Annotated in this window: 107 protein-coding genes (2 of these 107 cut by a window edge); 50 read left to right on the plus strand and 57 right to left on the minus strand. The window is 68.8% G+C overall.

Translation table 11 applies throughout. From position 1 onward, the window contains the following. From D8S75_RS00745 to D8S75_RS00780, 8 genes are all read right to left on the minus strand, one after another. Positions 1-140 carry the 5' portion of a hypothetical protein gene (locus tag D8S75_RS00745; RefSeq protein WP_198673111.1) on the minus strand. It extends 508 nt beyond the left edge of the window, so the window shows 140 of its 648 coding nt (coding positions 1-140); its start codon is at positions 138-140; its stop codon lies off the left edge, out of view. A gap of 17 nt (positions 141-157) precedes the next feature. Beyond that, positions 158-1564: an aldehyde dehydrogenase family protein gene (locus D8S75_RS00750; protein WP_119964019.1), complete on the minus strand. Its 1407-nt coding sequence runs from the start codon at positions 1562-1564 to the stop codon at positions 158-160. 113 nt (positions 1565-1677) lie between these two features. Further along, positions 1678-3342: an indolepyruvate/phenylpyruvate decarboxylase gene (gene ipdC / locus D8S75_RS00755; protein WP_119964020.1), complete on the minus strand. Its 1665-nt coding sequence runs from the start codon at positions 3340-3342 to the stop codon at positions 1678-1680. 125 nt (positions 3343-3467) lie between these two features. Then, positions 3468-4151, minus strand: coding sequence for an anaerobic ribonucleoside-triphosphate reductase activating protein (locus tag D8S75_RS00760; RefSeq protein ID WP_119964021.1), 684 nt, complete (start codon positions 4149-4151; stop codon positions 3468-3470). Between the two features lie 9 nt (positions 4152-4160). Then, positions 4161-4343: an anaerobic ribonucleoside-triphosphate reductase gene (nrdD, locus tag D8S75_RS00765; protein WP_119964022.1), complete on the minus strand. Its 183-nt coding sequence runs from the start codon at positions 4341-4343 to the stop codon at positions 4161-4163. A gap of 85 nt (positions 4344-4428) precedes the next feature. Continuing rightward, on the minus strand, positions 4429-6447 hold the full coding sequence (locus D8S75_RS00770) for a ribonucleoside triphosphate reductase (RefSeq protein WP_119964023.1): 2019 nt from the start codon (positions 6445-6447) through the stop codon (positions 4429-4431). Positions 6448-6591: 144 nt separating this feature from the next. Continuing rightward, positions 6592-7002 (minus strand): hemerythrin domain-containing protein, encoded by a 411-nt coding sequence (locus D8S75_RS00775; RefSeq protein WP_119964024.1) that lies wholly within the window; start codon positions 7000-7002, stop codon positions 6592-6594. A 59-nt stretch (positions 7003-7061) separates the two neighbouring features. Beyond that, positions 7062-9362: a nitric-oxide reductase large subunit gene (locus D8S75_RS00780; RefSeq protein WP_119964025.1), complete on the minus strand. Its 2301-nt coding sequence runs from the start codon at positions 9360-9362 to the stop codon at positions 7062-7064. 243 nt (positions 9363-9605) lie between these two features. Between D8S75_RS00780 and norR the strand changes: the two genes are divergently transcribed. From norR to D8S75_RS00810, 6 genes are all read left to right on the plus strand, one after another. Beyond that, complete coding sequence (gene norR / locus D8S75_RS00785) at positions 9606-11180, plus strand: nitric oxide reductase transcriptional regulator NorR (protein WP_119964026.1); 1575 nt, start codon at positions 9606-9608, stop codon at positions 11178-11180. A gap of 77 nt (positions 11181-11257) precedes the next feature. Then, positions 11258-12547 (plus strand): AAA family ATPase, encoded by a 1290-nt coding sequence (locus D8S75_RS00790; protein ID WP_119964027.1) that lies wholly within the window; start codon positions 11258-11260, stop codon positions 12545-12547. Further along, positions 12540-13103, plus strand: coding sequence for a hypothetical protein (locus D8S75_RS00795; protein ID WP_232828812.1), 564 nt, complete (start codon positions 12540-12542; stop codon positions 13101-13103). Before D8S75_RS00790 ends, D8S75_RS00795 begins: the two co-directional genes overlap by 8 nt. 7 nt (positions 13104-13110) lie before the next feature. After that, positions 13111-13788, plus strand: a complete 678-nt coding sequence (locus D8S75_RS00800) for an RNA ligase family protein (protein ID WP_119964028.1) — start codon at positions 13111-13113, stop codon at positions 13786-13788. 18 nt (positions 13789-13806) lie between these two features. Continuing rightward, complete coding sequence (locus D8S75_RS00805) at positions 13807-14349, plus strand: DUF1697 domain-containing protein (protein ID WP_119964029.1); 543 nt, start codon at positions 13807-13809, stop codon at positions 14347-14349. Positions 14350-14363: 14 nt separating this feature from the next. Continuing rightward, positions 14364-14825, plus strand: coding sequence for a methyltransferase family protein (locus D8S75_RS00810; protein WP_119964030.1), 462 nt, complete (start codon positions 14364-14366; stop codon positions 14823-14825). A 7-nt stretch (positions 14826-14832) separates the two neighbouring features. Here D8S75_RS00810 and D8S75_RS00815 read toward each other — a convergent pair whose 3' ends face one another. Next, positions 14833-16266, minus strand: coding sequence for a diguanylate cyclase domain-containing protein (locus D8S75_RS00815; protein WP_119964031.1), 1434 nt, complete (start codon positions 16264-16266; stop codon positions 14833-14835). A 197-nt stretch (positions 16267-16463) separates the two neighbouring features. Between D8S75_RS00815 and D8S75_RS00820 the strand changes: the two genes are divergently transcribed. From D8S75_RS00820 to D8S75_RS00835, 5 genes are all read left to right on the plus strand, one after another. Beyond that, positions 16464-17663, plus strand: a complete 1200-nt coding sequence (locus D8S75_RS00820; protein WP_119964032.1) for a threonine ammonia-lyase — start codon at positions 16464-16466, stop codon at positions 17661-17663. Positions 17664-17743: 80 nt separating this feature from the next. Beyond that, on the plus strand, positions 17744-17890 hold the full coding sequence (locus D8S75_RS17555; protein ID WP_198673112.1) for a hypothetical protein: 147 nt from the start codon (positions 17744-17746) through the stop codon (positions 17888-17890). Between the two features lie 102 nt (positions 17891-17992). Further along, the gene (gene queC / locus D8S75_RS00825) at positions 17993-18694 is read left to right on the plus strand and encodes a 7-cyano-7-deazaguanine synthase QueC (protein WP_119964033.1); all 702 of its coding nucleotides are present in this window, start codon (positions 17993-17995) and stop codon (positions 18692-18694) included. A gap of 312 nt (positions 18695-19006) precedes the next feature. Beyond that, a complete protein-coding gene (locus D8S75_RS00830) occupies positions 19007-20878 on the plus strand; it encodes a phosphoenolpyruvate carboxykinase (GTP) (RefSeq protein ID WP_119964034.1) in 1872 nt (623 codons plus the stop codon). Positions 20879-21104: 226 nt separating this feature from the next. Continuing rightward, positions 21105-22100, plus strand: coding sequence for a hypothetical protein (locus tag D8S75_RS00835; protein ID WP_119964035.1), 996 nt, complete (start codon positions 21105-21107; stop codon positions 22098-22100). An 81-nt stretch (positions 22101-22181) separates the two neighbouring features. On the opposite strand, the gene D8S75_RS00840 is transcribed toward D8S75_RS00835, so the two are convergent. Continuing rightward, entirely contained in the window at positions 22182-22589 is a 408-nt protein-coding gene (locus tag D8S75_RS00840; protein ID WP_119964036.1) for a hypothetical protein, read from the minus strand. Positions 22590-22717: 128 nt separating this feature from the next. Between D8S75_RS00840 and D8S75_RS00845 the strand changes: the two genes are divergently transcribed. The 3 genes from D8S75_RS00845 (at position 22718) to D8S75_RS00855 (ending at position 25013) form a co-directional block, all read left to right on the plus strand. Beyond that, positions 22718-23671, plus strand: a complete 954-nt coding sequence (locus tag D8S75_RS00845; protein ID WP_119964037.1) for a LysR family transcriptional regulator — start codon at positions 22718-22720, stop codon at positions 23669-23671. A 12-nt stretch (positions 23672-23683) separates the two neighbouring features. Then, positions 23684-24529 carry a metallophosphoesterase gene (locus tag D8S75_RS00850; protein ID WP_119964038.1) on the plus strand — a complete coding sequence of 282 codons (846 nt, stop codon included), beginning with the start codon at positions 23684-23686 and terminating at the stop codon, positions 24527-24529. Positions 24530-24590: 61 nt separating this feature from the next. After that, positions 24591-25013: a universal stress protein gene (locus D8S75_RS00855; RefSeq protein WP_119964039.1), complete on the plus strand. Its 423-nt coding sequence runs from the start codon at positions 24591-24593 to the stop codon at positions 25011-25013. Between the two features lie 51 nt (positions 25014-25064). Here D8S75_RS00855 and D8S75_RS00860 read toward each other — a convergent pair whose 3' ends face one another. Then, a complete protein-coding gene (locus D8S75_RS00860) occupies positions 25065-25679 on the minus strand; it encodes a TetR/AcrR family transcriptional regulator (RefSeq protein WP_198673113.1) in 615 nt (204 codons plus the stop codon). Between the two features lie 114 nt (positions 25680-25793). Continuing rightward, positions 25794-26705, minus strand: coding sequence for a LysR family transcriptional regulator ArgP (locus tag D8S75_RS00865; RefSeq protein WP_119964041.1), 912 nt, complete (start codon positions 26703-26705; stop codon positions 25794-25796). A 112-nt stretch (positions 26706-26817) separates the two neighbouring features. Between D8S75_RS00865 and D8S75_RS00870 the strand changes: the two genes are divergently transcribed. After that, the gene (locus D8S75_RS00870; protein WP_119964042.1) at positions 26818-28161 is read left to right on the plus strand and encodes a D-amino acid dehydrogenase; all 1344 of its coding nucleotides are present in this window, start codon (positions 26818-26820) and stop codon (positions 28159-28161) included. Between the two features lie 181 nt (positions 28162-28342). Here D8S75_RS00870 and D8S75_RS00880 read toward each other — a convergent pair whose 3' ends face one another. Both D8S75_RS00880 and D8S75_RS00885 read right to left on the minus strand, forming a co-directional pair. After that, the gene (locus D8S75_RS00880) at positions 28343-29542 is read right to left on the minus strand and encodes an ABC transporter substrate-binding protein (RefSeq protein ID WP_198673114.1); all 1200 of its coding nucleotides are present in this window, start codon (positions 29540-29542) and stop codon (positions 28343-28345) included. Between the two features lie 98 nt (positions 29543-29640). Then, positions 29641-30906: an HD domain-containing phosphohydrolase gene (locus D8S75_RS00885; protein WP_119964044.1), complete on the minus strand. Its 1266-nt coding sequence runs from the start codon at positions 30904-30906 to the stop codon at positions 29641-29643. 136 nt (positions 30907-31042) lie between these two features. Between D8S75_RS00885 and D8S75_RS00890 the strand changes: the two genes are divergently transcribed. Then, positions 31043-31603, plus strand: a complete 561-nt coding sequence (locus D8S75_RS00890) for a flavodoxin family protein (RefSeq protein WP_119964045.1) — start codon at positions 31043-31045, stop codon at positions 31601-31603. 37 nt (positions 31604-31640) lie between these two features. Here the strand turns inward: D8S75_RS00890 and D8S75_RS00895 are convergent, their stop codons facing one another. Further along, entirely contained in the window at positions 31641-32567 is a 927-nt protein-coding gene (locus tag D8S75_RS00895; protein ID WP_198673115.1) for a M14 family zinc carboxypeptidase, read from the minus strand. Then, positions 32564-33343, minus strand: a complete 780-nt coding sequence (locus D8S75_RS00900; protein WP_119964046.1) for an alpha/beta fold hydrolase — start codon at positions 33341-33343, stop codon at positions 32564-32566. The genes D8S75_RS00895 and D8S75_RS00900 overlap by 4 nt, the downstream gene beginning before the upstream one ends. A gap of 91 nt (positions 33344-33434) precedes the next feature. On the opposite strand from D8S75_RS00900, the gene D8S75_RS00905 reads away from it, so the two are divergent. Both D8S75_RS00905 and D8S75_RS00910 read left to right on the plus strand, forming a co-directional pair. Next, on the plus strand, positions 33435-33941 hold the full coding sequence (locus tag D8S75_RS00905; protein WP_370807243.1) for a flavin reductase family protein: 507 nt from the start codon (positions 33435-33437) through the stop codon (positions 33939-33941). Beyond that, positions 33941-34528 (plus strand): MOSC domain-containing protein, encoded by a 588-nt coding sequence (locus D8S75_RS00910; protein WP_119964048.1) that lies wholly within the window; start codon positions 33941-33943, stop codon positions 34526-34528. The genes D8S75_RS00905 and D8S75_RS00910 overlap by 1 nt, the downstream gene beginning before the upstream one ends. A 73-nt stretch (positions 34529-34601) precedes the next feature. Here the strand turns inward: D8S75_RS00910 and minE are convergent, their stop codons facing one another. Genes minE through minC form a run of 3 tightly spaced genes read right to left on the minus strand, consistent with a single transcriptional unit; the run spans position 34602 to position 36451 of the window. Continuing rightward, positions 34602-34868, minus strand: coding sequence for a cell division topological specificity factor MinE (gene minE, locus D8S75_RS00915; RefSeq protein WP_119964049.1), 267 nt, complete (start codon positions 34866-34868; stop codon positions 34602-34604). A 3-nt stretch (positions 34869-34871) separates the two neighbouring features. Further along, positions 34872-35687 (minus strand): septum site-determining protein MinD, encoded by an 816-nt coding sequence (gene minD, locus D8S75_RS00920; RefSeq protein ID WP_119964050.1) that lies wholly within the window; start codon positions 35685-35687, stop codon positions 34872-34874. Between the two features lie 35 nt (positions 35688-35722). Beyond that, positions 35723-36451, minus strand: coding sequence for a septum site-determining protein MinC (gene minC, locus D8S75_RS00925; RefSeq protein WP_119964051.1), 729 nt, complete (start codon positions 36449-36451; stop codon positions 35723-35725). A gap of 239 nt (positions 36452-36690) precedes the next feature. Between minC and D8S75_RS00930 the strand changes: the two genes are divergently transcribed. Both D8S75_RS00930 and D8S75_RS00935 read left to right on the plus strand, forming a co-directional pair. Continuing rightward, positions 36691-39183, plus strand: a complete 2493-nt coding sequence (locus D8S75_RS00930) for a PAS-domain containing protein (RefSeq protein ID WP_198673116.1) — start codon at positions 36691-36693, stop codon at positions 39181-39183. 69 nt (positions 39184-39252) lie between these two features. Further along, positions 39253-40179, plus strand: a complete 927-nt coding sequence (locus D8S75_RS00935) for a DMT family transporter (RefSeq protein WP_119964053.1) — start codon at positions 39253-39255, stop codon at positions 40177-40179. A gap of 113 nt (positions 40180-40292) precedes the next feature. On the opposite strand, the gene D8S75_RS00940 is transcribed toward D8S75_RS00935, so the two are convergent. The 3 genes from D8S75_RS00940 to D8S75_RS00950 all read right to left on the minus strand — a co-directional run bounded on the left by D8S75_RS00940 (position 40293) and on the right by D8S75_RS00950 (position 44575). Beyond that, the gene (locus D8S75_RS00940) at positions 40293-41654 is read right to left on the minus strand and encodes a TrpB-like pyridoxal phosphate-dependent enzyme (RefSeq protein WP_119964054.1); all 1362 of its coding nucleotides are present in this window, start codon (positions 41652-41654) and stop codon (positions 40293-40295) included. Between the two features lie 130 nt (positions 41655-41784). Continuing rightward, entirely contained in the window at positions 41785-42411 is a 627-nt protein-coding gene (pssA, locus tag D8S75_RS00945) for a CDP-diacylglycerol--serine O-phosphatidyltransferase (RefSeq protein ID WP_119964055.1), read from the minus strand. 103 nt (positions 42412-42514) lie between these two features. Continuing rightward, positions 42515-44575, minus strand: coding sequence for an acetoacetate--CoA ligase (locus tag D8S75_RS00950; protein ID WP_119964056.1), 2061 nt, complete (start codon positions 44573-44575; stop codon positions 42515-42517). 596 nt (positions 44576-45171) lie between these two features. On the opposite strand from D8S75_RS00950, the gene D8S75_RS00955 reads away from it, so the two are divergent. The 3 genes from D8S75_RS00955 (at position 45172) to D8S75_RS00965 (ending at position 47601) form a co-directional block, all read left to right on the plus strand. Continuing rightward, positions 45172-45594: a very short patch repair endonuclease gene (locus D8S75_RS00955; RefSeq protein WP_119964057.1), complete on the plus strand. Its 423-nt coding sequence runs from the start codon at positions 45172-45174 to the stop codon at positions 45592-45594. A gap of 133 nt (positions 45595-45727) precedes the next feature. Further along, positions 45728-46858 (plus strand): DNA cytosine methyltransferase, encoded by a 1131-nt coding sequence (locus D8S75_RS00960; RefSeq protein ID WP_119964058.1) that lies wholly within the window; start codon positions 45728-45730, stop codon positions 46856-46858. After that, positions 46855-47601, plus strand: coding sequence for a PDDEXK family nuclease (locus tag D8S75_RS00965; RefSeq protein ID WP_119964059.1), 747 nt, complete (start codon positions 46855-46857; stop codon positions 47599-47601). The genes D8S75_RS00960 and D8S75_RS00965 overlap by 4 nt, the downstream gene beginning before the upstream one ends. A 760-nt stretch (positions 47602-48361) precedes the next feature. Here the strand turns inward: D8S75_RS00965 and D8S75_RS00975 are convergent. Together D8S75_RS00975 and D8S75_RS00980 are read right to left on the minus strand one after the other, a co-directional pair. After that, positions 48362-49090 carry a zf-TFIIB domain-containing protein gene (locus tag D8S75_RS00975; protein WP_119964061.1) on the minus strand — a complete coding sequence of 243 codons (729 nt, stop codon included), beginning with the start codon at positions 49088-49090 and terminating at the stop codon, positions 48362-48364. Between the two features lie 25 nt (positions 49091-49115). Continuing rightward, entirely contained in the window at positions 49116-49595 is a 480-nt protein-coding gene (locus tag D8S75_RS00980) for a hypothetical protein (RefSeq protein ID WP_119964062.1), read from the minus strand. Between the two features lie 153 nt (positions 49596-49748). Between D8S75_RS00980 and D8S75_RS00985 the strand changes: the two genes are divergently transcribed. From D8S75_RS00985 to D8S75_RS00995, 3 genes are all read left to right on the plus strand, one after another. Further along, complete coding sequence (locus D8S75_RS00985) at positions 49749-51035, plus strand: solute carrier family 23 protein (protein WP_119964063.1); 1287 nt, start codon at positions 49749-49751, stop codon at positions 51033-51035. Between the two features lie 103 nt (positions 51036-51138). Next, a complete protein-coding gene (gene scpC, locus D8S75_RS00990; protein WP_119964064.1) occupies positions 51139-52656 on the plus strand; it encodes a succinyl-CoA:acetate CoA-transferase ScpC in 1518 nt (505 codons plus the stop codon). A gap of 77 nt (positions 52657-52733) precedes the next feature. Continuing rightward, on the plus strand, positions 52734-53159 hold the full coding sequence (locus tag D8S75_RS00995) for a hotdog fold thioesterase (protein ID WP_119964372.1): 426 nt from the start codon (positions 52734-52736) through the stop codon (positions 53157-53159). A 156-nt stretch (positions 53160-53315) separates the two neighbouring features. On the opposite strand, the gene D8S75_RS01000 is transcribed toward D8S75_RS00995, so the two are convergent. Beyond that, entirely contained in the window at positions 53316-53891 is a 576-nt protein-coding gene (locus D8S75_RS01000) for a cob(I)yrinic acid a,c-diamide adenosyltransferase (protein WP_119964065.1), read from the minus strand. Positions 53892-54063: 172 nt separating this feature from the next. On the opposite strand from D8S75_RS01000, the gene D8S75_RS01005 reads away from it, so the two are divergent. The 3 genes from D8S75_RS01005 to D8S75_RS01015 all read left to right on the plus strand — a co-directional run bounded on the left by D8S75_RS01005 (position 54064) and on the right by D8S75_RS01015 (position 56640). Then, entirely contained in the window at positions 54064-54402 is a 339-nt protein-coding gene (locus D8S75_RS01005) for an EF-hand domain-containing protein (protein WP_119964066.1), read from the plus strand. A gap of 93 nt (positions 54403-54495) precedes the next feature. Then, positions 54496-55920: an FAD-binding oxidoreductase gene (locus D8S75_RS01010; protein WP_119964067.1), complete on the plus strand. Its 1425-nt coding sequence runs from the start codon at positions 54496-54498 to the stop codon at positions 55918-55920. Between the two features lie 111 nt (positions 55921-56031). Then, entirely contained in the window at positions 56032-56640 is a 609-nt protein-coding gene (locus D8S75_RS01015; RefSeq protein WP_119964373.1) for a trimeric intracellular cation channel family protein, read from the plus strand. 4 nt (positions 56641-56644) lie between these two features. On the opposite strand, the gene D8S75_RS01020 is transcribed toward D8S75_RS01015, so the two are convergent. Together D8S75_RS01020 and D8S75_RS01025 are read right to left on the minus strand one after the other, a co-directional pair. Further along, positions 56645-57403 (minus strand): gamma-glutamylcyclotransferase, encoded by a 759-nt coding sequence (locus tag D8S75_RS01020; RefSeq protein WP_119964068.1) that lies wholly within the window; start codon positions 57401-57403, stop codon positions 56645-56647. 167 nt (positions 57404-57570) lie between these two features. Further along, positions 57571-58821, minus strand: a complete 1251-nt coding sequence (locus tag D8S75_RS01025; RefSeq protein WP_119964069.1) for an MFS transporter — start codon at positions 58819-58821, stop codon at positions 57571-57573. A 65-nt stretch (positions 58822-58886) separates the two neighbouring features. Here D8S75_RS01025 and D8S75_RS01030 point away from each other — a divergent pair, with 65 nt between their 5' ends. From D8S75_RS01030 to D8S75_RS01045, 4 genes are all read left to right on the plus strand, one after another. After that, positions 58887-59795, plus strand: coding sequence for an AraC family transcriptional regulator (locus D8S75_RS01030; protein WP_119964070.1), 909 nt, complete (start codon positions 58887-58889; stop codon positions 59793-59795). Between the two features lie 95 nt (positions 59796-59890). Next, complete coding sequence (locus tag D8S75_RS01035; protein WP_119964071.1) at positions 59891-60037, plus strand: DUF3149 domain-containing protein; 147 nt, start codon at positions 59891-59893, stop codon at positions 60035-60037. A gap of 43 nt (positions 60038-60080) precedes the next feature. Then, positions 60081-60707, plus strand: a complete 627-nt coding sequence (locus D8S75_RS01040) for a flavin reductase family protein (RefSeq protein WP_370807176.1) — start codon at positions 60081-60083, stop codon at positions 60705-60707. Between the two features lie 83 nt (positions 60708-60790). Continuing rightward, positions 60791-62197 (plus strand): hypothetical protein, encoded by a 1407-nt coding sequence (locus tag D8S75_RS01045; protein WP_119964073.1) that lies wholly within the window; start codon positions 60791-60793, stop codon positions 62195-62197. A 7-nt stretch (positions 62198-62204) separates the two neighbouring features. On the opposite strand, the gene D8S75_RS01050 is transcribed toward D8S75_RS01045, so the two are convergent. The 14 genes from D8S75_RS01050 to mnmG form a co-directional block, all read right to left on the minus strand. Beyond that, entirely contained in the window at positions 62205-63143 is a 939-nt protein-coding gene (locus D8S75_RS01050) for an alpha/beta fold hydrolase (RefSeq protein WP_119964374.1), read from the minus strand. An 8-nt stretch (positions 63144-63151) separates the two neighbouring features. Then, positions 63152-64120 (minus strand): hypothetical protein, encoded by a 969-nt coding sequence (locus tag D8S75_RS01055; RefSeq protein WP_119964074.1) that lies wholly within the window; start codon positions 64118-64120, stop codon positions 63152-63154. Positions 64121-64292: 172 nt separating this feature from the next. After that, the gene (lpoB, locus tag D8S75_RS01060) at positions 64293-64904 is read right to left on the minus strand and encodes a penicillin-binding protein activator LpoB (protein WP_119964075.1); all 612 of its coding nucleotides are present in this window, start codon (positions 64902-64904) and stop codon (positions 64293-64295) included. Between the two features lie 26 nt (positions 64905-64930). Then, positions 64931-65326: a YcfL family putative periplasmic lipoprotein gene (locus D8S75_RS01065; RefSeq protein WP_119964076.1), complete on the minus strand. Its 396-nt coding sequence runs from the start codon at positions 65324-65326 to the stop codon at positions 64931-64933. Positions 65327-65359: 33 nt separating this feature from the next. After that, entirely contained in the window at positions 65360-66895 is a 1536-nt protein-coding gene (locus D8S75_RS01070) for a COG3014 family protein (protein ID WP_119964077.1), read from the minus strand. 291 nt (positions 66896-67186) lie between these two features. After that, positions 67187-67942: a class I SAM-dependent methyltransferase gene (locus D8S75_RS01075; RefSeq protein WP_119964078.1), complete on the minus strand. Its 756-nt coding sequence runs from the start codon at positions 67940-67942 to the stop codon at positions 67187-67189. A 4-nt stretch (positions 67943-67946) separates the two neighbouring features. Then, on the minus strand, positions 67947-69233 hold the full coding sequence (locus tag D8S75_RS01080; protein WP_232828814.1) for a hypothetical protein: 1287 nt from the start codon (positions 69231-69233) through the stop codon (positions 67947-67949). Positions 69234-69418: 185 nt separating this feature from the next. Further along, complete coding sequence (locus D8S75_RS01085; RefSeq protein ID WP_119964079.1) at positions 69419-70339, minus strand: ParB/RepB/Spo0J family partition protein; 921 nt, start codon at positions 70337-70339, stop codon at positions 69419-69421. Positions 70340-70350: 11 nt separating this feature from the next. Beyond that, complete coding sequence (locus D8S75_RS01090; RefSeq protein WP_119964080.1) at positions 70351-71190, minus strand: NYN domain-containing protein; 840 nt, start codon at positions 71188-71190, stop codon at positions 70351-70353. Then, the gene (locus tag D8S75_RS01095; protein WP_119964081.1) at positions 71190-71735 is read right to left on the minus strand and encodes an RBBP9/YdeN family alpha/beta hydrolase; all 546 of its coding nucleotides are present in this window, start codon (positions 71733-71735) and stop codon (positions 71190-71192) included. The genes D8S75_RS01090 and D8S75_RS01095 overlap by 1 nt, the downstream gene beginning before the upstream one ends. A 34-nt stretch (positions 71736-71769) precedes the next feature. Continuing rightward, the gene (locus D8S75_RS01100; RefSeq protein WP_119964082.1) at positions 71770-72582 is read right to left on the minus strand and encodes a ParA family protein; all 813 of its coding nucleotides are present in this window, start codon (positions 72580-72582) and stop codon (positions 71770-71772) included. A gap of 12 nt (positions 72583-72594) precedes the next feature. After that, on the minus strand, positions 72595-73209 hold the full coding sequence (locus D8S75_RS01105; protein ID WP_119964083.1) for a LysE family transporter: 615 nt from the start codon (positions 73207-73209) through the stop codon (positions 72595-72597). A 53-nt stretch (positions 73210-73262) separates the two neighbouring features. Beyond that, positions 73263-73955, minus strand: a complete 693-nt coding sequence (gene rsmG, locus D8S75_RS01110; RefSeq protein WP_119964084.1) for a 16S rRNA (guanine(527)-N(7))-methyltransferase RsmG — start codon at positions 73953-73955, stop codon at positions 73263-73265. Then, positions 73952-75916: a tRNA uridine-5-carboxymethylaminomethyl(34) synthesis enzyme MnmG gene (mnmG, locus tag D8S75_RS01115; RefSeq protein WP_119964085.1), complete on the minus strand. Its 1965-nt coding sequence runs from the start codon at positions 75914-75916 to the stop codon at positions 73952-73954. Before mnmG ends, rsmG begins: the two co-directional genes overlap by 4 nt. A gap of 239 nt (positions 75917-76155) precedes the next feature. Between mnmG and D8S75_RS01120 the strand changes: the two genes are divergently transcribed. The 3 genes from D8S75_RS01120 (at position 76156) to gstA (ending at position 77744) form a co-directional block, all read left to right on the plus strand. Continuing rightward, entirely contained in the window at positions 76156-76740 is a 585-nt protein-coding gene (locus D8S75_RS01120) for an NADPH-dependent FMN reductase (RefSeq protein WP_119964086.1), read from the plus strand. A gap of 64 nt (positions 76741-76804) precedes the next feature. Further along, positions 76805-77065: a YkgJ family cysteine cluster protein gene (locus tag D8S75_RS01125; protein ID WP_119964087.1), complete on the plus strand. Its 261-nt coding sequence runs from the start codon at positions 76805-76807 to the stop codon at positions 77063-77065. 73 nt (positions 77066-77138) lie between these two features. After that, the gene (gene gstA, locus D8S75_RS01130) at positions 77139-77744 is read left to right on the plus strand and encodes a glutathione transferase GstA (protein WP_119964088.1); all 606 of its coding nucleotides are present in this window, start codon (positions 77139-77141) and stop codon (positions 77742-77744) included. Between the two features lie 77 nt (positions 77745-77821). Here the strand turns inward: gstA and D8S75_RS01135 are convergent, their stop codons facing one another. Continuing rightward, positions 77822-78295 (minus strand): cytochrome C, encoded by a 474-nt coding sequence (locus D8S75_RS01135; RefSeq protein WP_119964089.1) that lies wholly within the window; start codon positions 78293-78295, stop codon positions 77822-77824. Between the two features lie 133 nt (positions 78296-78428). After that, complete coding sequence (locus D8S75_RS01140) at positions 78429-79658, minus strand: YbfB/YjiJ family MFS transporter (RefSeq protein WP_119964090.1); 1230 nt, start codon at positions 79656-79658, stop codon at positions 78429-78431. A gap of 235 nt (positions 79659-79893) precedes the next feature. On the opposite strand from D8S75_RS01140, the gene D8S75_RS01145 reads away from it, so the two are divergent. Continuing rightward, complete coding sequence (locus D8S75_RS01145; RefSeq protein WP_119964091.1) at positions 79894-81000, plus strand: alkene reductase; 1107 nt, start codon at positions 79894-79896, stop codon at positions 80998-81000. 10 nt (positions 81001-81010) lie between these two features. Here the strand turns inward: D8S75_RS01145 and D8S75_RS01150 are convergent, their stop codons facing one another. Beyond that, positions 81011-82651 (minus strand): methyl-accepting chemotaxis protein, encoded by a 1641-nt coding sequence (locus D8S75_RS01150; protein ID WP_119964092.1) that lies wholly within the window; start codon positions 82649-82651, stop codon positions 81011-81013. A gap of 118 nt (positions 82652-82769) precedes the next feature. Then, complete coding sequence (locus D8S75_RS01155) at positions 82770-85010, minus strand: heavy metal translocating P-type ATPase (protein ID WP_119964093.1); 2241 nt, start codon at positions 85008-85010, stop codon at positions 82770-82772. 158 nt (positions 85011-85168) lie between these two features. Here D8S75_RS01155 and D8S75_RS01160 point away from each other — a divergent pair, with 158 nt between their 5' ends. Further along, positions 85169-85366: a heavy-metal-associated domain-containing protein gene (locus D8S75_RS01160; protein WP_119964094.1), complete on the plus strand. Its 198-nt coding sequence runs from the start codon at positions 85169-85171 to the stop codon at positions 85364-85366. Further along, positions 85363-85794 carry a Cu(I)-responsive transcriptional regulator gene (gene cueR, locus D8S75_RS01165; protein ID WP_119964095.1) on the plus strand — a complete coding sequence of 144 codons (432 nt, stop codon included), beginning with the start codon at positions 85363-85365 and terminating at the stop codon, positions 85792-85794. Before D8S75_RS01160 ends, cueR begins: the two co-directional genes overlap by 4 nt. Positions 85795-85862: 68 nt before the next feature. Here the strand turns inward: cueR and D8S75_RS01170 are convergent, their stop codons facing one another. Then, entirely contained in the window at positions 85863-86585 is a 723-nt protein-coding gene (locus tag D8S75_RS01170; protein WP_119964096.1) for a TetR/AcrR family transcriptional regulator, read from the minus strand. A gap of 125 nt (positions 86586-86710) precedes the next feature. Here D8S75_RS01170 and D8S75_RS01175 point away from each other — a divergent pair, with 125 nt between their 5' ends. From D8S75_RS01175 to D8S75_RS01215, 9 genes are all read left to right on the plus strand, one after another. Continuing rightward, positions 86711-87571 carry an ABC transporter ATP-binding protein gene (locus D8S75_RS01175; RefSeq protein ID WP_119964097.1) on the plus strand — a complete coding sequence of 287 codons (861 nt, stop codon included), beginning with the start codon at positions 86711-86713 and terminating at the stop codon, positions 87569-87571. Beyond that, the gene (locus tag D8S75_RS01180; RefSeq protein ID WP_119964098.1) at positions 87568-88449 is read left to right on the plus strand and encodes a branched-chain amino acid ABC transporter permease; all 882 of its coding nucleotides are present in this window, start codon (positions 87568-87570) and stop codon (positions 88447-88449) included. Before D8S75_RS01175 ends, D8S75_RS01180 begins: the two co-directional genes overlap by 4 nt. After that, positions 88449-89486, plus strand: a complete 1038-nt coding sequence (locus D8S75_RS01185) for a branched-chain amino acid ABC transporter permease (RefSeq protein WP_119964099.1) — start codon at positions 88449-88451, stop codon at positions 89484-89486. Before D8S75_RS01180 ends, D8S75_RS01185 begins: the two co-directional genes overlap by 1 nt. Positions 89487-89536: 50 nt before the next feature. Then, complete coding sequence (locus tag D8S75_RS01190; protein ID WP_119964100.1) at positions 89537-90724, plus strand: ABC transporter substrate-binding protein; 1188 nt, start codon at positions 89537-89539, stop codon at positions 90722-90724. Positions 90725-90737: 13 nt separating this feature from the next. Beyond that, on the plus strand, positions 90738-91559 hold the full coding sequence (locus D8S75_RS01195; protein ID WP_119964101.1) for an ABC transporter ATP-binding protein: 822 nt from the start codon (positions 90738-90740) through the stop codon (positions 91557-91559). A gap of 171 nt (positions 91560-91730) precedes the next feature. Further along, positions 91731-93551 carry an AMP-dependent synthetase/ligase gene (locus D8S75_RS01200; RefSeq protein WP_119964102.1) on the plus strand — a complete coding sequence of 607 codons (1821 nt, stop codon included), beginning with the start codon at positions 91731-91733 and terminating at the stop codon, positions 93549-93551. Between the two features lie 68 nt (positions 93552-93619). Next, positions 93620-94408: an enoyl-CoA hydratase/isomerase family protein gene (locus tag D8S75_RS01205; RefSeq protein ID WP_119964103.1), complete on the plus strand. Its 789-nt coding sequence runs from the start codon at positions 93620-93622 to the stop codon at positions 94406-94408. Positions 94409-94442: 34 nt separating this feature from the next. Further along, positions 94443-95630: an acetyl-CoA C-acyltransferase family protein gene (locus D8S75_RS01210; RefSeq protein WP_119964104.1), complete on the plus strand. Its 1188-nt coding sequence runs from the start codon at positions 94443-94445 to the stop codon at positions 95628-95630. A gap of 61 nt (positions 95631-95691) precedes the next feature. Continuing rightward, on the plus strand, positions 95692-96864 hold the full coding sequence (locus D8S75_RS01215) for an acyl-CoA dehydrogenase family protein (RefSeq protein WP_119964105.1): 1173 nt from the start codon (positions 95692-95694) through the stop codon (positions 96862-96864). Between the two features lie 124 nt (positions 96865-96988). On the opposite strand, the gene D8S75_RS01220 is transcribed toward D8S75_RS01215, so the two are convergent. Both D8S75_RS01220 and D8S75_RS01225 read right to left on the minus strand, forming a co-directional pair. Continuing rightward, complete coding sequence (locus D8S75_RS01220) at positions 96989-97249, minus strand: DUF3297 family protein (protein WP_119964106.1); 261 nt, start codon at positions 97247-97249, stop codon at positions 96989-96991. Positions 97250-97275: 26 nt separating this feature from the next. Continuing rightward, positions 97276-98274, minus strand: a complete 999-nt coding sequence (locus D8S75_RS01225) for a recombination-associated protein RdgC (protein WP_119964375.1) — start codon at positions 98272-98274, stop codon at positions 97276-97278. Between the two features lie 300 nt (positions 98275-98574). On the opposite strand from D8S75_RS01225, the gene D8S75_RS01230 reads away from it, so the two are divergent. Both D8S75_RS01230 and D8S75_RS01235 read left to right on the plus strand, forming a co-directional pair. Beyond that, entirely contained in the window at positions 98575-99117 is a 543-nt protein-coding gene (locus D8S75_RS01230; protein WP_119964107.1) for a Spy/CpxP family protein refolding chaperone, read from the plus strand. A gap of 109 nt (positions 99118-99226) precedes the next feature. Beyond that, positions 99227-99808 carry an acyloxyacyl hydrolase gene (locus D8S75_RS01235; RefSeq protein ID WP_119964108.1) on the plus strand — a complete coding sequence of 194 codons (582 nt, stop codon included), beginning with the start codon at positions 99227-99229 and terminating at the stop codon, positions 99806-99808. A 751-nt stretch (positions 99809-100559) separates the two neighbouring features. On the opposite strand, the gene D8S75_RS01240 is transcribed toward D8S75_RS01235, so the two are convergent. The 9 genes from D8S75_RS01240 to fdhF form a co-directional block, all read right to left on the minus strand. Next, entirely contained in the window at positions 100560-105407 is a 4848-nt protein-coding gene (locus tag D8S75_RS01240) for an EAL domain-containing protein (RefSeq protein WP_119964109.1), read from the minus strand. A 178-nt stretch (positions 105408-105585) separates the two neighbouring features. Continuing rightward, positions 105586-106692, minus strand: coding sequence for a 3-deoxy-7-phosphoheptulonate synthase (locus tag D8S75_RS01245; RefSeq protein ID WP_119964110.1), 1107 nt, complete (start codon positions 106690-106692; stop codon positions 105586-105588). 34 nt (positions 106693-106726) lie between these two features. After that, complete coding sequence (locus D8S75_RS01250; protein WP_198673118.1) at positions 106727-107254, minus strand: C40 family peptidase; 528 nt, start codon at positions 107252-107254, stop codon at positions 106727-106729. Positions 107255-107294: 40 nt separating this feature from the next. Next, on the minus strand, positions 107295-107468 hold the full coding sequence (locus D8S75_RS17560) for a LiaI-LiaF-like domain-containing protein (protein ID WP_198673119.1): 174 nt from the start codon (positions 107466-107468) through the stop codon (positions 107295-107297). Positions 107469-107504: 36 nt separating this feature from the next. Next, positions 107505-108086 (minus strand): NnrU family protein, encoded by a 582-nt coding sequence (locus D8S75_RS01255; protein WP_119964111.1) that lies wholly within the window; start codon positions 108084-108086, stop codon positions 107505-107507. 33 nt (positions 108087-108119) lie between these two features. After that, positions 108120-108782 (minus strand): 3'-5' exonuclease, encoded by a 663-nt coding sequence (locus D8S75_RS01260; RefSeq protein WP_119964112.1) that lies wholly within the window; start codon positions 108780-108782, stop codon positions 108120-108122. A gap of 103 nt (positions 108783-108885) precedes the next feature. Further along, the gene (locus D8S75_RS01265; protein ID WP_119964113.1) at positions 108886-109107 is read right to left on the minus strand and encodes a formate dehydrogenase subunit delta; all 222 of its coding nucleotides are present in this window, start codon (positions 109105-109107) and stop codon (positions 108886-108888) included. Then, positions 109097-109993 (minus strand): formate dehydrogenase accessory sulfurtransferase FdhD, encoded by an 897-nt coding sequence (fdhD, locus tag D8S75_RS01270; RefSeq protein WP_119964114.1) that lies wholly within the window; start codon positions 109991-109993, stop codon positions 109097-109099. Before fdhD ends, D8S75_RS01265 begins: the two co-directional genes overlap by 11 nt. 5 nt (positions 109994-109998) lie before the next feature. Next, positions 109999-111210: the end of a formate dehydrogenase subunit alpha gene (gene fdhF / locus D8S75_RS01275; RefSeq protein ID WP_119964115.1), read on the minus strand. The gene runs 1653 nt beyond the window's last position; 1212 of the gene's 2865 nt are visible here — the last part of the coding sequence; the start codon falls outside the window, past its right edge; it ends in the stop codon at positions 109999-110001.

A 111210-nucleotide genomic window follows, 5' to 3' on the forward strand; every position in this document is an offset into this window, starting at 1 on the left:
AGGCCGCCGCCCAGCGGCCAGTGCACGCGCCGCGCCGCCAGCCAGGCGCCGAGCAGGTCGCCCAGCGTGCCGAGCACGGCGAACTGCAGCATGGCCATGGCCAGGGGCTGGGCGCGCACCAGGGCGAGGTAGGTGTCCATCGCACTGCCGCCTTGCATCAGCCGTTGATGTTGAGCAGCTGCGGCTGGGTGTATTCGAGCAGGCCGTCGAGGCCGAACTCCACGCCCACGCCCGACATCTTGCTGCCGCCAAACGGGCAGTGCGGCAGCACCTCGGCGTGGCCGTTGACCCAGACCGTGCCGCACTCCAGGCGCGGCGCCAGGGCCGTTGCGGCCTGCACCTCGCCCCACACCGAGCCGCCCAGGCCCATGCTGCTGGCGTTGGCCAGCGCCACGGCCTCCTCCACCGTGCGGTAGGCGATGACCGGCAGCACGGGGCCGAACTGCTCTTCGTCCACCAGGCGCGTGCCGTTGCTCAGGCCCGCGACGATGGTGGGCGCGTAGAAGTAACCCGGACGGTCCAGCCGCCGGCCGCCGCAGACGATGCGCGCGCCCTGGGCGCGGGCATCTTCCACCAGTGCCTCCACGCGCGCGAGCTGCGGCGCGTTCTGCACCGGGCCGAAGGTGACGCCCGGCTCCAGGCCGCCGCCCAGCACCTGGCGCGCGGCGATGGCGGCGAGCTGCTCGCACACGGCATCGACCTGGCTCTCGTGCACGTACAGGCGCTTGAGCGCAGCGCAGGTCTGGCCCATGTTGAGGAAGGCGGTGGCGAACAGGCCCTCGGCGATCGCGGCGGTGTCGGTGCCCGGCAGCACGATGGCGGCGTCGTTGCCGCCCAGCTCCAGCGTCAGGCGCTTGAGGTTGCCCGCCGCGCGCCGCATGATGTCTTGCCCCGTGCGCGTGGAGCCGGTGAACACCAGCTTGGCGATGCCCGGGTGCTCGGCCATGGCCTGGCCCACCTCGGCCTCGCCCACCACGCTGTTGACCAGGCCGGCGGGCAGCACGGCGGCCATGATCTGCACCAGGCGCAGCGTGGACAGCGGCGTGAACGGCGAGGGCTTGATGACCACCGCATTGCCCGCGCGCAGCGCCGGCATGATGTGCCACACGGCGATCATCAGCGGCCAGTTCCAGGGCGTAATCGACCCGACCACGCCCAGCGGCTTGCGGTGCAGCGCGATGCGCTTGCCCTCGCGCTGCTCGATCACCTCGACCGGGATCTCCAGCGCGGCGGCGGCGCGCGTCCAGGCGACGGCGCCGCCCACCTCCATCTGCGCCAGCGCCAGGGGCTTGCCCTGCTCGCGCACCACAAGGTCGGCCAGTTCGGCCGCGTTCGCCTCGATGGCCGCTGCCACGCGCTCCAACGCGGCGCTGCGTTCAGCGTGGCTGCTGTGCTGCCAGGTGGCGAAGGCCTGGGCGGCGGCATCGACCGCCTGGTCGAGCTGGGCCACGGTGGCGGCGGGGCTGTCGGTGAAGGCCTGGCCGGTGGACGGATCGATGACCGGGATCGGGCGGGCGGCGCCCGCGACGTTCTGGCCGCCGATGGTGAGGGTGAAGTCGGGCATGGTTGTCTCCTGTGGTGGTGGGCTGGCAAAAAGGCGCGAGGCAAGGCGCGGGCGCGCCGCTCCCGGCCCCGTCTGCGCGGGGCTTGCGGAGCATTCCCCGCGCGGGGGAAAAATCAGGCGGTGGTGGCGGCCGCGGCGGCACGCGCGCGCAGCGCGCGGATGCCTTCGGAGAAGCGGCGCAGCGTGGGCGTGCTGTCGCCCGGCGGCACCATCAGCTCGATGAGCTGGAATCGCCCGCGCTCGGCGTAGGCGGCGTCCAGCGCGGCCTTGAACTGGGCGCGCGTGTGCACGCGGTGGCCACGCCCGCCCAGGGCGTCGGCGGCGTCGGCCAGGTGCCAGTCGCCCAGCGCGGCGCAGCGCGACTCGGTCTGGAAGGCGCGGATCATTTCCCAGGTCTGGTTGTTGAGCACGATGACGATGGGGTCCAGCCCCAGGCGCGGGCAGTTGCCCAGCTCCCAGCCCGTCATCTGGAAGGCGCCGTCGCCCACCAAAATCAGGCTGCGCTGGCCCGTGGCCACCTGCGCGCCGATGCCGGCCGGCACGCCAAAGCCCATGGTGGCGTAGTAGCCCGGCGCCACCAGGGGCGTGGGCATCAGCTCCATGGCGGCGAACAGGCAGTCGCCGATGTCGGAGACGATGTTCATCGGCCCATGCGCCAGGATGCGGTCGTTGAGCGCGCGGCTCAGGTCGGCGGCGCACACCGGCGCGTCGTCGGCCACCAGGCCGGTGGGGTATTCCAGCTTGGGCGGCTGCGCGTGCGCGGTGCGCTGGCCCGCGGCCGGGGCGCGCTCCAGCAGGGCCTCGACCAGCGCGGCCAGCGGGATGTTCTGGTACAGGTGGTGGCCCACGCGCGCCTCGCGGTGCGCGGCGATGAGCGCGCGGCGGAAGTCCATGCGCTGCGCGCTCACGCCGAAGTTGTTGTCCGACAGGATGGCGCCCAGCATCACGGGCAGGTCGGAGTGGTCGAGCAGCGCGCTGGTCTCGGGCGCGCCCGCCACACCCAGGTAGGTGCCGTGCAGTTGCACGCCGGAGTGCACGCCGTCTTCGGCCAGCAGGCCCCGGCCCATGAAGGTGGTGAGCACGGGCAATTGCAGGCGGCGCGCCAGTTCGGCCACGCGCGCCTCGATGCCGAAGCGGCGCACCTCCACGTCCACCACCAGCACCGGGCGCTGGGCGGCCTGGATGCGCGCCATCCACTCATCCGCGCACTCGGCCACGGCCTCGGGGCTGTAGGCGCTGGGCGGCAGCACGGGCACCTCGGCCATGGGGTGCAGCGTCATGTCGCGCGGCACCTCGATGAGCACGGGCTGGGCGAACTCGCGGCAGTTGCGCAGCACGCGGGCGATGTCCTGCGGCGCCGTCTCGGGGTTGGACAGGCGCACCTGGTCGCAGGTGATCTCGCTGAAGATGCGCCACTGCGAATCGATGTGGCGCACCTGGTGGTGCAGCACCAGGCCCGAATGCGCCTCCACCTCACCAGGGCAGCCGGCCAGGATGACCAGCGGCGAGCGCTCGGCATAGGCGCTGGCCACGGCGTTGACGACGTTCAGCGCGCCCGCGCCGTAGGTGACCGCCACCACGCCCAGGCCGCAGTGCATGCGCGCGGCGGCGTCGGCGGCAAAGCCCAGCGCGGGCTCGTGGCTCAGCGTCACCAAGGGGAGGATGTTGCTTTCCTCGATCTGCTTGAACAGCGGCAGGATGAAATCCCCGGGGATGCCGAAGATTTCTTGCGCGCCATGGTTTTTGAGCGCCTGCAGCAGGGAGAGGCCTAGGGTCATGTGTGTCTCCGAATCTGGAACTTGTGGAACCGGGCGGGATGATCCGCGCCCTGCCCCCCGCACCGCTCTGACCCAGATCAAAGTCGGCGCGCAAAATCCATCAGAAACAGCACAAACACGCTTATCTATTGCGCTCTTATCGCAAACGATTCAAAGTTTCCACGCATTTTTTCAGATATTTCGCAGGAATATTGCGCAAGCACCGAACCACTCCCCGGCGCGGCCGGGTCGCTGCAGGCCTGCACGACCCAGTGGCGCACGCCACGCGCGGTCAGGTCGTGGCCCAGCGCAAAAAGCTCGTTCAGACCGAACAGGCCGGGGTGCCAAGTGGTGCGGCATTCGTGCGCCACGCCGCTGGCGAGCAGGTGCGCCAACGCGGCCTGCACGCGCGGGCCGCTGGCGCGCGAGGCGGTGAGGGCGTCGATGCGGTCCCACGGCCCCTTGATGTCCAGCCCCACCCAGTCCAGGCGCGGCAGCAGTGTGGCCAGACGCTCGGGGTACATGCCGCCGGTGTGCAGCGCGGTGGCGTAGTCCAGGGCGCGCACGGCGTCCAGCGCCTCGGGCAGGCCGGACTGCAGCAGCGGCTCGCCGCCCGAGAACACCACGCCGTCGAGCAGGCCCTGGCGCCGTTGCAGGAAGGCCAGCACCTCGTCCCAGTCCAGGGTGCCGGGCGTGGTGGCGTCGAGCAGTTCGGGGTTGTGGCAATAGCCGCAGCGCCAGGGGCAGCCCTGGCAGAACACCACGGCCGCGAGGCGGCCGGGAAAGTCGATGCTGGTCAGCGGCGTGAGACCGCCGATGCGCAATGCCATGGCCGCGCCTCAGCGGGCCTCGGCGAAGAACTGGCGTTCGTTATGTTCCCCTTGCTTGCCGATGTTGAAGCTGGCCACGGGGCGGTGGTAGCCCATGACGCGGGTCCAGACTTCGCAGGGCTGGCGCTCGGCGTCGGTGAGCTGCACGTCGGCGGCGGCCAGGGCGCGGTGTTCGGTGGTGTTGTGGTTCATGCGGATCTCCTTGGGGGTGAATGAATTGCTATGGATTGAATAGCTGCTGGCGCTTACCCATAAAGCGCCAGAGCCACTTTTTGCTTCAAGCCGCGAGGCGCACGCGCTTGGCCTGCAGGCGCTCGGCATCGCATTTCGGGCAGAACGGGTGCTCGCCCTCCAGGTAGCCGTGCGTGGGGCAGATCGAGAACGTGGGCGTGACCGTGATGTAAGGCAGGCGGAAGTTCGTCAGCGCGCGCCGCACCAGCTCGCGGCAGGCCGCGCCGCTGGACAGGCGCTCGCCCATGTAGAGGTGCAGCACGGTGCCGCCGGTGTACTTGGACTGCAGCTCCTCCTGGCGCTCCAGCGCCTCGAAGGGGTCGTCGGTGAAGCCCACGGGCAGCTGCGAGGAGTTGGTGTAGTAGGGCTGGCTCGCGGTGCCGGCCTGCACGATGGCGCTCCAGCGCTTCTTGTCCTCCTTGGCAAAGCGGTAGGTCGTGCCCTCGGCGGGCGTGGCCTCCAGGTTGTAGAGATGGCCGGTTTCTTCCTGGAAGTCGACGATGCGCGCGCGCACATGGTCGAGCAGGCGCACAGCGAGCTGGTGGCCGCGCGCGCTGGTGATGTCGTGCGCGTCGCCGGTGAAGTTGCGCACCATTTCGTTGATGCCGTTGACGCCCAGCGTGCTGAAGTGGTTGCGCAGCGTGCCCAGGTAGCGCTTGCTGTAGGGGAACAGGCCCTGGTCCATGAGGCGCTGGATGAGCTTGCGCTTGACCTCCAGGCTTTGCTTTCCCAGCTCCAGCAGGCGGTCGAGCGCGGCCAGCAGCGCGGCTTCGTTGCCCGCGTGCAGGTAGCCCAGGCGCGCGCAGTTGACGGTGACCACACCGATGCTGCCGGTCTGCTCGGCGCTGCCGAACAGGCCGTTGCCGCGCTTGAGCAGCTCGCGCAAATCCAGCTGCAGGCGGCAGCACATGGAGCGCACCATGTTCGGCTCCAGCTCGGAGTTCACAAAGTTCTGGAAGTACGGCAGGCCGTACTTGGCGGTCATCTCGAACAGCGCGGCGGCGTTCTCGCTCTCCCACGGGAAGTCTTTGGTGATGTTGTACGTGGGGATGGGGAAGGTGAACACGCGGCCCTTGGCGTCGCCCGTGGTCATGACGTCGATGTAGGCGCGGTTGATGAGATCCATCTCGGCCTGCAGCTCGCCATAGCAAAACGGCATCTCCACGCCGCCAATCACGGGCACCTGCTCGCGCAGGTCTTCGGGGCAGGTCCAGTCGAAGGTGAGGTTGGTGAACGGCGTCTGCGTGCCCCAGCGCGAGGGCACGTTGAGGTTGTAGATCAGCTCCTGGATGCACTGGCGCACAGCGGCGTAGTCCATGCCGTCCTTGCGCACAAAGGGCGCCATGTAGGTGTCGAACGATGAGAACGCCTGCGCACCGGCCCACTCGTTCTGCAGCGTGCCCAAAAAGTTGACGATCTGCCCCACGGCCGAGCTCATGTGCTTGGGCGGGCCTGCCTCCACCTTGCCGGGCACACCATTCAGCCCCTCGTGCAGCAGCGTGCGCAGCGACCAGCCCGCGCAGTAGCCGCTGAGCATGTCGAGGTCGTGGATGTGCAGGTCGCCGTTGCGGTGGGCCTCGCCGATTTCGGGGGCGTACACATGCGAGAGCCAATAGTTGGCCGTGACCTTGCCCGCCACGTTGAGGATGAGCCCGCCGAGCGAGTAGCCCTGGTTGGCGTTGGCATTGACGCGCCAGTCGGCGCGTGTGAGGTATTCGTTGATGGAGCTTTCCACGTTCACCAGCGTCTGATGGTCTGCGCGCAAGGTGGCGTGGCGGTCTCGGTAGGCGATGTAGGCGCGGGCGGTCTGCAGGTGGTTGGCGGCGATCAGCGTGTGCTCCACCACGTCCTGGATCTGCTCGATGCCGGGCGCATCGCCATGAAAGCGGTGGATCAGCACCTTGCCCACCTGGGCGGCCAGGAGCTGGGCCTCGTCGGCGCCAAACTCCCCGGTGGCCGCACCCGCGCGCTCGATGGCCGAGCGGATCTTGCGCGCGTCGAACGCGGCGCGCTCGCCGCTGCGCTTCTTGACCTCGCGGGGCAAGGCGGTGACTGTGGCGTCCATGGTCGTCTCCCTCATTTGTTTGCAACAAAACACTACATATAGCGTTTAGTATGCACATGAAACACTATATGTAGTTTGATGGAGAACAAAAAAAGCCCGCCACGGCGGAAGGCCGGGGCGGGCGGTACAGGAAGGCGCCGGAACTTACAGCGCCTCGATGCGCGGGTAGAACTCGCGGTTCTCACGCTGCATGCGCTCGTGCACCATGCGCAGCACGCGGTTGGCGTCGTCACGGAAGCCCCCCTCGTCGCGGCGCACGCTCTCGGGACGGTTCCAACGGCGCGAGAAGGCGTCGTAAGCGCGGGCGATGGAGCCCATCTCCTGCTGGTAGCGCTGGCCCATGCGGGCCAGCTCCACGTCGGTGCCGCGCTGCAGCGCCGGGTACAGCGCGCGGTCTTCCACGGCCAGGTGCAGCTTGATGGTCGAGCTCATGGCGACGATGAGGCGCGCGATCTCGGTGGCGTGCTGCGCCGCCCCGGCGTGCGCCAGGTTGCGCAGGGTAGAGATGCTGCCCAGGATGTCCACATGCTGGTGCTTGAATTTGTCGATGTTCATGTTGGTTCTCCGTTGAATTTGTGAGCCATTGCAGGGGCCGGAGCCCCCGCAACCATTGCTTAGCGGCGTGCGCCGGCCAAGGCACCCGCAGGGGCGGCCGGTGCGCGCGCGCCGAACACGCCGCTCACCACCTGCCAGACCACGGCGAGCGCGCCGACGATGAAGACCAGGTCGCCGAAGGTGCGCACCCAGCGCAGTTGCTGCAGCAGGGGCTGCTGCAGGAATTCCTCGCTGCGCGCGTACCACAGCCCGTGGGTGAAGCTGGCGTGGAACTGGAACAGCGCGATGGGCAGCAGGCTGGTGGCGATCATCAGCACCAGGCCGGCGTTGAGCCACCAGAAGCCGGTCTTCATGAGGCGCTCGTTGAACACGAGCTGCGGGCGGATGTAGCGCAGCACCAGCAGCGTGAAGCCCAGCGCCAGGAAGCCGTACACCCCGAACAGCGCGGCGTGCGCGTGCATGGGCGTGGTGTTGAGGCCCTGGATGTAGTACAGCGCGACCGGCGGGTTGATGAGGAAGCCGAAGACGCCAGCGCCGAGCATGTTCCAGAACGCCACGGCGATGAAGCACATCAGCGGCCACTTGAGGTTGTCCATCCACGGCGCCTTGTTCTTCAGGCGCCAGTGCTCCCAGGCCTCGTGGCCCAGCACCACCAGCGGCACCACTTCGAGCGCGCTGAAGGCGGCGCCCACGGCCATCACCGGGGTGGTAGTGCCGCTGAAGTACAGGTGGTGGAAGGTGCCCGGAATGCCACCCAGCATGAACAGCGAGGCCGAGGCCAGGCTGGCCGTGGTGGCCATGCGGTAGGACACCAGGCCCAGGGTGGAGAAGATGAAGGCCAGCGCCGTGGTGGCGAACACTTCGAAGAAGCCCTCCACCCACAGGTGCACCACCCACCAGCGCCAGTACTCCATCACCGACAGGTGCGTGCGCTCGCCGTAGAACAGGCCGGAGCCGTAGAACAGGCCGATGGCCACGATGGAGAAGGTCAGCAGCGCCAGCAGGTTCTTGTCCTGGCCGCTGGGCGCGAGCAGCGCGGGGAACACACCGCGCGCCATCAGCACCAGCCAGAAGGCGATGCCGGCGAACTTGCCGATCTGCCACAGGCGGCCCAGGTCCACGTATTCATAGCCCTGGTGGCCGAGCCAGAAATTCCACTCGGGCGGCAGGATCTGGGCAATGGCCAGGTAGTTGCCGATGAACGAGCCCGCCACCACGACGACCAGCGCCCAGAACAACACATCCACGCCGAGCTTCTGGAATTTCGGGTCCTTGCCGCCGTTGATGAGCGGCGCGAGGAACAGGCCGGCGGCCAGGAAGCCGGTGGCGATCCAGAACAGCGCGCTCTGGATGTGCCAGGTGCGCACCAGCGCATAGGGGAACCACTGCGACACATCGATGCCGTAGAACTTCTGCCCTTCCACCGTGTAGTGCGCGGTGAAGCCGCCCAGCATGACCTGGAAGGTGAACAGCGCCACCACGAGGAAAAGGTACTTGCCCAGCGCGCGCTGCGAGGCCGTGAGCGGCACGCGCGTGAGCGGGTCGTGCTTGGGCGGCACGGGGTCTTCCTCGTCGTGCTTGCCCAGAAAGGCCCAGGCCCAGACCAGGAAGCCCACGCCCGCGATCAAGAGCACCACGCTGGCGACGGACCAGATCATGTTCTCGGCCGTGGGACGGTTGTCGATCAACGGCTCGTGCGGCCAGTTGTTGGTGTAGGTGGCACCGGTGCCGCCGCCCACATCGGCCGGGCGCTCGGTGGCGGCGGCCCAGGCGGTCCAGAAGAAGAAGCCGGCCATCTGCGCGCGCCGCTCGGTGCTGGGCAGGGTGTTCTCCTTCATGGCGTAGTGCTCGCGCGTCTTCTGGAATTCCGGCGCGTCGCTGAAGAGCTGGCTGTAGTACTGCACGTTGCGCGCAATGGCCTGCTCACGCAGCTTGGACACCACCATCGTGCCCGTGGCGGCGTCGAAGGTGTTGGTGCGGTATTCCTTCTTCAGGCGTGCCTGCAGCACGGCCTGGGTGTCGGCGTCGAGCTGGTCGAACGCCTTGCCGTGCTGCGCCTGCGCGGCCAGGTCCAGCCAGGCCAGCAATTCGCGGTGCAGCCAGTCGGCCGTCCAGTCGGGCGCCTGGTAGGCGCCATGGCCCCAGATGGAGCCCAGCTGCATGCCGCCCACGGATTGCCAGGCGGTCTGGCCATCCAGAATGCCCTCTTGCGTGTAGAGCACGCGCCCGTCCTCGGTCTGCACCTTTTGCGGGATGGGCGGCGCGGTGCGGTAGACCTCCACGCCGTAGTAGCCCAGCAGGCTGAAGCAGACGATCATCACGCCGATCAGCGTGAACCAGAGCTTGCGGTAGTTACCCATGGCACACCTCCTGGCGGCTGGCGCGGTGCGCTCGGGCACTGGGGGCTTGGCCGGCCCGCCCTCTCGGGGGCCGGTGGGGATTCGCGGAAACCGGGTGCATGGTGCTCCTCTCGTAAAGATGAATTACGAATGAACATTTGCACGGTTCGGGCCAGCTTTGGCGCTTAATCAAATCAAGGGTTTACACCAATCAGGGTGAATTCAACCCTGCAACCAAAGGGTATCAAGTACCATACAAGGGTCATGAATACCCTGATCGAAGCCCCCTGGCTGGCCGACCTGGCCACCGAACTGCCCGCCAACGTGCGCCTGCAGCGCCTCATCGGCGGCCTGCGCGCGCATTTCTGCTGCGGCGCGGTGGCGCTGCTGCGGCTGGAGGAGGACCACCTGTGCCCCGTGGTGGTGGACGGCCTGGTGAGCGAGGCCCTGGGCCGGCGCTTCGCCGTGCGCCAGCACCCGCGCCTGGCGGCCATCCTGGCGCGCGGCGAGGTCACCTGCTTCGACCGCGACAGTCAGTTGCCCGACCCGTATGACGGCCTGCTCGACACCCTGGTGGGCGAACCGCTGCCGGTGCACGACTGCATGGGCGTGGCGCTGCGCATCGACGGCCGGCCCTGGGGCGTGCTCACGCTCGACGCGCTGCAGACCGGCACCTTCGACGAGCGCGCGCGCGCCGACCTGGCCGACTGCGCCGTGCACGTGGAGGCCGCCGTGCGCATCACCCGGCTGGAGCAGCAGGTGCAGGTGCTGGGCCGCGCCGGCAGCGCGCACGCGGGCGAGCCGCACGACGACCCGGCCCTGCGCAGCGCCCTGGACGACAGCGAGATCCTGGGCCAGAGCGAGGCCCTGCTGCGCCTGCAGCACGAGGTGAAGGTGGTGGCCGGCTCCGACCTGCCCGTGCTGCTGCTGGGCGAGACCGGCGTGGGCAAGGAGCTGTTCGCGCGCTTGCTGCACCGCCATTCGCCACGCCGGGGCAAGCCGCTGGTGCACGTGAACTGCGCCGCGCTGCCCGAATCATTGGCCGAGAGCGAGCTGTTCGGCCACCGCCGGGGCGCGTTCTCGGGCGCGGTGACCGACCGGCCCGGCCGCTTCGAGGCCGCCGAGGGCGGCACGCTGTTCCTCGACGAGGTGGGCGAACTGCCCCTGCCCGTGCAGGCCAAGCTGCTGCGCACGCTGCAGAACGGCGAAATCCAGCGCCTGGGCGCCGACGAGCCCCGCCGCGTGAACGTGCGCGTGGTGGCCGCCACCAACCGCAGCCTGCGCGACCATGTGCGCGACGGATCGTTCCGCGCCGACCTGTACCACCGCCTCTCGGTCTACCCGGTGCCCATCCCGCCGCTGCGCGAGCGCGGCGACGACGTGCTGCTGCTGGCCGGGCGCTTTCTGGAGCAAAACCGTGCACGCCTGGGCCTGCGCAGCCTGCGTCTTTCCGGCGCGGCCCAGGCGGCGCTGCGCCACTACCACTGGCCCGGCAACATCCGCGAGCTGGAGCATGTCATCAGCCGTGCCGCCCTCAAGGCCCTGAGCCGGGGCGCCAGCCGCAACGACATCGTCACGCTGGAGCCTGCGCTGCTGGACCTGGACGCGCTGCAGGCCCCGGCCCCGCCACCGCTGGCCGGCCCGGCGCCCGAGACCCCGCCCGCCCCCGCCGCCTTGGAGCCCACCACCCTGCGCGACGCCCTGGACGCCTGCCAGCGCCAGAGCATCCAGGCCGCGCTGGCACGCCACGACGGCAACTGGGCACGCGCGGCGCGGGCCCTGGACATCGACGCCAGCAATCTGCACAAGCTGGCGCGGCGCCTGGGCTTGAAGAATTAGCTATATATTTGATAGCTTATGGCGCTTAATGCGATTGCCCTGGAGGCACTTTTCACCCAAATTTTGCGGGCCTGCCGATGATTGACCAACTCCACCTCCAGAACCTCAAGGCCTGGCGCGACAGCGGCCCGGTGCGGCTGTCGCCCGTGACCATGCTGCTGGGCACCAATTCCTCGGGCAAGTCCACGTTGCTGCAAAGCCTGCTGCTGCTCAAGCAGACCGTGGCCGCGCCCGACCGCACCGTGCACCTGAACCTGGGCGGCGACGGGGCGCACGACCTGGTCCGTCTCGGCGGCTTCGACGACGTGCTCGCGCGGGGTGTGGCGGCGCCGCGCCAGTTCTCCATCGCGCTGTCGTTCCAGCGGCCCGAGGGCGAGCGCGTGCGCCACGGCCACTTTGCCTGCAGCTACGGGCAGACGGCGCGCGGGGCGGTGGCCATCCAGGCGCTGGAGCTGTCCACCGTGGCGCGGCGCTTTCGGGCCCTGCGGCGCGAGCGCGGGGCCTATGCGGTGTACGTGGACGACGAAGCCCGGCCGCGCGGCAAGGGGCCCGAACTCGCGCCCGAGCGTTCCATCGCCTTGAGCGCCGAGGCCCTGGCCCTGTTGGGCAGCGACGGCGCCCACCTGCAGGACCTGAGCCTGGCGCTGCGCCGCGAGCTGGAAGGCATCGTCTACCCCGGACCGCTGCGCCGCCGGCCCGAGCGCGACTACCTGTGGAGCAAGGCCGCCCCCGGCGAGCTGGGCAGCGACGGCCACCAGGCCATCGACGCGCTGCTGGCCAACGCCCTGCTGCCGTCGGAACAGCAAGGCCACATGCTGCGCAGCGTGGCGCACTGGCTGCGGCGCATGGGCATGGCCGAGCAGCTCAGCGTGCGCGCGGTCGGCCGCTCGGGCCGCTACGAGCTGCTGGTGCACCACGACGGCGTGGTCGCCAACCTGCACGACGTGGGCGTGGGCGTGTCACAGGTGCTGCCGGTGCTGGCCGTGGCCTACTGCGCGCCACCCGGCAGCACGGTGCTGCTGGAGGAGCCAGAAATCCACCTGCACCCGCTGGCCCAGGCCGTGCTGGCCGAGGTGTTCGCCGAGGTCAGCCAGCAGCGCCAGGTGCAGTTTCTGGTGGAGACGCATTCCGAGCACCTGTTCCGCCACATGCAGACGCTGATCGCCCGGCGCCAGACCAACACCACACAGTGCCGCATGCTGTTCGTCGAGCGGCGCGGCGCCGACGCCGTGCTCGTGCCGCTGGACGTGGACGAGTTTGGCGCCGTGCGCAACTGGCCGCAGCACTTCTTTGGCGACGCGCTGGGCGAGGCGCGCGAGCAGGCCCGCGCCCGCGCACAGCGACTTCGGGAAGCATCCAGTGGCTGAAGCGAACGCTCTGCAGGCCCGCCTGGTGGACACCAACGTGCTCATCGTCGCCAGCGCGGCCGACGAAGGCTCGCCCTTTGGTGCCGAATCCACCCCTGTGGAAGAAGCCGCCCTGCGCCAGCAGGTGTTCGACTGGCTCGAAGCCTTCGAGGCCGACCCCACGCGCCACGCCGTGCTCGACGTGGACTGGCATGTGTGCGGCGAATACCGCCACAAGCTTACCGAGCAGGACTATGGCTGGCTGGCCCTGATGCACAAGATGGACCGTGGCGAGGTCGTCTGGGTCGATGTGCTGCTCGACAAGAACGGCAACGCCGTGCTGCCCCCCGAACTGGCCGAGGCCGTGACCGACCTGGCCGACCGCAAGATGGTGGCCGCCGCGCTCGCCGCGCTGGACGCGGGCCACGCCACCCGCATCACCAACGCCGCCGACACCGACTGGATCGACTGCCAGCAGGCCCTGCACGCCGTGGGGCTGGAAATGGAAAACCTGCTGCCCGACTGGCTGCAGGCGCGCTGGCGCCAGAAACACCCACCCGCGCGGCGCGCAAAATAAGAAACCTATGCCCGAATTCTTCCGCTTTCCCCACACCCCGCACATCGCCTGGCTGGCCACGGGCGCGCCGCGCGACGACAAGGTGCTCTCGCCCGCCGAGGCCGAGGACATCCTCAGCGGCCCAGTCGTGCTGGAGGAAAAGCTCGACGGCGCCAACCTGGGCTTCTCGGTCTCGCCCGACGGCGTGCTGCGCGCGCAGAACCGGGGCCAGTACCTGCCCCAGCCCTTCCACGGCCAGTTCTCGCGCCTGGGCCCGTGGCTGGCCGCGCACGAGGACAAGCTCTTCGACGCCCTGGGCACCCACCTCGTGGCCTTTGGCGAATGGTGCGCCGCGCGCCACTCGCTCGACTACGCCACGCTGCCCGACTGGTGGATGCTGTTCGACGTGTACGACCGCCAGGAGCAGCGCTTCTGGAGCACCGCCCGCCGCAACGCCTGGGCGGCCGAACTGGGTTTCAAGACCGTGCCTTGCCTGTACAGCGGCGAGGTGAGCCTGGACCAGTTGCGCGACTGGGTGCACGCACACGACAGCCAGTTCCGCCAAGGGCACCTCGAAGGCATCGTGGTCCGGCGCGAGAACGCGGATTGGCTGGAGAACCGCGCCAAGCTGGTGCGCGCGGACTTCACGCAGACCATCGAGGAACACTGGCGCTCGCGGGCGCTGGAGTGGAACCGGGTGGCCTGACGGCGCCCGGCGGTTGGCATGACCACCTTCATCGCCCTGCTGCGCGGCATCAATGTCGGCAAGGCCCACCGCGTGCCCATGGCCGAACTGCGCGCCCTGCTGACCGGGCTCGGCTATGCCGGCGTGGCCACGCTGCTCAACAGCGGCAACGTGGTGTTCCAGGCGTCGGGCGGCACGCCCGTCGCGCATGCCGAGGCCATCGCCCGGGCGCTGGCCGGGCAAATGCAGGTGGACGTTCCGGTCATCGTGGTGACGGCGCAGGAGCTGGCGGCCATCGTCGCGGCCTGCCCGCTGGAGGCCGCCGCCGATCCTTCGCGCCTGCTCGTGGCCTTTGCCCAGAACGCACAAGCCCTGAGCGCACTGGAGGCCCTGCGGCCCCTGCTGGCGCCGCCCGAACGCTTCGAGATCGGTCCCCGGGCGGCCTATCTGCACTGCGCGGGCGGCATCCTCGAAAGCCGAGCCGGCAAGGCCCTGCTTGGCCGGGCGGGGCGGGAGGTCACCACCCGCAACTGGGCCACCGTGTGCAAGCTGCAGGCGCTGGCCCTTGCCCAGTCCTCCTGAAAACAGACAAAGCCATGTTGTCCCTGAAGCACCGTGTCCCGCCGCCCTTGGTCGCGCTGGCGCTGCTGCCCGCCATGTGGCTGCTGTCCGGGGTGTTGCCCACCGTCGATGCCGCGCTGCCCGTGCGCCTCGGGCTCGCCGCTGGTACCGTCCTGGCGGGCCTGGGCTTCAGCCTGGCGGGCGTGCTGGCTTTTCGCCGGGCAAGCACCACCGTCAACCCGCTGCACCCGGAACGGGCCGCTGCCCTGGTGACGACGGGCGTCTACCGGATCACCCGCAACCCGATGTATGTCGGAATGGTGCTGGTGCTGCTGGCCTGGGCGGTGCTGCTCGCGTCCCCCGTGGCGCTCGCGGGGCCGGTCGTCTTCATTGCCTACATGAACCGCTTCCAGATCGGCCCCGAGGAGCAGGCACTCGGCGCCCTGTTCGGCCCGGAGTACGCGGCGTACCGGTCCCGCGTCCGCCGCTGGATCTGACGAGGGGTCAGTCGGCTCCACCGGAATTCGGCGCAAAGCCAATCCGGTTGCGTCCTTCCTCCTTGGCCAGGTACATCGCCGCGTCTGCCCGGTCGATCACCGCGTTCTGGCTTTCGTCACGCCCATGGAAGACCGCCACGCCGATGCTGGCGGTGCATTCGTGCTGGATGGCCGGGGCGGAGGGTGCGGCCTGGAGCACATAGGGATCGGCCAGGCGGATGCGGATTTTTTCTGCGATGGCGGCGGCCTGTTCGCTGGCCTCACCGGGTTGCGTGCCCAGTTCGCACAACAGCACGACGAACTCGTCGCCGCCAAAGCGGGCCACGGTGTCGGCTTCGCGCACGCAGGCTTTCAGGCGCTCGGCCACTTCGATCAGCAGCAGGTCACCCACGCCGTGGCCATGCTGGTCGTTGAGGGGCTTGAAATTGTCGAGGTCGAGGAACAGCAGCGCGCCATGGCGGTGGCTGCGCTTGCTGGCCGACATGGCCTGCTCCAGGTGCTCCAGCATCAGGCGGCGGTTGGCCAGGTGGGTGAGGGGGTCGTAAAAGGCCAGCTGCCGGACCTGCTCTTCCAGGCGCTTGCGCTCGGTGATCTCGCGGGTGATGCCGTGGTAGCCGATGATTTCGCCCCGTGCGTTGCGGTCGGGCTTGGACATCACCTCGCCCCAGATCAGGCGGCCGTCCTTGCAGCGGTGCTGCACCTGAAAGGTCAGAAACCCGACCGGCATTCCGGCCGCCTCTTCGCGTGCCCGGCGCTGGATCATGTCCTTGACCAGCGCCACGCCTTCGTCGTTGAACAGATCAAAGACGGGGCGTCCCAACACCTCGTCGGCTTTGAATCCGCGCAGACGTTCGTCCGCCGGGCTGATGTAGGTCACGATGAGCTGGCTGTCCGTGCGCCAGAGCACGTCCTGGGTGTCCTCCGTGAGCAAGCGGTACAGCGCCTGGCTTTCGTGCAGCGCCTGGGTGCGCTCGGCCACCAGGGCCTGCAGGGCGCTGTTCTGCTCCTGCAAGCTTTTGAGGGGGTAGACCTCACCGTCCTGCGCGCTCTGGTACGGAATGGAATAGCTGCAATGCACGATCATCCACGCCTCGCCTTCGCGACGGAAGACCAGCACCAGCCGCGCCACCTCGCGGGATAGCTGGTGGCCGCCGCTGGGCAGGTGGATGTGAAAAAAGGCGGTGGTCGCCACCACGTCATCGGACAGATCCTGCAGCGCGAGATCAAGCATCTCGATGCGGATGCGGCCCGGCACCTGCGCAAAATCCTGCTGGGTGATGCGAACCCATTCCTCGCGGTCGTGGATGAGCCGGCTTCCGCTGCCGGGGTAGCCGGTGAAGTTCTGGCTGAAGCGCGCTGTGAGACGGTCGTCCCGCGCGGCATACATCTCGATGTACTCGTCGAACAACTCACGGATCTTGCGCTGCCGGTCCTGGTGCATGGTGCTGACGATCCTGGTGTGCGTGAAGGCTCTGACCAAAGCGCGTGGCGGCGGCAAGCCACACACCACGAAACGTCTTGTTACTTTACACCCACCCCTGCCGCCATGGCGGATGCCTTGCGCAAGGCATGCCAGGCCAGGGCGTATCCGGCAAGAAGCTCTCCCACGATGTGGCATTCCTTGCCACAATGCCGAGCATGATCACCCTTCAAGACATCCAGGACGCCGCATCCCGCCTACAAGGCCAGGTGCTGGAGACCCCTTGCGTGGAATCCCGCACGCTCTCGCAAATCGTGGGCGCGCAGGTGTTCCTCAAGTTCGAGAACCTGCAGTTCACCGCCTCCTTCAAGGAGCGCGGCGCCTGCAACAAGCTGACGCTGCTCACGCCCGAGGAACGGGCGCACGGCGTGGTCGCGATGAGCGCGGGCAACCACGCCCAGGGCGTGGCCTACCACGCGCAGCGGCTGGGGCTGCGCGCGGTGATCGTGATGCCGCGCTTCACGCCCGGCGTGAAGGTGGAGCGCACGCGCGGCTTCGGCGCCGAGGTGGTGCTGCACGGCGACACGCTGGAGGAGGCCCGCGCGCATGCCTACATGCTGGCCGACACGCAGGGCCTGACCTTCGTGCACCCCTACGACGACGAGGCCGTGGCCGCGGGCCAGGGCACGCTGGCGCTGGAGATGCTGCAGGCCGTGCCCGACCTGGACACGCTGGTCATCTCGGTGGGCGGCGGCGGGCTGATCGCGGGCGTGGCCACAGCGGCCAAGGCGCTCAAGCCGGGCATCGAGGTGATCGGGGTGCAGACCACGCGCTTCCCGGCCATGGTGAACGCCGTGCAGGGCACGCACCACCCGCAGGGCACGTCGACCATCGCCGAGGGGATTGCCGTGGGTTCGCCGGGCAAGATCACGCAGGAGGTGGTGGCGCGTCTGGTGGACGACCTGCTGCTGGTGGACGAAGGCGACATCGAGCAGGCCGTGCTGATGCTGCTGGAGATCGAGAAGACGCTGGTGGAGGGCGCGGGCTCGGTCGGGCTGGCCGCGCTGCAGCGCTACGGCGATCGCTTCCGGGGCAAGAAGGTGGGGCTGGTGCTCAGCGGCGGCAACATCGACCCGCTGCTGCTGGCCGCCATCATCGAGCGCGGCCTGGTGCGCTCGGGGCGGCTCACGCGCATCCGCGTGAGCGCGCGCGACGTGCCGGGCGCGCTGGCGCGCATCACCGCCACGCTGGCCGACGCGGGCGCCAACATCGAGGAGGTGCACCACCAACGCGCCTTCACCATGCTGGCGGCACAGAACGTGGAGATCGAGCTGGTGCTGCAGACACGCGGCCATGCCCATGTGGACGAGGTGATCGAGCACCTGCACGCGGCCGGCATGGTGGCATCCAAGATGTAGGGCGCCAGGGCGCCCCCTGCACGTTTTGCGTGCCGCCGCTAGAATTTTGGGCAACCTCGATCCTTTCCGGAGAACGCACCATGCAGCACCCCAGCGCCAGCCACGCCCCCGCCACGCCGTCCGACGACCCCGTGGAAGCCGTCGTGCCCTACATCCCCGTGGTGCTGCCCGTGGTGGGCGGCATCATGATCTTCCTGCTGGCCATGATCGCCGTCACCATGGCCTGAACCCGCAGCAGGCACAATCTGCAGCCCCGGACAGCCCCGCCTGCCGGGGCTTTTTCTTTTTTGCGCCCCCACCAGGGCGTTCTTACGTTCTGGAGAATCCCCATGCGCAGCGGCCACGCCCTTGTCCTGTTTTCCGGTGGTCAGGATTCCACCACCTGCCTGGCCTGGGCGTTGCAGCATTTCACGCATGTGGAAACCATCGGCTTCGACTACGGCCAACGCCACCATGTGGAGCTGCAGGCGCGCCAGGAGGTGCTGGCCGCCCTGCGCACGGGCTTTCCCCAGTGGCACGGGCGCCTGGGCGAGGACCACATGGTCGATCTGGCCGTGCTGGGCCAGATCAGCGACACCGCGCTCACGCGCGAGACCGCCATCGAGATGGACGCGGCCGGACTGCCCAACACCTTCGTGCCGGGACGCAACCTGCTGTTTTTCCAGCTCGCAGCAGCCGTGGGCTACCGGCGCGGGCTGCACACGCTGGTGGGCGGCATGTGCGAGACCGATTTCTCGGGCTACCCCGACTGCCGCGATGACACCCTCAAGGCACTGCAGGTGGCCGTGTCGCTGGGCATGGGCCGGCGCTTCACCATCGAGACACCGCTGATGTGGCTCGACAAGGCCCAGACCTGGGAGCTGGCGCGCTCGCTGGGCGGCCCCCCCCTGGTGGATGCCATCGTCACGCTCTCGCACACCTGCTACCTGGGCGAGCGCGGCGCGCTGCACGCCTGGGGCCACGGCTGCGGCCATTGCCCGGCCTGCACGCTGCGGCGCCTGGGCCATGAACGCTGGCGCGCGCAGGACTGATGCGCACGGGCGGCCCGCGCCGAAGGCCGCCGTACGATCACGCATAACATGATGCTTTTTTTGCATAAATCTTGCGGTTGTCTGACAGACAAGTTGGCGGCAGATTCATAAAATCGACATCCCAGCCGACCCGCGGATTCCGTGGACTAGCCTCCACCCCGTGGTGGCATGCCCTTGCAACCGCCCGCCGACTGAGCACACAAGCCGTTTTTTCAAAGGCAGCGCTCAGCATCTTCCCAGCGCAGGCCTTGCTGTGGTACCGGGCGTCCGCTTCCTTTGAAAAAACTGTTTTTCAACTTAAGGAAGCTCCCGATGAACGCACCCACCATGCAGGGCCTGAACCTCAGTGCCCCCGCCTACGTCAAGAATGCCCGCCTGCTGGCCTGGGTGGCCGACATGGCCGCTCTGTGCAAGCCCGACAGCATCGTCTGGTGCGACGGCTCGCAGGAGGAATACGACCGCCTGTGCGCGCAACTCGTCGAGGCCGGCACCTTCAAGAAGCTCAACCCCGCCAAGCGCCCGGGCAGCTTCCTGGCCTGGTCCGACCCGTCTGACGTGGCCCGCGTGGAAGACCGCACCTACATCTGCTCGGCCAAGAAGGAAGACGCCGGCCCGACCAACAACTGGATGGACCCGGCCCAGATGCGCGCCACGCTGCAGCCGCTGTTCGACGGCTGCATGAAGGGCCGCACCATGTACGTGGTGCCCTTCAGCATGGGCCCGCTGGGCAGCCACATCGCCCACATCGGCGTGGAGCTGACCGACAGCGCCTACGTGGCCGTGAACCAGCGCCTGATGACCCGCATGGGCAAGGCCGTGTACGACGTGCTGGGCGTGGACGGCGAATTCGTCCCCTGCATGCACACCGTGGGCGCCCCGCTGGCCGAAGGCGAGAAGGACCAGACCAGCTGGCCCTGCAACCCCAAGACCAAGTACATCGTGCACTACCCCGAAACGCGCGAAATCTGGTCCTACGGCTCGGGCTACGGCGGCAACGCGCTGCTGGGCAAGAAATGCCTGGCGCTGCGCATCGCCTCCACCATGGGCCGCGACCAGGGCTGGCTGGCCGAGCACATGCTCATCCTGGGCGTGACCAACCCCCAGGGCAAGAAGTACCACGTGGCCGCCGCCTTCCCCAGCGCCTGCGGCAAGACCAACTTCTCGATGCTCGTGCCCCCGGCCGGCTTCGACGGCTGGAAGGTCACCACCATCGGTGACGACATCGCCTGGATCAAGCCCCATGCCGACGGCAAGATGTACGCCATCAACCCCGAGGCCGGCTACTTCGGCGTGGCCCCCGGCACCAACACGCTGACCAACCCCAACTGCATGGCCAGCCTGGACAAGGACGTGATCTTCACCAACGTCGCCCTCACCGATGACGGCGATGTGTGGTGGGAAGGCATGGAGAAGGACCAGGGCAAGCTGCCCGCCCACCTGATCGACTGGCAAGGCAAGGACTGGACGCCCGAGATCGCCAAGCAGACCGGCGCCAAGGCCGCCCATCCCAACGCCCGCTTCACCGTGGCCGCCACCAACAACCCCGCGCTCGACCCGCAATGGGACGATGCCAACGGCGTGGCGATCGACGCCTTCATCTTCGGCGGCCGCCGCTCCACCACCGTGCCGCTGGTGACGGAAGCTCGCACCTGGATGGAAGGCGTGTACATGGCCGCCACCATGGGCAGCGAGACCACCGCCGCCGCCTTCGGCGCGCAGGGCGTGGTGCGCCGCGACCCGTTCGCCATGCTGCCGTTCTGCGGCTACAACATGAGCGACTACTTCCAGCACTGGCTCGACATGGAGCACAAGCTGGAGGAATCCGGTCACACCCTGCCCAAGATCTTCTGCGTCAACTGGTTCCGCAAGGGCGAGGACGGCAAGTTCGTCTGGCCCGGCTACGGCGACAACATGCGCGTGCTCAAGTGGATGCTGGACCGCATCGAAGGCCAGGCCGCGGGCCAGGAAACCATGTTCGGCGTCGCGCCGCAGTACGGCGAAATCAACTGGACCGGCCTGGACTTCAGCGCCGAGCAGTTCGCCACCGTGACGAGCATCGACAAGGCTGCCTGGACCGAGGAGCTGAAGCTGCACGCCGACCACTTCGAGCAGCTCGCCTACCACCTGCCGAAGGAGCTGCTGGACACCAAGGCCGCGCTGGAGCAGCGCCTGGCCGCGCTCTGAGCGCCCCCATGGCGCGCCCCGGGGCGCGCCAGTCCATGGAAAGCCGCCCGGCCCGCGCCCGGCGGCTTTTTGTTGCCTTACGGGCACCATGAAAAGACTTTGCCCCGGCCCCATGCCCTGTAAGCCCATGCCCTGCCGGCGGGTGCTCCGAGGTACGATCCTGGGTCGCGCGCGGCGAAACCCCTGCCGTGCCACTCCTCTTCACCGCATGCCTTCCGCGTTTCCCATGAACACAACCCTGGCACTCGCCCTGACCACGGCCGCCTCCCTGGTGCTGGCCCCCACGGCCCTCGCCGCCAGCCCCGACAAGGGCCAGGCCCACTTCATCCTGATGAAATCCCGGGACGAGCCCTTCGTCGGCGTCACCCTCAGCGGCACCTGCAAGTCGGACGATGGCGCCTTCTTCGGCGGCAAGAAGGTCGAAAGCAAGTGGTCGTGCACCAGCAATGCCGATGGCGTCTGCAGCGCCGAGATCACCCTGCTGCCCCGGACCGACAGCGACAAGACAAACCAGTGCAAGGGCACGGCGCCGACCGAAATCACCGAGCCGGGCAAGGCCGCGGAAAAGAGCAGCTACTTCACCTTCTTCGCCAATGGCGAACCGAACAGCTACAACCTGCTCCAGAAGATCTCCAGCTGGAAACACGGCGACTACCACTTCAAGTCGCTGGGCACCCAGGAGGCCTTCGAGGCCATCGCCCTGCGGCACGCCCCCGCGTTCTACCGCGGCCGCCTGACCACGGAGGACGGCGCCACGGCGATCACCCTCAGCACCAGCGCGGCCCATGTGCCCGAGAGCAAGGACTACCCCAGCGTGGAGTTCCTCCAGGCCCGCATCGACCGCAAGACCCTCCAGCCCACGGTGCAGGTGGTGGTGAAGGAAACCTATATCGACTTCAGCTACCGCAACCCGACCACGGCCCGCTACCCCTCGGCCACGGGCCCCAAGAGCGGCGAGGTCACCCGCGTGGCGCAGAACGTCATCTGCAATCTGCGCGACCTGCTCGAACGCAAATGCACGCACCAGGAAACCGTGGCCTTCGACCTCGACATGGACAGCGTGCGCCAGGCCGCCGCCGCCTACAAGCCGGGCGAGCGCCAGCCGTGGAAGTTCCAGGTCGTGGCCAAGTCCGGGCATGAGCGCAGCCTGTCGCTGAGCCCCGCCGAATTCCTGGCGCTGACCGAGGCCATCGACGCCTTCACCGCGAAGCACCGCAAATAGGCCGGAAAAGCGGCGCCACCCATAAAAAATCCGCGCTCACGGCGCGGATTTTTTATGGGCACCGGCATGCGCCGGAGCAGGTCAATGGTCTTCGCGGTTCAGAACGGCCTGCAGCTCGGCCATCAGGCGCGGATCGCTGCGGGCCATGTCCCACATCTTGCGCTCGGCCTCATCCAGGGCCCGCTGCTGGCGCCATTCGCCCAGGACGGCGAGCACGCGGCGCGTGGGCGCGCCCAGCAGCGCCAACGCGGCAAAGCCCACGGCCCACAGCGCCATCCAGGCAGCCAGCAGGTGGCCGTCGCTCCAGGTGTCGATGACCTGGTGGGCCACCACCAGCAGGGCCGAGACCACGGCCGCCATCAGCCCCGTGGCGGCGCCGCGGGCGCCGTCGAAGCCGGCCTTCGCCTGCTTGAAGGCCGCGATGGCATTCTCGGCGCGGACCACGCCGGGGTGTTCGGTGGGGTAATGGACATTGGCGAAGCTGGTCATGGCGGACTCCCTTTTCAAACGCTTGTGGCGAGATTGCCGGGCGAATGGCGTGATATTAGGGTTTACCCTTTGCTTGTTCAAATTTATATTTTGAATCAAAACCATTCACGCTAGTGATAATTGCCGCCATGCCCGCGCTGAACTTCCGCTCCCTGGACCTCAACCTTCTGCGCGTCTTCGACGAAGTCATGGCCGAGCGCAGCCTGACGCGCGCCGCGCACAAGCTGGCGCTGACACAGCCGGCCGTGAGCAATGCGCTGCGCCGCCTGCGCGAGGCGGTGGGCGACGACCTGGTGGTGCGCAGCGGCCAGGGGGTGGAGCCCACGCCCCGCGCGCTGGCCCTGTGGCCGGCGGTGCGCGACGCGCTGACGCTGCTGCAGGACTCCCTGGCGCCCGGCGTCTTCGACCCGGCGACGGCCCGCTCCACGCTGGTGCTGGCCATGGCCGACGCCACGGCGGGCACGCTGGTTCCGCCGCTGGCGCGGATCATCGAGCAGGAGGCACCCGGTATCGCCATCCGCGTCGTGCCCTTGACCACGCGCGACCCGCGCCGCCTGCTGGAAGACGGCGCGGCCGACATGGCCGTGGGCTATTTCCCGTTCGTGCTGGCCGACCTCACGGCGCGTGCGCAGTCGGGCGAAGCGGCGGATTTCGACAGCCGCCGGCTCTACGAGGGCCAGTACATCTGCGTGATGCGCAAGGGCCACCCCCTGGCCGCCGCGCCGTTGACGCTGGACGCCTTCTGCGACGCGCGCCACCTGCTGGTGAGCTTTTCGGGGCGGCCCTTCGGCTTCATCGACGAGGCCCTGGCCGCGCTCGGGCGCAAGCGCCGCGTGGTGCTCACCGTGAACCAGTTCCTCACCGCCGGCCATGCCGTGGCCGGCTCGGACCTGTTGACGGTGCTGCCACGCCATTTCGTGCCGGTGACCGGCATCACCAGCGCACTGGCGCAAAGCCCGCTGCCCTTCGACGTGCCCACGGTGCATGTGGACGCCCTCTGGCACCGCCGTGGCCCGCAGCAGGCCGCCTGCCACTGGCTGCTGCAGGCCCTGGCGCGCTCGGCGCGCAGCGCGTTCCCGTAGACTGCCGGCTGCATGAGAATCCAACTGCTGTCCGACCTGCACCTCGAAGCCCACCCCCATTTCCAGCCCGAGCCCGCCCCCGGCGCGGACCTGCTGGTGCTGGCGGGCGACATCGGCTCGTACCAGGGCGGCTCGCAGCTCGCGGGCGAGGATTTCGGCCTGGAACGCTTCTCGCCGCTGCCGCGAGGCGCCGGCTGGCCGACGCCGGTGCTCTTCGTGCCCGGCAACCACGAGTACGACATGCAGGACTTCGACGCGGCGCACGACCGCCTGCGCCGCACCTGCGACCGGCTCGGCCTGCTCTGGCTGGAGCGCGAGACGCTGGTGCAGGGTGGCGTGCGCTTCGTGGGCACCACGCTGTGGAGCGACTTCGACGCGCTGGCCGACGACGAGTGCTGCACCGATCTCGCGCGCCGCCTGCGCCTGCGGCAGAAGGCTTTCCGCGCGGCCAACTTCTACCTCTCCAAGACCGGCACCACGCGCGCGGACGCCCCCTGGCTGGCCGAAGCGGTGCGCGAGCAGGCCCTGGCCTGCCGGGCCTGGCTGGAGGAAGCGCTGGCCCGGCCTTTCGAGGGCCCCACGGTGGCCGTCACGCATTTCGCTCCCAGCTTGCGCAGCGCCGACCCGCGCTACGGCCTCGTCCCGGGCACGGCGGGTTTCTGCAACGCCCTGGACCATCTTCTGCCCCATGCCCAGCTGTGGCTGCACGGCCATCTACACGCCCCGAGCGACTACGCCGTGCAGGGCCAGCACGGCGACGGCCGGCCCTGGCGGTGCCGCGTGGTGGCCAACCCGCTGGGCTATGCCCGCAAGGGCGAGCAGGCCCTTTTCCAGCCTCGGTGCTGCATCGACGTATGATCGGAGTAGGACTGGCGGGTCGCTCCGGCCCGTCGTTTTTGGCTCTCACCTGGAGAATCGCATGAATATCCTGCTGGCTGTCGATGGCAGCGCCTACACCAAAAAAATGCTGGCCTACCTCACCACGCACGAGGAGCTGCTGGGCAGCAAGCACAACTACAGCCTGATCCACGTCCAGGCCGCGCTGCCGCCGCGCGCGCGCGCCGCCCTGGGCAAGGAGGCCGTGGCCCAGTACTACGCCGACGAGGCCGACAAGGTGCTCAACCCGGTCGTCAAGTTCCTGGAGCGCCATGGCGCCGAGGTCAAGCGCATCGTCAAGGTGGGCCCGGCGGGCGAAACCATCGGCAAGGTGGCCGACACGGGCAAGTTCGATCTGCTGGTGATGGGCTCGCACGGCCATGGCGCCCTGGCCACGCTGGTGATGGGTTCGGTCACCACGCAGGTGCTGGCCCACAGCACCGTGCCGGTGCTCATCGTGCGCTGAGCCGCGGCGCGCATGCCAAGGCCCCTGCGGGGGCTTTTTTGTTTTTGGGCGTCAGCGCGCGGCCAGGCCGTCGAAGCAGGTGCGCAGCACCAGTTCGACGATCTCGGCGTCCGAGTACTGGCCGCCTTCCTTGAGGAAGCTCACCACCGGATCGCAGGCCCGGGCGTACAGGGTGTAGAGCACCACCAGCGGCGGCAGCGAGGCATCAATGCGGCCCTGGGCCTGGGCCTCGGTGATCCAGTGCCCGATGCGGTCGCTCACGGCGATCAGGCGGTCGAGGTAGTCCTGGTTGGACATGAGCACGGCGCGCAGGGACGAATTGCGGCTGGGCAGCAGCGGCAGCTCCTCGCTGATCAGGCGTTCGAGCGACCAGCGCACCAGCGCGCGCAGCTTCTCCACCGGCTCCAGGGCCTCGGGCAGGCCGTTCAGGTACACCTGCACGCGCTCCAGGATCTGCACCATGGCCGTGCAGCACAGTTCTTCCTTGCTGGCGAAATGCTTGTACAGGCTGGCCTTGGCGATGCCGACGTCGTTGGCCACGTCGTCCATGGTCATGGCGTCGAAGGCCTTCTCCCCCAACAGGCGACAGGTGGTCTGCAGGATCGCGTTCTCGCGGGCCTGGTGCATCTGCTCCTTGAAGGAGATCTTGGGGTGCTGCGTCTGCATGCCCTCCATCTTATGCACTGCGGTTGAAAAATAAATGACCCAGTTGTTTCACAACCACGGCGTTCATTTTCTGACGCATTCTTTGATGCAGTGCAGCATCGGCCACGCCGGGTTTCACGCGGCCAGGGTGCGCCCGGCGGCCTCCGTCAGGGCCTGGGTGAGGGTGTCGAGCACCTCGGATTCGAGGTTCCAGCAGTGCCAATACAGCTTGATCGGCAGCTCCTGGCCCGGCGCCATGTCCACCAGCGAGCCGTCGGCCAGGCCCGAGCGCACCAGCAGCTCGGGCAGCACGCCCACGGCCCAGCCGGCCTTCACGGCGTGCAACTGCCCTTCGGAGCTGGGCACGAACAGGTGGTTCAGCGCCACGCGTTTGAGGCCGAAGGCGCGGGCCACGAACTCGGCGGCCATGTCGTCCTTGCGGTTGAACGACAGGTAGGACACCTCGCGGAAGTTGTGCGCCGTCAGGCCGCCGGGCAGGTGCTTCTCGGCGAACGAGGCCGACGCCACGGCGACATAGCGCATGGCCCCCAGCGGCACCATCTTGCAGCCGCGCAGCGCCTGCTTGAGCGTGGTCACGCAGCCCAGCACCTGGCCCGAGCGCAGCCATTCCTGCGTGAAATCCTGGTCGTCCACGATGATCTCCAGCGGCAGGCGCTGGCGCACCAGGTCGTGCAGCGCGTCGAGCGCCCAGGTGGCGATGCTGTCGGCGTTGATGGCGATGGAGATGCGCTCCTCCTCGCGTCCGCCGCCGTGCGCGCTGGGCGCCAGCTCCTGCAGGTCGCGCTCCAGGTCGGCGCGCAGCAGGCGCAGCTGCTTGGTGTGCTTGAGCAGCAGTTGCCCGGCCGAGGTCGGCCGCAGCGGCCGGCTGCGCACGATGAGCACCGAGCCCACCTGGGCCTCCAGGGCGCGCAGGCGCTGCGAGACGGCCGATTGCGTGACGTTCAGGCGCTGGGCGGCGCGCTCGAAGCCGCCCTCCTCGACGATGGCGGCAAGGCATTCCAGGGCGGCGGGATCGTAGGTACTCATGGTCTCCTCACTGGCGGCGGGCCGGGTCTCAGAATATTAGTGATTCTGATGTTTTTTGACGAAGTTTAATTTCACTTTTATTCGAACGCAATGTCGCGCACACTGCGCTCCCATGAAAACCATTGTTCTCGGAGCCGGCATCATCGGCATCAGCACGGCGTGGCACCTGCGCGAGCGCGGCCACGAGGTCATTGTGGTGGACCGCCAGCCCGGCGCGGCGCTGGAGACCAGCTTCGCCAACGCGGGGCAGATCTCGGTGAGCTACTGCGAACCCTGGGCCAACCGCGAGGCGCCGCTCAAGGCGCTCAAGTGGATGCTCGACAAGGAGGCTCCCCTGCTGTTCCGCCCGCAACTGGACTGGGACCAATGGCGCTGGGGCCTGAAGTTCCTGGCGCAGTGCAATGACGCGGCCTTCGAGCGCAATGTGCAGCAGCTCGTGGCGCTGGGCGCCTACAGCCACCGCGCGCTCAAGGAGCTGGTGCGCAGCACCGGCATCGAATACCACCGCCTGGAGCGCGGCATCGCCCACTTCTACGCCGACCAGAAGTCGTTCGACGACGCCGGCCTGGCCGTGGAGCTGATGCGCAAGCACGGCGTGCAGCGCCGCCTGGTGACGCGCGACGAGCTGCTGAAGATCGAGCCGGCGTTCCGCGCCTACGGCGACCGCATCGTCGGCGGCACCTACACCAGCACCGATGAGAGCGGCGACGCACGCGCCTTCACCCAGCAGCTGGCCGAACGCTGCGCCGCGCGCGGCGTGCAGTTCCTCTACGGCCACGACGTGCTGCGCCTGAACAAGGTGGGCGGCGCTATCGAATCCGTAGCTGTTCGCGCAAACCAGCCGGGCGCCGAAGGCCAGAAAGACCAAATACTCCAAGGTGACGCCATCGTTGTCGCATGCGGCTCTTACAGCGCGCCGCTGCTGCGCAACGTGGGCGTGGACCTGCCGATCTACCCCGGCAAGGGCTACAGCGCCACCTTCCCCATCCTGCGCCCCGAGGACGCTCCCACGGTCTCGGCGCTCGACGACGGCCGCAAGATCGCCATCAGCCGCCTGGGCGACCAGCTGCGCGTGGCCGGCACCATCGAACTGGGCGGCTTCGACATGGCGCTCGACACCCCGGTGGCCAAGGCGCGCTGCCACATGCTGTCGCGCCGCATCGAGGAAGTGTTCCCCGGTGTCTGCGACACGCGCACCCCCGAGCAGGGCGGCGACCCGCAGTACTGGACCGGCCTGCGCCCGGCCACGCCGACCAACATCCCGTTCATCGGCCGCACCCGCCTGGGCAAGCTCTGGGTGAACGCGGGCCACGGCACGCTGGGCTGGACGCACGGCGCGGGCTCGGGCCTGGCGCTGGCCGAGCTCATCGACGGCGCGCGCCCCGGCATGGATTTCGGCTTCTACGGCTTCGACCGCGCCCCCAAAACCACCCACATGCAGCCTGCTCGCGCCTGACGGCGCCGCCGCATCCGTCACTCACCGCCCTGCGCCAGCCCGCCAGCGGTTAACACTGGCGCGGCCCAGGCCAGCGACCGCCGCGCAAGGGCCGCCCCGCCGCGCTGGCGGTGTCCCCCTTCCCGCCTCGCGCAGCGAGGCGAGAGAAGGGGGAAGGCGCGCAGCGCCACAGGGGGTTGCTTCACTTCTTTCGCTGCACGATGAGATTGCGCTTGGCGTCCTCGGGGTAGGCAAAGGTCACGGCGCCGTTCTGCACCTTGCCCATCACCAGCATGTTCTGCGTGATGGCGTCCTTGTCCTCGCGGCTGAAGGGGTGCTCGTAGGTGGCCACCACGCCGTAGTAGACGCGCGGGATGTTCTCCAGCGCATGCTTGACGGCCGGGCCGTCGAGCTTGCCGTCGCGGATGCCGAACAGCGCGTGCGTGAGCAGGTAGCTCGCGTCGTAGCCCTGCGCCGCCGCCATGGGCACGGCCATGCGCTTGCCGTGCTTGCGCGTGAAGGCGCTCAGGAAGGCCGCGCGGCGCTCGTTGCTGGGCTCGGCGATGAAGGTCTGCGCCATCAGCGCGCCCTCGGCGGCATCCTTGGCGCCCTCGATGAAGAACGGGAACGACAGCGGCCAAGCGCCCACCTGCGGCACCTTCCAGCCCAGCTCCTTGCGGCCGTTGGCGATGACGGCGTTCTCCTTGCCCACGGTGTAGCTGAAGACCACGTTGGCGCCGGCGTCGCGCGCGGCCTGCAGCTCGGCGCGCAGGTCGGTCACGCCCAGCGGAAAGCGCGTGACATGCACGGCCTTGAGCTTGCGCGCCTCCAGCGCCGCCTCCACGTCCTTGAGCCCGGCCTCGCCGTAGCCCGTGGTGTCGGCGAAGATGGCCACCTTGGTCCAGCCGCGCTTGACGATGTCGTTCACCACGAACGGCGCCTGGATGCTGTCGCGCGCGGCGTTGCGGAAGATGTAGCTCTCGGGCGCCGGGTACTTGGCCGTGAGCGGCGTGCCGGTGGAGCACGGCACGATGAGCGGGATGCGCGCGTTCTGGAACACGTCCAGCGCCTTCATCGCCACGCCCGTGTTGCAGAAGCCGATGGTCGCCACGACCTTCTGCGCCGCCAGCTCCTGCGCGGCCTTGAGGCCGGTGTCGGGGTCGCCCTGGTCGTCCTTGACCACCAGCGCCAGCGGCCGCCCGAGGTAGCCGCCCACGGCATTGATCTCGTCCACGGCCATCTGGATGCCCTGGAGCATGGGCGTGCCGAAATCGGACGACGGCCCGCTGAACGGCCCGACCACGCCCACGGGCACGGTGTTGCCCTGCTGGGCGGGTGCCTGGGCCGCCGCGGCCAGCGCCGCCGCCAGGGCGGCACCCATCACTTTGCGAACCTGTTTCATGGAACTGCTCCTGCGCGATGAAGTGCGCAGCTTAGCCACGGCACCGCCCGGCGGGTTCCGCACTTTCCCTGCCCTGGCGGCGCGCCGTCAGGCCATCGTCAGGCCGTGAGAATGTCGAAATGGCGCACCACCATGGTTTCCATCAGCGCCTTGACCGCGTCCTCGTCCTGTCCATCGAGCTGCTGGCGCAGCGCTGCAGCCATGGGCACGAAGACGTCCAGGACCATGGGATCGAAATGGCTCCCCCGGCCCTCCAGAAGAATGCCCAGCACCTCCTCCGGCGGCAAAGGCTGCTTGTAGGGCCGGCGCGAACTGAGGGCGTCAAACACATCGGCCACCGCGAAAATGCGCGCGGCCAGCGGAATCGCCTCCCCGGCCAGCCCCTGCGGGTAGCCCGTGCCATCCCATTTTTCGTGGTGGCATGCCACCACGTCGCGCGCGCCATCGAGCCAGCCCGCCCCCGAGACGATCTCCTCGCCCTGCCGGACATGGGTGCGCATGGTGCGCATCTCGTCCTCGTCCAGCCGGCCCGGCTTGAGCAGGATGGCATCCGGGATGCCGATCTTGCCCGCGTCGTGCAGGAAGCTGCCCAGGATCAGCGACTGCATGGCCGCCCCTTTCAGGCCCAGTGCCTCGCCCAGCAGGGCCGACACCCAGGCCACGCGGTAGTTGTGGGCGCCGGTGTCGGAGTCGCGCTTGGCGATGGCGCGGCCCAGCGCCTCCATCATGGCGATGTGCGACTCCAGCACCTCGCGCGCCTTGCGCTCGTTCTCCCCGACCAGGTGCACCACCACCGGGTACATGGCCGCGCCGCACACCAGCGAAGCCAGGCACACCATGAGCCCGACGACGAGGGCGTCCGAGAAGATCTGGTCGGTCTGCCACTGCGGCAGCACGCGCACGCCCTCGAAGTAGCCGGTCACCGGCCCGCCCGCCGGGGCCTCGCGCAGCGGCACGAACACGCGCAGCACCTGCTCGCCCGTCGCCAGCGTGAGACGCTCGTAGAAAGCCTCGGCGTAGCGCGGCACGCCGTGCTTGGGCAGCGCGGCCTCGACCTGCTCGCCCTGCGGCGTCACGGTCTCGGCGAGCTTGCTGCCATCCGGGCCGTAGATTTCGGCGATGTCGAACAGCCCCCCTGCCAGTTGCCGCGCCGCCAGCCCGGCATGCTCGCGCGCCTGGGCGCCATCGAGGCGCAGCGCCTGCTCGCGCCGCAGCACGCGCCGGGCCTCCTCCTGGGCCAGGGCCACGACCTCTTCTTCCGCGTTTTCCCGCGAGACGTACCACGCCAGCGGACTGGCCAGCGCCGCCATGGCCAAGGTCACCAGGGCGATCCGTGCCGCCGCCTTGCGTTTCATCTGGTTCATGCCCTGTCTTTCCGATCCCCACGCGCGCCGGCGCGGGGGCCGTCCTGCCCCGCCCAGCAACCCTGCCCTCGTCGTGGTCATTGCCGAGTGTAAGGCGCGGAGCCCCCGCTCCCCCGGCGCGCGCTACCATGCCGCCATGACGGACGCCCGCCCCCACTACCTCTTCCTCACCACCTCCACGCGTGAACCCGGCATCGTCGGCAACACCGAATGGCTGGCCCGCCAGGCCGCCGCCGCGCTGCCCCCGGGCGCCACGCAGACCTGGCTGTCGCTGGCCCGCATGGACCTGCCGCGTTTCGTGGACCAGCGCCACACGACCGGCCACTACCCGGCGCCCGAGGGCGACATGCAAACCCTGCTCGACGCCACGCTGGCGGCGGATCACATCGTTTTCGTCGCGCCCGTGTACTGGTTCAGCATCCCGGCGCCGCTCAAGACCTACCTCGACCACTGGAGCGCCTGGATGCGCATTCCCGGCCTGCCGTTCAAGGAGCAGATGGCGCGCAAGTCGCTGCACCTGGTCACCACCAGCGGCGACCGCGCCAAGGCCCAGCCCATGATCGACTCGGTGCGGCTGTGCGCGCAGTTCCTGGACATGCGCTGGGGCGGCGCCCTGTGGGGCAAGGGCGGCCCCCCGGACGCCGTGCGGCAGGACGCCGCCGCGCAGCAGGAAGCAGCTACATTTTTAATAGCTTGAGGCGCTTGCCCTGAAAGGGCTGGAGGCCATTTTCACCCTATCTGCGGGCCTGCCCCGGTGCATCGGGGTCGGTGCGGATCAGCCGCGTGTCCATCCAGCGCAGCAGATCGTCCCACATGGAGCGCACCTCGGCGTCGCGCGGCATGCGCAGCGCATGGTCCAGCTCGATGGTGACCACCGGCATGCCCTGCTGCACGCCGCCGTAGTGGCCCAGCGAGCCCGGAAAAACCCCCACGCGGTCCAGGCGCAGCCGCCCCAGGCGCTGCGGCGGCTCGTGCGGACCGTCGAAGTCGAGCACGCCATAGGGCGCGTGGATGCTCACCACCAGCTGCGGACGGAAGCTGTCCATCTGCGCGTGCAGGAACTGCGACTCGGGCTCGGACAGCGGCGCGGGGCCGGGCCAGCGGCGCGGGTCCTTGCGCGTGCGCTTTTCCCAGTAGTGCGGCGCGTCGTGCTGCCAGCGCGGGGTGTCGAAGTTGCGGTTCAGGTCCACGCCGCGCGCGTTCACGCGCGTGGGCTGCTTGGCCAGCAGCCCGTCGGGGTTGAGCACGGGGATGAAGCGCCAGTGCACCGGCTGGCCGGCCTTCTCGGCCAGCGCGATCCAGTGCAGCGCCAGCGAGGCCGAGGTGAGTTCGTCGCCATGCATGGCCCCCACCACCAGCACGCGCAGCGGCTCGGCGGCCCCGACAGGCGGCAGGCCGGGCACCGTGGCCGGCGGCAGCACGTCGCGCCAGAACAGCGGCAGCCCCTGGCGCGAGCGCGCGCCGCTGGGCACCAGCTGCGCCGATTTGCACAGCTGCGGCCCCACCCCCGGCAGGCGCGGCCGCAGCAGCGCGCAGGCCGAGGCCTCGCGCGGCGCGGGCGCGGGGACCGGGGTGGCTTCCGCCAGCGCGGCGGCGGCGGCCAGCAGGCCGGCCGCGCACCCACGCCATGCCGCCGCGAAGGAGGGCCGGCGCGCGCTCAATGCAGCACCCGCGCGGTGGCCAGGAAATCGAGCAGCGCGCCATCGAACCCCTCCGGGTCTTCGAGCTGCGGCCAGTGGCCCACATGGGGCAGGCTGGCATGGCGCGCATCGGGCAGCACCTGGGCCAGGGCCTGCAGCGCCTCGGGCGGCGTGCAGCGGTCGGCCGCGCCGCTGACGAGCAGGACCGGCATGTGCAGGCGCGCGAAGTCGGCGGCACCCCGGTCGAAACACGGCAGCGCCTCCAGCGCGCGGCGGTAGGTGCCGGGGTAGACCTGGGCCAGGGCGTGGGCCGCCAGGCGCGCGCCCTCGGGCAGCGCGCCGCTGCCGATGCAGCGCGGCACCAGCCGCTGCGCCAGCACCTCCATGTCCGTGCCCTGCGCCAGCGCCTGTTGGCGCGGCGCCACCCAGTCCTGCACGGCCTGGGCGTCGAGGGCCGGGCCGCCGGCGCACAGCACCAGGCGCCGCACCCGCGCGCTCTGGCGCACGGCCACCTCCAGCGCCAGCATGGCGCCCAGGCCATGGCCCACCAGCGTGACGGGGCCGCAGCGCAGCGCCTCGATCAGCGCCAGACAGCTGTGCGCCAGCCCCTTGAAGGAATACGGGTCGATGGGCGCGCTGCGGCCATAGCCGGGCATGTCCCAGGCCACGGCGCGGTAGCCCGCGCTGGCCAGCGTCTCCACCTGGGGCGCGAAGGTCAGATGGCCGCCGTCGGCGTCGTGCAGCATGAGCACGGCGGGGCCCGCGCCCAGGGTGGTGAAGGTGGGTATCAGAGACATGGGGCTTCCATTCGGGCCCGCGCAAAACCGCACGGCTGCAAGATTCGGGGACCCGGACGATAATAGCCCGGCCGATCTGTCCTTGCCCGTGTTGAGCCCTCTCCCCCCCCCTCTCTCTCCCTTTTCCACCCGCGATTTCCGCACCGCCCTGGGCATGTTCGCCACGGGCGTGACCGTGGTCACGGCGCGTGGCGCCGAGGGGCGGCTGGTCGGGCTCACGGCCAATTCCTTCAATTCGGTGTCCATGGACCCGCCGCTGGTGCTGTGGAGCCTGGCGCTGGCCTCGGCGTCGCTGCCGGTCTTCGCCGCTGGCGGGCACTACGCCATCAATGTGCTGGCCGCCGACCAGATGGCCCTGGCCGAACGGTTCGCCGCGCGCGGCGTGGACCGCTGGGCCGGCGTGGAGCACCGCCCCGGCATCAGCGGCGCGCCGCTGCTGGCGGGCGCCGCCGCCACCTTCGAGTGCATCAACCGCAGCCGCTACGAGGAAGGCGACCACGTGATCTTCGTCGGCGAGGTCGAGCGCTGCCAGCACCGTGCCGGCGCCTCGCCGCTGCTCTACCACGGCGGGCGTTTCTACACCGAGCATCCGCTGTGATGGCCCCGGCCCTGCACATGCGCAGCGTGAACCTGGGCGCCGCCCGGCGCATGCGCATCGGCGAGCGCCAGATCCTCACCGCCATCGGCAAATCCCCCATTTCGGGCCCCGTGGCCGTGGGCCGGCTGGGGCTGGAGGGGGACGAGCAGGCCGACCTGAGCGTGCACGGCGGCCTGGACAAGGCGGTATACGCCTACCCGGCCGCGCACTACGCCTTCTGGCAGGCGCAGCGGCGCGAGCGCGGGATCAGCCCGTTCGACGAAACCCTGCCGCCCGGCTTCCTGGGCGAGAACCTCACCGTGGAGGGCCTGCTGGAACACGAGGTGTTCGTGGGCGACCGGCTGCGCTTCCCCGATTGCGTGCTGCGCGTGACCGCGCCGCGCGAGCCCTGTTACAAGTTCAACGCGGTGATGGGCTTCGCCCAGGCGGGCCGCGCCATGGCGCTGGCAGGCTGCTGCGGCTTTTACCTGGCGGTGGAGCAGACGGGCACACTCGCGGCGGGCCAGCAGGCGGTGCTGGAGCCCGGGCAGCGCGGCCTGAGCATCGCCCAGGCCTTTGCCGGGAAGTTCGCGAAGCACGCGCGCTGAGCGCGCGGCGCTCCTTTTTCAATAGCTGCCGGCGCATTCCCCATGCGCCCTGAAAGCCAATTCGATCAAAAAATCAGCGCCCGGCCTCGGGCAACTCGATCTTCACTTCGAGCACTTCGAGGTTGTCCTGGCGCTCCAGGTGCACCTTGAGGTCGTCGGGGTTGATCTTGACGTACTTGGAGATCACGGCCACCAGTTCGCGCTGCAGCGCGGGCAGGTAGTCGGGCTCGGAGGCATTGCGGCCGCTGCGTTCGTGCGCCAGGATGATCTGCAGGCGCTCCTTGGCGACGCTGGCGGTTTTCTTCTTTTCGCCGAGCAGGAAGGAGAGGAAGGATGCCATGGCTTATTTGCCTCCGAACAGGCGCTTGAAGAAACCGGGCTTTTCGGCCTCGATGAAGCGCAGGGGCTTGTCCTGCCCCAGGAAACGGTCGATCACGTCCTTGTAGGCCTCGGACACATCCGAGCCCTGGGCGTGGATGGCGGGCGTGCCCTGGTTGGACGACTGCAGCACCACCTCGGACTCGGGCACCACGCCGATCAGCTTGATGCGCAGGATGTCCTGGATGTCCTCCAGGCTCAGCATCTGCCCGTCTTCCACGCGGCTGGGGTTGTAGCGCGTGATGAGCAGGTGCTCCTTGATCGGGTCGCCGCCCTCGATGGCGCGCTTGGTCTTGCTGCCGAGCATGCCCAGGATGCGGTCGGAGTCGCGCACGCTGGACACCTCGGGGTTGGTCACCAGCAGCGCCTCGTCGGCGAAGTGCATGGCCATGAGAGCGCCGCTTTCGATGCCGGCGGGCGAGTCGCAGACGATGTACTCGAAGCCCATGTCGGAGAGGTCCTTGAGGATCTTCTCGACGCCTTCGATGCGCAGGGCGTCCTTGTCGCGCGTCTGGCTGGCGGCCAGCACGAACAGGTTGTCGCACTGCTTGTCCTTGATGAGGGCCTGGTTCAGGTTGGCCTCGCCGTGGATCACGTTGATGAGGTCGTACACCACGCGGCGCTCGCAGCCCATGATGAGGTCGAGGTTGCGCAGGCCGACGTCGAAATCGATCACGGCGGTCTTGTGGCCGCGCAGGGCGAGGCCGGTGGCGAAGCTGGCACTGGTGGTGGTCTTGCCCACGCCACCCTTGCCGGAGGTCACGACGACGATTTTGGCCATGTGATGCTGGTTCCCAGTGGGTTGATAGAGAGGAATCAGGCGAGTGGCTCGATGAGGAGCTTCTCGCCGTCGAGCCGCACCTGGGCCGGCTTGCCGCGCACGTTGTCGGGCAGTTCGGTCTCGGTGGTGCGGTAGATGCCCGCGATGGAGACGAGCTGCGGCTCCAGGCAGGTGGAAATGATGCGGGCCTCGGCGTTGCCGCGCGCGCCGGCGATGGCGCGGCCGCGCAGCGGCGCGTAGACATGGATGTTGCCGTCGGCGATGACCTCGGCGCCAAAGCTCACCATGGCCATCACGATCAGGTCGGCGCCGCGCGCATAGACCTGCTGGCCCGAGCGCAGCGGCTTGTCGATCACGACGGCGGCCGGGCCGGCCACGGGCACCTCGACCGGCACCTCGCGCACCTGCGCATGCGCCTCGGCGCGCGCGGGCGGCGCCTCGGGCGCGGCCACCAGGCCGGCGGCGTGCGCGGCCTCCATCTGCGCCGGGCTGCCGCCACGCACCGCCACGGGCAGCGTGCGGTGCTGGCGCAAGAGCGCGGACACGGCGGCGAAGTCGATGGGTTCGGGCGCCTCGCGCACGGGCGCCAGGTCGATCAGCACCGGGTCGTTGTCGAAAAAGCCAGGGTCGTCGGCCAAGCGCTCGGCCAGATCGGCGGCGAGCACGGCGGCGTTGGTGGTCTTGAGCACCACGGCCACCACCGGCAGCGAGGCGCTCTTGAGGTCAAAACTGGTGCGGGCGTGGCCCGCCGTGTCAACGGCCATGGATGTGTGGGGGGGATGCGAACAAGGCGCTGGCGCAGCCAGTGCCGGAGCCGGGAAGTGTACCGTGCCCCTGGCACGGCGCGCCGCCGCCCCCCCGCGCGGCCATGGTGCAAACCCTAGTGCGCAGGGCACCGGCATTTCTGTCACCATGGAACCGACGGAAACATCTGTATGCAGGCGTGTGCAGGCCCGCGCCCCATCACCGTCCTTGCAAGGCCGCCCGTTCACCCGGAGGAACGTTGGACCCGCGCAAGAATTTCCTCGGCACCCTCGCCCCGCCGGACGAGCTCAAGCTGTTCCGCGACATGCTGGAGCACCTGCCGGTGGGCATCGCGCTGTTCGACGCCGACCTGCGCGTGACCGCCATCAACCACCTGCTGCTGCGCTTGCTGGACTTCCCCCCGGAGCTGTTTGCCCCGCGCCTGCCCACGCTGGAGGACCTGCTGTATTTCAACGCCTGCCGGGGCGAATACGGCCCGGGCGACCCGCGCGAGCTGACGCGCCAGCGCATGGACCTGGCGCGCAAGCGCGAGGCGCACCGCTTCGTGCGCCAGCGCCCGGGCGGCGCCATGATCGAGGTGATCGGCGCCCCGCTGCCCGGCGGCGGCTTCGCCAGCATCTACACCGACATCACCGAGCGCGAGCACAACGCCACGGCCATGCACGACCAGGCGCTCTACCTGACCAACGTGCTGGCGCATCTGCCGCAGGGCATCTCGGTGTTCGACGAGCAGTTGCGCCTCAAGTGCTGGAACGACAAGCTGCTGGAGGTGCTCGACCTGCCGCCCGAGGGCGTGTACCCCGACGTGCCGTTCGAGGACCTGATCCGCTACCCCGCCCAGCGCGGCGAGTTCGGCCCGGGCGACCCCGAGGCCTATGTCGCGCAGCGCCGCGAATGGGCGCTGCGCTTCGAGCCGCACCGGCTCGAACGCCACCGCCCCAATGGCCGCACACACCTCGTCGAGGGCCGGCCCATGCAGGCAGACGGCCGCACCGTGGGCTTCATCACCAGCTACACCGACATCACCGAGAACAAGGCGCGCGAGGCCACGCTGGCCGAGAAGAACGAACTGCTGCAGACCCTGGCCGACAACCTGCCCTGCGGCGTGAGCATCTTCGACAAGGACCTCCATCTGGTGCTGATGAACGACGAGGCCATCCGCCTGCTGGGCTTCACGCGCGAACTGGTGGACCAGCGCCCGCATTTCTCCGCGCTGGCGCGCTTCAACGCCGAGCGCGGCGAATACGGCACGGTGGACGTGGAACGCTTCGTGGCCGAACTCACGGCCAAGGCGCAGCACCCCACGCAGCACCACCTGGAACGCGTGCGCCCCAACGGCACGGTGATCGACATCATGGGCGCCCCCCTGCCCCATGGCGGCTTCGTCAGCATCTATTCCGACGTTACCGAGCAGCGCCAGGCGGCCCAGGCCATCGAGCGGCTGGCGCACCACGACACCCTTACCGGCCTGGCCAACCGCTACACGCTGGAGGCCCGGCTGGACCAGCTCGTGGCGGACGCGCGGCGCCACGGCCGGCGCCTGGCCGTGCTGTTCCTCGACATGGACAACTTCAAGGGCATCAACGACAGCCTGGGCCACGCCATGGGCGACGACTTCCTGCGCGAAACGGCCCGCCGCCTGCGTGACGCCGTGCGCGCCAACGACATCGTGGCCCGCCTGGGCGGCGACGAGTTCGTGGTGGTGCTGACCGAGGTGGACAACCCGCAGCACGCCATCAACGTGGCCTCCAAGCTGCTCGAACAACTCGCCCGGCCCGTGGTGCTGGCGGGGCACGAGCTGCGCGCCAGCACCTCCATCGGCATCTGCTTCTACCCCGAGGACGGCCAGGACCGTGGCAGCCTGATGCAAAGCGCCGACATCGCCATGTACCAGGCCAAGGGCATGGGCAAGGGGGTCTACCGCTGCTTCGACGCCGACATGATGGCCCTGGCCGCGCGCCGCGCCGCGCTGGAGCGCGCGCTCAAGCAGGCCGTGGCGCAACAGGCCTTCGACGTGCACTACCAGCCCCTGCTCGACTGCCGCGGCGGCCAGGTGCGCGGCCTCGAAGCCTTGATCCGCTGGCGGGACCCGGAGGGGCGGTGGATACCTCCGCTCGACTTCATTCCGCTGGCCGAGGAGCTGGGCCTGATCAACCAGATGGGCGAATGGGTGCTGCGCACCGCCTGCGCGGCCCTGGCGCAATGGCGCCAGCAAGGGCTGGAACTGACGGTCTCGGTCAACCTCAGCGCCGTGCAACTGCGCAACCCCCAGCTGCCCGAGCAGATCGCCGACGCCCTGCGCACGCACGGCCTGCCCGCCAGCGCGCTGACCCTGGAAGTCACGGAATCGGTCGCCATGCAAGACCCGCTGGCCAGCGTGCGCCGGCTCGAACAGATCCGCGCGCTCGGCGTGCGCCTGGCCATGGACGACTTCGGCACGGGCTACTCGTCGCTGGCCTACCTGCAGCGCCTGCCACTGGACTACCTCAAGCTCGACCGCACCTTCGTGCAGAACCTGGAATCCAGCCCCGGCGACGCCGCCATCTGCACCGCCACCATCGGCCTGGCGCACCACCTGGGCCTGGCGGTGGTGGCCGAGGGGGTGGAGACCGAAGGCCAGCATGCCTTTTTGGACAGCCTGGGCTGCGACATGTGCCAGGGCTACCTGTTCAGCCGCCCGCTGCCGCAGGAAGACGCCACAGCGTGGCTGCACGCGGCTGCGCAGCGCTGAACCACGGCGGCAGGCGGGGGCACTGCGTTCGCATCCCGCGCGGCGGTGCAGGCCCTCCGATAATGGGCCATGCCCACGACCACCCGCAAACCCCACCTCGACACCCTCGCCATTTCCCTGTTGCTGGGCTGCTGCATGTTCTGGGGCGCGCAGCAGGTGCTGGTCAAGGCCACGGTGGCCGAGGTGGCGCCGGTGTACCAGGCCTTCGTGCGCTTTGCCATGGCGACGGCGGCGGTGGCTGCCTGGTGCTGGTGGCGCGGGGTGCGCCTGGGCGGCGCCCACGAGCCGCACGGCGCGATGGGCGCGGGGCTGTTGGCGGGGGCGCTGTTCGCGGGCGAGTTCGCCTGTATCTATGTGGGTCTGCAGTACACGACGGCCTCGCGGCTGACGGTGTTTCTGTACTGCGCGCCGTTCTGGGTGGCGCTGCTGCTGCCGCGCTTCGTGCCCGGCGAGGGGCTGCGCGGCATGCAGTGGCTGGGCCTGGCGGGCGCCTTCGTGGGCGTTGCGCTGGCCTTCGGCGATGGGCTGTTCGGCCCGGCCAACGCCGCCCTGCCGCGCGCCTGGCTGGGCGACGCGCTGGGCCTGCTGGCGGGCCTGCTGTGGGCGCTGACCACGCTGACCATCCGCGCCACGCCGCTGGGCCAGGTGGCGCCCGCCAAGCAACTGTTCTACCAGGTGGCGGTGAGCACGGCGGTGCTGCCCGTGCTGTCGCTCGCGCTGGGCGAGCGCTGGAGCCTCGACTTCAGCGGCTTCGCCACGGCCTCGCTGCTGGTGCAGGCGCTGGTGGGCGCGTTCGCCAGCTACCTGGCCTGGATGTGGATGCTGGCGCACTACCCGGCCACGAAGATTTCGGTGTTCGTGTTCCTCACACCGGTGTTCGCGCTGCTGGCCGGCGCCTGGTGGCTGGGCGAACCCATCACGCCCGGGCTGGTGGCCGCACTGGCGCTGGTGGCGGCGGGCATCGTGCTGGTGAACCGCAAGCCCGCGGCGGCCTGAATTTCAAGCCAAAACAGGCTCTGGCGCCCGATCCATGAGCGCCAGAAGCTATTGAATCAATAGCAAAACCTGAGCAGCCGCGCCGGACGCAAGCCGCTCAGGGAGGCGCTGCCTCAGTCCACACTGGGCAAGCCCGCCAGGGCCATGGCCAGTTCCTTCTCGTCGTAGGCCTCTTCCTTGAGTTCGCCGGCAAAGTACTTCTGGTAGGCCACCATGTCGAAGTGGCCGTGGCCGCAGAGGTTGAACAGGATGGTTTCGCTCTTGCCCTCGCGCTTGCAGCGCAGGGCTTCCTCGATGGCGCCCTTGACGGCGTGGTTGGCCTCGGGCGCGGGCACGATGCCCTCGTTGCGCGCGAACAGCACGCCGGCCTCGAAGCATTGGTTCTGCGTGTAGGCCGTGGCCTCCATCAGTCCCAGCTCCTTGCAGTGCGACACCAGCGGCGCCATGCCGTGGTAGCGCAGGCCGCCGGCGTGGAAGCCCGGCGGCGTGAAGGTGCTGCCCAGGGTGTGCATCTTGGTCAGCGGCGTCATGTGGCCGGTGTCGCCGTAGTCGTAGGCGTACTTGCCGCGCGTGAGCGAGGGGCAGGCGGCCGGCTCCACGGCCACGATGCGCGGCTTGGGGCCGCCGCGCAGGCCGTGGCCGATGAAGGGGAAGGCGATGCCGGCGAAGTTGGAACCGCCGCCGGTGCAGCCCACCACCACGTCGGGCCAGGCGTCGGCCATCTGCATCTGCTCCATGGCTTCGAGGCCGATGATGGTCTGGTGCAGCAGCACATGGTTGAGCACCGAGCCCAGCGCGTACTTGGTGTCGTCGCGCTGCACGGCCAGTTCCACGGCCTCGGAGATGGCGATGCCCAGGCTGCCCGGGTGGTCGGGGCGCTCGGCCAGCACGCTGCGGCCGTACTGGGTTTCCTGCGACGGCGAGGCCAGGCAGCGCGCGCCGTAGGTTTCCATCACGGCGCGGCGGTAGGGCTTCTGGTCATACGACACGCGCACCTGGAACACCAGCACCTCCAGATCGAACAGCGAGCCGGCGAACGACAGCGAGGTGCCCCACTGGCCCGCGCCGGTCTCGGTGGTCAGGCGCTTGACGCCGGCCTGCTGGTTGTAGAAGGCCTGCGGAATCGCGGTGTTGGGCTTGTGGCTACCGGCGGGGCTCACGCCCTCGTACTTGTAGAAAATCTTGGCGGGCGTGCCCAGGGCCTTTTCCAGCCGGTACGCGCGGAACAGGGGCGCGGGGCGCCAGAGCTTGTAGATCTCGCGCACGGGCTCGGGGATGTCGATCTCGCGCTCGGTGCTGACCTCCTGCAGGATAAGTTCCATGGGGAAGAGCGGCGCCAGGTCGTCCGGGCCCACGGGCTGGTGCGTGCCCGGGTGCAGCACGGCCGGCAGGGGCTGGGGCAGGTCGGCCTGGAGGTTGTACCAGGCCTTGGGCATCTGGCTCTCTTGCAGCAGGAACTTGGTCTGACCACTCATCGCTTCTTCTCCTCGTTGGGTAATGACAACCGGGCCAGCGGGAAGACCCGCTGCAAAACCGGCCCATCCTACCAGCGGCACCCCGCATGCAACTGACACGGCCCAAGCCCGCCGCGCCCCAGGGGGTTGCTCAGAATTTCGGTATCTTGATGCGGCTGATCATGAGCGAGCCGGACACGGCGAACAGCAGCACCAGCGGGTGCAGCGTGAAGCCGCCCAGGCGCACGCTGCCGCCCCACAGGTGCGGGCCCACGGCGCCCTGCGAGGCCGCCAGCGCCAGCAGGCCGACGAGGACGATGGAGGTGGGGATGGGCGTGCCCTCGAAATACTTCACCTTGTCGCCGCCCTCCGACAGCGCCTCGGCCGTGACGTTGAAGCGTGCCAGGCGCGAGACGCCGCAGGCCACGAAGTAGACCAGCACGATGCGGTCGTACAGGCCCTGCATGCCGCAGCCGTAGGCGATGACGGCCGGCGCCACGCCGAACGAGATGATGTCGGCCAGCGAATCGAGTTCACGCCCGAGGGCCGAGCTCTTGTGCTGCCAGCGCGCCACGCGGCCATCGAGCACGTCGAACACCAGCGCCGCCAGCACCAAGGCGCAGGCGAAATAGACATGCACCACGGCGCCGTTCTGCAGGTACGACAGCACCGAGAACAGCGCGCCCGTGCCGCACACGGCGTTGCCCAGCGTGACCCAGTCGGCCAGCTGGAACTCGCGGATCATGGAGAAGCGCTTGGGCGGGGTGGCGGATGGCATGGACGGCACTCCTGGCAAGGCCCGGGCCGCGCGACCCGGGCGGTGGGTAGCTGCCCATTATGGCCAGCCCCCGCCGCGCCGGGGTAGGACAAGGCGCGGTGCTTCAGGCCACCGCCGCAGCGCGGCTTGCAGCGAAAGCGACGTACCAGGCCAGGCAGCCCGGGTTGGCCATGGCGTCCTGGTTGACCACCTTCTCCAGTGGCTGGCCCAGCAGCAGCTTCTTGATGGGCAGCTCCTGCTTCTTGCCGCTCAGGGTGCGCGGCACCTCGGCCACGGCGAAGATGTCGTCGGGCACGAAGCGCGGGCTGAGCGCGGTGCGGATGGCGTCGTTGATGCGCGCGCGCAGCGCGTCGTCGAGCGCGTGGCCGGGGCGCAGCACCACGAACAGCGGCATGTAGCTCTCACGGCCCAGGTATTCGAGGTCCACCACCAGGCTGTCGAGCACCTCGGGCAGGGCCTCCACCGCGCTGTAGACCTCGCTCGTGCCCATGCGCAGGCCGTGGCGGTTGATGGTGGCGTCCGAGCGGCCGAAGATGACGCAGCCGCCCGCCTCGCCCGCGCCGATCTGGATCCAGTCGCCATGGCGCCAGACGGCGCCCATGGCGGCCGGGCCGTCGCCGCCGCCGGGCTTGCGGCCGTGGCCCGCGGGGTACATGTCGAAATAGCTCGCGAGGTAGCGCGCGCCGCTGTCGTCGCCCCACAGGTACAGCGGCATGGACGGAATGGGCTGGGTGCAGACCAGCTCGCCCACGGCGTCCAGCACCGGGCGGCCCTGCTCGTCCCAGGCCTCGACGGCGGCGCCGAGCATGCGGCACTGCATCTTGCCGGGCGCCTGGGGCAGTTCGCGGTTGCCGCCGATGAAGGCGCCCGCGAAGTCGGTGCCGCCCGAAATATTGCACCACCAGATGTTCTCGACGCCGGCCTGGGCCATGAAGTCGGTGCCCCATTGCTGCACCTCGGCCGACAGCGGCGAGCCGGTGGAACCGAGCACGCGCAGGTACGACAGGTCGCCGCACTGCGCGGGCGTGACGCCGGCCTTCATGCAGTTGGCGTAGAAGGCCGCGCCCGCGCCGAAGAAGGTCACGCCGGTCTCGGAGGCGAAGCGCCAGAGCGAGGCCCAGTCCGGGCGCTCCTTGCTGCCGCCGGGGTTGCCGTCGAAGACCACGCAGGTGGTGCCCGCGAGCAGGCCACCGACCTGGGCGTTCCACATCACCCAGCCGGTGGAGCTGTACCAGTGGTAGCGCTCGCCCCAGCTGTTGGGCGCGTAGCTGCAGCCGATGTCGTTGTGCAGCGCGCCGAGCTGCAGCATCACCAGCACCATGCCGCCGTGGCCGTGCACGATGGGCTTCGGTAGCCCGGTGGTGCCGCTGGAATAGACGATCCACAGCGGGTGGTCGAACGGAAGCCAGAGCGGTTCGAAGGCGTCTGTTTCAGGGTCATTTTGGCCTGTAGCGCTCACCCAGCTTACGCAACCAGCTACCAAAACAGTAGCATCCAGATTGCCCAGCAGCAGCGTGTGGCGCACGCTGGGGAGCTGGGCGCGCAGCTCGGCGAGCACGCCCAGGCGGTCGTGGTCGCGCCCGCCGTAGCTCACGCCGTCCACGGCGATCAGCACCTTGGGCTCGATCTGGCGGAAACGGTCGAGCACGGCATGGGTGCCCATGTCGGGCGCGCAGACGCTCCACACGGCGCCGATGCTCACCGTGGCCAGGAAGGCCACGATGGTCTCGGGCACGTTGGGCAGATAGGCGGCCACGCGGTCGCCCGGCTGCACGCCCTGCGCCTGCAGGTGCAGCGCCAGCGAGGCCACCTGGCGGCGCAGCTCGGGCCAGGACATCTCGCGGTGCTGGCGCTTCTCGTTGCTGCTGACGATGGCCGGAAACCCGGCGGCGTGCGCGGCGTCCACATGGCGCAGCACCTGGCGCGCGTAGTTGACCTGGGCGCCCGGGAACCACTGCGCGCCGGGCATGGTGTTCTGCGCCAGCACGGCGCTGTGCGGCGTGGGCGATCGCAGGTCGAAATAGTCCCAGATGCTCTGCCAGAAGGCGTCGAGGTCCGTGGTGGACCAGCGCCAGAGCGCGTCGTAGCTGTCGAACCGCAGGCCGCGCTGCGTGCGCAGCCAGTCCTGGTAGAGGCGGATTTGGGGAATGTAGGGCGCTTGCATAGGGCTTTCCGGGTAACGAGGGCACCTCCCTTGCTCAGGGTAGGCACGGTGGTACGGGCCGATCGCACGGGCATTCAATACAGCCATGGTAAAGCCCCGGCCGCCGGCACCAGTACGCCGTGCGCAACACGTCCCTAGTGTCCTGTGTCAGGACAATGCTAAACAAGTACCGTCAAAGCGTTTACTCGGACTGATGGTGGTTCGATTTCGCACAAACAGGCTGCCAAGCGACCATCTTGGGCTCTGCGGGACCTGTTCTTCATGCCTGTCGCCTGTCTACCTCCCTCATGGACGCACCCGTGCCATCAGACGTTGTCGACCAAGGTAACAGCTGGCCTGCACCTAGGCGGTGAACGCGCTCATGGCGTTCTTAACAAGGCCTCGCTAGCGCGCTTTGCCGAACTCCACACTCGCTGGACCAGCGCCGAACATATGCTCAACCCTCGCTGGGTACGTTGGTTCGTGAAATCTTTGGACTCGGACATCTTGCCCTCGATTTGAGCCTTCTGACTGGCATAGGCCGAGTCACCGTGCTCTCTTGCCATGCAGGAAATCGGACACTGCACTCGAAGCTGGTTCGCGTCGAGAACATAACTATGCTCACCAATATGGACAAGCTCTCCAAAGAGGATCGGCACCAACTCATGTCCCGAATCAGGTCGGTGGACACTGCACCGGAAATGGCTGTTCGCCGGCTCCTGCACCGACTGGGCTACCGCTATGTCCTGCATGACAAACGACTGCCCGGCACACCCGATTTGGTCTTTCCTTCTCGGCGGAAGGTCATTTTTGTCCATGGCTGCTTCTGGCATGGCCACTCGTGCGGCCGAGGTTTCAAGCCAAAAACCAACGCCGATTTCTGGGCGTCCAAAATTTTCGACAACCGCAAACGCGACGCAAAAAACTTGCGCGAGCTGCGTCGGCTAGGCTGGTCTGTGCTCAATATTTGGGAGTGTGCGACAGTGCCGGGCAGATCGGTAATCCTGGAAGCGAGGCTCGTGCGCTTTTTGGAGTCATGAATCGACACCTCGCAATTTTCTTACATCGCACGACCTGAGGCGCTAGATAATCCAATAGGAAAAGGTGTAAAAGCAAGCGAGAATACTGTGGTTTCATACAGATTTCCGCTCGCTACCACCTCAGAGGGACTACATGCCATACGAACTAACGCAAGAACAACGAGACAAATACCGCGCTACCTCGATTCGCTCTCAGCAGCGAAAGCAAGCCCTCCAAAATCGCAAGTCCGTTAAGCACGAGTCGCCACTTCGAGGCGACCGCCTTGATCCTGCCGACCTCATGCCGCTGCTTCCGCAGAATGGGCTGTCATGCATGTCGCTGTTCTCCGGAGGCGGCGGGCTTGATCTGGGGTTTGAACGCGCAGGCTATGACCACCGCACATCCTTCGAACTGCTTGACATCTGCGGTGAAACATTTCGGCTCAATCGGCCAGATTGGGACGTACGTGCAGGCTCTGCAGCCGGCGATGTAACGAAGGTGAAATTCTCTTCATTTCGAAGCGTTGACGTTGTGCACGGCGGTCCACCGTGCCAGCCTTTCTCGGTCGCCGGGAAACAGGCTGGCGCTCAGGACCCTAGGAACATGTGGGGCGAGTTCGTCCGCTGCATTCAACAGGTGCGACCGCGCGCTTTCATTGCCGAAAATGTCGTTGGCCTCCTGGACAAGAAGTTCGACTCATTTGTTCAACACGTCATCGTTGACCCATTGCAGGGCCAGTACACCATCTTCAAGTTCAAGCTTGCCGCCCATGACTTCGGTGTTCCCCAAGCCCGGCGCCGAGTGTTTTTCGTCGGTTTCCGCGCTGCCCGAGATGCAGCACGCTGGGTAGAGCCAGCGCCCACGCATGGAGACGATGGCACGCTGTTCGGCCCACTGCTGCCTAGGAACACCGCGCGTGCCAGCCTCGGTCTGCCGAGCATCGGCTATGACGACGTGGCACCCACGCTGCGATCCGGCTTCACTGGGCCAAGAAACACAACTGGAATTCTGAACAGCAAGGCATCCCTCAAGGTCTGGAACGATCTGCGCATTTGGCCGAATGGCGTTCAGCGGACTCATGAGCTGGCTGTCGCCTATCCGCCCGAGAACGGCCACTTCCGCCTATCAGTAGAAGACTGTGCTTTGTTGCAGGGATTTCCTGCAGACTGGAAGTTCTCTGGAGCGGTGTATCAGGTCATCGGCCAAATCGGGAACAGCGTCTGCCCTCCCGTCGCTTATGCGGTTGCTCGTCAGGTTGCTAAGGCCCTCGGAGCCGTTGAATGACCGTTCAAGATGATGAACGTGAGCGTGAGCTCGTCCGCATGTTTAACCTTGATTGGGACCCCGAGCACCAGCGGCATGGGGTCGACGCTCTTTTGAGGAACATCGAGGTCGATGGTCGGCGCTACCAGTTCGAGGTCGAGGTCAAATCTTCGACCGACTTCAGCATTGGGACGGCTCGCGACTTTGGGATGGAGCACATCAGGCGGTGGCGCTCAATGCTTTTCGTCCTGGGGTTCTACTCAAAGGTTCGAGGACGCCCGGAACTGCAGAAAGCGCTCTGCCTGACACCCATGGATATGGAGCCTTGGATTGCCGAGAAGGAAGCTCAGATCCTGATTGACTTCCGCCTTGCTGCCAGAGCGCCGCTCAAGCTTGAATTGGACGACCTCTTCGCCGTTGTGGGCGAGCAGGTTACATATTCGATCGGCGACGCCAAGAAGCTTCACAAGCTTCAATGGAGCGCGCTGCAGTATGAGGAGGCAGCGGACATGATGGTAGACGGCACCCCTCGAATTTCGCCAACCGGGATGCTCAAAATCCTCAGGTTGAGGGCCCAATACATCGCTGAGCGCGGCTCAACAGTCAACAACCCTCATGTCAGCAAGACCTTCGTCAGACAGTTCTTCGGCACAGATCGGGAGGTTGTTGGAAACGCTTGGGCCGAAAGCATCCGCAATGTAGCTAAAACCTTCATCCGCGAGCACCCGGAACATCCTGCGGCTGTTCTAGTCCAGGCCACATAGCCCAGTGTCCTGAAACTGGACAGTGAGCGACCTGCAGGTGCCACACACTGAAGCTCACGCATCATGGTGCGCGAGATAGGCTTGACGCAAACGCCCGTTTCGCGCATCTGGCGTGCCTTCGGCCTACAGCCGCACCACCAAGAAACATTTAAGCTATCCACCGATTCGATATTCGCGGATAAGGCGTGCGACGTTGCGAGACTATGCTTGCCCCTTCGCTCAAGGCCCTGATGCTGTGTGTGGCGAGACGGGCCAAATTCAGGCTCTGGACAGTATCCAGCCGACGCTACCATTGGCGCCAGGCATCCCATATGCGACGCACACACGACTACGACTGCCATTGCACGACCACTGTTCGCAGCGCTTTCATCGCCACAGGGCAAGTCATCGGTGAACTCCCCCGATGCCATCGCAGCGCAGAGTTTCTGCATTTCTGCGCACCACCGAGGTCAACGTGCCGCAACAGGTGGACGGGCACCTAGTGATGGACAATTGCGACTCGCACAAGACCAAGAGCATCAAGGCATGGCTGGCGCACCATCCCCGGCTCCACGCCCACGTCGGCTTCCTGGCCCAACCAGATCGAGCGCTGGCTTGCCACCCTCACCCAAAAGTATTTGCGCCGCAGCACGCCCCCCCGGCAACTGCAGGCCATCCACGAGTACCTGAGCATAAAGAATGCCAATCCCAAGCTACTCGTCTGGTGCAAGACCGCTAACCGCATTGAGTAATTTTGTTTGTGAACTTCTAGCTCAGGACATTAGCGCGTGAGCACCTTCCAGACCATCTCCACACCGGCGGCCAGCAGGTCGCCGGTCAGCTCCTGCTGGGTCCGGCCCTGGCCAAAGGCCATCTGCTGCTGGCGCTCGCGCTCGGCGCGGCTGCGGTCGCGCTCCAGGGCGACCAGGGCGTCGCCGATGTCCACGGGGGACGCCGCCGGGGATCGCGCGCCCGGCGCGTAGCCGTCGAGCGCCTTGCGCACGGCATCCGGGTCGAGCAGCGAGAAAGCGGCGCGGCAGTAGGGGCAGGCGTGGTCCTTGCGGATGTCCACCGGCGCGCCGCAGCTGGTGCAGTACACCGCGCCGACGCGCTTGGCCAGGTCCTGCACCTCGGCCGGCGTCATGTGGCGCACGAAGCCCTTTTCCACCATGAACGAGGCGAAGGTGCTGAAGCGCCCGTGCCGCGCCGCGCAGCGGTAGGTGATGTAGCGCCCGCTGCGCACCACGTCGAAGCCCTGCGCCAGCGTTTTGCGGCAGCGCGGGCAGTCCATCTGGCGTTGCAGCGGGTGGCGCTGGTCGCCCCGGTGCTCGTGCAGCAGGCGGAACAGTTCCACCACGGCGGCGGGCTGGAGCTGGAGGTTCTCGTTCTGATCCAGCCACAGGCCCTGGCAGGCATAGCAGATGTCCAGCTCCAGCATCTGGCCCGAGCGGGCCATGAAGCGGTGGACTTCCATGGGCTGGCGGCAGGAGGGGCAGGCGGCGGTGGTCATGGCGGGAAAGAAGGGCGTGAAGCGGTCAGGGCCGGAGGGAGCGCTCCATCATGCGGCCGCGCAATTCCTCGCTGCCCGAGACGTCGAGCGCTTCGTGCAGCGTGCGGCGGCCCGTGGGCGGCTCGGCGCGCCCGGGCGCCTTGGCGGCGCTTGGGGGCGACGGCAGCACGGTGACGTTGCCGCCCTCAATGGCGGCCACGCGCGCGCCGGCACCACAGGCCTGGTCGGTGTAAAGCACCTCCTTGCCGCGGATGCATTTCTTGAGCTTGCCGGGCTCGTTCTCGGCGGCCAGCCCCGGGTCGGTGCCACTGGCGGCCGGCCGGGGGGCGCCGTCGCGCACGCTGCCGTTGTCGAACCGGATCGGCGCGCCGCCCGCGCCACCCGGGCGCAGCACGGCCTGCACCAGTTCATGGTGGCGGTAGCGCCAGGCCGTGCTGGCGACGGCCAGGACGGCAAAACCCACCAGCAGGGCGCGCAGGGTCCGTTGGTTGAAGTGCAGTGGCATCGCCCGAAACAACATGGCCAGGAAGGAGTGAGCCGCCACTCTAGCCGACAAAAGCCCCCTGGACACCCAGGCGCGTGGCGCGCGCCGCCGCCGAACCCCAAACCGCCGCATTTCGCGTAGCATCGCCGCCACCAATACATCGAGGGAACCACCATGGGTATGTTTGACTGGCAGGAAAAGAGCGCCGACGTGCTGGCGCAAGGCGGCGTGATCGGGCCGCACGAACGGTTGCCATGGCCGCAGACGGCCGTGATGGGCGTGCAGCACGTGATCGCGATGTTCGGCGCCACGGTGCTCGCCCCCATCCTCATGGGCTTCGACCCGAACCTGGCCATCCTGATGAGCGGCATCGGCACGCTGATCTTCTTCCTCATCACCGGCGGCAAGGTGCCGAGCTACCTGGGGTCGAGCTTCGCCTTCATCGGCGTGGTGATCGCGGCCACGGCCTACGCGGGCAAGGGGCCGAACGCCAACATCGGCGTGGCGCTGGGCGGCATCATCGCCTGCGGCCTGGTCTACACCCTGGTGGGCGCCATCGTGCAGATGGTGGGCACGGGCTGGATCGAGCGCTTCATGCCGCCCGTGGTGACGGGTTCGGTGGTGGCGGTGATCGGCCTGAACCTGGCCGGCATCCCCATCAAGAACATGGCGGCGAGCAACTTCGACAGCTGGATGCAGGTGGTGACCTTCATCAGCGTGGGCCTGGTGGCCGTGCTCACGCGCGGCATGGTGCAGCGCCTGTTGATCCTGGTGGGCCTGATCGTGGCCAGCCTGGTCTATGCCGTGCTGACCAACGGCCTGGGCCTGGGCAAGCCCATGGACCTGACCGCCCTGGCCAACGCGCCCTGGTTCGGCCTGCCCAACTTCGCCGCGCCCGTGTTCAGCGGCCCGGCCATGCTGCTGATCGCCCCGGTGGCCATCATCCTGGTGGCCGAGAACCTGGGCCACATCAAGGCCGTGACGGCCATGACCGGCCAGAACCTGGACAAGTACATGGGCCGCGCCTTCATCGGCGACGGCGTGGCCACCATGGTCAGCGGCGCCGCCGGCGGCACCGGCGTGACCACCTACGCCGAGAACATCGGCGTGATGGCCGCCACCAAGATCTACTCCACCGCCGTGTTCCTGGTGGCCGCGCTGATCGCCGTGGTGCTGGGCTTCTCGCCCAAGTTCGGCGCCGTGATCCAGACCATCCCACTGCCGGTGATGGGCGGCGTGTCCATCGTGGTGTTCGGCCTGATCGCCGTGGCCGGCGCCAAGATCTGGGTGGACAACAAGGTCGATTTCTCGCAGAACAAGAACCTCATCGTGGCCGCCATCACGCTCATCCTGGGCACGGGCGACTTCACGCTGAAGTTCGGCCAGTTCGCGCTCGGCGGCATCGGCACCGCGACCTTCGGCGCCATCCTGCTGTACGCGCTGCTCGACCGCGAAAATTGATCGACGTCAATTGACGTCAGGGTAAACCCTTGGCTCCCGAGGCGCCCCGGATACACTCCGGGGCGTATCCGCCGCCGCCGCGCGGCCTTCCAGGAGTTTGCCCATGTCCAAGAACCACCGCATCCACCACCCCGTCCTGCAGCAGCGCGTCATGTCGGCCGACGAGGCCGCCGCGCTGATCCCGGCGGGGGCCAACGTGGGCATGAGCGGGTTCACCGGCTCGGGTTCGCCCAAGTCCGTGCCGCAGGCGCTGGCGCGGCGCATCGAAAGCCTCAACGCCCAGGGCAAGGGCTTCAAGATCGGCCTGTGGACCGGCGCCTCGACCGGCCCCGAACTCGACGGCGCGCTCGCCAAGGTGGACGGCATCGAGATGCGCATGCCCTACCAGTCCGACCCGACCTGCCGCCAGCGCATCAACGCCGGCCAGATGCAGTACATGGACATCCACCTCTCGCACGTGGCGCAGTTCGTGTGGTTCGGCTTCATGGGCCACCTCGACGTGGCCGTGGTCGAAGTGGCCGGCATCCTGCCCGACGGGCGCCTGATCCCCTCCGCCTCCGTGGGCAACAACAAGACCTGGCTGGACCTGGCCGACAAGGTGATCCTGGAGGTCAACCACGGCCAGAACGCCGGCCTGGAGGGCATGCACGACATCTACTACGGCACCGACCTGCCGCCCAACCGCCGCCCGATCCCGCTGCTGCGCCCGGACGACCGCATCGGCGAGCCCTACCTGCGCTGCGACCCGAGCAAGGTGATCGCCGTGGTGGAAACCCACAAGGCCGACCGCAACCCGACCTTCACGCCGCCCGACGAGAACTCGCAACGCATCGCCGGCCACATCATCGAGTTCCTGCAGCACGAGGTGAAGGCCGGGCGCATGCCCAAGGAGCTGCTGCCGCTGCAATCGGGCGTGGGCAACATCGCCAACGCCGTGCTGGCGGGCCTGAACGAGGGGCCGTTCGAGAACCTCACGGCCTACACCGAGGTGCTGCAGGACGGCATGCTCGACATGCTGCGCTCGGGCAAGCTGCGCAGCGCCTCGGCCACCGCGCTGTCGCTGGGTCCGCAGGCGGCCGCCGACTTCAACGAGAACATCGACTTCTACCGCGAGCGCATCGTGCTGCGCCCGCAGGAGATCAGCAACCACCCCGAGGTGATCCGCCGCCTGGGCCTGATCTCGATGAACGCCATGATCGAGGCCGACATCTACGGCAACGTCAACTCCACCCACCTCATGGGCACCAGCATCATGAACGGCATCGGCGGCTCGGGCGACTTCGCGCGCAACGCCTACCTGTCGATCTTCATGACGCCCTCGCTGGCCAAGGGCGGCGCCATCTCGTGCATCGTGCCCATGGCCTCGCACGTGGACCACACCGAGCACGACGTGCAGATCATCGTCACCGAACAGGGCCTGGCCGACCTGCGCGGCCACTCGCCCTCGCAGCGCGCGGCCATCATCATCGAGCGCTGCGCCCACCCGGACTACCGCGACGCGCTGCGCGACTACGTGGCCCGCGCCAAGAAGGGCTCCATGGGCCAGCACACGCCGCACCTGCTGGACGAGGCGCTGGGCTGGCACAGCCGCTACGTGAAAACCGGCACCATGCGCGCCTGAACCGGCGTCGCGCCAGCGACGGGCGGCCGCGCGCGGGGCCGCCCATAATGGCCGCACCCGAACACCGCACCGCCACCATGCCGACGATCTGGAAAAAACCCGTTTCCCTGGAACTGCTCAACCAGACCAACGAGCGCACCGCCGCCACCCACCTGGGCATCGAGATCACCGAGGTGGGCGACGACTACCTGCGCGGGCGCGTGCCCGTGGACGAGCGCACGCGCCAGCCCTTCGGCATCCTGCACGGCGGCGTGAGCGTGGTGCTGGCCGAGACGCTGGGCTCGATCGGCGCCTTCTACGCCTGCCCCGAGGGGCACCGGGGCGTGGGCCTGGACATCAACGCCAACCACATCCGCGCCGTCAGCAGCGGCTGGGTCACGGGCACGGCGCGCGCCGTGCACATCGGCCGCACCACGCAGGTGTGGCAGATCGACATGGAGAACGAGGCCGGCGAAACCACCTGCGTCTCGCGCATCACCATGGCCATCCTGGCGCCGAGGTAGAGACAACCCCCTGTGGCGCGGCGGGGCGGCCCTTGCGCGGTGGCCGCTGGCCTAGGCCGCGCCCATGTTGATGGGCCGTCCAAGGCGCAAAAGTTTTATTGAAAAACGGCCTTTACGCCCGTTCACAAAGCGCCAGCAGCTATTGTTTTTATATCATCAAGCGCTGTCGTCATCCGTGCTGCGCGCCAGCCGCTCGCTCTTCCAGTACACGTCGTCGCCGCCATCCATGCGGTTGAGCACGCGCGAGAGCACGAACATCAGGTCCGACAGGCGGTTGAGGTAGTGGCGCGGCGCCTCGCGCACGGCCTCCTGCGCGCCCAGGGCCACCACGGCGCGCTCGGCGCGGCGGGCCACGGTGCGGCAGACATGGGCTTGCGCGGCGGCGCGCGTGCCCGCCGGGAGGATGAACTCCTGCAGGCGCGGCAGTTGGGCGTTGTGGTGGTCGAGCGCCTGGTCGAGCTGCAGCACGGCGGATTCCTGCAACAGCTCGAAACCGGGAATGGACAGCTCGCCACCCAGGTTGAAGAGCTGGTGCTGCACGTCGACGAGCAGCTCGCGCACCTCGGGCGGCAGGGGCTCGCACAGCAGCAGGCCGATGTGCGAGTTCAGTTCATCCACGTCACCCAGGGCCGCGATGCGCGGGTGACTCTTGGGCACGCGCGTGTTGTCGCCCAGGCCGGTGGTGCCGTCGTCGCCGGTGCGCGTGGCAATCTGTGTGAGTCGTTTGCCCATGGGGCGCCTCCTTGCAATGTGGGCCGCATTGTGCGCGCGTGGCAATGCCCCCACTGGCGTTACACCACGCTCGCAAATGTTGGCTGAGGCAACAGCAGGCAAAAACGCTGGCCCCGGGCGCCATGCTGCGGTGCAATGAACTCCTCTTCCACTCCGGTAAAGGACTCGTCCGATGAAGCACGCAACCCAACGCCCCTTCTCCTTCGACACCCGCAGCGTGATGCTGATCGCCGCCCTGGCCATGGGCGGCACCGCATCCGTCCATGCCCAGACCCCGGCGGCCCAGCCCGCCCCCCGAACACAGTCCTCGCCGTTCAGCACGGGGGCCTCGGCGCCCGCGCCGTCACCCGCGAACGCGGCCTTCGAGCGCGCCGACAGCAACCGCGACGGCCAGCTCAACGCCAAGGAAGCCCAGACCCTGCCGGCCATCGGCAACCGCTTCGAGCAGCTCGACAAGAACCGCGACGGCATGCTCTCGCGCGAGGAATTCCACGAAGGCGCCAAATCCTGACGCCGCCGCGCGCTCCCTGACAGCCGCATGACGGCGCGGGGACACGGCCCGGGGGCCGGTGGTATTCTTTTTTTCCTCGACCAGGAGACCACCATGAACGCCCCCGCCGCCGCCACGCACCTGCTGCCCACCATCGCCCTGCGCACCGTGCCGCAGGCCCTGCTCGATGCGCTGGCGCAGCGCTTTGGCGCGCAGTGCTCCACGGCCCTGGCGGTGCGCGAGCAGCACGGCCGCGACGAGGGCTCGCTGCAGGCGCCGCCCCCTTCCGCCGTCGTCTTCGCGGAAAGCACGCAGGACGTGCAGGACGCCGTGCGCCTGGCCGCGCAGCACAACGTGCCGGTGATCCCCTACGCCGCGGGCTCCTCGCTCGAAGGCCACCTGCTGGCCGTGCAGGGCGGTATCAGCATCGACGTGAACCGCATGAACCGGGTGCTGAGCGTCAACGCCGAGGACCTGACGGTGACGGTGCAGCCCGGCATCACGCGCAAGCAGCTCAACGACAGCATCAAGGACACCGGCCTGTTCTTCCCCATCGACCCCGGCGCCGACGCCAGCATCGGCGGCATGGCGGCCACGCGCGCCAGCGGCACGAACGCCGTGCGCTACGGCACCATGCGCGAGAACGTGCTCGCGCTGGAGGTGGTGACGGCCAGCGGCGACGCCATCCGCACCGGCACGCGCGCCAAGAAGAGCAGCGCGGGCTACGACCTCACGCGCCTGATGGTGGGCAGCGAGGGCACGCTGGGCATCATGACCGAGCTGACCATCCGCCTCTACCCGCTGCCCGAGGCGATCTCGGCGGCCGTGTGCTCCTTCCCCTCGGTCGGCGACGCGGTGCGCTGCACCATCCAGATCATCCAGCTCGGCGTGCCGATCGCGCGCGTGGAGCTGATCGACGCCAACACCGTGCGCGCCGTGAACGCGCACTCCAAGCTGAACCTGCGCGAGGAGGCCATGCTGCTCATGGAATTCCATGGCTCGCCGGCCGGCGTGAAAGAGCAGGCCGAGATGGTGCAGGACATCGCCGGGGAGCATGGCGCCAACGCCTTCGAATGGGCCAGCACGCCCGAGGAGCGCACGCGCCTGTGGAGCGCGCGCCACATGGCCTACTTCGCGGGCCTGCAGACGCGCCCGGGCTGCACCGCCATCACCACCGACGCCTGCGTGCCGATCTCGCAACTGGCCACGGCCGTGCTCGACAGCGTGCAGGAGGCCGAGGCCAGCGGCATCCCCTATTTCATGGTCGGCCACGTGGGCGACGGCAACTTCCACATGGGCTACCTGATCGACCCCGCGAGCAGCGAGGAGCGCGCCCAGGCCGAGCGGCTCAACCACCAGCTCGTGGCGCGCGCGCTGCGCCTGGGCGGCACCTGCACCGGCGAGCATGGCGTGGGCATCCACAAGATGGGCTTCCTGCTGGAGGAAGCCGGTGGCGGCGCGGTGGACATGATGCGCGCCATCAAGCAGGCGCTGGACCCGAAGAACATCCTCAACCCGGGCAAGATCTTCGTGCTCTGACCCCAAGCGCTATAGTTGTTATAGCTATTGGCGCTTGCATTGATTGCGCCAGAGGCGATTTTCATTGGAAAATCGCGGCACCTGCCTTTGGTGCGTCCCTTGCCCACTGCCGTGCTCCTCTACGCTCTCGACCTGTTCGGTGTCGCGGTTTTCGCGGCCAGCGGAGCGCTGGCGGGCATCGCGGCGCGGCTCGACCTGCTGGGCATCGTGGTGCTCGCCTCCATCACCGCCGTGGGCGGCGGCACCCTGCGCGACGTGCTGCTGGGCCGCTACCCGATCTTCTGGATCAAGGATGCCGGCCCGATCTACACCATCCTGGCCGCCATCGCCGCCACGCTGGTGTGGGTGCACTTCCTGCCCATTCCCCTGCACGCCCTGCTCATCGCGGACGCGCTGGGCCTGGGCCTGTTCGCGATTTCGGGCGCGCAGGTGGCGGAGAAGGCCGGCTGCCAGCCGCTGGTGACCATCCTCATGGGCACGCTGACCGGCGCGGGCGGCGGGGTGGTGCGCGACATCCTGTCGGCCAAGGTGCCGCTGATCCTGCGCCAGGACATCTACGCCTCGGCGGCGATCGCGGGCATCGCGGTGTACCTGCTGCTGCGGGCGGCCAAGGCACCCACGGGCGGCGCCTTCGCGGCGGGGCTGGTCACGGTCGTGGCCACCCGCCTGGCGGCCATCGTCTTCGACCTACAGTTGCCAGTGTTCCCGCTGCCGCGCTGATGCGTCATCGTGGCCGGGCGTGCGCGGGGTCCGCGCCACGCGCGCGAACCCGGGACGCCAAGAGGTCGACGTACCTGTCCTCGATACCCAGCACATCAAGCTGCGCGACCAATTCCTCAAGATAGTGGAGGTTGCTGCCGATGCTGCCGCAGGCGCTGGCGACGATGGCGGCAGTGGCATCCAGCGAAAGGCCCTCCCGGTGCTGCGGATGGGCCGTGTTGGCGGTCAGCACCAGCGCCCGCACGCGCCCCTGCGGCGTATCGAGCGGCAGCAGGGCCGGGCAATAGCCGCCCCGGATCATCTCGCGCCGCCACAGCATGCGGGACTCGGCCTCGACCAGCGCATGCGGGATGCGGAACACCAGACCCTCGCAGGCACCAGGCCCGGGCTGCAGCGTGAGCACCAGGCCGGGGCAATCGGGCGTGCCACGGCCTATCGTGGTGGCCAGGGCGAAGCGGCGGCCATGGCCTTCGAGCCGGGCGCGGCGCACTTCATCGAAATGGATGCCCGGGTTCCACATCAGCGAGCCGTAGGCAAAAACCCAGAGGTCTTCGTCCCCCGATGCGGCCAGCACGGCCTTGCGGGAGCGCTCGACCTCCTCGTCCGGCAGACGCCAATCGCGCGCCAGGCCTTGCTGGCGCGCCTGCGCATCCCACGCGGCCAGCACCTCGTCGGTCAGGCGCAGGCCGCTGTCCTGGACCGGTGTCAGCCGGCCTTCGAGTTCGGGAAGGTGGGTGAAGGCACTGGGCCGGGTCTGCTCCATGGGATCGACTATAGGGTTCTCGCGCCCGGCGATAAATCGGCGATCGATCAACTCACCGTCCTGGATTCGGGACGAATGCGCGGAGCGACCACGCAGGAGCCCTGCCACCCACGGCGCACGCCGGTGGCGTGGGCCGGGCCTTCAAGCGCTTCAGGCCGCCCCACCCTTCAGGCGGCCTGCGCCTGGCGCCGCGCCAGCCCGCCGCCGACCAGCGCCGCAGACACCACGCCCAACGCCAGCGCCAGCGCCGATCCATGGAAGATGCCGCCCGTGAGGCCCCGGTCGAGCAGCGCGCCGAAGATGGGCGACGCCAGCGCGAAGCCCAGGTCCAGCCCCGAATACACCGTGCCGTACACCCGGCCCGTGGCGCCGGGCGGCGCGGCGCGCTTGATGAGCATGTCGCGCGAGGGGCCGGCCAGGCCCGTGCCCAAACCCGCCAGCGAGGCCACGGCGAGCGCGGCCATGCCGGGCAACCAGCCGCTGCCCACCAGCGCCAGCAGCGCCGCCGAGGCCAGCAGGCAGACGCCGATCACCTTCTCCAGCCGCTCCACGCGGCCCACCAGGAACCCGCCCACCACCATGCCCGCCGCGCCGCACAGCATGTAGCCGGTGACGACCATGGCCGTGGCGCTGAGCGGCAGGCCGTACATCTGCTGCAGCGCCGGGCTGGCGAAACTCTGGATGGCGCTCAGCGCGCAGGTGCTCCAGAAGAAGAACGAGAAGCACAGCCACACCGAGGGCAGGCGCAGGAAGGCCATGGGGTGCTCGGCGGGCGCGCCGGCACCGCCCTGGGCCTGGTGCGCCCAGGCGCCCTGGCGGTCGTCGATGGCATCACGCTGCCACAGCATCAGCACCAGCACGCTGGCGGCGAGCACGGCCGCCGCCAGCGCCGCCGTGCGCCACGAGCCCGTGGCGCTGGCGATGCCCGCCAGGAACACCGGCGCCGCCGCCCAGCCCAGGTTGCCGCTGATGCCGTGCACCGAGAAGCCGTGCCCCAGCCGCTGGGGCGAAACACGCTTGTTCAGGATGGTGAAGTCCACCGGGTGGAAGGGCGCGTTGCCCAGCCCGGCCAGTGCCGATGCCAGGACCAGGCCGGTGTAGCCCTGGGCGAACCCGGCAGCCAGCGCCGCCAGCGTGAAGCTGCACAGCGCGAGGAACAGCACCGGACGCGCGCCCACGCGGTCCACCACAAAGCCCGCGAGCGCCTGCCCCACGCCGGAGATGATGAAGAACACCGACACCAGCAGACCGAGTTCGGAATAGCTCAGGTGGAACTCCTGGATGAGCCAAGGGAACAGCGGTGGCAGCAGCATGTGGAAGAAATGCGAGGTACCGTGCGCCAGGCCGATGAGGCCGATGGTGCGCGCATCCTTGCGCAGGGGGGTGGGGGCGGTCGTGCCCGCGGTCGTCGTGGTCATGGAAGGCATCTTAGGCAGGAGACATGCGGCGCGTTTACGATAGTCTGCCAACTTCTATCGCGACCATGCCAAAACCTCCCGAAGCCCCCGTCAGCGAACTGCCCCCGCGCGCGGGGCGGGCACTGTCCTACGTGGGTTCGCTGACACCGCACCTGTTCGTGCCCAGCCGCGAGCGTCCCGTGCGCGCCAAGGCGCGCCAGCTCGCCGCCGACACGCAGGTGATGCCGCACAGCCACCCCTGGGCGCAGGTAGCGATCTCGACCACGGGCGTGATCCGCCTGACGGTGGACCGGGGCACCTACATCGTGCCGCCCTCGCGCGCACTGTGGATTCCACCGGGCGTCGAGCACGCGGTGACCATGGTCGAGTCGGCCGACCTGCGCACGCTGTACTTCCACCAGCCGCGCGGGCGCTGCGGCCCCGGCGCCCTGGGCGGCGCCACCGACCGGGCCGAGCAGGCCGCCTGGCGCCAGTGCCGGGTGCTGGAGGTATCCGACCTACTGCGCGCCCTGGTGCGCGAGATGCCCACGGCGCCCGACGACGGCCGGCCGCTCACGCCCGCCGAGCTGCTGCGCGAGCGCCACCTGAGCGCGCTGATCCGCGACGAGCTGGCGCGCGCCAACGCCGTGAAGCTGGGCGTGGACCTGCCCCGCGACAAGCGCCTGCGCCACCTCTGCGAGGCCGTGCTGGCCGACCCCACGCGCCACGAAACCCTGGCCGCCTGGGCCCGGGACACGGGCGCCAGCCCGCGCACCGTGGCCCGGCTGTTCCGCCAGGAGCTGGGCAGCACCTTCACGCAGTGGCGCCAACAGGTAGTGCTGGCCAAGGCGGTGTCGCTCGCTGCCTCGCGCCGGCCCATGGGGCAGATCGCCGCCGAGCTGGGCTACAGCCCCAGCGCCTTCAGCGCCATGGTGCGCCGCGCCCTGGGGCAGCCGCCCGGGCGTTTCCTGGGCCAGCAGCGCACCCCGGCCTGATGCGGGGTGCCGGGTTGACTTGCATCAATGCGATCCGGGTCCAGCGGCGCAGAATAACCACAATTATTTTGTGTATTTAACCCGGAGGAACCCCCATGAAAGCGCTGACGGACCTTTTCTCGACCGACTACGGACTGATGAGCATCACCGGCATCGCCATCATGCTGATCGGCATCCTGGGCTTCGCCGTCGTCGTGCGCCGCAAGATGAACGAGGCCCCGCCAGCGGGACAGAAGCAGTAAGCACCGCCAGCGGGTATCGTCGGGGTCATCGCAGGAGATGGCCATGGCACCCGACACCGATTTCCACCGCTACGAGCCGCGCCTGGGGCACGGCCTGCCGCACGATCCGTTCAACGCCATCGTCGGCCCGCGCCCCATCGGCTGGATCTCCACGCGCAGCAGCGCGGGCCGGCTGAACCTCGCGCCCTACAGCTTCTTCAACGCGTTCAATTACGTTCCGCCCATCGTGGGCTTCGCCAGCATCGGGCACAAGGACACGCTGCGCAATATCGAGGAGACCGGGGAGTTCGTCTGGAACCTCGCCACGCACGGCCTGGCCGAGGCCATGAACCAGACCAGCGCCGCCGTGCCGCCCGAGGTCAGCGAGTTCGAGCTGGCGGGCCTCACGCCCGAGCCTTCGCTGAGCGTGCGCCCGCCGCGCGTGCGGGAAAGCCCGGTCGGCTTCGAATGCCGGCGCACGCAGATCCTGCAGCTCCAGGGCACCGACGGTGTGCCGGTGCCCACCTGGCTGGTGCTGGGCGAGGTGGTGCATGTGCACATCGCCCGCCGCCTGTTGCCGAACGGCGTGTACGACACCGCCCAGGCCGGACATCTCCTGCGTGGAGGCGGCGCAGCCGACTACTTCACCGTGGGACCGGAGCAGCTCTTGCGCATGGTCCGGCCGCGCTGAGCGCAGCCCTTGTTACATCTGGTGGTGCCTCCCGCGTGGAGGCCGTGCCAAGATGGCCGCACCCACCGTGCCGAAGGCCTCCCATGCTCCACCGCGCCGCCACGCTCTGCCTGTCTTTCGCCCTGCTGCCCGCCGCCCTGGCCGCGCCGCCCCTGGTGGACCACTGCACGGTGCTGCCGCCTGACCATGTGTTCAACACCCGCATCGACCAGCTGCCGGTGCACCCCAGCTCGCCGGACTTCCTGGCCACCATCAGCACCGGAACACGGCGCCTGCACCTGGACCTGGGACAGAGCGAGGACATGGGCAGCAGCGAATACTGGGGCATTCCGTACAACGTGGTGCGCGGTGGCAGCTTCGCCTGGCCCGCCGTGCACATCACCAGTGACGGCGCGCCCGACGAAAGCGACTGCGCGCGCAGCGACGGCAACTTGGCGCGGCCCTGCACCGGCCTCTCCGGGCCGGCGCGCCTGCCCATCCCGCCCAGCCCGAAGGTGGAGGGCGGCATCAGCAGCAACCCGGCCGTCTACAACGACCACCACATCCTGGCCATCGACACCGACACCTGCATGCTGTGGGAAAGCTACCTGAGCTACCTGCGGCCCGACGGCGGCTGGAATATCTACGCCAGCGCCGCCTTCGACCTGCGATCGAACGCCCTGCGCCCCGCCGGCTGGACCTCGGCCGATGCGGCAGGCTTCCCGATCTTTCCGCTGCTGCTGCGCGCCGACGAGGCCACGCGCGGCGAGATCCGCCACGCGCTGCGCTTCACCATCCAGAGCCACAAGATCCGCACCAGCTACACCTGGCCGGCGCGCCATCTCACGCGCAACGGCGACGCCTCGGCCGCCAAGCCCCCCATGGGACAGCTGTTCCGCCTGCGGGCCGACTACCCCATTCCCGACAGCTACACCCCCCAGGCGCGCGCCATCCTCACCGCCCTCAAGCGCTACGGCATGTACATCGCCGACGGCGGCTCGGACATGTACATCACGGGTGAACCGAGCCGCCAGTGGAGCGACGCCACGGTGGCCCAGGTGCAGACCGTGCCGCACACCGCCTTCGAGGCCGTGGACCTGGCGCCGGTCATGGCGCGCGCCGGCTTCGACCCCGACAGCGCGCGCGTGCCGCCCGCTCCGGGCGCGGCCGCCGAGTTTTCGGCCGCCGCTGAGGGCCCGCCACAGGCCCTGCGGCTGTTCGCCTCCATCCAGGTGGCCGCGCAGGACGCCGGGAAGGCCGGCGCCCTCTACATCGTGGCCGACGTGCCCGGCGCCGGCATGGTGGCCCTCACCCCCGGCGGCTGGGTGCTCGCCGGCAATGGCTACCTGCCGCCCGTGGCCGATGCCATCCTGGGCAGCCATGTGCTGCACCTGCTGGAACAGGCCGACGTGTCCGGCCTGCGCGGCACGCGGGTGCTGGCGGGCTACGGCACCAGCCTGGAGGACATGCTGGCCCATGCCAAGTACCAGCTGATCTACACCGTGCCCTGAGCGGACTTCAGCGTCGCAGGGGTGCGCAGAGGCCTTGCGCCGGATCACGCGCCCATTGCTCCAGCCAGGCCCACAACCGCTGCACGCCGTCGTCGGTGCCCGCCTGCAGGCCGTGGCCGGCCCCGGGCAGGCCACGCGCGCAAAACGGCGCCGCGCGCACGCCCGCCCGCTCGCCAAAGCGCCGGTAGGCCTCGGGCGGCACCAGCGCATCGGCCTCGCCCCACGCCTGTAGCAGGGGCCAGGGGCCGTCGATCAGCGGCTGCGCCAGCGGCCAGTGCCAGAGATCGCGCCAGTAGCGCAGGCTGCGGCCCTGCAGCACGGTGGCATCGGGGGCGGTGCCGGCCTGCGCGCGGCCCAGCGCCTCCCAGGCCGGCTGCACGCCCAGGCGCCGGGCTTGCATCTGCCCGGCTTCGCGCGGGTCCAGGCCGCTGGACGACAGCAGCACCAGGCCCGCCAGCCGCGGCACTTCGGGCGCCAGCGCGGGCAGCAACTCGGCGCCTTCGGAAATGCCGACGAGCACCGTGGGCACAGTCGCACCCTCCTCCCGCGCCAGCGCGCGCACGGCGGCGCGCGCATGCGCCTGCCAGGCCGACAGCGCATCCTGCTGGACGAAGGCCGCCGGGCAGTCGCCCGGTGGCGTGCGGTCGCCCGGCCGCACGCCGGGCTTGTGCAGCACCCATACCCGGGCGTGCAGCAGGCCGGCGAAATAGCGCTCGGCGAACGGAGCCATGCCGGCACAACCCGAGCCCGGCAGCACGATCACGCGGTAGCGCAGCGGCGCCGCGCGCGGCCCGCGCACCAGCGCCTGCAGGCGGGTCTCGCCATGCCCCGGCAGCTCACGGACCTCGAAACCTGCACCGGGCGGTTCGGCCGCGCCACGCGGCTGCGCGCAGCCGGCCAGCAAAAAGGCCAGCACGAGGCTGGCCTGGCACACAAGAAGGCGCATGGCCCGCTTCACTTGAGGATGATGACCTGCTCCGGCTGTTGCGGCTGGGGCATCGGCATGGGCTGGCCGCCTTGCATCATCATGGGCTGACCGCCCTGGCGCACGCCGCGCGAGAGGTTGGCGTCGGTGTAGCCCAGCTGCATGGCGAGCTGCTGGTACACGTCCTGCGCCAGGCTCAGCGAGGTCTCGCGCATCACCTTGGCCCGGTTGGGCGGAGCGATGTCGCCACGGATCGACAGGATCTTGGTGTCGTTGCCCGCGCCCTGGGCCGAGAACGCGGCCTTGATCTCGTAGGTCTTGGTGTGGATCAGCGAGAAATCGGCCAGCAGTTGCAGGCCATACTGGCGCGTGGCGCTGGTCGTGCCCTGCAGCGGCGAGAGCGCGTCGGTGAACTCGATGCTGGAGACCACGCCGAACAGCACGTAGTCGGCGCCGTTGAATTCGCCCTTCTTGATGCGGTTGATGATGTCCTTGACCTCGGGCTGGCGCACGGGCTGGGCCATCTTGCCGCCCTGCACCTGGTTGAGCACCTGCTCGGCCTTGCTGGGCTGGGGCTTGCCCGCGTCGAAGCCCTTGCCCTGCACGAGCTTGAAGTAGGTGCCCTGCAGGATGGCGCCCTTGATGTCGTTGGTGTAGCCGCCCAGCTCGCGCTGCTCGATGTAGCTGTAGCGCCCCGCCACGAAGGTGCCGCTGGCCTGCTCGGAGGCCTGCATGGACTGCTGGCCCGAGTGCGAGCCCGAGCCGCTGTACGGGCCATGGCTGTAGCCGCCGCTGTGGCTGCCCTGCGCGCTCATCTGGCTGCTGCGCTGATACGTACCGGCCATGAAGTATTCCGACACCTGCTGGGCGTAGGCCAGGTCGGTGACGGCGATCTTGGGCGCCGCGCCCGGCTGCTGGGCGTGCGCGCTCAGGCCCCAGGTCAGCGCCGTGGCGGCCAGCACGGACAAGGCCGCGTTGAGGGTGGTTCTGCGTTGCATGGAATGCTCCTTATGCACTGAAATTCGGTGATAGATGCGCGCCGCTTGGAAACAGCGCGGCCCAGGCCAGCAGCCGCCGCGCAAGGGCCGCCCCGCCGCGCTGGCGGTGTCCCCCTTCCCGGCGCAGCCGAGAGAAGGGGGAAGCGGCGCAGCCGCTCAGGGGGATGCCCTCTTACCTGGTGCTGGTTTTCCGTATCTCTTTTTCATCCTGCCATTCGATCGTGCCTTCTTCCACGTCGAACAGCTTGAGCGTGAACTTGTAGTACACGTCCTTGGTCGACGCGCTCTGCTTGACGATGCTGGTCAGCTCGCCTTCCATGCTGTACTTGGCGGCCGTCATCTGGCCCACCTTGGCGGTGGTGCCCTGCTTGTACAGGCCGCTCTGGTTCTGGCGCTGCAATTCGTCCACGCCGGCCTGCATCTCCTTGATGGAGCGCACGAAGCGCACCTTGCCCGACTTGACCAGCGCCGTCTGGATCGAGTTCATCACGTTGGTGGTGTCGATGTACTCGCTGGTCTTGTTCTTCACCGTGGAGATGGTCACCGTGGGGCGGCCCTGGAAGATGCCGGTTTCCAACAGGCTGCCGGTCATCTTCTCGGCGATCATCTGCAGGTCGCTAGAGCCGAACTCGTTGGTCACCAGTTCCACGCCCTTGGCGTCGCCGTAGTTGACCTGGCGGTCGAAGCGGATCACGGGGGAAGACAGGTTCTGGCAACCGGCCAGGGCCAGGGTGCCGGCCGCGAGGGCCAGGATGAGCGCGCTGCGCAAGGCGTTGTTCTTCATGTTGGTTCTCTCCTCAGTGCGCCATGTCAGCGCGTTTCCACATTCATTTCCAGGCGCAGGTCGATGGCGGCAGCGGTGGGCGCCACGCTCTTGACGGTCTGCTGGCCCAGGCCCAGCACCGTCATCTGCTTCCAGGACTCGCCATCGCCCACCTGGTTGCCCACGTTGTCCAGCCAGCGGAAGCGGTAGAACACCGTGCGGTCGCTGCGGCCCATGTTGGCCAGGTCGGCCTGCACGGTCAGGATGTCGTTCTTGCGCACCAGGCGCATCTCGCGCACGGCGATGTTGTTGGCCTCGCCGCGCAGCGCCACCTTGGAGGCCACCGCGATGGGCGTGGCGGGGTCGTGCTGCTGCGCCTGCGCGCCGCCAGCGAACGCCAGAAGGGCCGTGCACAGCGCGGCCAATGTCATGCGGGGAGTCATGCGGTGATTTCCTTCCAGTGGGTAATTCAAGGTTTACTGGGCCACGGGCTTGGGCACGGCGGCCGGCTTGGCGGCCGGGCGCGGGGTGCGGGCCGGACGGGCCTGCGGGGTCTTCTTGGCGGGCGTCGCCGTCTCGACCACGGTGGACTTCTCCGGTGCGGGCGCAGGGGCGGCCGCCACGGTGGCGAGCTGGCCGATGCTGGCCACCTTGCCGGTCAGGAAACCGTTGTGGTAGATGCGCAGCGGCACCAGGGCGTACTGTCCCTCGATCTGGATCGGCTGGCTCAGGGGGCGGCCGTTGATGCTGATGGTGTGCTCGCCCGGCGGCAGATAGCCGCGCGCCACATAGACGCGCCCGGGCAGCATGCGCCACATGCGGTCGTCGGCCTGCTCGGTGGCGACGGACGCGGCCGCGCCGATGAGCCCGCCGATCAGGCCGCCGCGCTTTTGCAGCTCGTTCTGCAGCACGCCCTTGGCAATGGCGCGGGTGACGCCGCGCAGCACCATGCCGGGCATCTCGTCCTTGAGCGCGCGGCGGGCCATGACGTTCACATCCACCACCTTCTCCAGCTTGAAATCAAAGCCGGCGGCGGAAATCTGGCTCAGCAGCGGATCGTTCGACGGTTCGATCACCGGGTAGGAAATGCTCGCCGTCACCAGGCCGCGCCCCGTGGGCACGGGCAGCGTGAAGGCCTTGGGTTTGCGCGCCGGGGCGTCGCCCGCCTCGACCAGGAACAGCACGTCCGTCATGCGCTGGCGACGCTGCCAGGTGAAGCTGGTGCGGCTGTCCAGGCCGCGCAGGCCTTCTTCGAGCACGCCGGTCTCGGGCTTGAGCTCGATGGCCTTGCGGTAGCCGGGCGCGGCCAGGCCGGGCTCGTTGAGCACCTCGTAGAGGAAGCCGGCCAGGTAGTGCGACAGGGCGTTGGAATAGCCGTTCTTGAGCGCCAGCACCTCGGGGTCGTTGAGCGTCTCCACGGGGTAGCCGTTGATCTCCTTGCTGCCCGAGGTGGCGCCCTTGGACTTGGCCTCTTCCTCGGCGGCCAGGGTTTCCTTGGCGCGGAACTCGGCGATGATGGCTTCGCGCTCGTGCGTGCGCTTGATGTCCACGCGGGCGTTCTCGAAATCGCCCACGGCCAGGCGGTTGAGCGCCAGGCGCGTGGTCAGCCAGACCTTCTCGTAGTCCTGGCCCTCGTAGACCTTCAGGCGCTCGCTGATGAGCGCGGCGCCCACGGTGCCCAGGAGCTTGTCGGGATTGGTCTTGGCGGCCTCTTCCCATTCCTTGACCTTGGCGTCGGCGAGCTGGAAAGCGCCAGTGCTGTCCTCGTAGCGGCGGTCCATGCGCAGCAGTTCGCCGCGCTCCAGGTTGAAGAGCAGCGCCTTCTTTTCATCGTCCGTGGTGGCCGAGGCCTCCAGGCGCGCCAGCGCGGCGGGAATGCCATTGGCCTGGCCGGCCGTCTGCATCTCGGTCGCCAGCTTGTCGTGGCTTTGCATGCTGGCGCAGCCGGTCAGGGCGATGCCCAGCACCAGCGCGCCCCAGAATCTTGCGTAGGGCAGTGGCCGAATCTTCATGGGAGTCCTTGCAGTTCGTTGGATGGACGAACCAGGAAACGCCCAGTCTCACCCCTCCCTCGGCCCGCGTGGGCCGCAGGCTCCTGGATGTCCGGACAGGAAACACCGCCCTGGCGCACGCGCCCCCTCTGGCACGCTGTGGTTGCGCATGCGGTATTTCCTATGGCTGTCGGTTTCTTGGTTCTTTGTATCAATAGCCAGCCCGCAATGTAGCAAATGCAACCCTTTATTTCCGCGCTCCGCCGAGCCATGGAGTGGCATTTTGTGTAAGCGTAGGTGAACCCCATGGCCTCACTCCCGGCCCTGCGCGGCCCGCGTGACCGGCATGCGGTAGACCCACACCACGCGTTCGCCCGGCAGGCGCAGCTGCGCCTGCGGCAGCACACCGGGCACGGCGAACTCCAAGCTCACCAGACAGGCGCCGGGCGCCATCTCGGCCTGCGCCTTGGCGGCGGCGCGGGCCATGCTCTCGGGCCGCTGGAACAGGTAGACGAGCTGGTAGCCGCTCCAATCGGCGCGCCACATGTCGCCCCGGCGCACGCGCGCCCACGGGCAGCGCAACGCGCACAGCAGGCGCAGCGGCCAGCTCCATTCCACGCCCTCGATGCGCGCGCCCGGATAGGCCTGTCGCAGCGCCCGCAAGCCATCGCCCAGGCCGCAGCCCGCATCGAGCACGCGCGCGCCCGGCGCCAGCGGGGCCTGTGCCGCAAGACCCTGCAGCGCATGGTGGGGTGTGGGAAACAGCGGCGCATCGCGCCAGGCGTTGAGCGGGTAGACACACAGCAGCAGCGCCAGCGGCACCAGCCAGGCCCAGGACGGCACGGCGGCCACGCCCGTGAGCGCCAACGCCAGCGGAAAACCCGCCGCGATCAGCGCACGCCGCCACCAGTTGCTGCCCATCAGGCTGGCCGCCGCCGCCACGGCGCAGGCCAGCAGCAGGGCCCACACGGGCGTGGTAACGCGCTGCAGGCTGGCGAACAGCAGCCAGGCACCGCCCCACGCGAGCAGCGCGGGCAGGGGCCAGGGGACGCGGGCAATCCAGTTCATGGGATCAGCGACCGAAGATGCCTCGCAGGACGTTGATGGGGTTTACCGGCTGGGCCGTGCCGCCCTCCTCGCGTTCGGCCGGTTCCGGCATATCGTTGCGGCCCGCGCCCTGCATGCCACCACGCATCGCGCCGCCGCCCTGCTCCTCGCCCAGCATGGCCATGGTGTGCGCCTTCACGCGCACGCGCACGGACCATTCGGGCTCCCACGGCGCCTTGGGGTCGGCCGGGCGCGGCGGGTGCACGATGTGGCTCTCGCCGCCGTAGGCCACCATGCGCAGCATGGGGGTGGACTCGCGGCCCGCGCCCGCGGCGAAGATGCCCTTGGGAATGGCGCACTGCGTGGCCTCGGCGGGCAGCAGCACGCGCTCTTTCAGCCAGCGGTCGATGGTGGCATTGGGCAGGTAGTCGAACAGGCCCATGCCGGTATCGGGCGTCTCGGCGCTGGACCACATCACCATGTCGTCGCCGTTCTGCGACATCGCGTGCAGGTAGTAGGCGCGCGCATTGCGCACCGGTTGCCACTGCGTGCCCATGCTGTCCTGCGGCTGGCCGGTGGTGCGCAGGTCGATGGCGGGCATGAGGTCCTGCGCGCTGCCCAGCGTGAACTTCATCGAGGCCGGCACGCCCTCGCCCCGCACCTGGTGTTCGCCCACGAGCGAGCTATCCCGCGCGAGCTGCACCTGGTTGCGCTCGTTCGGGTACAGCGCGTGCGAAGGGCCGACGCGCGCGCCCCGGTCGGGCACGGCACGGCCGGCGAAAGCCGCCGCGAAGTCGGTGGGCTTGGCGCGCGCCAGGTCAATCACGCGCGGCTGGCCGGCACGCACCTCGCTGCCGCAACCCCAGTAGACCAGGATGCGGCCCTTGGGCTTGTGCTGCTGGTATTCCTGGGGCACCTCGCCAGGCTCGGACGGCGACGTGGGCTGGGCCTTGGGTGGCAGCAGCGGCAGGCTCTCGCCCATGCGCATGCCCGGAGGGATGGCCTGGCTGGCTTCCACGCCCGGACGCAGGCTGTTGTGCAGGGCGATGTCGATCACGCGCGGCGGCATGATGCCCATGGTGCGCGCCATGCCATAGTGGGTGTTGCTGCCCATGCCCGGGCGCCCACCGCCCACCATGCCCATGAGGCCACCGCCCATGGGCATGTCCATCTCGGGCATGCCGGCCATGCTGCCGGTGGACAGGTCGATCCACAACTGGGTCTTGGGGGCCTTGGCGGTCTGCGCGCTGGCGGCCAGGCCGAGCAGGCACAGGCTGGTGGCCAGCACGGTGGGGCGGATGAAAGGGGTCATGGGCGGCTCCGGTGCGAAAAAAAGCACCTGCGCGGCATGCCCTGAGCGGGCCTGCCCAGGCAGGTATCAGCGCAGTGTAGGCCTGCGCCGACATTTTTTCACCCGGAATGCTGCACGCCGCCGTACCGGGCGTGCGCAATGTCACGCGCGGCCGCCACGCGGCGTGGCCGACGCGCCACGGACGTTCAGTGGCCGCGCAGGCGCTCGATCAGGCCGTTGAGCGCATCGAGCGAGCCGAACTGAATCGCCAGCTCGCCCATGTCCTCCACGCGGCCGCCGCGCTTGACGCGCTTCTTCACGCGCACCTCCACCTCGGCCATGAGCAGGTCGGACAGCTCTTCTTCCACGCGCTTGATGTCGCGGGACTTTTCCTTCTTGGGCTTTTGCGGCACCAGGCTGAACTCAGCGCCGATCTTCTTGACCAGGGCCTCGGCCTCGCGCACCGAGAGCGTCTTGGCCGCGATCTGGTTGCCCGCGGTGATCTGCGCCGCGCGGTCGAGCGCGAGCAGCGCGCGCGCGTGGCCCATGTCGATGTCGCCGGCCATGAGCATGGTCTGCACCGGCTCGGCCAGGTTCAACAGGCGCAGCAGGTTGCTGGCCGCGCTGCGCGAGCGGCCCACGGCCTGCGCGGCCTGCTCGTGCGTGAGGCCGAACTCGCGCACCAGGCGCTGCAGGCCCTGCGCTTCTTCCAGCGGGTTGAGGTCTTCGCGCTGGATGTTCTCGATCAGCGCCATGGCGGCGGCCGCCTCGTTGGGCACGTCGCGCACCAGCACCGGCACGCTCTCCAGCCCCGCCAGCCGCGCCGCGCGGAAGCGCCGCTCGCCGGCGATGATTTCGTACTTGCCCGCGTGCTCGCCTTCGGCCAGACGGCGCACCAGGATGGGCTGCATGATGCCCTGGGCCTTGATGGATTCGGCCAGCTCGTAGAGCGCGCCCTCGTCCATGCGCGTGCGCGGCTGGTACATGCCGGGCACCATCTCGTCCAGGCGCAGGGTGCTGGGCACGCCGGGCTCGGCCGCCTGGGCCTGCTCCACGGCTTCGGCCACCTTGGGGCCGAGCAGGGCTTCGAGTCCACGGCCGAGGCCCTTGGGTTTCTTGGTGACCATATATTCCTTGGCTATCCTGCCGAGTTAGATTGAACCGCCCGTAAATAGAGCACTTTTTGCTGCGACCCTATTGCAGAGCGCTCTTCTGTCAAAAACAGATCCGTTTTGGCTCGGACTAGATCAGACAGCTTCTTAAAACCGTAGTGGCGGGAATCAAAATCTGGCTGCAACTTGGTCAAATAGCTACCAAAAGTACCCAGATGCGCCCAGCCTGAATCGTCCACCGAGCTTTCCAACGCCTGCATTACAAACTCGCGAGGAAAGACTTGGGCTGCACCCTCGCTAGGCGCGATAACAGGTACAGAAACAGACGACGGTGCATCAACGACGCGCTTGGGCTGCGATTCTGGCAGCACTTCCGTTATTGAAGAGGAAGCAGTTGGCCTAAAAATTTCAGTAAAGACAAACTTGTGGCAGGCATTTCGGAAGGGTTCTGGCGTCTTTTGTTCGCCAAATCCGAAAACATTGAGCCCCTCTTCTCTTAGGCGCACCGCAAGTCCCGTGAAATCACTATCGCTGGTGACCAAACAGAAACCATCAAATTTGCGCGTGTAAAGCAAATCCATTGCATCGATGATCATCGTGCTATCAGTTGCATTTTTCCCCGTGGTGTATGCAAACTGTTGAACGGGTTTTATTGAGTGCTGGTTAAGCACCTTTTTCCAAGACGCGCTGGAGGGAGAGGTGAAGTCTCCATAGATGCGCCTCACGGCCGCTTCACCATACCGCGCAATCTCTGCCAATAGCCCTTCAATCACCGCCGCTTGCGCGTTGTCGGCATCAATCAGCACAGCGAGCCGCAAGGTTGGCTCTTCGGTTTCCAGCTTCACCACGGTCCGTTGACCTGCCATCACATCTCCTCAAACAAAATTGTTTGCAGCAGTTCCCGGCCCTCGGGCCAGTCGCCCAGGCCGGATTCGGCGTTGATATGGCCGCGCGCGCCGAGGTCGACGAAGCGCGCGCCCCAGTCGGCGGCCAGGGCCTGGGCACGCTCGAAGCGGCAATACGGATCGTCGCGGCTGCCCACGAGCACGGCGGGAAACGGCAGATGCCGGCGCGCGATGGGCGCCCAGCCGGGCAGGTAGCCGGCCACCTCGGGCTGCTCCACGTCGCCCGGCGCCACCAGCAGAGCGCCGCGCACCTTGGCGGCGTTCTGCGAATGCGCGGCCCACCACGCGGTGAGGATGCAGCCCAGGCTGTGCGCCACGAGCACCACGGGGCCGTCGGCATCGACCACGACCTCTTCGAGCCGCGCCGTCCAGTCGCCACGCAGCGGGCGCATCCAGTCGTGCTGCTCCACGCGCTGGTCGCCGTGCAGCTGCTCCCAGCGGCTCTGCCAGTGCTCCGGCCCCGAGTTCTGCCAGCCGGGCAGCAGCAGGATATGGGAGGGCTTCATTGCTATTGTTTTTATAGCTTGTAGCGCTTGCTGGTCAAGCGCCAGCGGCCATTTTTGCTTCAGGTTTCGTGCCCGCTGGCATGCGTTGCACGCGGTCCACCATCTCCTGGGCGAATTCGACGAAGGCCTGGCTGCCCTTGGCCGTAGGGTCGAACACCACGCCGGGCAGGCCGTAGCTGGGCGCCTCGGCCAGGCGCACGTTGCGCGGGATCACGGTGTGGAACACCTTGTCGCCGAAGTGGTCCTTGAGCTGGTCGCTCACCTGCTGCTGCAGCGTGATGCGCGGGTCGAACATCACGCGCAGTAGGCCGATGATCTGCAGATCGGCGTTGAGGTTGGCGTGCACCTGCTTGATGGTGTTGACGAGGTCGGTAAGCCCTTCGAGCGCGAAGTACTCGCACTGCATGGGCACGATGACGCCATGCGCCGCGCACAGGCCGTTGAGCGTGAGCATGCTCAAGCTTGGCGGGCAGTCGATGAGCACGAAGTCGAAGTCACCATCGGCCTGGGCGAGCGCGGCCTTGAGGCGCTTTTCACGGCGCTCCAGCTCCACCAGCTCGACCTCGGCGCCGGCCAGCTCGCGGTTGGCGCCCAGCACCCAGTAGCCGCATTTGTCGGACAGCACCGCCGCTTCCTTGATGGAGGCCGCTTCGAGCAGCACGTCGTACACCGACAGCTCCAGCCCGCGCTTGTCCACGCCGGAGCCCATGGTGGCATTGCCCTGGGGGTCGAGGTCCACCATCAGCACGCGCTGGCCGATCTTGGCCAGGCCGGCAGCGAGGTTGACGGTGGTGGTCGTCTTGCCGACGCCGCCCTTCTGGTTGGCCACGCAAAAGATTTTCGCCATGGGGTGTTCGCTTTACTTGGAGACGGCCAGCTTGATGCCGAACCCGATGAGAAAAACGCCCGCGATCTTTTCCAGCACGCGCGTGATGCGGGGGTTGGCGCGCATGCGCTCGGCCAGGCGGTGCGTCAGCATGACGACGATGAAGCCGTAGGCGAAGGTGAGCGCGGCAATGGTCGCGGCCATCACGCCGAAGGTGAGCAGGCCCTGGTGCTGCACCGGATCGACGAACAGCGGAAAGAAAGCCATGTAGAACACGATGGCCTTGGGGTTGAGCAGGGTGATGAGCCCGGCCTGCTTGAAATAGTGGCGCGGCTCGATGTTCAGCACCGGCGCGGCGCCAGGCTTGGCGGTGAGCATCTTGAAGCCCAGCCAGGCCAGGTAGGCGGCGCCCAGCCACTGCACGGCGTGGAAGGCCGCCGGGTAGGCCGACAGCAGCGCGGCCACGCCGGCCACGGCCAGCCACATCAGCACCTGGTCGCCGGCGATCACGCCCAGCGTGGCCGCCAGCCCGCCGCGAACGCCGCCCTTGCTGGTGGACGTGATGAGCGCCAGATTGCCCGGCCCGGGAATGGCGAGGAACAACACGATGGCAGCCACGAAGGCGCCGTAATCCGCAATGCCGAACATGAGCTTCTCCAGGGAAGGGGGCGGCCCCGCGCAGGACCGCCAAGGGCCTGAGTTTACGCGAGCGCCCCACCCTGCCCGGCACCATCGGCGCCCGTCGCAGGCCGCATCCAGACGATGCAGCGCTCGGCATCGAGTCCGGGCACCTGCAGTTGTTCCACGTGAAACACCGCCACGTCGGAGGGCAGCGCGGCGAGTTCATCTTCCGGGCGCTTGCCCTTCATGGCCAGCCAGACGCCGTGGGGCGCCAGCGCGCTGCGCGACCAGGTGGTGAAGTCCGGCAGCGAGGCAAAGGCGCGGCAGCTCACTACGTCGAACGGCGTGGTGAGCGTTTCCACCCGCGCGTGGATGCCGTGCAGGTTGGGCAGCTTGAGCGCCACCGCGGCCTGCTGGATGAAGGCCGCCTTCTTGCCCACGGTGTCCACGCAGCTCACATCCACCTGCGGACAGCAGATGGCAAACACCACGCCCGGCAGGCCGCCGCCCGAGCCCACGTCGAGCAGGCGCACCGGCCCAGGCAGCCCGGCCTGCGCCACATGGCGGCGCAGCGGCGCCACGGCCGCCAGGCTGTCGAGCAGGTGGTGCGTGAGCATCTCCTGCGGGTCGCGCACGGCTGTCAGGTTGTAGACCTTGTTCCACTTTTGCAGCAGCGCCAGGAAGTCCATCAGGCGCGCAATCTGCGCCTCGTCGAGCCCCAACGCCAACGCCTCGGCGCCCGCGCGCAGCTGCGCCCTCAACACATCGCTCATGCGGCCACCCCGTCGTCCGCGCGGGCGAAGCCCTTGAAGCCACCCTTCTTCAGGTGCACCATCAGCAGCGAGATCGCCGCCGGAGTCACGCCAGAGATGCGCGAGGCCTGGCCCAGCGTTTCGGGCCGGTGCTTCTGCAGCTTTTGCCGCACCTCGATCGACAGCGCGGTGACCTGCAGGTAGTCCAGCTCCTCGGGCAGGCGCAGCTTCTCGAAGTGGGCGGCACGCTGCACCTCGTCCTTCTGCCGGTCGATGTAGCCCGAATACTTGGCCGCAATCTCCACCTGCTCCAGCACGGGGGCACTGAGGTCACCCAGCGTTTCACGTGAAACATCGCTGGAGGCGTACTTGCCGCCATCGAGCGACATGAGTTTCTCGTAGCCCACGTCCGGGCGGCGCAGCAGATCGAACAGGTTGTATTCATGCTCGATGGCCTTGCCGAGCACGCGCTCGGCCTCGGCGGCGTCGAGGATGCGGGGGTTCACCCAGGTGGCCTTGAGGCGCTCGGTCTCGCGCGCCACGGCGTCGCGCTTGCGGCTGAAGGCTGCCCAGCGCGCGTCGTCCACCAGACCCAGCGTGCGGCCGGTTTCCGTCAGGCGCATGTCGGCGTTGTCCTCGCGCAGCTGCAGGCGGAACTCGGCGCGGCTGGTGAACATGCGGTAGGGCTCGGTCACACCCTTGGTGATGAGGTCGTCCACCAGCACACCCAGGTAGGCCTCGTCGCGCGCGGGCACCCAGGCGCCCTCGCCCCGGCACTGCAGCGTGGCGTTGATGCCGGCGAACAGGCCCTGGGCCGCCGCCTCTTCGTAGCCTGTGGTGCCATTGATCTGGCCGGCGAAAAACAGGCCCTGGATCTGGCGCGTCTCGAAGCTGCTCTTGAGCGCGCGCGGGTCGAAGTAGTCGTACTCGATGGCGTAGCCCGGCCGCAGGATGTGCGCGTTCTCCAGGCCGCGCATAGAGCGCACCAGGTCGTACTGGATGTCGAACGGCAGGCTGGTCGAGATGCCGTTGGGGTAGAACTCGTGCGTGGTCAGCCCTTCGGGCTCCAGGAAGATCTGGTGGCTATCCTTGTCGGCGAAGCGGTTGATCTTGTCCTCCACGCTGGGGCAGTAGCGCGGGCCCACGCCCTCGATCTTGCCGGTGAACATCGGGCTGCGGTCAAAGCCGCTGCGGATGATCTCGTGCGTGCGCTCGTTGGTGTGCGTGATCCAGCACGGCACCTGGCGCGGGTGCATGGCCGCGTTGCCCATGAAGCTGAACACCGGCACTGCCCCCTCGTTCACGCCACCGGGCATGCCATCGCCGGGCTGCTCCTCACACTGGCTGAAGTCGATGCTGCGCCCGTCGATGCGCGGCGGCGTACCGGTCTTCAGGCGGCCTTGCGGCAACTGCAGTTCCTTGAGCCGGCTGGACAGGCTCACGGCCGGCGGGTCGCCCGCGCGGCCGGCGGCGTAGTTGTTCAGACCGACGTGGATCTTGCCGTCGAGGAAGGTGCCGGCCGTCAGCACCACGGTGCGGCTGCGGAAGCGGATGCCCACCTGCGTGACGGCGCCCACCACGCGGTCGCCCTCCACCATCAGGTCGTCCACGGCCTGCTGGAACAGCCAGAGGTTGGGCTGGTTCTCCAGCATGCGGCGGATCGCGGCCTTGTAGAGGATGCGGTCGGCCTGCGCGCGCGTGGCGCGCACGGCCGGGCCCTTGCTGCTGTTGAGCGTGCGGAACTGGATGCCGCCCTCGTCCGTGGCCAGCGCCATGGCGCCGCCCAGGGCATCGACCTCCTTCACCAGGTGGCCCTTGCCAATGCCGCCGATGCTGGGGTTGCAGCTCATCTGCCCCAGCGTCTCGATGTTGTGCGTGAGCAGCAGGGTGCGGCTGCCCATGCGCGCGGCCGCCAGCGCGGCCTCGGTGCCGGCATGGCCGCCACCGACGACGATGACATCAAATTCCTGGGGGTACAACATGCTGAAAGCTCCCGGGCGGGCCGTGCCGGCGCACCCCGATGATCCAAGGCAGTGTTCCACGTGAAACACCGCTCCCGCGAACGCCCTGTGTCCGGGCCCCGGGGAAACCCTGGATTGTCCCACCTTTGCCCGACCGCCGCCTACCAAGGCCCCAGAGCCAGCACCACAAACCCCGCCAACGCGTGTACCTATGCCCCGGCCGCAGGAATCCTGCGGGTGGCCTGTGCTCCAATCCCCGCATGTCCAAACTTCTCGTCTTCGCGGGCAGCACCCGCCAGCATTCCTACAACCGCCGCCTGGCCCAGGTGGCCGCCGGCCTGGCCCGCGAGGCCGGGGCCGAAGTCACCCTGCTGGAGCTGTCCGAGCTCGACATCCCGCTTTACAACGCCGACCTCGAAGCCCAGGGCACTCCGGCCGACGTGGTGCGCCTCAAGCAGGCCATGTTCGACCATCCGGCCTGGATCGTCTGCTCGCCCGAATACAACGGCAGCTACACCGCGCTGCTCAAGAACACCATCGACTGGGCGTCGAGCCCGATCAAGTCCGACCCCGCCTGGCAGGACGGCATCAAGCCCTTCCGGGGCAAGGTCGTCGGCATGCTCAGCGCCTCCCCGGGCGCCCTGGGCGGCCTGCGCTCGCAGAGCCACCTCGCGCCGCTGCTCATCGGCCTGGAATGCTGGCTTGCACCCCATGCCTTCGCGCTGGGCCAGGCCGGCAGCGCCTTTGACGAGCACGGCGCCCTGGTGCAGGAGGCGCACCGCGCGCGCGTGCGCGGCGTGGTCGAGCAGGTGCTGTGGGCCTCGGCGCGCCTGCACGGCGGCTGATTTTGCAAAAATCGGCGCCCAACGCACAGCCATCAAGCGTCAGCAGCTACCAAATCAATAGCATATGAACTGCCGCCCTGGCTGCGGGGCCTGCTGCACCGCGCCCTCCATCAGCTCCCCCATCCCGGGCATGCCGCAGGGCAAGCCCGCCGGGGTGCGCTGCGTGCAGCTGGGCGAGGACGAGCGCTGCCGCATCTTCGGCCACCCCGACCGCCCCACAGTCTGCGCACGGCTCCAGCCCTCGGCGGACATGTGCGGCGCCACGCGCGCCGATGCCTTGCACTACCTCGCGCGGCTCGAACGCCTGACCCAGCCGCAGACCTGAAGCCCGCCTCCGGCAGGGCTTTCGCAAGGCGCCTAGGATGTGGCCTTCCCTTCCACCCACCCAGGACGGTTCCATGAAGCTTTACTACTCCCCCGGCGCCTGCTCGCTCTCCCCGCACATCGTGCTGCACGAATCGGGCCTGCCCTTCGAGGCCGTGCTCGCCAGCACCAAGACGCACACGCTGCAGGACGGCACGGACTATTACGGCATCAACCCGCTGGGCTACGTGCCCCTGCTGGAACTGGACAACGGCGAGCGCCTGCGCGAAGGCCCGGCCATCGTGCAGTACATCGCCGACCAGGTGCCCGCCAAGCAATTGGCCCCCGCCAACGGCACCATGGCGCGCTACCGCCTGCAGGAGTGGCTGACCTTCATCGGCACCGAGCTGCACAAGGGCCACAGCCCGCTGTTCGTGCCCACCACGCCCGAGGACTACAAGCCCCAGCTGCGCGAGCGCCTGATGGGCCGCTTCGCCTGGGTGAACCAGCAACTCGCCGGCAAGGACTACCTGCTGGGCAGCTTCAGCGTGGCCGACGCCTACCTCTACACCGTCTCGCGCTGGGGCCAGTTCGTCGGCGTGGACCTGTCGGGCTTCGCGAACATCGTGGCCTTCCAGCAGCGCATGGAGCAGCGCCCCGCCGTACAGGCCGCGCTGCGCGCCGAAGGCCTGCTCAAGTAGGCCCGTGGCCCCGGTCAGGGGCGCGCCCATGAAAAAAGCCGCTGGACCACAGCGGCTTTTTTGATCGACAGCCCAGCTCAGTACTTGAGCTTGAGGTAGTCCATCTGCTCCTTGGTGATGGCAGGCACATCGCCACGGGCCTTCCAGCGGTTCAGGTTCCATGCGCCCTCACCCACCCAGGCCTTGAACAAGGCCAGGTTCTTGGCGCGTTCGGCATCGGTCTCGCCCAGGAACTTGTACATGTTGCCGGGCTTCTTGTTCGGGGTGTTGCTGCCGTCATCCAGCCGGCGCTGCAGCGCCCCCGTGTCAGGGAAGGCGACGATCTGCAGCAGGTTTTCGTAAGTGTCCAGACGGGGCCCCAGCTTGGCCTTCTTGTACTTTTCCTCGTCCAGCTTGAACTCGGCCAGCGTGGGCGCATCGTCCCCGTGGCACTCCAGGCACTGGGCCTTGATCAGCGGACCGATGTCCTTGCGGTAGCTCGCCTCGTCGGCAGCCATGGCGGGCAGGGCCAGCGTGGCGCAGGCCAGGGTGGTGAACACCAAAAATTTCATCGCAGGCTCCCGTGGGCTGTGAAAAAGAGGGCGAAATCTTGTCCCTCCCCTTGACCCCAATCAGGTCTGCGGCCAGTGTAATGTATTCCCATTGTTACAAAATGGTTTTTTTGTCCGCCGCATGGGATGGCGCTCAGTCCAGGGCCCGCTGGCGCCACGCCAGCAGCGCCCCCAGCCACAGCGCGCAGGCCGAGAACACCAGGCCGCGCTCCAGCCCGCCCGGGCCGTCGGCGATCAGGCCCACCACCGTGGGCCCGACGATCTGCCCGGCCGCGAACACGATGGTGAACGCGCTGATGCCCGCCGCCCACTGCGCGGGCGGCAGGTTGTGGCGCACCAGCGCCGTGGTCGAGGCCACCACCGACAGGAACACCCCGCCGAACAGCAGGCCCGAGGCCAGCGCCACCGGCCAGGCCGTGCTCAGCGCCGGCAGCAGCGTGGCCACGCCCAGCAACGCGTTGAGCCGCGCCAGAGCCTGCCCGCCCCGGCTGCGGTCCAGCAACCCGGCCCAGATGCGCGAGGACAGCACCACCGCCAGCCCCAGCAGCGCATAGAACAGCGTCACCGCGCCGCCGCCCACGCCCTGCGCGCGCAAGAGCGCCACCACGAAGGTCATGTAGCCGATATAGCCCACGCCGAACAGGGCATAGCCCGCGAGCGCGGGCGCGAAGTCGCGGGCACGGAAGGTCCGCCCCACAGACGAGGTCTGCGCTGCCGTAGCGGGGCGCGGCACAGCCGGGGTGGCATCCAGGCGGCGCAGCACGCGCGCGGGCCACACCATCACCGCCGTGGCGAGGGCGCAGGCCAGCGCCAGCGCCCACCAGGCCCAGGTCCAGCCGTGCGGCCCCGGCGCGGCGGCCAGCACGGCCGGCACCAGCAGCGCCGACAGACAGATGCCCCAGCCCGTGCCGCCGTAGTACAGCCCCAGCAAGAGCCCGCTGCGCGGCGCGTCCAGCGCGCCCAGGCGCGCCGCCATGAGCCCGCCCGCGATGAAGACCAGCGCGCTGGCCACGCCCGCCAGCAGGCGCTGCAACAGCAGCGGGGCCGCATCGAGGAAGAAGCCGCACAGCCCCATGAACAGCGTCGCCAGCACCGCGCCGCCCAGCAGCAGCGTGCCCGGCGCCTGGCGGCGCAGCAGCAGCGGCGTGGCCAGCGCGCCCAGCAGGTAGCCCAGCGCGTTGATGGTGTTCATGCCGCCGGCCAGCGTGTACGACCAGCCCAGGTCCTCGCGCATCGGCGGCAACAGCAGTGCATAGGCAAAGCGCGTGATGCCCAGCGACACCGCCGCGCCCATGGACAACGCCAGCGCCAGCCCCAGGGCCTGCGCGCGCGTCACCGCCCCGGAAGAAAGACGTTCCTGCATGCAGGGCCATTGTGCCCAAGGCCCCGCAAGGCTGCCGCGCACAGGCCTTCGCGCTCAAAGAAAAAGCTATTTATTTCATAGCTAATAACGCTTATTGGATGAGGGCTAGAACCTATTTTTACCTCGAATCCCAACGCCCACCGCGGCCTGCGCGGGCAAGCCATGCATTGCCAGCGCAGGCATCCCGGCAGTACCCTGCCCCTACCGCGCTTGCGCGCTCTGCCCAGGAACCGCCATGCCGTCCCTGTTCGACCCCCTCCAGGCCGGGGAGCTGCGCCTGGCCAACCGCGTCGCCATGGCGCCGCTCACGCGCAACCGCGCCCCGGGCGCGCTGCCGAACGCGCTCATGGTGGAGTACTACCGCCAGCGCGCGGGCGCCGGCCTGCTCATCAGCGAAGGCACGGCCATCAGCCCGCAGGGCCAGGGCTATGCCGACGTGCCCGGGCTCTACAGCACCGAGCAGCTGGACGGCTGGAAACAGGTGACCGACGCCGTGCACGCGGCTGGCGGCTGCATCGTGACGCAGCTCTGGCACGTGGGCCGCATCTCGCACACCGCGCTGCAGCCCGGCCATGCGCCGCCCGTGGCGCCCTCGGCGCTGCGCGCCCATGCCAAGACCGTGCTGGTGCGCGACGGCGTGCCCACCTATGCCGAAACCTCCGAGCCGCGCGCGCTCGACGCCAGCGAGCTGCCGGGCATCGTGCAGGACTACCGCCACGCCGCGCGCAACGCCCTGGCCTGTGGCTTCGACGGCGTCGAGATCCACGCCGCCAACGGCTACCTGCTCGACCAGTTCCTCAAGACCGGCGCCAACCACCGCCAGGACGACTACGGCGGCAGCATCCGCAACCGCGCGCGCCTGTTGCTGGAAGTGGCGCGCGCCGTGGTGGAGGACATCGGCGGCGGCCGCACCGGCATCCGCATCGCGCCGGTCACGCCGGCCAACGACATCGTGGACGCCGACCCGCAGCAGCTCTTTGACTACCTGGTGCACCACCTGGCGCCGCTGAACCTGGCCTATGTGCATGTGATCGAGGGCGCCACCGGCGGGCCGCGCGAGCTGCCCGAGCGCCCCTTCGACTATGCCGCGCTCAAGGCCGTGTACCGCCAGGCCGGCGGCCGGGGCGCGTGGATGGTGAACAACGGCTACGACCGGGCGCTGGCCGAGGCCGCCGTGGCCTCGGGGGCGGCCGACATCGTGTCATTCGGCCGGGCCTTCCTCGCCAACCCCGACCTGGTGGCGCGCCTGCGGCGCGGCGCGCCGCTCAACGCGCCCGACCGCGCCACCTTCTACGGCGGCGGCGCCCGGGGCTACACCGACTATCCCGCGCTGGGCGACTGAACCCCGGCCATCAGGCCAGCAGGCGGCGGCCGCTCGCAACAGCCGGCGGGCGCGCCGGGGCATGGTCCGGGGACTGGCCCTGCACGCCGTCGGCCAGGCGGAACTGCTGCACCACCTGCGACAGGCGCGCGGCCTGCTCGCGCAGCGACTCGGCGGCGGCGGCGGACTGCTCCACCAGCGCGGCGTTCTGCTGCGTCATGCGGTCGATCTCGCCCACCGACTGGTTCACCTGGCCGATGCCGGCCGACTGCTCGGACGCGGCGGCCGTGATCTCGCCAATGATGTCGCCCACGCGCTGCACGCTGTCGACGATCTCCTTCATCGCGGTGCCGGCGTCCTCCACATGGCGCACGCCGCCATCGACGGCCGCCACGCTGCTGCTGATGAGGCCCTTGATCTCGCTGGCCGCCGCCGCCGAGCGCTGCGCCAGGCTGCGCACCTCGGAGGCCACCACGGCGAAGCCCCGGCCCTGCTCGCCCGCGCGGGCCGCTTCCACGGCGGCATTCAGGGCCAGGATGTTGGTCTGGAAGGCGATGGAGTCGATCAGGCCGATGATGTCGCTGATTTTGCGGCTCGACGCCGAGATCTCGTGCATGCTGGCCACCGCCTGCTGCACCACCGCGCCGCCGCGCGTGGCCGTGCCCGAGGCCGACACCGAGAGCTGGTTGGCCGTCTGCGAGGACGTGGCCGTCTGCTGCACCGTGCCGGTGAGCTGCTCCAGCGAGCCCACCGTGGACTGCACATTCGTCGCCGTCTGCTCGGTGCGCGAGGACAGGTCCTGGTTGCCGCTGGCGATCTCCTGGCTGGCCGTGGCGATGTTGCCGCTGGCCTCGCGCACCTGCGCCACCAGCGCGCCCAGGCCCCGCTGCATCTCGGCCAGCGCGCGCTGCAGGTCGGCCGCCTCGTCGCGCCCCTCGGTATGGATTTTTTGCGACAAATCCCCCCCCGCGATGGCCAGCGCCATGCGCTGCGCCTCGGCCAGGGGCTTGCAGATGGCGATCATGTTGAGCCAGGTGAGCGGCGCCACCACCAGGACGGTGATGAGCACCGCCAGCGCGAACAGCCATTTGGTCTGGGTCGCCGCCTGCTCCTGCTCCTTCACCGAGGCCTGGACCTCGCTGCGCAAGATGGTGTCGAGTTCCTGCACCAGCTTGTCGGCCGCCTCGAACTCGGCCACGGCCTTGGCGCTCATGCGGTTGGCGATGGTGGCCGAGTCGTAGCCGCCGGCTTCCAGCTGGCGCGCCACATGCGTGAACTGCTCGCGGTAGTTGTCCAGCCGCTGCGCCAGGCTGCGCGCCAGGGCGTTGTCCTTGTCCTCGGGCCCCGCGAGAAAGCGCGCCGCCACCTTCTTGGACTCCTCCAGGCTGGCCAGCCATTTGGCATGGGCCTGCTTCACCGCCTCGGGCTTCTCGTACAGGATGATCATGTCCTTCTCATGCTGGCGCACCGCCCCCAAGGCGCCGCGCAGCTCGCCCAGGTGGCTGACCTCGGTGAACTCGTTGGCCATGAAGTCCCCGCTCATGTCCTGGATGCGCAGCATGCCCCACATCCCGGCCCCCCCCAGCATGCCCAAGAGGCACAGCACCACGCCGATGGCCCCCAGCATGCGAAAACGGATGGTGAACAACCGCATGAGCGAAAAAAGCGACATGGTGGTCTTCCTCTCTTGATCTGGCGAAAACAGTAGCGCTGCCCCGCATGCCCCGGCACGCAGATGCAACCAGACGTTGCAGTTTGCCAGACCCGCGTGACCGTGGCCTACGTAGTTGTCACATGCGCCAGCGCTTGAGCAGCAGCGCGTTGGTCATCACGCTCACCGAACTCAGCGCCATGGCCGCCCCCGCCACCACCGGGTTCAGGTAGCCCAGCGCCGCCAGCGGAATGCCGGCCACGTTGTAGGCAAAGGCCCAGAACAGGTTCTGCCGGATCTTGGCCACGGTGCGGTGCGAGATGTCGAGCGCCGCCGCCACCAGCTTCGGGTCGCCGCGCATCAGCGTAATGCCGGCCGCGTGCATGGCCACGTCGGTGCCGTTGCCCATGGCCATGCCCACGTCGGCCGCGGCCAGCGCCGGGGCATCGTTCACGCCGTCGCCCACCATGGCGACCGTGCGGTGCACGCCGCCCTCGCCCTGCTGCAATGCCACCACCTGCGCCGCCTTGTCGCCGGGCAGCACCTCGGCGCGCACATCCTGGGCATCCAACCCCAGGCGCTGCGCCATGGCCAGGGCCGCGCCTCGGTTGTCGCCCGAGATCATCACGGTGCGGATGCCGCGCGCCTTCAGTGCCGCCAAGGCCTCGCGGGCGCCGGGCTTGGGCTCGTCGCCAAAGGCCATCAGCGCCTGCAGCGCCAGCCCCTGGCCCGTGCGCTGCACCAGGGCCGACACCGTGGCGCCCTCGTCCTGCAGGGCGCGCGCGCGCTCGGCCAGCGGCCCCAGCGCCACGCCCAGCTCCTCCATCCAGCGCAGGCTGCCCAGCAGGTAGCTGCGGCCCTGCACCTCGCCGTCGCTGCCCCGGCCCGGCACGGCGCGCACGCCGTCGGGCGCGGGCGGCTCCAGGCTCCGGTCGCGCGCGGCCTGCACCACGGCGCGCGCCAGCGGGTGCTCGCTGCCGCTTTGCAGGCTGGCGGCGTCGCGCAGCACCGCTTCCTCGTCCAGACCCGGCGCCACCACCAGCGCCGCCAGGCGGGGCTGGCCCACGGTCAGCGTGCCGGTCTTGTCGAAGGCCACGGTATCGACCTTGTGCGCTAGCTCCAGCGCCTGTGCGTCCTTGATGAGGATGCCGTGTTTCGCCGCCACCCCCGTGCCCGCCATGATGGCCGCCGGCGTGGCCAGCCCCAGCGCGCAGGGGCAGGCGATGACGAGCACCGCCACGGCGCGGATCAGCGCCGTCTCCGTGCCCACGCCCGCCCACAGCCAGCCCAGCAGCGTGAGCAAGGCGATCACCAGCACCACGGGCACGAACACGCTGGAGACCTGGTCCACCAGGCGCTGGATCGGCGCCTTGGCGGCCTGCGCGTCCTCCACCAGGCGGATGATGCGCGAGAGCACTGTCTCGGCACCCACGGCGTGCACTTCCAATACGATGCGGCCCTCGCCGTTGATCGAGCCGCCCGTCACCTGCGCGCCCGGCTCCTTGGCCACCGGCAGCGGCTCGCCGGTGAGCATGGATTCGTCCACCTGCGTCTGCCCCTCCAGCAGCACGCCATCGACCGGCATGCGCTCGCCCGGGCGCACCACCAGGCGGTCGCCCACCATCACCTCGGCGATGGGCACGTCCACCTCGCCGCCCTTGCCCACCAGGTGCGCCACGTCCGGCCGCAGCCCGTGCAGCGCGCGGATGGCCGCCGTGGTCTGGCGCTTGGCGCGGGCTTCGAGCCACTTGCCCAGCAGCACCAGCGTGACCACCACGGCCGAGGCCTCGAAATACAGGTGCGGCGTGTGCCCCGGGTGCGCCGTGAGCCACAGCCACACCGACAGCCCCCAGCCCGCGCTGGTGCCAATCGCCACCAGCAGGTCCATGTTGCCGCTCAGCGCCTTGGCCGCATGCCAGCCCGCCTTGTAGAAGCGCGCGCCCAGAATGAACTGCACCGGCGTGGCCAGCAGGAACTGCAGCCAGGCCGGCAGCATCCAGTGCGCGCCGAACAGGTCGCCCAGCATGGGCAGCACCAGAGGTGCCGACAACAGCAGGCCGATGGCCACCGGCGCAAAGCCCGCCCAGGGCGCGCCTTCCTGCTCGCGCGCCTCGCTGGCAGCGGGCGTGAGCGGCTCGTAGCCCGCGTTGCGCACGGCGCGGCGCAGGAGCGCATCCATGGCGGTGTCCCCGCCCTCGGCCGGGGCAAACTGGATACGCGCCGATTCCGTGGCCAGATTCACGGTGGCGTCCTGCACGCCGGGCACCTTGCGCAGCGCGCGCTCGACGCGGCCCACGCAACTCGCACAGGTCATACCGCCGATGGACAGGTCCAGCGCGTGCGGCTCGGAAGAGGTGGGGGTGGGGGCGGATGTGTTCATGGGCTCTACCGTAATCCTTGACATCATGGCAAGGTCAAGCGCGGATTGGCATCCACCATAACCGCAGCAAGGCCATGGGGCAGCGCAGGGTTGACCTTTCCACGGTGTTAAGGTTCATCATCGCACCCGTCAATCACTTTTCCTTTCGGAGCACCCTCATGCAATACCAGTTCGAAGTCCAGGGCATGACCTGCGGCCACTGCGAGCGCGCCGTCACCAGCGCCATCCAGCAACTCGACCCCCAGGCCCAGGTGCGCATCGACCGCGCGCAGAACCGTGTCGACGTGGACAGCAGCCAGCCGCGCGAGGCCCTGGCCGCCGCCATCGCCGAGGAAGGCTACCAGGTCGCTCCATGACGGCCGCCCCCGGCGCCCCCGTGCCCATCGGCGAGGCCGCACGCCGCGCCGGCGTCTCGGCGCGCATGGTGCGCCACTACGAATCGCTGGGCCTGCTGCCGCAGGTGGGCCGTACCGACAGCGGCTACCGCCAGTACACCGAGGCCGACGTGCACGCGCTGCGCTTCATCGGCCGCGCGCGCGGCCTGGGCTTCTCGATGGAAGAAATCCGCGAGCTGATGGGCCTGTGGCAAAACCAGGCCCGTGCCAGCAGCCAGGTCAAGCGCATCGCCCAGGCCCACATCGACGATTTGGCCGAACGCATCGCCGCCATGCAGGCCATGCAGCGGACGCTGCAATCGCTGGTGCAGTGCTGCCATGGCGACCAGCGACCCGAGTGCCCCATCCTCGACGACCTGGCGAGTACGCCAATAGCTACAAAAAAGTGAGCTATTGGCGCTTATTAACTGGGTGTTTCAGAATGAAATACATCTGAAAACCCTCACCAGAAAGCGTCTCAAGCTACTGTTTTTGAAGCAATCTTGCGCGGCGCCCGGCTTGCCTTTGGCGCGGGAATGTCCACCCGCCGCAGCACCCCATCGCACAGCGTGGCGATGCACTGCCGGGCCACCTGCTCGGGCGTGTACTCGCCGCCCGGCTGGTACCAGCGGCCGATCCAGCTCAGCGCGCCCGCGATGGCGAAGGCTGTCATCTTCGGGTCGCAGGGCGCGAGCGAGCCCTCCTGCACGCCCTGGGCCACCAGGCGCCGGAAGGCGTGGTCGATCTCGGACTTCATGCGGCGCAGCTCGGTGCGGCTGGGCTCGGGCACTTCTTCGTCGCCCACGCGGATCAGGCACATGCCAAAGGGCTGCATGACGATGTCGGCATACGCCTGCATGCAGGCGCGCAGCTGGTCCACGGCTTTGCCTCCGGCCTGGCGCGAAGCCTCGATGCCTTCGAGCGTCATTTCCAGCCCCTGGCGCACGCACTGCAGCAGGATCTCGTCCTTGTTCTTCACGTAGTAGTACAGCGTGGGCTTGCTCACGTTCAGGCGCGCGGCGATGTCGTCGAGCGAGGTGGCGTGGAAGCCCCGTTCGTTGAACAGCTCCGCCGCCGCCTGCAGCACGGCCCGGCGCTTGGCCTCGCGCTGCTGTTCGCGGTCGGGCGCGCTCGCCCAGGGCGACGCGGCCGCCAGCGGGGTCTTGGTCTTGCTTGCTCTAGCGGCTGTTGTTTTGGTCATAAGGGTATTACACCGGGAAAACACCAATGCCAGGATAGGGAGTGGCGTCCAGAATCTACTCGCGAGTAAGCAGTCTACGGAAAAGTAGATATTTTTTTGGTTCGCACAAACCCGCATACAAGCCGATGGCGACACAAACCCCTGGCGGCCCCCCGGCCGCCGCCCCCCTGCTGCAGATCGACGGCGTGACGCTTGCCTTCGGCGGCGTGAAGGCCCTGTCCGGCGTGGGCTTTGGCGTGCAGCCAGGTTCCATCACCGCCGTGATCGGGCCCAACGGCGCGGGCAAGACCTCGCTGTTCAACACCATCTCGGGCTTCTACCGGCCCACGGGCGGCAGCATCTATTTCAAAGGCCAGGACATCACGCGCATCCCCGCGCCCCGGCGCGCCCGCATGGGCCTGGGGCGCAGCTTCCAGAACATCGCGCTGTTCCGGGGCATGACGGTGCTCGACAACATCAAGCTCGGCCGCCACGCGCACCTCAAGACCAACGTGTTCGACGCGCTGTTCTACCTGGGCCGCGCGCGCCGCGAGGAGGCCGAACTGCGCCGCGACATCGAGGAGCGCATCATCGACTTCCTCGAAATCGACCACATCCGCCACGCGCCCGTCTCGGCCCTGTCCTACGGCCTGCAAAAGCGCGTGGAAATGGCACGCGCGCTGGCCATGCAGCCGGAGATCCTGATGCTCGACGAACCCGTCGCCGGCATGAACCGCGAGGAGACCGAGGACATGGCGCGCTTCATCCTCGACGTGCGCGCCGAATGGGGCGTGACGGTGCTGATGGTGGAGCACGACATGGGCATGGTGATGGACCTGTCCGACCACGTGGTGGTGCTCAACTTCGGCCAGGTCATCGCGCAGGGCACGCCCGCCGTGGTGCAGGCCGACCCGGAGGTCAACCGCGCCTACCTCGGCTCGGGCGACGTGGGCGACCTGCGCCGCAAGCTGCAGGCGGGTGCCACCACCGCGCAAGGAGCCGCATGATGGATTGGGCCTATCTGTTTGAAATCAGCCTCACCGGCATCGCCAGTGGCGGCCTCTATGCCCTGGCGGCGCTGGCCTTCGTCATGGTCTACAAGGCCACGCGCGTGGTCAACATCGCCATTGGCGAGCTGCTCATGGTGGGCGCCTACCTGTTCTTCACCTTCGCCTCCATGATGGCGCTGCCGCTGTGGCTGGCCATTCCGGCCGCCGTGCTCGGCACCGGCCTGCTGGGCGCGGTGATCGAGCGCACCATGATCCGCCCGCTGTTGGGCGAGCCACCCATCTCGGTGTTCATGGTCACGGTGGGCCTGGCCTCGGTGCTGGTGGGCCTGGTGGAAATGATCTGGAGCGCCGACCAGCGCCGCCTGCCCGAGTTCATGCCCACGCAGCCCATCATGGTGGGCGATGCCTTCCTCGCGCCCAAGGTGTTCTGGGGCGCGGTGATCGCGGTGCTGTTCATCGCCGCCGTGCTGCTGGTGTTCCGCTTCTGGCGCGGCGGCGTGGCGCTGCGCGCCACCGCCAGCGACCAGGCCGCCGCCTATTCCGTGGGCATCAACGTGCCGCGCGTGTTCTCGCTGGCCTGGGTGGCGTCCGCCATGCTCGCGGCCATCTCCGGGATCATCGTCGGCTCCATCGGCGGCATCTCGTCCAGCATGGGGGTGTTCGGTCTGTCCGTGCTGGTGGTGGTGATCGTCGGCGGGCTCGACAGCGTGCTGGGCGCGCTCATTGGCGGCCTGTGCATCGGTCTGGTCGAAGCCCTGGCGGGCGCCTACCTGGGCGGCGAATACAAGCTGCTCGCCACCTTCATCGTGCTGGTCGGCATCCTCATGCTGCGCCCCTACGGCCTGTTCGGCACGCACGAAATCGAAAGACTCTGATGCGCATCGGAACCCTCAAGGAAACCTACGTCGCCGACGCGGCGCTGTTCGACTCGCGCACGCAGAAGGTCTGGCTGGCCGTGGCCGCCGCCCTGCTGGTGCTGTTCCCCTTTGTCGCCAGCGACTACTGGCTCTACCTGGCCTGCCTGGTGAGCATCAACGTGGCCAGCGCCACGGGGCTCAACATCCTCACCGGCTACACCGGGCTGGTGAGCCTGGGCCAGGCAGCCTTCATGGGCCTGGGCGCCTACACCGTGGCCATTCTGCAGGCCAAGGCGGGCACGCCCTTCCTGCTCAACATCCTGGCGGGCGGCTTCGTCGCCATGCTCGGCGGCATCGTGGTGGGCATTCCCTCGCTGCGCGTCAAGGGGCTGTACCTGGCCATCGCCACCATCGCGGCCTCGTTCATCGCGCACTTCCTGTTCGCCAACCTGCAGTTCACGGGCGGCACGGGTGGCCTGAGCGTGCCGCCGGCCAGCCTGTTCGGCGTGCTGCTCGACACCTCGTTCCGCCTCTACTGGCTCATCGTGCCCGTCACGGTGCTGATGCTGCTGGGCGCGGCCAACCTGTTCCGCACGCGCATCGGCCGCGCCTTCATCGCCATCCGCGACCGCGACATCTCGGCCGAGGTGCTGGGCATTCCGCTGCTGCGCTACAAGCTGCTGTCGTTCGGCCTGTCCTCGTTCTACGCCGGCGTGGCCGGCGGTCTGTGGGCCTACTTCTTCCGCGTGGTCACGCCCGAGAGCTTTCCGCTCTTGATGTCCATCTTCTTCCTCGCGGCCATCATCGTCGGCGGCATGGGCAGCATCCTGGGCGGCATCCTCGGCGCGGTGTTCATGACCATGGTGCCCGAGCTGCTCAAGCTCGTGTTCGACCTGCTGCCCAACAGCACGCAGTACACGGTGTTCCTCTCGCCCGTGCGCACCATCATCTTCGGCCTCTTGATCATCGGTTTCCTGGTGTTCGAGCCGCACGGCCTGGCCGAAGTGTGGCGGCGCATCCGCCGCTTCTTCCACCTGTGGCCCTTCCGCAATTGAGCCACGCCATCGTTTTCATGCCATCACACAACCAACCGAAGGAGACACGCATGGACCAGCAACGCATTTCCACCCGGCGCCGCCACCTGATGCTGGGCGCCGCCGCCGCGGGCGCCGCCGCGCTCACGCACCCGCTGTCGGTGCTCGCCCAGGGCGCCGAGGAGATCGTCATCGGCGGCTCCATCCCCATGACGGGCGTGTTCGCCTTCGCGGGCGTGGGCATCAACGCCGGCATCCAGGACTACGTGAAGATCGTCAACGACGCGGGCGGCATCAAGGGCCGCAAGGTCAAGTACGTGCCCGAGGACACCGGCTACAAGGTCGATGTGTCCGTCGCCGCGTTCAAGAAGATCACCAGCCAGAACAAGGTCAACGTCTACTACGGCGACTCCACGGGCTTCGCCAAGACCATCAACCCCGAGCTGGACCGCAACGGCAACATCCTGATGGCCGGCGCCTCGTTCGCCACCGAGCTGAACGACCCCAAGAAGTACCCCCACCAGTTCATGGTGGGCCCCGACTACACCGAGATGTTCGGCATCCTGCTCAAGCACATCGCCAAGGAAAAGCCCGGTGCCAAGGTGGCTTTCGTCTATTCCGACTCCGAGTTCGGCCGCGACCCCATCGACGAGAGCGAGGCCGAGGCCAAGAAGCTGGGCCTGAACGTGGTCGTGAAGATCATGACGCCCCCGGGCAGCGTGGACGTCTCGGGCGAGGTCATCAAGCTGCGCCGCGCCGCGCCCGACTACACCATCTTCCACGGCTACATCCTCGCGCCCATCCCCGAGTTCATCACCCAGGGCAAGCAGCAGGGCATGCAGTCGAAGTGGATGGGCACCTTCTGGACCATGGACAGCTCCACCGTCATGAAGATGGGCGAGGTCGGCGAGGGCTTCATGGGCGTGATGCCCTACCGCTACTACTACGACACCGAGAAGGCGCCCATGCTGGAAAAAATCCGCGCCATGCGCCCGGAATACCAGAGCACGGCCTACATCCAGGGCTGCCTGGCCGCGATGCTGTTCCTCGAATCGGCCAAGCGCTGCCTCGATGCCAACAAGCCGCTGACGGGCGCCAACCTCAAGGCCGCGCTCAACAGCATCAAGGACTTCGACACGGGCGGCCTGATCGGCGTGCCGATCACCATCCGGGGCAATTCCATCCCCGTGGGCCGTGTCTACAAGGCCGACATGAAGGCGCAAAAAATGGTCGCTGCCTCCGACTGGATCAAGCTCTGACACTGCATTTGCCATGACCCAGAACGCCACGGACAACGTCCTCGAAGTCAACAACATCGAGGTCATTTACAACAAGGTCGTGCAGGCCCTGCGCGGCCTGTCGCTGGCCGTGCCGCGCGGCCAGATCGTGGCGCTGCTGGGCAGCAACGGCGCGGGCAAGTCCACCACGCTCAAGGCGGTATCTAGCCTGCTCGCGCTGGAGGACGGCGAGCTGGAAAGCGGCAGCATCCTCTTCAACGGCCAGAGCACCGCCGCGCTGGCGCCGCAGCAACTGGTGCGCAGCGGACTCTCGCATGTGATGGAAGGGCGCCGGGTGTTCGAGGACCTGACGGTCGAGGAAAACCTGGTCGCCGCCACCTACGCCCTCACGGGCCGCGATGGCGCGGCCAAGCCCGACTTCGACCTCGTCTATACCTACTTCCCACGCCTGCACGAGCGCCGCAAGGGCCTGGCGGGCTACCTGTCGGGCGGCGAGCAGCAGATGCTGGCTATAGGCCGCGCGCTCATCGCCCAGCCCCAGCTCATCCTGCTCGACGAGCCCTCGCTGGGCCTGTCGCCGAAGCTCACCGAAGACATCTTCACCATCATCGCGCGCATCAACGCCGAGCGCGGCACCAGCATGCTGCTGGTGGAGCAGAACGCCACCGTGGCCCTGGCCGTGGCGCACAGCGGCTACATCATGGAGAACGGCAAGATCGTCATTGACGGCTCGGCCGAGCGACTGGCCAACGACCCCGACGTGCGCGAGTTCTACCTCGGCATGGGCGGCGGCGGCGAAGCGAAAAGCTTCAAAGAGATCAAGCATTACAAGCGTCGCAAGCGCTGGTTGTCATGAGAGCGAACAACCCCCTGTGGCGCTTCGCGCCTTCCCCCTTCTCTCGCCTCGCTGCGCGATGCGGGAAGGGGGACGCCGCCCGTGCGGCGGGGCGGCCCTTGCACGGCGGCCCTGGCTTTTTCCGCGCCAGTTTGACGGCTGCGGGTGCGCGATGCGCAATGGATCACTGACATGTTGAACCTCCCCGAACTCACCCTGCCCCAGATGCTGCGCGAGCGCGCGCGCCAGGATGCCGCGCGCGTCGCCATCCGGCAAAAGGACTTCGGCATCTGGAAGCCCTTCACCTGGGCGCAGTATTTCGAGCGTGCCTGCCACTTCGGCCTGGGCCTGCGCGCCCTGGGGCTGCCCGAAGGCGGCCATGTCGGCGTGATCTCCGAGAACCGCATCGAATGGGTGCTGGCCCAGATGGGGGCGGGCCTGGTGGGCGCCGTCACGGTGGGCGTGTACCCCACAAGCCCCTCGCCCGAGGTGGCCTACGTGGTGGGCCATGCCGACATCGAGGTCATCGTCTGCGAAGACCAGGAGCAAACCGACAAGGTGCTCGAAGCCCTGGACGATCTGCCGCGCCTGAAAAAGATCGTGGTCATGGAAACCAAGGGCCTGCGCAGCTTCGCGCCCGAGGTGCGCGACCTCATCATCCCCTTCGGCGAGGTGGAGCGGCTGGGCGCGCAAAGCGGCAGGCTTTCGGACGTCGAAGCCGCGCTGGAGCGCCAGACGCTCGACGACATCGGGCTCATGATCTACACCTCGGGCTCCACCGGCAAGCCCAAGGGCGCGATGATTTCCTACCGCAACATTCGGGGCGTGGTGCCGGGCATCGTGGACCGGCTCCAGCTCTCGCGCGAGACCACCCACCTGTCCTACCTGCCGCTGTGCCACGTGGCCGAGCAAATGCTCACCACCTTCGTGCCGGTGTACGTGGGCTCGCAGGTCAACTTCGGCGAATCCATCCGCACCGTGCAAGAGGATTTGCGCGAGGTGGCGCCCACCATGTTCCTGGGCGTGCCGCGCATCTGGGAGAAGATGCACGCCGCCATCAGCATCAAGCTGCAGGAAACCGGCGGCCTGCGCCGCGCGCTGTTCCGCAAGGCCTACGCCGCCTGCCAGCCGCTGGCAGAGAAGCCGCGCGCGCGCTGGAGCATCGGCGAGATGTTCACCTACACCGCCAGCTACTGGCTGGTGTTCCGCGCGCTGCAGAACTTCATCGGCCTGCGCGAGGCCCAGGTGGCGCTCACCGGCGCCGCGCCCATTCCGCCCGACGTGGTGCGCTTCTTCCGCGTGCTCGGCGTGCCGCTGGTCGAGGTCTATGGCCTGACCGAATCCACCGGCATGGTCACGGGCCACAAGCTGGACGATGTGGTGGTGGGCACCGTGGGCGTGCCCACGAGCGGCGTGGAGTGGCGCATCGCCAAGGGTGGCGACGACGACCTGGGCGGCGAGTTCCAGATCAAGGGCGACATGGTCTTCGCGGGCTACTACAAGAACCCCGAGGCCACGGCGCAAAGCATCGTGGACGGCTGGCTGCACACGGGCGACGTGGTGCGCCTGGTGGACGGCCAGATCAAGATCGTGGACCGCCTCAAGGACATCATGATCACGGCCGGCGGCAAGAACCTCACGCCGTCCGAGATCGAGAACACGATGAAGGCCAGCCCCTACATCAAGGAGTGCATCATCGTCGCCGAGGGGCGCAAGTTCGTCGGCGCGCTGGTCATGCTCGATTACGAGACGGTGGGCAAGTGGGCCGAGGCCCAGCGCATCCCGTTCACGCACTTCCGCTCGCTCGTCGAAACCCCCGAGGTGCGCCAGCTCATCGATGCCGAGATCGCCACCGGCAACGCCAAGCTGGCGCAGGTGGCGCAGATCCGCAAGTTCCACCTGCTCACCAAGGAACTGGACCACGACGACGGCGAGGTCACCGCCACCATGAAGGTGCGGCGCTCCAGCATCTACAAGACCTACGCGGCCGAGATCGAGGCGCTGTACCGCTGAATTTCAAGATTTTTCGGGCTCCAGCGCTTGTCCATTCAGCGCGAGCAGCTCTTATTTCAGGAGCAAAAATGACGGTCTCCACGGAACCTCCCCTGCGGCTGGAGCGCTCGGGCGCCATCGCCACGCTCAGCTTCAACCGCCCCGGCGCGCTCAACGCCATCGACGTGCCCATGGCCACCGCCCTGCTGTCCGCCGTGCGTGCCATCGCCGAGGACGCCAGCGTGCGCTGCGTGGTGCTGCGTGGCGCGGGCAAGGGCTTCATGGCCGGCGGCGACCTGGCCACCCTGCGCGCCGACCCCGTGCAGGGCGCGTGCGACCTGCTGGCACCGCTCAATGAGGCCGTGGCGCTGCTGGCGCAGATCAATGCCCCCGTCATCGCCCAGGTGCACGGCGTGGCCGCGGGCGCCGGCCTCTCGCTCATGCTGCAGGCGGACTTCGTGCTCGCCGCCGAGGGCACGCGCTTCAACCTCGCCTACATCAACCTGGGCACGAGCTGCGACGTGGGCGCCTCCTGGGCGCTTCCGCGCCTCGTGGGCCTGCGCCGCGCGCTGGAGATTGCCATGCTGGGCGACACCTACACCGCCCAGGAGGCCGAACGCCTGGGCCTGGTCAACCGCGTGCTGCCCGCCGCCGACCTCGACGCCGCCGTGCAGGAACTGGCCCAGCGCCTGGCCCACGGCCCCACCCAGGCCTACGGCCACATGCGGCGCCTGATGCGCGCCGGCTTCGACCACGACCTGCCCGCCCAACTGGCCGCCGAGGGCGATGCCTTCGTGGCCTGCGCGCGCACCGCCGATCTGCCCGAGGGCATCGAGGCCTTCCATGCCAAGCGCCCGGCCGCCTTCCAGGGCCGCTGAATCCTTTTTCCTTGTTTCTTTTCGGAGCCTTCCCATGACCCACCGTGACGTCTTCGTCGTCAGCACCGCCCGCACCGCCATCGGCACCTTCGGCGGCAGCCTGAAGGACGTGCCCAACACCCAGCTCGCCACCACCGCCGTCAAGGCCGCCATCGCGCGCGCCGGCATCGCGCCCGACGCCGTGGGCCACGTGGTCATGGGCAACGTGATTCCCACCGACACCAAGGACGCCTACCTCTCCCGCGTGGCCGCCATCGACGCCGGCTGCCCCATCGAGACGCCCGCGTTCAACGTCAACCGCCTGTGCGGATCGGGCCTGCAGGCCATCATCAGCGCGGCGCAGGCCATTGGCTACGGCGACTGCGACGTGGCCGTGGGCGGCGGCTCCGAGAGCATGAGCCGGGGCCCCTACTTCGACCAGGGCGCGCGCTGGGGCGCCCGCATGGGCGACTCCAAGAGCATCGACTACATGCTCGGCATCCTGCACGACCCCTGGCAGAAGATGCATATGGGCATCACCGCCGAGAACGTGGCCGAGCGCTACAAGATTTCGCGCGCCATGCAGGACGAACTGGCCCTGGCCAGCCAGCAGCGCGCCGCCGCCGCCATCGCCGCCGGCTACTTCAAGGAACAGATCGTCCCGGTCGAAATCGCCACGCGCAAGGGCACGGTGCTGTTCCAGGAGGACGAACATGTGCGTGCCGCCACCACGCTCGACGTGCTGGCCGGCATGAAGCCCGCGTTCAAGAAGGAAGGCGGCACCGTCACAGCCGGCAACGCCTCAGGCATCAATGACGGCGCCAGCGCCGTGGTGCTGGTGGCGGGCGATCGACTGCAAGCCCTGAACGTGAAGCCCCTGGCGCGCCTGGTGGGCTACGCCCACGCCGGCGTGGACCCGGCTTACATGGGCATCGGCCCCGTTCCCGCCACGCAGAAGGTGCTGCAACGCACGGGCCTTACGGTGCAGGACATGGACGTGATCGAGGCCAACGAGGCCTTCGCCGCCCAGGCCTGCGCCGTGGTGCAGGAGCTGGGCCTGGACCCCGCCAAGGTCAACCCCAACGGTTCGGGCATTTCGCTCGGCCACCCGGTGGGCGCCACCGGCGCCATCATCACCACCAAGGCCATCGCCGAACTGCACCGCACGGGCGGACGCTATGCGCTGGTCACGATGTGCATCGGCGGCGGCCAAGGCATTGCCGCTATTTTCGAACGGGTTTGAGTCTTTTCGGCTTCTGACGCTTATCTGTTAAGCGTCAGAAGCTCCTATTTTCATAGCAACCATGCTCCCCAACACCCTCCTCACGGCCGAGCAGAAGGCCGAACTGCAGCTCTTCACCGAATCGCTGGAGCGCTTTTGCGACACCGAGATCGAGCCGCATTACCGCGACTGGGAAAAGGCCGGCCTCGTCAGCCGGGAACTGTTCCGCAAGATGGGCGAGAACGGCTACCTCTGCGCCGACGTGCCAGAACAGTACGGCGGCCCGGGCGCCAGCGTGCACTTCTCGTTCGCCGTGGTGGAGGTGCTCTCGCGCCGGGGCTACGGCGGCTTCGTCGGCGGGCTGCAGGTGCACAACGACATCGTCCCGCCCTACCTGCTGCACTGCGGCACCGAGGCACAGCGCGAATACTGGCTGCCGCGCATGGTCAGCGGCGAGGCCGTGGCGGCCATCGGCATGACGGAGCCCGGCGCGGGCAGCGACCTCAAGGCGATCCGCACCACCGCGAAAAAGGATGGTGACGGCTACGTCATCAACGGCAGCAAGATTTTCATCAGCAACGGCCAGCACTGCGACCTGCTGGTGCTTGCCGCCAAGACCGATCCGGCGGCGGGCGCCAAGGGCGTGAGTCTGTTCCTGGTCGATACCAAAACGCCCGGCTTCACGCGCGGCCAGAACCTCGACAAGATCGGCCAGCACGCGGGCGATACCTCCGAGCTGTTCTTCAACGACCTGCGCGTGCCGGCCGACGCCTTGCTGGGCGGCGTGGAAGGCCAAGGCTTTGTGCAGATGATGCGCGAGCTGCCGCGCGAGCGCCTCATCATCGGCGTGCAGGCGGTACACGGCGCCAAGGGCGCGCTCGACGCCACGGTGAAGTACGTGCAGGAACGCCAGGCCTTCGGGCAGGCCATCGGCCAGTTCCAGAACACGCGCTTCACGCTGGCGCAGTGCGCCAGCGACATCGCCGCCGCCGAGGCCTTTTTAAACAGCAGCATCGCCGCCTACGAGCGCGGCGAACTCACGCCCGAGGCCGTGAGCGCGCTGAAGCTCCACACCACCGAGGTCTTCGGCCGCGTGGCCGACGCCTGCCTGCAGCTCTTCGGCGGCTATGGCTACATGGCTGAGTACCCGATCTCGCGCTTCTGGACCGACGCGCGCGTGCTGCGCATCTACGGCGGCACGTCGGAGATCATGAAGGAGCTGGTGGCCCGCTCGCTGTTAGGTCGCACCCCCTGAGTCGCCTGCGGCGCCTTCCCCCTCCAGGGGGACGCCTCCAGTGCGGCGGGGCGGCCCTTGCACGGAGGCTGCTGGCCCGGGCAGCGCCCGGTTCAAAGCGCCAGGGCGACGCACAGCACGGGCGTTACTTGTAGAACACCTCGACCGCGCCCTTGAGCGTGATCATCAGCGGCTTGCCCTTGCGGTCCACCGTCTTGGGCGAGGGCACTTTCACCCAGCCTTCGCTGAGGCAGTACTCCTCCACGTCGCTGCGCTCCTTGCCGTTGAAGCGGATGCCGATGTCGTGCGCGAACACGGCGCGCACATGGTGGGGGCTGCGCGGGTCCACCGAGAGGCGGTCGGGCAGGGCGGGGCGGTCGCTGGCGGAAGCGGTGGTGTCGGTCACGGAAAAGTCCTGTCGAAAAATGGGGTTCAGAAGGGGGCGGATTCGGGGTCGATGTCCACGGGCGCCGTCGCCGGTCCGGTCACGGTGTGCCCCGCGCCGGAGGCCGCCACCGCAGCGGCCGCGCTGGCGATGCCGCTCTCGGCCTCGCCGCCCAGCGCCTCGATGAGGTCGGGGATGAGCTTGCTGAGTTCGCCCGTGGCGATCGCCACGTCGGTGTCGAAGCCGCCGTCGTCGGCGGCCTTGTCCTCGAACACCGTGTCGAGGAAGGACACCTTCTTGAGCTGCAGGCCCTCGGTCAGCATGAAGGACACGCGGTCATCCCAGGTCAGCGCCAGCTTGGTGGGCAGCTTGCCTGCGGCGATGTGCGCCTGCACCTCCTCGATGTCGAGCGGGTGGCGGGCATAGCGCACCACGGCCTTTTCCTCGTCGGCGGCCTTGAGCTCGCATTCGCGGTCCACGGTGAAGCCCACGGGCGGGTCCTGCTCCTTGAGCCAGTGCGACATCGCCGCCTGCGGCGAGGTCTGCGTGTTCAGCAGCGCCACGGCGAAGCCGGGCGGCAGCAGTTCCACCAAGCTGCTCACCACCTCGTCGGCGCGGCCCTGGCTGGAGGTGTCGAGCACCAGGGTGCGCGCCTCTGGGTCGATCCAGATCCACATCGATCCCAGCTTGGTGAAGGCCATGGGCAGCAGGTCGAGCTTGGCTTCGTCCTTGAGCTCGCGGGTTTCCTTCTTGCCGGGCTTGCGGCCGGTTTCCTGCTCGATGCGTTCGGCCTTTTCCTTCACCCGGCGCGCCAGCACCGAGCCGGGCAGCACCTTGGACTCGACCATGAAGCGCAGCACCCACTGCCCGCCCACGGATTCGGCCAGCGGGCCGTGCTGCTCGCCGCGTGGCGGCACGAAGCCCCAGGAGCGCTCCTGCGTGGCGCCGCACTCCATGAATGGCGCCTTGGCCAAGGCCTCTTCCACCTGCTCCAGACCGATCTGCCACTGCGGCGCGATGCGGTACACGATCATGTTCTTGAACACGGACACCCTTTTGTTTCTGACGGATGGGACGCTGGCTGCAGCAGCCTGCCGGGCCGCCATTGTCGGCGCTGGCGCGGCCAGACCGGCCGCCTTCCGAATAATGCTATTAATTTTATAGCTACCGGCGCAATGCGATAGAGCTTAAAACCGCTATTTTCTTTGGAAACCCGGAGGTCTCGCAGGACAGAACTTTACACAGCCTCAACCAATGTGCACGGCGGCGATACACGGGCGGCGCACACTGGAATCCAGCCGCTCGCACGGTCGTGCCGGCGGATCCATTCCTGAAAGGACTACTCCATGGCCACCTCCCTGACCCGCCGCTTCGCCACCACCGCCCTGCTGGCCGCCCTGGCCCTGCCGGCCCTGGCGCAAAACGCCCCCCAGCCCGCCGCTGGCGAGAACAGCGCCCCCACCGCCCAGCAGCGCCAGCCGCGTGATCCAGCCCGCATGCGCGAGCAGATGCAGCAGCGCATGGAAAAACGCCACGCGCGCCACCTGGCCGACCTCAAGGCCAGCCTGCAGCTCACCCCCGCGCAGGAAGGCGCCTGGGCCGACTTCACCAAGGCGATGCAACCTCCGAGCCGCCCCACCCCCATGGACCGCCAGGCCCTGGCCCAGCTCAGCACGCCCGAGCGCATCGACCGCATGCGCACGCTGCGCGCCGAGCGCGCCGCCGAGGCCGACCGCCATGGTGAAGCCACCAAGGCCTTCTACGCCACGCTCACGCCCGCGCAGCAAAAGACCTTCGACCAGCAGACGCTGCGCCAGCACCGCCATGGCGGCCCGCGCGACGGCAAGGGCGGCGGCCACCACCACCACGGCATGCGCGGCATGCAGTAAGGACCGGCGCGCGCCGGCATGGCGCCGGCGCCACACCCGGCCCCATGCCGGGACGATGGTCGGTACACTCAAAACAGTGGCGCCCCCGCGCCGATGCGAGGTACCTTCCATGTTCCCTGCCCACCCCCTGCGCCGCCGCGTCCCCCTGGCCACGGCCTGCGTCCTGGCCCTCGCGGCCAGCGCCCCGGCCCATGCCCAGGCCGACCTCCGCATGGACGGCCCCAGCGTGTACCTGCAGGGCGGCGTCGCCCGGGACGACACCCAGGCGCTGACCATCGGCGCCACCCTGCCCTGGCGCAACGGCTGGCAGAAGGAATGGTGGGGCGGCGTGGTGCAGGGCCACTGGGATTTCTACCTGAGCCAGTGGCAGGCCGACGGCGCCACCGGCCGCGTGCACAGCACGGTGCTGGGCGTGAGCCCCACGCTGCGGCTGCGCCACGGCGGCGGGCACGGCGCCTGGTTCACCGAAGCGGGACTGGGCATCAACTACGCCAGCCCGCGCTACGAGACGCTGCACAAGGCCTTCAGCACGCGCTTCAACTTCGCAACGCACCTGGCCGTGGGCTTCAACCACGGCGCGCAGCGCCAGCATGAGTGGCAGCTGCGCATCCAGCACACCTCCAACGGCGGCTTCAAAAAGCCCAACCCCGGCCAGAACTTCGTGCAGCTGCGCTACGCGCTGCATTTCTGACCCTGTCCATCCCCTCTCCCAGCCTCCCGCCGCGCGGGTGGGCGCCGTGCGCCCGGCCGATCTGTGGACAACCCTGGTGACAGAACTGGCATAAAAGACAACTTATCCACAGAAAATGGCAAGCCCTCCGGGTTGTTCATGCCGGCGCGCGCCGGAAACAGCCCTCCGCCCACACCCTTTTGGGCGATGCAAACCCTTGGCGGCATTGGGAAAAACGCCCTTGTCCACAGAAACCGGGCGACTCTACTACTACTGCTATTTAAATATAGAAGTCAAAAAGAACAACCAGAAGCCCCGTCCAGGGCGCGGCAAAAGCCGTGGCATGCCGACGGATTCCTTTCTTTTCCGGGCGCCGCCGGGTGGAGCCCCGGCATGCCCGGCCGGTTTTTGGGGGCTGACCAAGCCAGGGGCCTGGCGTGGGGCTCGCCACCGCCGCAATGGCCGTGTTGGCCCGCGCCTGCCTGGACAAACATGGGGACAAATCCGGCATAACCCGTGACTTATCCACAGCGCTGGGCCTTTCTGGGGATTTGTCCCCGTTCCGGGAACGGCGGGAAAGGGGCGGCGCCCACAGCCCCTTCCCGATCGCAAGTGCGCGCCACGGCAAGGGAAAAGCAGCTTGTCCACAGAAAGTGGCGCGGCTTACTACTACTACTATGTATTCATAGAAAAGAAAGTAAGAGAAAGACAGCCGTTCTTTCCCGTGCCCGGGGCGCGCGCCGGGCGTGGACCGCCACGGGGCCGTTCCGTGTCAGTGGACCGGCAAGCGCAGCAGGGGCTCGATGGCGTCCAGGGGCAAGGGAGGGCTGAACAGGTAGCCCTGGAAGGCCGTGCAGCCCGCCTGCAGCAGCATGGCGTGCTGCTCGTCGGTTTCCACGCCCTCGGCGATCACGTCCAGCCCCAGGCTCAGGCTCAGGGCGATGATCGTGTCCACGATGGCCGCGTCGTTCGGGTCGGTGAGCAGGTCGCGCACGAAGCCCTGGTCGATCTTGATCTGGTGCAGCGGCATGCGCTTGAGGTAGCTCAGGCTGGAGTAGCCGGTGCCGAAGTCGTCGAGCGAGAAGTTCACGCCCAGCCTGCGCAGGGCCGTCATGGTGGAGATGGCCACGTCCATGTCCTCCACCAGCAGGCTTTCGGTCAGTTCCAGCTTGAGCTGGTGCGCTGGCGCCTCGTTGATGGCCAGGGTGTGGGCCACGTCGTCGATGAAGCCGGGATCGCGGAACTGGCGCGAACTCACGTTCACGGCCATGGTCAGGCGGCCCAGCACGGGGTCGTCTCGCCACCTGGCCAGGGTCTTGCAGGCCATGTGTAGCACCCAGCGGCCCAGCGTCAGGATGAGCCCGGTCTCCTCGGCCAGCGGGATGAACTGCGCGGGCGGGACCAGGCCGCGCTCCGGGTGGTTCCAGCGCAGCAGCGCCTCCACGCCCACGTACTGGCGCGATGCGTCGACCTGGGGCTGGAAGTGCAGCAGGAACTGGCCCTGGGCCAGCGCGGCGCGCAGGTCCGATTCGAGCGCCGCGCGCGCGCTCACCACGGCCTGCATGTGCGGGTCGAAGAAACGCAGCGTGTTGCGTCCGGCCGTCTTGGCCTGGTACATGGCCAGGTCGGCCTGCTTGAGCAGGTCGAGCACGCTGGTCTGGTCGCCCAGGAAGGGCGCGATGCCGATGCTGGGCGTGCTGCGGTAGTGGTAGCCGGCCAGCTCGTAGGGCGCCGACAGCGCCGAGAGCACCTTGTCGCCCACGGCACGGGCCTCCAGGGCCAGGGCATCGGGGTCCGGGTGCAGCCCTTCGAGCATGACCACGAACTCGTCGCCGCCCAACCGCGCCACCGTGTCCACGGCGCGCACGCAGGCGTTGAGGCGCTGGGCCACCTGCTGCAACAGCAGATCGCCCTTGTCGTGGCCCAGGGTGTCGTTGAGCGTCTTGAAGTTGTCCAGGTCGATGAACAGCAGCGCCCCGCCCTGCTGCTGGCGCTGCGCGGTGCCCAGGGCCTGCTGCATGCGGTCGAGCAGCAGCATGCGGTTGGGCAGCCCGGTGAGGGTGTCGTAGAACGCCAGGCGCTGGATCTCGCGGTCGGTGGCCTTGCGCTGGCGCACGTCGGTGTTGATCTCCAGGATGGAGTCGGGCTTGCCGTCGTCGCCACGCACCAGGGTCCAGCGTCCTTCCATGTCGATGTCCTGGCCGCTCCGGTGGTGCTGCACGATCTCGCCCGCCCATTCGCCCTGGGCCAGCACGGCCGCCGTGGCGCGCAGGAAGGCGGCGCTGTCCGGATAGAGCAGCGTGTCGATGGGCTGGCCCAGCGCCTGCTCGCGGGGCCAGCCATAGACCTGCTCGGCGCTGCGGTTCCAGTAGGTCACGCGGTTCTGCAGGTCGCGCACCACGATGGCGTCCTGCGCCTTGTCCAGCAGCGAGGCCTGGCGGCGGATGCGCGTGTCGGTCACCTGGCGCTCTATTTCCGCCGAGGCGCGCGTGGCGAAGATCTGCAGCGTGGTGGAGACGAACTCGGCATTGGCCAGCGGCTGGCGGAACAGCACGAAGATCAGCCCGGTCGGCGTGCCCGTGCTGTCACACAGCTGCTGCCCCGCATAGCCCTGGGCCTGCAGCCGGTTCACGATGGGCGATTCGGGGTAGCGCAGCGCCAGGCCGTGCGTGACCACGTACTGGCGCTGGGCCAGCAGCTGTTCGCTGGGCGTGTGCTCCAGGTCGTATTCGATGTTGGGGAGCAGTTCGCCGTTGGCCACCAGGGCCAGCGAGACCACGCGCGGTCCGTGGCCCGGCTGCTGCGGCAACAGGCGGGCCACGGCGCCCACCTGGGCGCCCAGCGCCTCGGACATGTTGCGCGCCAGTTGTTCGAAGAACTCGGTGCCCGTGGCGGCCGAGACCGCCGCCGCCATCTTCAGCACCGACGCCTGCAACTGCTGCTGCTCCTTGCGCGCGCGCAGGCTCATGATGCCGAAGGCCAGGTCGTTGGCCAGTTCCTGCAGCAGCGCGCTCTCCTCGGGGCCGATGTGCAGCACCTCGGGGGCGTAGAGGTAGAGCAGGCCGAAGGTCTGGCGCGCGGTGCGCAGCGGCAGGCTGATCACGCCGTGGAAGCCATGGCCCCGCATGCGCTCGGACAGGCCGCTGAACGCGGGGTCGCCATGCAGGTCGCGCACGATGGTGGGCCGGCCCGTGCGCACCGTGATGCCGGCCGGCCCCTGGCCGCGTGGATCGGTTTCCGACCAGGACACTTGCAGGCCCGCGAGGTAGTCGCCGTGGTCGCCGGCGTGGGCCACGATCTCGATGGTCTTGTCCGCGTCGTCGCGGGTGAAACCGACCCAGCCCAGGCGGTAGCCGCCGATTTCCACGACGGTGCGGCAGATGGACTGCAGCAGCGCCGTCTCGGAGGTGGCGCGCACCAGGGTTTCGTTGCAGTTGCTGAGCATCTGCTGGGCACGCGCCATGCGCGCCAGCTCGCGCTGCGTGCGCAGCCGCTCGGTCACGTCGGTGGCCATGACCTGGCGTGCCCGCTGGCCGTTGAACATGATGCCGCGCGAGGACATCTCCATGTCCATCACCGTGCCGTCTTTGCGCCGGTGGCGGCCCATCACGTTGTCGCGCCGGGCCTCGTGCGCGATGGCGGCGACCTCGTCGTGCAGGTGCGCGCGCTGGTGGGGCAGCCACAGGTCGTGCACGCTCATGCGCAGCAGCTCCTCGGCGCCGTAGCCGTAGAGCGCCTGCATGGCCTGGTTGACGGCCAGGAAGCGCAGGCTCTCGTCCTGCGCATAGACCCACATGGGCTGGGGATGGGCGTCGAACAGCAGCTTGTACTGCTGCTCCGAGGCCTGCAGCCGGTCGGCCACCTGGCGCAGCTGCACCATGGCGCCCAGCGATTCGGCCAGGATCTGCAGGTGCGCGAGGCTGCGCTGGCCGAACGCGCCCGTGTGGTCCGAGGTGAGCTTGATCGCGCCCACCACGGCACCGTCCACGCGCAGCGGCACGGCCAGCGCCGCGCGCACGCCCTCGCGCTGATAGTTGCGGCCCAGGGGCCAGCCTTCGCCCTGGATGTCGTTGCACAGCACGGTGCGGCCCTCGCGCAGGTCGGCCCACAGCAGGCTGTCGTGCAGCGGCAGGGCGGTGCCGGCGGGGCGCACCATCTGCCCGGCCGAGGCCTGGGAGACCAGCCGGTCGCCGTCGAGCATCTCCACCATGGCGCCCGTGGCGCCGCTGGCGTGCAGGGCCGTCTGCGCCACCAGCGTGAGCACTTCGTCCAGCCGCATGGACAGCGAGGAGATGCGCTGCTGCACCCGCACCAGCTCGGCATGGATGCGCGCCTCCTGCCGTGCCTCCAGGTCGGCCAGCTTGCGCGCGCTGATGTCGCTCATGCCGCCCACCATGCGCAAGGCCTGCCCCTGGGCGTCTCGAATCACGAAACCCCGGTCAAGGATCCAGAGGTAGTGGCCGGCGTCATGCCGCAGGCGGTATTCGGACTGCCAGGTGGTTTCCGCGCCGCGCACCGCGTCCCGCAGCGAGCGGATGACGCGCTGGCGGTCCTCGGGGTGCAGCCATTCGGCGTAGGTGTCGGCATCCGGGATGGTGGCGTCCTGGGGCAGGCCCAGCATGTCGCGGAAGCTGGCGCTCCACCACAGCGCGTTGGTGCGCACGTCCCAGTCCCACACGGTGTCGGTGGTGGCCTGGGCGACGAGGTGGAAGCGCTCGTCGCTGACGCGGCGGGCCATGTCGGCCTCGTGGCGCTCGGTGATGTCCTGGAACGCGCCCTGCACGCGCACGATGCGGCCCTGCGCGTCGCGCACGGCCTGGCCCACCGTGCGCAGCCAGACCGGCGCGCGCCCCGGTACCTGGGCGCGTGCCTCGATGTCGAAAGGCCGGCCCTCGCGCACGCAGGCCGCGAAGGCCCGGCGCACGGCGTCGCGGTAGGGCGGCGCGTACAGCCGCAGCGCCTTGCGCACCGTGGGCGCCTGGCGGGTCAGGCCCAGCGGCGCGGCGATGTCGTCCGACCAGGCCAGCGCCATGCCCGGCAGGTCCACTATCCAGCCGCCCACGCGGGCGATGCGGCCGGCCACGCGCAGTGTCTCGGTCTGGGCCAGCAGCCGGGACTGCATGCGCTCGCGCTCCTGGCGCAGGGACAGCAGCGCCAGGGCCTGCTGCGCCAGGGTGCGCAGGGCCTGCAACTGGTCCGGCCGGGGGGCGCGCGGCTGCGTGTCGAACACGGCGATCGTGCCCAGCGGCAGGCCCTCGGCGGTGACCAGCGGCGCGCTGGCGCAGAAACGGATGCCCGGCGGCCCCAGCACCAGCGGGTTGCCGGCGAAGCGCGGGTCTTGCGTGGCATCGGCCACCACCACGGGATCGCTCCGGCCGTCGAGCCAATGGGAGCAGAAGGCCGCCGGCAGCCCGAATTCCCGCACCGGCAGACCGTGGGCGGCCTTGAACCACTGGCGGCTGCCGTCGATGAAGCCGATCGCCGCCATGGGCGTGCCGAAGATGCACGCGGCCAGCGCCGCGAGCTGGTCGAAGGCTTCTTCAGGGGGGGTGTCGAGGATGGAGCAGGCTTGCAGCGCCTGCAGGCGTGCCGCTTCCGTGAAGGTGTGCCCGGCCGCCATGGTCAGGCCCCGATGGTGGCGCCGCGCCAGGCCAGGTCAGCGTGGGGTATCGGGAGCCGGAGCGAGCGCATGGATCGAAGCGGTCTGGCAGGTCAGCGACCTGCCCAACTATGAAGTTGCTGCCGATCCTACACGCACGGGGCGGCCGCCCGCATCGAGGTTTACCCAAAACCCGGGCTCAGGCGTGGGCGGCCCTGCGCTGGCGCACCGCGGCGGCCAGTCCTTCGAGCACCGGCACCGTCTGCGCCATGCTGATGCAGGCGTCGGTGACCGACACGCCGTGGCGCAGCGGCTGGCCGGGCACGATGTCCTGGCGGCCCTCTTCGAGGTGGCTCTCGATCATGATCCCGGTGATGCGCGCGTCACCCCCGGCGATCTGCTGGGCCACGTCCTGCGCCACCACGATCTGGCGCTGGTGCTGCTTGCTGCTGTTGGCGTGCGAGACATCGACCATCACCTGCGGGCGCAGGCCGCTGGCTTGCAGCAGCGCGCAGGCGGCCTCCACGTCGGCAGCGCCGTAGTTGGGCTGCTTGCCGCCGCGCAGGATGACATGGCAGTCCTGGTTGCCGCGCGTCTCGAAGATCGCGGCCTGGCCCATCTTGGTCATGCCCATGAAGGCGTGCGAGGCCTGGGCCGCCAGGATGGCGTCGGAGGCCACCTTCACGCCGCCGTCGGTGCCGTTCTTGAAGCCCACCGGGCAGGACAGGCCGCTGGCGAGCTGGCGGTGGCTCTGGCTCTCGGTGGTGCGCGCGCCGATGGCGCCCCAGCTCACCAGGTCGGCGATGAACTGCGGCGAGAGCAGGTCGAGGAACTCGGTGCCCACGGGCAGGCCCAGGGCCAGCACGTCGAGCAGCAGCGCGCGCGCCATCTCCAGGCCCTCGTTGATGGCGAAGCTGCCGTCCAGGTGCGGGTCGTTGATGTAGCCCTTCCAGCCCACGGTGGTGCGCGGCTTCTCGAAGTACACGCGCATCACCACCAGCAGGTCGTCCTGCAGCGCGTCGGCCCGGGCCTTGAGCTGGCGCGCGTATTCCATGGCCTGGCTGTGGTCGTGGATGGAGCAGGGGCCCACCACCACGATGAGCCGGTCGTCCTGGCCCTGCAGCACGCGCGAGAGGGCGGCGCGGCTCTGCTCCACCAGCAGCTGGGCGGCGGCCGGGGCGGGCTGCCATTCCTGCAGCAGCGCGGGGGTGATCAGGGGGCGCACGGCCTTGATGCGGGTGTCGTCGATGCGGGTGGTGTCGAGCGTGGACAGCGGGGTGGCGGGGCGGTGGGCATGGATCGTCATGCCCCTGATTGTCGCCTGAGGCGTGCGCCGGGCTTCAGGGGCGCAGGAAGGCGACGTTCTGGCGCGCCCAGTGGCGCGACTGCAGGTGGTCCAGGCGCACGTCGCCGCCGCTCGACGGTGCATGCACGAAGCGCCCCTCGCCCACGTAGATGCCGGCGTGCGTGGGCGCGCGGCCCGCGCCGAACACCACCAGGTCGCCGGTGCGCAGCTCGCCGGCCGCCACGGGCTGGCCCCAGCTGCTGAGCTGGGCCACGGTGCGCGGCGGCGCCGTGCCCACGCGGTGGCGGTAGACATAGCCGATCAGGCCGCTGCAGTCGAAGCCCGTGTCGGGCGTGTTGCCGCCGTAGCGGTAGGGCGTGCCCACCAGGCCCAGGGCGTGGATGGCGATGTCGTGCGCCTGCTCGTCCGTGAGCTGCGAGGCCGGGGCCCGCGTGGCCGGCATGCCTGGCGCATGCGCGGGCGGGCGCGGCGCGGCGCAGCCGGCCAGCAGCAGCGCGCCGGCCAGGGCCAGCGCGGACACCGGGAGATTCGCAGCGGAAAAGGCCTTCAGGGCAGTGGACATGAGCGTTTCAAGCTATCAGAAAAATAGCTTGAGGGCAACGTCATTTCTTCATGCGCTCGGGCGTCAGGAACATGCCCACGCCCACGGCGATCAGGATCAGCGGCCACCAGGTGCGCAGCAGTTCGCGCAGGCTGATGTCGATCACGCCCAGGTTGGTCAGCAGGAAGAAGGTGCCGATGGCCACCAGGGCGATGGCCGCGAAATTGCCTTTCATGGGAGCCTCCTGGAATGCGGGGGAAATGGCATGGTATCAACGGCCCATGGGCGAGACGCCGATCAGCGGCGCGTGCGCCCAGAAAGCGAACGCGGCCCAGGCCACCAGGCCCGCGACCACGGCCCCGGCCGTGCCCGCCGCCGTGCCGGCGGGGTACTGCGTGCCCTGGGCGCGGTCGCGCTGGCGCGCGGCGCGGAAATCCAGCACCGACCACAGCAGGAAGCCGCCGAAGAGCAGCACGTCGGCCAGGTTGCCGTTGGAGATCAGGTGCGCCAGCGCCCAGGTCTTCACGCCCAGCACCATGGGGTGGTGCAGCTTGGCCTTGATGGCGTTGCGCGGCACGTAGGCGGCCGCCAGCAGGAGGAAGGCCAGCAGCGTCAGCAGCGAAGCGGCGTGGCGCGTGGCGAACGGCGGGTTCCACAGCACCACGGGCTGCTGGCGTGCCAGGCCGTAGCCGTAGACGATGAGCGCCAGGCCGGCGAGCGACACCACCGAGTACAGCCCCTTCCAGGGGCCTTCGCCCAGGCGGCCGATCATTTGCGCGCGCCAGCCGTCGGCCACGATGCGCACCGAATGCGCCCCCAGGAAAAGAACCAGACCCAGAATCAACAGCGACATGGAAAACCTCTGTGCGGAGTGGAAGGCAGCCGATTATCGGCAGATGGCGGTTTTTTGCCGGTCCGCCGCGTGCAAACCCGGGGCCTGCGCTGCGTGTTTGCGCAGGAAATCGGGCAGCCGCGCCCGCGCGCATTCCTGCAGCGCCATCAGGAAGCCATGCCCGGTATCGGCCACGCCCCAGCGCCCGGCCAGGTCCTGCTGCATGCGCAGCAGCAGCGCCGCCGTCACCTGCGCGTCGGCCAGCGCCCGGTGCGCGCGGCCCGCGCTGGGCAATTGGTGAAAGCGCGCCAGCGTGCCGAGCTGGTGGTTGGGCGCCTCGGGGTACAGGCGCCGCGCCAGCCGCACCGTGCAGGCGAAGGGCTGGGGGGCGTCGCAGCCGGCGCGCGCCAGCTCGGCCTGCCAGAAGCCCCGGTCGAACGGCGCGTTGTGCGCCACCAGGGGCGTGTCGCCGACGAAGCGGCGCGCCTGGGCCATCACGTCCGGCGCGGGCGGCGCCTGCTCGACCATGGCGTTGGTGATGCCGGTGAGCTGGGTGATGAACGGCGGGATGCGCACGCCGGCGTTCATCAGGCTCTGGAACTGGTCCACCACCCGGCCGTCTTCCACGAGCACGATGGCCACTTCGGTGGCGCGCGCGCCCTGGCCGGGCGAGCTGCCGGTGGTCTCGAAGTCGATGACGGCGATGCGGGAGGTCATGGGGCGCCAGTCTATCCCCTGGGTGTTGAAACCATGAGGGAAAAGGCCTCCAGACCAGTACGGTAAAGCGCTAACAGCTATAAAAAATGAAGCGAACGGGTTCTCAATCCAATTCCGCGCGGTGCGCCCGCACCGACTGCAGCACCAGCGGGTGCAGCCCGGCGCCGCCGCTGTCCACATGGGCCAGGAACTGGCGGCGCATGGCCGGCGCCCAGAACTTGCGGATGTGCAGGGCCACGCCGTCCAGCGCCTCGGCGCGGTCGGGCAGCGCGTCGAAGAAGTCGCCGATCTGGTTGGCCATCTTGACCAGGGATTCAATGTGCATTCGGGGGGCTCTCGTTCGTTCGGTCCAGGTGCAGGGGGCTCCAGCCCAGGCGTTCGGGGCCGCAGTAGACCACCAGGTCCTGCTGCCGCGCGAAGCCCACCAGCGTGAGGCCGGCGCGCTCGGCGGTGGCCACGGCGAACGAGGTGGGCGCCGACACGGCGGCCAGCAGCGGCACGCCGGCGGCCACGGTCTTCTGCACCATCTCGAAGCTGGCGCGGCTGGTGACGGCGATGAAGCCGCTGGCGGCGTCCACGCCATGGTGGGCGAGCGCGCCGATGAGCTTGTCCAGCGCGTTGTGGCGGCCCACGTCCTCGCGCAGCCAGCGCACCTCGCCGTCGGCGCTGCACCAGGCGGCCGCGTGCACGGCGCCAGTGGCCTGCTGCAGGGTCTGCAGGGCGCAGAACTGCGACATGGCGCGCGCGATGGCGGCGCGCTCCAGCGGCGGCGTGGCGGGCAGGCGCGGCAGCGCGCGCGCCACGTGGGCCAGGCTCTCGGTGCCGCACAGGCCGCAGCCGGTGCGCCCGGTGAGCGAGCGGCGCCGTTCCTTCAGGCGGGCGAAGGCGCCGGCCGACACCGTGAGGTGCAGCGTGATGCCCAGTTCGGAGGACTCTTCCTCCACGCCGTAGAGCTCGCCCGCGTCGTCCAGGATGCCCTCGCTGAGCGAGAAGCCCAGGGCGAAGTCCTCCAGGTCGAGCGGCGTGGCCAGCATCACGGCGTGCGCGATGCCGTTGTATTCGAGCGCCACGGGCACCTCGTCGGCCACCCAGTCGTCCAGCGCGAAGTCGGCGCCGGCGCGCACGCCGCGCACGGGCAGTGTGCGCGCGCCCTCGCAGAAGGCGATGGCGTCGCGCGCGGGCGGGGGAGCGGGGGCGTTGTTCCGGGGCATGGGGTTCATTGTGCGGCTTGCGGCGCGTGGGCGCGGGCGTCCAGCAGCTCCTGTTGCTCGCGGTCGAAGCGCTGGTGCTCCTTCTGCCAGACCGAGGGCTGCATCACCGGCATCACCTGCACGGCTGTCACCTTGTACTCGGGGCAGTTGGTGGCCCAGTCGGAGTTGTCGGTGGTGATGACGTTGGCGCCCGACTCGGGGAAGTGGAAGGTGGTGTAGACCACGCCCGGCTGCACGCGTTCGGACACATCGGCGCGCAGCACGGTGTCGCCCGCGCGGCTTTGCACGCCGACCCAGTCACCATGGCGGATGCCGCGCTCCTGCGCGTCGTGCGGGTGGATCTCCAGCCGGTCCTCGCCATGCCACTGCACGTTGGCGGTGCGCCGCGTCTGCGCGCCCACGTTGTACTGCGACAGGATGCGCCCGGTGGTGAGCAGCAGCGGGAAGCGCCGCGTCACCTTCTCGTCGGTGGCCACGTACTGCGTGACCATGAAGCGCCCCTTGCCGCGCACGAACTGGTCCACGTGCATGGTGGCCGTGCCCTCGGGCGGCGTGCGCTCGTTGCAGGGCCACTGCACGCTGCCCAGCGCGTCGAGCTTGGCGTAGTTCACGCCGCTGAAGCTGGGCGTGAGCGCGGCGATCTCGTCCATGATCTGCGCCGGGTGGTCGTAGGGCATGGCGTAGCCCAGGGCCTGGGCCAGCTGCACCGTCACCTCCCAGTCGGCGTAGCCGCCCAGCGGCGGCATGACCTTGCGCACGCGCGAGATGCGGCGCTCGGCGTTGGTGAAGGTGCCGTCTTTTTCCAGGAACGAAGAGCCTGGCAGGAACACATGCGCGTACTTAGCGGTTTCGTTGAGGAAGATGTCCTGCACCACGATGCAGTCCATGGCCTGCAGCGCGGCGGCCACGTGCTGCGTGTTCGGGTCGGACTGCACGATGTCCTCGCCCTGGCAGTACAGGCCCCGGAACTGGCCCGACAGCGCGGCGTCGAGCATGTTGGGCAGGCGCAGGCCGGGTTCGGGGTCGATGGCGGCGCCCCAGGCGGCCTCGAACTGGCCGCGCACGGTGCTGTCGGCCACGTGGCGGTAGCCCGGCAGCTCGTGCGGGAACGAGCCCATGTCGCACGAGCCCTGCACATTGTTCTGGCCGCGCAGCGGGTTCACGCCCACGCCCTCGCGGCCCAGGTTGCCCGTGGCCATGGCGAGGTTGGCGATGCC

It is taken from the genome of Simplicispira lacusdiani (assembly GCF_003604195.1).
Taxonomy (GTDB): domain Bacteria; phylum Pseudomonadota; class Gammaproteobacteria; order Burkholderiales; family Burkholderiaceae_C; genus Simplicispira; species Simplicispira lacusdiani.

Excerpts from the sequence above, each read along its gene's own strand:
- D8S75_RS01075 (WP_119964078.1), bottom strand. The coding sequence starts at position 67,942 with ATGAACTGGATTGCCCGCGTCCCCTGGCCCCTGCCCGCGCTGCTCGCG.
- D8S75_RS01195 (WP_119964101.1), top strand. The coding sequence starts at position 90,738 with ATGACCCAGAACGCCACGGACAACGTCCTCGAAGTCAACAACATCGAG.
- D8S75_RS00900 (WP_119964046.1), bottom strand. The coding sequence starts at position 33,343 with ATGTCTCTGATACCCACCTTCACCACCCTGGGCGCGGGCCCCGCCGTG.
- D8S75_RS00800 (WP_119964028.1), top strand. The coding sequence starts at position 13,111 with ATGCCCGAATTCTTCCGCTTTCCCCACACCCCGCACATCGCCTGGCTG.
- D8S75_RS01070 (WP_119964077.1), bottom strand. The coding sequence starts at position 66,895 with ATGAAGATTCGGCCACTGCCCTACGCAAGATTCTGGGGCGCGCTGGTG.
- D8S75_RS01185 (WP_119964099.1), top strand. The coding sequence starts at position 88,449 with ATGCGCATCGGAACCCTCAAGGAAACCTACGTCGCCGACGCGGCGCTG.
- D8S75_RS01210 (WP_119964104.1), top strand. The coding sequence starts at position 94,443 with ATGACCCACCGTGACGTCTTCGTCGTCAGCACCGCCCGCACCGCCATC.
- D8S75_RS01090 (WP_119964080.1), bottom strand. The coding sequence starts at position 71,190 with ATGGCAGGTCAACGGACCGTGGTGAAGCTGGAAACCGAAGAGCCAACC.
- D8S75_RS00870 (WP_119964042.1), top strand. The coding sequence starts at position 26,818 with ATGAAAACCATTGTTCTCGGAGCCGGCATCATCGGCATCAGCACGGCG.
- D8S75_RS00950 (WP_119964056.1), bottom strand. The coding sequence starts at position 44,575 with ATGCAAGCGCCCTACATTCCCCAAATCCGCCTCTACCAGGACTGGCTG.
- D8S75_RS01095 (WP_119964081.1), bottom strand. The coding sequence starts at position 71,735 with ATGAAGCCCTCCCATATCCTGCTGCTGCCCGGCTGGCAGAACTCGGGG.
- minE (WP_119964049.1), bottom strand. The coding sequence starts at position 34,868 with ATGGCATCCTTCCTCTCCTTCCTGCTCGGCGAAAAGAAGAAAACCGCC.
- D8S75_RS00820 (WP_119964032.1), top strand. The coding sequence starts at position 16,464 with ATGATCACCCTTCAAGACATCCAGGACGCCGCATCCCGCCTACAAGGC.
- D8S75_RS00840 (WP_119964036.1), bottom strand. The coding sequence starts at position 22,589 with ATGACCAGCTTCGCCAATGTCCATTACCCCACCGAACACCCCGGCGTG.
- D8S75_RS01140 (WP_119964090.1), bottom strand. The coding sequence starts at position 79,658 with ATGCAGGAACGTCTTTCTTCCGGGGCGGTGACGCGCGCGCAGGCCCTG.
- D8S75_RS00880 (WP_198673114.1), bottom strand. The coding sequence starts at position 29,542 with ATGAAACAGGTTCGCAAAGTGATGGGTGCCGCCCTGGCGGCGGCGCTG.
- D8S75_RS00995 (WP_119964372.1), top strand. The coding sequence starts at position 52,734 with ATGCCGACGATCTGGAAAAAACCCGTTTCCCTGGAACTGCTCAACCAG.
- D8S75_RS01135 (WP_119964089.1), bottom strand. The coding sequence starts at position 78,295 with ATGAAATTTTTGGTGTTCACCACCCTGGCCTGCGCCACGCTGGCCCTG.
- D8S75_RS00940 (WP_119964054.1), bottom strand. The coding sequence starts at position 41,654 with ATGAGTGGTCAGACCAAGTTCCTGCTGCAAGAGAGCCAGATGCCCAAG.
- D8S75_RS01045 (WP_119964073.1), top strand. The coding sequence starts at position 60,791 with ATGCTCCACCGCGCCGCCACGCTCTGCCTGTCTTTCGCCCTGCTGCCC.
- D8S75_RS01005 (WP_119964066.1), top strand. The coding sequence starts at position 54,064 with ATGAAGCACGCAACCCAACGCCCCTTCTCCTTCGACACCCGCAGCGTG.
- D8S75_RS00955 (WP_119964057.1), top strand. The coding sequence starts at position 45,172 with ATGCTCACCAATATGGACAAGCTCTCCAAAGAGGATCGGCACCAACTC.
- norR (WP_119964026.1), top strand. The coding sequence starts at position 9,606 with ATGAATACCCTGATCGAAGCCCCCTGGCTGGCCGACCTGGCCACCGAA.
- D8S75_RS00865 (WP_119964041.1), bottom strand. The coding sequence starts at position 26,705 with ATGAGTACCTACGATCCCGCCGCCCTGGAATGCCTTGCCGCCATCGTC.
- D8S75_RS00830 (WP_119964034.1), top strand. The coding sequence starts at position 19,007 with ATGAACGCACCCACCATGCAGGGCCTGAACCTCAGTGCCCCCGCCTAC.
- D8S75_RS00750 (WP_119964019.1), bottom strand. The coding sequence starts at position 1,564 with ATGCCCGACTTCACCCTCACCATCGGCGGCCAGAACGTCGCGGGCGCC.
- lpoB (WP_119964075.1), bottom strand. The coding sequence starts at position 64,904 with ATGAAGAACAACGCCTTGCGCAGCGCGCTCATCCTGGCCCTCGCGGCC.
- nrdD (WP_119964022.1), bottom strand. The coding sequence starts at position 4,343 with ATGAACCACAACACCACCGAACACCGCGCCCTGGCCGCCGCCGACGTG.
- D8S75_RS01180 (WP_119964098.1), top strand. The coding sequence starts at position 87,568 with ATGATGGATTGGGCCTATCTGTTTGAAATCAGCCTCACCGGCATCGCC.
- D8S75_RS01100 (WP_119964082.1), bottom strand. The coding sequence starts at position 72,582 with ATGGCGAAAATCTTTTGCGTGGCCAACCAGAAGGGCGGCGTCGGCAAG.
- D8S75_RS00775 (WP_119964024.1), bottom strand. The coding sequence starts at position 7,002 with ATGAACATCGACAAATTCAAGCACCAGCATGTGGACATCCTGGGCAGC.
- minD (WP_119964050.1), bottom strand. The coding sequence starts at position 35,687 with ATGGCCAAAATCGTCGTCGTGACCTCCGGCAAGGGTGGCGTGGGCAAG.
- D8S75_RS01080 (WP_232828814.1), bottom strand. The coding sequence starts at position 69,233 with ATGACCCCTTTCATCCGCCCCACCGTGCTGGCCACCAGCCTGTGCCTG.
- D8S75_RS00965 (WP_119964059.1), top strand. The coding sequence starts at position 46,855 with ATGACCGTTCAAGATGATGAACGTGAGCGTGAGCTCGTCCGCATGTTT.
- D8S75_RS01190 (WP_119964100.1), top strand. The coding sequence starts at position 89,537 with ATGGACCAGCAACGCATTTCCACCCGGCGCCGCCACCTGATGCTGGGC.
- D8S75_RS01245 (WP_119964110.1), bottom strand. The coding sequence starts at position 106,692 with ATGACGATCCATGCCCACCGCCCCGCCACCCCGCTGTCCACGCTCGAC.
- D8S75_RS01025 (WP_119964069.1), bottom strand. The coding sequence starts at position 58,821 with ATGACCACGACGACCGCGGGCACGACCGCCCCCACCCCCCTGCGCAAG.
- D8S75_RS00845 (WP_119964037.1), top strand. The coding sequence starts at position 22,718 with ATGCCCGCGCTGAACTTCCGCTCCCTGGACCTCAACCTTCTGCGCGTC.
- rsmG (WP_119964084.1), bottom strand. The coding sequence starts at position 73,955 with ATGAGCGATGTGTTGAGGGCGCAGCTGCGCGCGGGCGCCGAGGCGTTG.
- D8S75_RS00835 (WP_119964035.1), top strand. The coding sequence starts at position 21,105 with ATGAACACAACCCTGGCACTCGCCCTGACCACGGCCGCCTCCCTGGTG.
- D8S75_RS00885 (WP_119964044.1), bottom strand. The coding sequence starts at position 30,906 with ATGAACCAGATGAAACGCAAGGCGGCGGCACGGATCGCCCTGGTGACC.
- D8S75_RS00860 (WP_198673113.1), bottom strand. The coding sequence starts at position 25,679 with ATGCAGACGCAGCACCCCAAGATCTCCTTCAAGGAGCAGATGCACCAG.
- D8S75_RS01105 (WP_119964083.1), bottom strand. The coding sequence starts at position 73,209 with ATGTTCGGCATTGCGGATTACGGCGCCTTCGTGGCTGCCATCGTGTTG.
- D8S75_RS00985 (WP_119964063.1), top strand. The coding sequence starts at position 49,749 with ATGGGTATGTTTGACTGGCAGGAAAAGAGCGCCGACGTGCTGGCGCAA.
- D8S75_RS00980 (WP_119964062.1), bottom strand. The coding sequence starts at position 49,595 with ATGCCACTGCACTTCAACCAACGGACCCTGCGCGCCCTGCTGGTGGGT.
- D8S75_RS01255 (WP_119964111.1), bottom strand. The coding sequence starts at position 108,086 with ATGTCGCTGTTGATTCTGGGTCTGGTTCTTTTCCTGGGGGCGCATTCG.
- D8S75_RS00770 (WP_119964023.1), bottom strand. The coding sequence starts at position 6,447 with ATGGACGCCACAGTCACCGCCTTGCCCCGCGAGGTCAAGAAGCGCAGC.
- D8S75_RS01240 (WP_119964109.1), bottom strand. The coding sequence starts at position 105,407 with ATGGCGGCCGGGCACACCTTCACGGAAGCGGCACGCCTGCAGGCGCTG.
- cueR (WP_119964095.1), top strand. The coding sequence starts at position 85,363 with ATGACGGCCGCCCCCGGCGCCCCCGTGCCCATCGGCGAGGCCGCACGC.
- gstA (WP_119964088.1), top strand. The coding sequence starts at position 77,139 with ATGAAGCTTTACTACTCCCCCGGCGCCTGCTCGCTCTCCCCGCACATC.
- D8S75_RS00935 (WP_119964053.1), top strand. The coding sequence starts at position 39,253 with ATGCCCACGACCACCCGCAAACCCCACCTCGACACCCTCGCCATTTCC.
- D8S75_RS01155 (WP_119964093.1), bottom strand. The coding sequence starts at position 85,010 with ATGAACACATCCGCCCCCACCCCCACCTCTTCCGAGCCGCACGCGCTG.
- D8S75_RS01065 (WP_119964076.1), bottom strand. The coding sequence starts at position 65,326 with ATGACTCCCCGCATGACATTGGCCGCGCTGTGCACGGCCCTTCTGGCG.
- D8S75_RS01160 (WP_119964094.1), top strand. The coding sequence starts at position 85,169 with ATGCAATACCAGTTCGAAGTCCAGGGCATGACCTGCGGCCACTGCGAG.
- D8S75_RS01055 (WP_119964074.1), bottom strand. The coding sequence starts at position 64,120 with ATGCAACGCAGAACCACCCTCAACGCGGCCTTGTCCGTGCTGGCCGCC.
- D8S75_RS00850 (WP_119964038.1), top strand. The coding sequence starts at position 23,684 with ATGAGAATCCAACTGCTGTCCGACCTGCACCTCGAAGCCCACCCCCAT.
- D8S75_RS00760 (WP_119964021.1), bottom strand. The coding sequence starts at position 4,151 with ATGGCATTGCGCATCGGCGGTCTCACGCCGCTGACCAGCATCGACTTT.
- pssA (WP_119964055.1), bottom strand. The coding sequence starts at position 42,411 with ATGCCATCCGCCACCCCGCCCAAGCGCTTCTCCATGATCCGCGAGTTC.
- D8S75_RS01170 (WP_119964096.1), bottom strand. The coding sequence starts at position 86,585 with ATGACCAAAACAACAGCCGCTAGAGCAAGCAAGACCAAGACCCCGCTG.
- D8S75_RS00890 (WP_119964045.1), top strand. The coding sequence starts at position 31,043 with ATGACGGACGCCCGCCCCCACTACCTCTTCCTCACCACCTCCACGCGT.
- D8S75_RS17555 (WP_198673112.1), top strand. The coding sequence starts at position 17,744 with ATGCAGCACCCCAGCGCCAGCCACGCCCCCGCCACGCCGTCCGACGAC.
- D8S75_RS01085 (WP_119964079.1), bottom strand. The coding sequence starts at position 70,339 with ATGGTCACCAAGAAACCCAAGGGCCTCGGCCGTGGACTCGAAGCCCTG.
- D8S75_RS01125 (WP_119964087.1), top strand. The coding sequence starts at position 76,805 with ATGAACTGCCGCCCTGGCTGCGGGGCCTGCTGCACCGCGCCCTCCATC.
- D8S75_RS00780 (WP_119964025.1), bottom strand. The coding sequence starts at position 9,362 with ATGGGTAACTACCGCAAGCTCTGGTTCACGCTGATCGGCGTGATGATC.
- D8S75_RS01235 (WP_119964108.1), top strand. The coding sequence starts at position 99,227 with ATGTTCCCTGCCCACCCCCTGCGCCGCCGCGTCCCCCTGGCCACGGCC.
- D8S75_RS01145 (WP_119964091.1), top strand. The coding sequence starts at position 79,894 with ATGCCGTCCCTGTTCGACCCCCTCCAGGCCGGGGAGCTGCGCCTGGCC.
- D8S75_RS01050 (WP_119964374.1), bottom strand. The coding sequence starts at position 63,143 with ATGCGCCTTCTTGTGTGCCAGGCCAGCCTCGTGCTGGCCTTTTTGCTG.
- D8S75_RS01040 (WP_370807176.1), top strand. The coding sequence starts at position 60,081 with ATGGCACCCGACACCGATTTCCACCGCTACGAGCCGCGCCTGGGGCAC.
- D8S75_RS01035 (WP_119964071.1), top strand. The coding sequence starts at position 59,891 with ATGAAAGCGCTGACGGACCTTTTCTCGACCGACTACGGACTGATGAGC.
- D8S75_RS00790 (WP_119964027.1), top strand. The coding sequence starts at position 11,258 with ATGATTGACCAACTCCACCTCCAGAACCTCAAGGCCTGGCGCGACAGC.
- D8S75_RS01150 (WP_119964092.1), bottom strand. The coding sequence starts at position 82,651 with ATGTCGCTTTTTTCGCTCATGCGGTTGTTCACCATCCGTTTTCGCATG.
- D8S75_RS00910 (WP_119964048.1), top strand. The coding sequence starts at position 33,941 with ATGGCCCCGGCCCTGCACATGCGCAGCGTGAACCTGGGCGCCGCCCGG.
- queC (WP_119964033.1), top strand. The coding sequence starts at position 17,993 with ATGCGCAGCGGCCACGCCCTTGTCCTGTTTTCCGGTGGTCAGGATTCC.
- D8S75_RS01020 (WP_119964068.1), bottom strand. The coding sequence starts at position 57,403 with ATGGAGCAGACCCGGCCCAGTGCCTTCACCCACCTTCCCGAACTCGAA.
- D8S75_RS01230 (WP_119964107.1), top strand. The coding sequence starts at position 98,575 with ATGGCCACCTCCCTGACCCGCCGCTTCGCCACCACCGCCCTGCTGGCC.
- D8S75_RS17560 (WP_198673119.1), bottom strand. The coding sequence starts at position 107,468 with ATGAAAGGCAATTTCGCGGCCATCGCCCTGGTGGCCATCGGCACCTTC.
- ipdC (WP_119964020.1), bottom strand. The coding sequence starts at position 3,342 with ATGACCCTAGGCCTCTCCCTGCTGCAGGCGCTCAAAAACCATGGCGCG.
- D8S75_RS01010 (WP_119964067.1), top strand. The coding sequence starts at position 54,496 with ATGAACGCCCCCGCCGCCGCCACGCACCTGCTGCCCACCATCGCCCTG.
- D8S75_RS01260 (WP_119964112.1), bottom strand. The coding sequence starts at position 108,782 with ATGACCTCCCGCATCGCCGTCATCGACTTCGAGACCACCGGCAGCTCG.
- D8S75_RS01175 (WP_119964097.1), top strand. The coding sequence starts at position 86,711 with ATGGCGACACAAACCCCTGGCGGCCCCCCGGCCGCCGCCCCCCTGCTG.
- D8S75_RS01265 (WP_119964113.1), bottom strand. The coding sequence starts at position 109,107 with ATGCACATTGAATCCCTGGTCAAGATGGCCAACCAGATCGGCGACTTC.
- D8S75_RS00810 (WP_119964030.1), top strand. The coding sequence starts at position 14,364 with ATGTTGTCCCTGAAGCACCGTGTCCCGCCGCCCTTGGTCGCGCTGGCG.
- D8S75_RS00815 (WP_119964031.1), bottom strand. The coding sequence starts at position 16,266 with ATGCACCAGGACCGGCAGCGCAAGATCCGTGAGTTGTTCGACGAGTAC.
- minC (WP_119964051.1), bottom strand. The coding sequence starts at position 36,451 with ATGGCCGTTGACACGGCGGGCCACGCCCGCACCAGTTTTGACCTCAAG.
- D8S75_RS00855 (WP_119964039.1), top strand. The coding sequence starts at position 24,591 with ATGAATATCCTGCTGGCTGTCGATGGCAGCGCCTACACCAAAAAAATG.
- fdhD (WP_119964114.1), bottom strand. The coding sequence starts at position 109,993 with ATGCCCCGGAACAACGCCCCCGCTCCCCCGCCCGCGCGCGACGCCATC.
- D8S75_RS01205 (WP_119964103.1), top strand. The coding sequence starts at position 93,620 with ATGACGGTCTCCACGGAACCTCCCCTGCGGCTGGAGCGCTCGGGCGCC.
- D8S75_RS00960 (WP_119964058.1), top strand. The coding sequence starts at position 45,728 with ATGCCATACGAACTAACGCAAGAACAACGAGACAAATACCGCGCTACC.
- D8S75_RS00805 (WP_119964029.1), top strand. The coding sequence starts at position 13,807 with ATGACCACCTTCATCGCCCTGCTGCGCGGCATCAATGTCGGCAAGGCC.
- mnmG (WP_119964085.1), bottom strand. The coding sequence starts at position 75,916 with ATGTTGTACCCCCAGGAATTTGATGTCATCGTCGTCGGTGGCGGCCAT.
- D8S75_RS00975 (WP_119964061.1), bottom strand. The coding sequence starts at position 49,090 with ATGACCACCGCCGCCTGCCCCTCCTGCCGCCAGCCCATGGAAGTCCAC.
- D8S75_RS01120 (WP_119964086.1), top strand. The coding sequence starts at position 76,156 with ATGTCCAAACTTCTCGTCTTCGCGGGCAGCACCCGCCAGCATTCCTAC.
- D8S75_RS01000 (WP_119964065.1), bottom strand. The coding sequence starts at position 53,891 with ATGGGCAAACGACTCACACAGATTGCCACGCGCACCGGCGACGACGGC.
- D8S75_RS01250 (WP_198673118.1), bottom strand. The coding sequence starts at position 107,254 with ATGTCCACTGCCCTGAAGGCCTTTTCCGCTGCGAATCTCCCGGTGTCC.
- D8S75_RS01030 (WP_119964070.1), top strand. The coding sequence starts at position 58,887 with ATGCCAAAACCTCCCGAAGCCCCCGTCAGCGAACTGCCCCCGCGCGCG.
- D8S75_RS01215 (WP_119964105.1), top strand. The coding sequence starts at position 95,692 with ATGCTCCCCAACACCCTCCTCACGGCCGAGCAGAAGGCCGAACTGCAG.
- scpC (WP_119964064.1), top strand. The coding sequence starts at position 51,139 with ATGTCCAAGAACCACCGCATCCACCACCCCGTCCTGCAGCAGCGCGTC.
- D8S75_RS01200 (WP_119964102.1), top strand. The coding sequence starts at position 91,731 with ATGTTGAACCTCCCCGAACTCACCCTGCCCCAGATGCTGCGCGAGCGC.